Below are 113,602 nucleotides of genomic sequence, written 5' to 3' on the forward strand. Positions count from 1 at the left end.
GCGAGCGGGCGATGTTCACGTTCGGCGACGCCAACTACGCCTCGAACTGGTTCATCTGCATCTTCTTCATCTCCCGCGCGTGCCGGTTCCCTGAGAAGAACGTGCACCGGTACGCGGTCTGCGGGATCCTCCTCGTCGCCGAGGTCCTGACCGGCTCCAACGGCGGCGCGCTGGCACTCGGCTGCGCGATCGTGCTCGGTCATCTCTTCCGCCTGTTCCGTGAGGGCAAGGTGCACCAGGCGCTGGCCACGGGCACGCTCGCGGTGTTCCTCGGCGGCGGTGGCGTGACGCTGCTCTCGGTCGTCGACATCCAGCCGTTCCTCGACCGGGCCAGCGCGGCCTCGCCCATCCTGCGCGACTCGATCGGCCGGACCACCGGCGAGAGCACCGAGTCGCGCAGCACGGTCTTCGGCACCACGGTCCGGATGATGGAGGAGCAGCCGCATCCGTGGGGCATCGGCCCGGGTCACACCGAGAAGGCGATGCTCGTCAACCAGGAGACCTACGTCCGCGAGGCGCACAACGACTACATCGCGGCGGTGCTGGAACGCGGCTTCCTCGGTGGCATCGCGCTGATCGTGCTGATCTTCGTGCTGCTGCTCAAGTGCACGCGCGTCGCCCGGCGCGACGTGCTCAAACCCGAGTACGCACGGCTGGTGCCGAGACCCGAGCTCTTCGGCGCCCTGGTCGCGGTGTTCCTCATCTCCGGGCTCTTCTACGAGACCTTGCACTACCGCCACGGCTGGGCGTTCTTCGGCCTGATCGCCGCACTGGATCTCTTCGGCCGGAGGGACGCCGCATGACCGACACCCACCTGACCGGCGCACAGACTCCCGGCACGCAGGCTCCCGGCACCCAGGCTCCCCCGGTCGAGGCACCGGCCCGTACGATCACCGGCAGGCTCGTCGGGTTGATGGCCGGGAACATGGCCGGCCGGATCGGCGCGCTCGCCTCGCTCGGCATCGCGACCGTCATGGTCGCCCGGATCGGCGGGCCCGCCCTGGTCGGCGCGTTCACGCTCGTCCGGATCCTGCCGGGCCTGCTCTGCCATCTGTCCAACGCGGGGTTGCCCGCGGCCGCGCCGTACTTCCTCGCGAACCAGCAGTACGACCAGTCTCGGGTACGGCCCACGCTGGCCTGGCTGACCGTCGTGGGCGCGCTGATCGGCGGGCTCTCCTGGCTGGCCCTCAGCCCGCTGATCTATCTGGGTTTCTTCACGTCGTTCGGCTACTGGGTGGCGCTCGCCGCGACGGTCCCCGCGTTCACGCAGGGGTTCGTCTCGGTCGGCAAGGGGCTGCTGCAGGGCACCGACGACATGCGCGGCGCGAGCCTGGCGATCGCGGTCGAGGAGTTCATCTTCCTGCCGATCTATCTGGTGATCCTGCTCGGCTGGTACGGGCCGGGCGCGCTGATCACCGGGCTGGTGCTCGCGGACGTGGCCGCGGCCGCCTGGATCGCGGTACGGCTGGCACGGCGCGGGTTCTTCGCCGGATGGGGGCGCCCCGACCTGCGGCTGGCCCGCACCATCTCCGGGTACGGCTTCCGCGGTTACCTGGGCCAGCTCATCGACCTGCTGCAGCTGCGCTTCGACATGGCCCTGCTCGGCGCGCTCGCGGGCCCGAAGGTGCTGGGCGTCTACACGGTCGCGAGCAAGTTCGCCGAGCTCGTGCAGTTGCCCGGGTTGGCCGTCAACTACGTCCTCTACCCGGATTTCGCCAAGGAGAGCCGAGCCGAGGCCACCCGCCGCACACGCAAGCTCATCCTCCCGGCGTTCGCCGTGTCCGTGCTGGCCGCACTGCCGCTGGCCGCCATCGCGGGGACGGCGCTGCCGTGGGTGTTCGGCGACGTCTTCGACGACGCGGTGGTGCCCACCTACATCCGGCTCGCGGGGGTCGTCACGTTCGGCGTCACGGGGCTCATCATGGCCTACCTGTACGGCGTCGGACGGCCCGGCGCCGCCTCCACAGGCCAGGCGATCGGCCTCGTGGTGGTCGTCGTCTCCGGCGTGCTCCTGATCCCGCCGTTCGGGGCCGAGGGCGCCGCGATCGCCACCGCACTGTCCTTCGTCGCCACCACCGCCGCGTTGCTGGCGTGGTTCTTCCATCTCCCGCACAAGCAGCAGCTCCCCGAACAGAAGGGGTGACGGCATGTCCGCCGAGAAGGGCCTTGAGACCCGTTCCATCGACCCGTCGGAGGGCATCGCGCCCTCAGCGGGCCGCCGCGTCCTCGACATCGCCGGGGCGCTCGCCGGTCTGGTGCTGCTGAGCGTCCCGCTGCTCCTGCTGTACGTGCTCGTACGGGTGACGAGCCCCGGACCGGGAATCTTCAAGCAGAAGCGGGTCGGGCAGGGCGGACGTCCGTTCGTCATGTACAAGTTCCGCACCATGCGGCAGGGCGTGGGCGGGCTCACCGTCACGGCCAACTGTGACCCGCGGCTGACCAGGGTCGGCAAGCTGATGCGGGAGTGGTCGCTGGACGAACTGCCGCAGCTGGTGAACGTGCTGCGCGGCCACATGACGCTGGTCGGCCCGCGGCCCGAGACCTACGACCTGGCCGTGCACTACGACGCGCGCTGTCGCTGGATCTTCGACCACCGGCCCGGCCTCACGGGCGTCTCGGAGGTGCGTTTCCGTGACTTCGACGTGCTCCCGCCGGGCGAGGAGGTCGACCTGGTCAACTACATCGAATGGATCGTCCCGGCCCGGGTCCAGGTCGACGCGTTCTACCTGAGCGACCCGTCGATGCGCGCGACCTTCCAGGCGCTCTGGGACACCGTGCGGCACGTGCTGGGCTTCAAGATCCCACCGTTGCGGGTCACGCCGGACGGCACCGTGACCGATCAGCCGGCGCAGAACCACCAGCAGGCACACAACCAACGGCCCGCGCAGCCGCCGAAGGCCGAGCCACAGCGGGTGGAGGAACCGGGTTCGGCCGCCTGACGGTTTCTCGCCTGACGGTTCCGGTTTCGGGGAAGGACATCGTCGATGGACATCCGCTTCAAGGTCTCGGCCGTGGTCGCCACGTTCGTGCTCGTAGCGGGCTTCCTCTTCTACATACAGCGCAGCGCGACGGACGGCCACGAGCCGTACCGCGGCCCTCTCGCCAGTCCGGGCGTGGCCGCGACAAAGCCCGGGGCGACCATGCACATCGCGCTCAACACCACGCCGGCCGACTATCCGCGGCTGCTGCAGCTCGGATACGACCTCGCCGACGTCAAGCCCGGCGACGGTGACCTCGCCGCGCTCCCGGCGGGCATGAGGGCGTTGCTCTGGGTCGGCAACTTCCAGTGCGACGAGTTCGAGTTGTCGTACGACGCGTTCACCGCCGCCGTCCGGAAGTACGGCAGCCATCCCAAGGTGTACGGCTGGTACCTGTCGGACGAGCCCGATCCGGGCACGTGCCCCAAAATCGCCGGAGACATCCGCCGCCGCGCCGACTACGTAAAGCGGCACGCTCCCGGGCAGGTCACGTTCATCTCGCTCACCGACTTCCCGATGAAGCCGGTCACGCCGAAGAAGGTGAACGTCGATCTCGTCGGCCTCGATCCGTACCCGTGCAAGGGCGCCTCGAAGGCCCGCGCGGACTGCAACATCGATGCGATCGACCGCATGGTGCGCATGGCCGACGACGCGGGCGTCCCGCGCCGGGCGATCGTGCCGGTCTTCCAGGCGTTCGGCACGGAGTGCTCGAACGGCCCGCGACACTACTGGCTGCCAACGGCGGACCAGTTCCGGCAACTGCTGCGGCGCTGGGACCGGCTGGTCCCGCGCCCGCCGTTCGACATCGCCTACTCGTGGGGTCACCAGGGCGAGTGGGCCTGCCCCACGCTCGCCGACGCCGACGGCCGGAACGGGCGCCCGGACCTGCAGACGCTCGTCAAGGAGCACAACACGAAGTGACCGCGGCCCGGAGCCGCGACATCGACGCCGCGTCGTCAACCCGTCGCCGTCAACCCGTCGTCAACGACCCGTCGTTAACGGCCGACGGCGGTGCCCGCGCCCTCGTTGCCGAGAAGCGGCACCTCCACGTGACCCAGCTGCAGCGCGGCCACCTCGAGCAGCCCGACCACCACGACGAACGCGGCGATCAGCATGCCGATCCGCTTAGGCGTGTTCAGCGCGTCTATCTTCCTGACCGTGCTCACCAGCGTGGTGACCAGCGCGGCCTTCTTGCCCGCCATCCCCTGACACTCCCCCTGAACCCGTTTGAAGCAGGGGCAAACGATACCGGTACCCGGGCACCGGGGGAGCGACCGGGGGTCACCTCTTGATCACGACAGCTGGCGGCTGGTCAGGTTGGCCGACCGGGCGTTGACGCACACGCCGGTGGCGAGATCGAAGGCGAAGTTGTGGGCGAGGCAGTGCAGTTGGCCGTCCCGGATGACGGCGCCCACCGACAGGTCCTCCCCCGCGTGCGGGCAGTAACGCGGAATGTCGTAGGAGTGGCCGGCCGACTCCACCACGATGCGTTCCGTTTCGTCGCGGCCCGTCTCGTACTCCTCGACGGCCTGGAGCGCGGGCGCGTTGGCGTGCTTGAGGAGCCCGACCAGATAGTCGTTGTAGACGTCGGGATCGCGGTAGAGGCTGAGCCGGAACGAGATCAGCAGATCCTCCCAGGCGAGCCTGCCCTTGAGGATGCCGTCCACCCAGCGGCCCGCGGTGGTGATCCGGTAGTGCGGCCGGGTGTCCGGCCGGGCCTGGCTCACCGTGAGCCCGTCCGGCGAGAAGTCGACGTCCCAGACGCCGCCGTTCGGACCAGTGATCTCGAAGCGGACCAGCATGCTGATCTGGCGCAGGAAGTAGTCGCTCAGGCCGCCGAGGTGCTCGAAGTGAGCGACGAAACGGTCGAACAGCCCCTCGTCGGGCACCGGATACTCGGCGATGGCCTCATTGATGTGCTCGGCGCGGTCGGCGGCATAGCGGGCGAGATAGTCCGGCCGGGTGGCGTCGCTGAACTCGAACTCCGCCGAAGTCGGGTCGAGCGCGATCTCGCCCGTGTCCAGATCGATGGAGTCGCCCGGCTTGAAGTACTCCCAGCGCTGCGCCGGGAGGTGTTCGCGCAGCCATTCGGTGGCGACCGACGCGTCGCAGAAGGCGCCGTCCGCCTGGTCGAGCACCCAGTTGAGATGCTCGATTTCCTCGCCCAGGAAGCACGGTGGCCCGGCGAACGGGACCGCGAGTTCGGGCGCGGTCTGCCGGACGAGCCGCTGGGCGGCGCGCAGCTTGGCCACGCGCTTGGCCATGGAGATCTCGGCCATCTCCTCCGGCGGGTACTCGTAGCAGATCGGATGCCACGAGGCCCCGGCGGTCTGCAGGGCCATGATGTCGAGCCGTCCACCGGCCTGGTGCTTGGCGCGGCGGGCCTGCGCCGCGGTCAGCCGGGCGTCGTTGCAGTGCAGGATCCCGCGCCCGTCGGCGACCACCAGAAATGCCGCATCATGACACATCGGGGACAACTCGGGAATCGCCGTGATCCACGATCCGCGATTGTCGAGAGGGAATTTCTCCCAGGCCGGTATCTCGATTACCTGACGTGCCCCGGCGGCCTCCCGGATCCGTTCCAGGAAGGCGGGTCCGGGATAACGCGGAATGAGGATTCGGGTTCGCTCGGGAAGCCGTGCGATGACCCAGGGATCGAAGTGATCTAGATGCTCGTGAGACACGGCGACCCAGTCGGTGTCGAGCAACGCGGGAACGTCAAGATGATCGTTTCTCGGGTACTGATGCCACGCCCCGAGGAAGGCGCCCGTCCGGGCGAGCCAGGGATCCATGAGCAGGCGGAACGTGTTTCCATTGACCGCCAACCCGGCGTGTCCGAGAAAGGTGACCGTCGGCATACCAAGACTGTCGCTCCAGGGCATGGTGTTCGCACCCACCGGAATGCGCAAGGTGGCTACGCCGTAGGTATGAAAGAAATGGCGGAAGCGAACGGAAGCGAAACCGACAATCCTGGCTTGGACGCCTCGACAAAGGGGAGGGTTTACCCCAACTCGGCCATGTCCACTTCCGGCCACGCCTTGGTCGGTTGCGGTCAATTGTCTGGACAGAGATGGCTTTAAGGGCGACGGTCATCATGGTGCTGGTAATACGGACGGGGGTCCTTCCATGAACAACGGGCAGTCTCGGTCATCGCCGACGGACACGCCCGAATACGTCGCGATGCTCACCGGTGTGAGCCCGCAGGAACCCGAGCCGGGGGACTCGGCCCTGTGGCGGCGGCGGCTACGGCATGACATCAGACACGAACTGGGGACCATCATCATGCTCGCGTCGGCGGTGGTGGTCGCCGACGACATCGGCGCCGGCAGCCGCGAGCGCATCGAGCAGCTGCTCGGTGAGACCCGATGGCTCGACCACCTGATCCGCCAGCTCGACGAGGACAACGACGACGACATCACCACCCAGCCGATGGTCTGCCCGGAGCGCATCCGGGTGGACGACCTCACCGCCGAGGTCGTCACCGGCATGCGTCTCGCCACCTCGCACGCGGTGGGCTTCGAGGGCACCGCGGCCTGGGCGCACATGGACCCGGTGGCGCTCTGGCGGGCGCTGCGGAACGTCCTCGACAACGCCTGCCGCGTGGCGGCGAGCCGGGTCGACGTCCATGTCAGCGTGGACCAGGGCTGGGTCACGATCCAGGTGGACGACGACGGGCCGGGATTCGGCGCGGGCACGGGAGGGCTGGCCTCACTCGGGCTGGGCATCGTGCACGACCTCATCTCGGGCTACGGCGGCAGCCTGGAGATCCGTACCTGTGAGATGGGCGGCGCGCGCGTGCGCATGCTGCTGCCCTCCGCCCCGCCCGTGGAGATGACCGACCCCATGGAAACCGACCCCCTGGCAACAGCCCACATGCAAACAGCGCACGTACAAACAGGTCACATGGAAACAGGGCACATGGCGACCGACGACTGGCAGCTCCATCCGTGAGGGTCATCGTCTGCGACGACCACGCGGTGTTCGCCGACTCGTTGTCGCTGGTGCTGACCGACGCGGGACACGTCGTCGTGGGGGTGGCGTACTCCCCCGACGACGTGCTTCCCGTGCTGCGCGGCCGGCGGGCCGACGTCTGCCTGATCGACCTGCACTTCCCCGGCGGCACGGTGCTGGAGTGGATGCCGCGGCTGCGCGCCGCCTCGCCCGAGACGATGTTCGTGGTGCTGACCGGCTACCTGGACCAGGAGGTCCTGGAGGCAGGGCTCGCCGCGGGCGTCCGCGGGTTCACCCACAAGGGCCAGCAGAGCCGCGACATCCTGACGGTGTTGCGGCGGGTCGCCGAGGGCGAGGTCGTGATCGACCAGGGCACCCGCCGGGACGTGCCCGACGTCCGGCCACGCAGCCAGGCACAGAAGGTCGCGCAGTTCCTCACCCCGCGTGAACGAGAGGTCCTCACCCGGCTCGCCCGCGGCGAGTCCACCCAGGCGCTCGCCAAGGCGATGGGCGTCACCCGCAGCACCGCGCGCAGCCACGTGCAGAGCGTGCTGAGCAAGCTCGGCGTGCACTCCCAGCGTGAGGCCGTGATCGAGGCCGCGCGGCACGGTCTGGTGAGCGTGGAGACCGGCGAATGGCTGGTCGGCTGACCCGACGCCTGGAACATCGGGTGAGTTGCGCGCTTGCCACGACCGAAACCGGACATAGAGGGGAGAGCCGGGACGCGTTAACTTCCGCATAGGAAGAGGAGGTCCCATGCCTCAACGGCGAGGCGCACTGCCCATCTCCGACGCTGAGGTTCTCAGCTGCCCGGACACCTATGCGCGCGGCGTGCCGTACGACTGCCTCGACCGCCTGCGCGCCAGGACGCCGGTGGTCTGGCTGGACGGACGCTTCGCGGGCGAGCCGGGGTCGTGGGCGGTGCTGAGATACGCCGACGTGCGGCGGGCGCTGTCCCGGCCCGAGTTGTTCTCCCCTCTCCCTTCGGAGATCCTGCACGGCCCCGTCGCGGTCTCGGGCGAGGCCGAAACGGCGGGCCTCCCGATCGACATGGACCCGCCTGCCCGGTCCCTGCTCAGCCGGATAGGGAGGGAGAGCGTCGATCTCATCAAGGGCGTCCTCAACGAGATGCCCGAGACGTTGCGCAACACCGTGGCCGGAGGCGCGTACGCCCTTCTCCGGCATCCCGACCAGTACGCCCGGCTGCGCGTAGCCCGCGGCGACGAGGCCCTGATCGACAGCGCGATCGAGGAGATGCTCCGCTGGTGGACTCCGGTGATGCAGGTACGGCGGCTCGTCCGGCGCAGCACGAAGATGGGCGGCGTGCCGCTGCGCACCGGTGAGCAGGTGACGCTGTGGCTCACCGCGGCCAACCACGACGACGCGGTGTTCGTCCAGCCGGGGCGGTTCCTGCCGGAACGGTTCGTCACCGGGAGCGAGCGGCATCTGAGCTTCGGCTACGGCACCCGGGCCTGCCTCGGCGGCCACCTGGCGCGCGTCCACCTCCGCGCGATGATCGCCGCGATCCTCGAACGGCCCGGCCGGCTGGAGCTCGCAGGCGAGCCCGTGCTGCTGCGTTCCACCTCCCGGCGCGGCTTCGAGCACCTGCCCGTCCGCTGGGCCTGATCCGCCCGTTGGCTCTGATCCGCCCGGTTGGCTCTGATCCTTCGACGGCAGGTGAGACGTACTTCACAGCATGGGGCGCACGCCAAGCTGAAACCCCCAGCCGCCGCATGGACAAGACATTCCGGAGACGTTCTGGCGACACCCTTCCGTTAAGTTCTTGACCGTTTGCCACACGTTCGCTGGAACTCTCCTGAATGCCAGCTGAGTTCTCAATGTCAGCTGGATCGACCAGCTGAGTGGTGCGCCTTGGCCGTCGGGGGCCGGGTCGGATCGGACAAACGGATCGGACAAGGAGTGCACGGTTTGGGACTGACGAGCTGGGGGCTGCTCGGACTGCTCTCCCTGATCACCGCCGCCTGCCTGGCGGGCACGGTGTGGGCCTGGCCGCGGCTGGCGTCCGCCGGGCTCAAGACCACGGCGGTACGAACGGCACTGCTGGCCGGCGGCCAGTTGATGATCATTCTTACCCTGCTGGTCGGGGTGAACGGTTACTACCTCTTCTACGGCACCTGGACCGACCTGATGGGAGCGGCCGGCGGCAAGGCACAGGTCCGGCAGCACCCGCAGCCGGGGGCCGGCCCGGACGCCGCCGCGGCGACGCGGGTGGTCAAGACGGTGCAGGCCAAGCTCGGCCCGCGCGAGGGCGCCAAGCCCACCCGGGACGGGCAGGTGCAGCACCTCGAGATCAGCGGGGTCCGGAGCGGCATCGCCTCCGAGGCGTACATCTACCTGCCGCCGGAGTACTTCCAGCCGCAGTACGCGGCCAAACGTTTCCCGGTCGCGCTCTTCATCGCCGGCTACCCCTCGCGGGACCGGCTGACCTGGATCGAGAAGGGGCACCTTCCCGAGGAGGCCGCACGGCAGCGGGCGGCCGGCCGGATCCAGCCGATGATCTACGTGATGATGCGGCCGACGGTCGAGCCGGGCTGGGACACCGAGTGCGCGGACGTGCCGGGCGGCCCGAAGGTCGAGACGTTCTTCTCCCAGGACGTGCCCGAGGCGATCCTCAACACCTACCGCGCGGCGCGGTCCCGGCACGGCTGGGGGGTCGCGGGCTACTCCGCGGGCGGCTACTGCGCCGTCAAGCTGGCGATGTTGCACTCCGACCGGTTCACCGCCGCGGCCAGCCTGGCCGGGCACTTCCGCGCGATCCTCGACACGACCACGCGGCAACTCTACGACCGCAGCAAGCAGTTGCGGCAGGACAACGACCTGCTCTGGCGGCTGCGGAACCTGCCCCAGCCGCCGGTCTCGGTCCTGGTGGCCTCGGCCAGCATCGGCGAGAGGACCTACGCGCAGGCGAAGCTGTTCATGGACGCGGCGCGGCCGCCGCTGCTGGTCGACAAGGTGCTGCTGCCCACCGGCGGCCACAACTTCAAGACCTTCCGCAAATACATCCCGCCCACCATCGAATGGCTGAGCGCGCACCTGCGAGGAGACGGCCAGTGACCTCGCTGGAGCCCACGAGCGCGGGACTCATCCTCCCTGTGTGCCTGCTTGCCGCCGCCGTCTTCGTGCTGTCGGTACGGCGGTGGCCGCGGCTCACCGGACGCGGCGCGGGGCCGCTGCTGGGCCGCGCGGGCCTACTGCTCACCTGCCAGGTGACACTGACGGCGGCGATCATCCTGATCTCCAACCGCTACTTCGTCTTCTACGCCACCTGGAAGGACCTGCTCGGCAGCGACCGGGTGAACGTCCAGGTCAAGCAGGTGCAGCAGAGCAAGGGGAAGGAGGCGGATCCGACGTCGCTGGTGCGGCGGACCACGACGGACCTCGGCCCCTCGCGCCGCGGCCGTGAGCACGACCCGGTCAGGGACGGCCAGGTCGACCGCCTTGAGATCACGGGTGCGCGGAGCGGCCTGGAGGGTCAGGCGTACGTCTACCTCCCGCCGGAGTACTTCAAGCCCGGGCACACGGCCAGGCGCCTGCCGGTCACGATCTTCATGTCCGGCGCGCCGTCCGACGACCGGCTGGCCTGGATCAAGCAGGCCCGGCTGCCCCGGAGCGCCGCCGACGGCAGCGCCGGTCCGCCGATGATCTCCGTGATGATCCGTTCACCGCGGGGACTCTCCCCGGTGAAGCAGCCGCCCGCCGGGCCTGAGGGCGCCAAGGGCCTCCCGCACGCGGGGAAGCCCGCCCCCGGCCGCCCCGACGCCTGCCTGGACGTACCAGGTCAGCGTGGAGGCCGCGCCGAGACGTTCTTCGCTCAGGACCTTCCGGTCGCGCTCGGCGACACCTACCGGCTGCCGCAGACCCGCCAGGGATGGGGCATCGCCGGATTCGGCGAGAGCGGCCAGTGCGCGGCGCGGCTGGCGATGCTGCATTCGGACCGCTTCGCCGCTGCGGCGAGCGTCTCCGGGGTGTTCACGCCCGCAGAGGGGCCCTATTACGGCGGCAGCAAGGCCTACCAGCAGGACAACGAGCTGCTGTGGCGGCTCAAGAACCTGCCCGCCCCGCCGATCTCGTTCCTGGCAGCCGTGGGCAAGGCCGACCCGAAGACAGAGCAGCAGGCCGCTGCGTTCGTGAAGCTCGTCCGGCCACCGATGAGAGCCGAGCAGATGGCGCTCGCGGCGTCCCCAGAGACCCTCAAGGGCTGGCAGGGCCACATCCCGCACGTCGCGGACTGGCTGGCCCGCCACCTCCGAGCCGAGCAATGAACCGGAAGCAGTGAGCAGAGATGCAGTGAACATGATTCGGTGTACGTCCCGAGGAGTATCCGCGAACGCGCCTCTGAGCCGACGCCATACCGAGTGCCGGTGACCTAACGTGCAGGAATGAGCACCTCGTCGCCCCACCACCCACGCTGGCCTCGGCCCGCCGAGTGGCCGGTCTGGGTCGTCCCGCTGCTGATCCAGCCGATCCAGATCGTCGGCTCGTTCGGCGCGCAGCGCGGGCGGGACGGGCACGGTCCGCCGTGGCTCCAGAAGGAGGCTGTCACCTCCGAATTCGCTTCCCTGAACGGTTGGGGGATCGCGCTACTGATCGCCGGGCCGGCGCTGCTGCTGTTCCGCCGCCGGTATCCGCGGCAAACGCTCGTCGCGGTCGCGGCCGTCACGGCGACCTACATACTGGCCAACCACGCTCCCGGACCGGTCTTCCTGTCGCTGTGCGTGGCACTCGTCGCCGCGGTCGTGGCCGGGCACCGGCTGCTGGCCTGGGCCGGCACGGTCGTGACGCTCACTGGGATGCTGGGGGTCACCTGGCTGCTCGGCGGGGATGATCCGCTGCCCGTGAGCAAGCCTGACTGGGCCGGCTCGACGATGGTGGTCGGATGGGCGCTGGTGGTGCTCACCGGTGCGGAGCTGGTCCGGATGCGGAGCACCCAGCTCGCCGAACGGGCCCGGACGCGGGCGGAGGAGGCCAGGCGCCAGGCCAGCGAGGAACGGCTGCGGATGGCGCGCGAGCTGCACGACGTCCTCGCCCACAACATCTCGATGATCAACGTGCAGGCCGGGGTCGCGCTGCACCTGATGGACGACGACCCGCAACAGGCCAGGACGGCGCTGGCGGCGATCAAGGAGGCCAGCAAGGAGGCACTCACCGAGATGCGCTCGGTGATCGGGGCGCTGCGCGCCGAGGGCGAGACCGCGCCTCGCTCCCCCACCGCCGGGCTGTCCCGCCTGGAGGAACTGCTCGACCGGGCCCGCAACGCCGGGCTGCCGGTGACGGCCAAGACCGAGGGCGACCAACGGCCGCTGCCCGCCGGGACGGACCTGGCGGCGTACCGGATCGTGCAGGAGTCGCTCACCAACGTCAGCCGCCACGCCGGTCCCGGACCGGTGACGGCCGAGGTCCGGATCGCCTACGGTGAGCATGAAATTTCCGTACAGGTCGACGACGACGGGCGAGGCGTCTCATTGCTGGACGACCACGCCGGCACCGGGAGCGGCATCCGCGGCATGCGGGAGCGGGCCACGGCGCTGGGCGGTTCGTTCACTGCGGGGCCACGGCCGGGCGGCGGGTTCCGCGTCCGCGCGACGCTGCCCATCGCGGACGAGCCCGAGAGGGAAGCACGATGATCAAGGTGCTGCTGGCCGACGACCAGGTCCTCGTCCGTGCCGGGTTCCGGGCGCTCCTGGACGCCCAGCCCGACATCGAGGTGGTCGGGGAGGCGAGCGACGGCGAGGAGGCCGTGGCGCAGGCCCGCCGGCTGCGTCCGGACGTGATCCTCATGGACATCCGGATGCCGGGACTGGACGGGCTCAGCGCGACCCGGCAGATCGCCGCCGACGAGCGCCTGAACGGGGTGCGCATCGTGATTCTCACCACGTTCGAGCTGGACGAGTACGTCTTCGAGGCCCTGCGCGGCGGCGCCGGCGGGTTCCTGGTCAAGGACACCGAGCCGGTCGAGCTGATCCACGCCGTCCGGGCGGTGGCGGCGGGCGACGCGCTGCTCTCGCCCAGCGTCACCAGGCGACTGATCTCCGAGTTCGCCACCCGGGCCAAGGAGCCGGCGCCCTCCCCGCGGCTCAACGCCCTGACCGACCGTGAACGCGAGGTCATGACCCTCGTCGGCGAGGGGCTCACCAACGAGGAGATCGCGGCGCGGCTGGTCGTCAGCCCGGCGACCGCGAAAACGCACGTCAGCAGGACGATGGTGAAGCTCGGCGCCCGCGACCGGGCGCAGCTGGTCGTCTTCGCCTACGAGTCCGGACTCGTCAAGCCGGGCTGGCTGTCGTGAAATTCTCACCCTGCGCAGAAACGCCGTAACTCTGCGAGGATTGACTGTCACGGACGGCAAGGACATGACAGGGTGGGTTCCGAAATGCACACTGTCGGCAGCGAGAGGAGGAACTCGGTGCCGCACAACACGAAGGTCCTGGCGGTCGACGACCGCGAGGAGAATCTGGTGGCGCTCACCGCCGTACTCGATTCGTTGCCGGTCACGGTCGTTCCCGCGACTTCGGGCAACCAGGCCCTGCGAGAGCTGCTCAGGGACGATTTCGCGCTGATCCTGCTGGACGTCGTGATGCCTGAGATGGACGGCTTCGAGACCGCCGGCCACATCAAGAGCAGGGCCCGGACGCGCGAGATCCCGATCATCTTCCTCACCGCCGCCGGTTCGGACGGCGACCAGTCGTTCCGCGGTTACGAGGCGGGCGCCGTCGACTACCTGACCAAACCGTTCGACCCGTGGCTCCTGCGCGCCAAGGTGTCGGTCTTCGTCGAGCTGCACCAGCGCAACCTCCAGCTGCACCGGCAGGCCGCGGCCCTCCGCCACGCCATCGCCGAGGACACCGGCCTGCCCTCCTGCGAGCAGCTGCTCAAGAACCTCCACCAGCGGATCGCGCTGATCGAGGACGATCTGGCGCGCGTGCGGGCCGAGACGCCACCGGACATACCCGCCGACTCGCTCGAACGGCTGGAGGCCCACGCGGCCGAGCTACGCGGCACCCTGGACGCCCTGGTAGCCGGCGCCTGATCGACATTCTCCCAGGTCAGCGACTCATCAGACGTCCGCGGTGGTGTGGGCGGGCGGCGCTGAGACCGCCGGACCGGCCTGGCCGGCCCGCCACTCGTGCACCAGGGCCGAGTCGTGGCTCTGGACCGCCAGCGACCCGGTCCGCTTGTTGCGCAGGATGAGCGCGCCGGCAAGAACGGCCGCCACCACCAGGATCACCGCGATCGTGACGATCACGATCGTCTTCGTACGCTCACGCTGACGCGCCTGCGAAGGGTCGATCGGCTGTGACCACCTCCCGGGCTGTGCCTCCCACGGCGAGTAACCACCAGGATCGGGCGGCGGCGCCCAGTTGGTCTCGGCCAGCGTCTGAGCCTCGGGATCGGGCGGCGGCGTCCAGTCGGTCTCAGCCAGCGTCTGAGCCTCGGGATCGACCGCCGGCCGGTAAGGCGCTGCAGCCCCTCCGCCCGGCTGCGCACCAGGGCCCATCTGAGAACCAGAGCTCGCCTGCGAACCAGGATTCCGCTGCGACCCGAGACCCTGCCGCGAACCAGCGCTTGCCTGCGAACCAGAACCCGGCTGTGGTCCGAGGCCCCGCTCCGAACCAGGGCCTGGCTGCGCACCAGAGTCCGGCCGCGGCCCGGGACCCGGCTGCGGCCCAGATCCCGGCTGCGCACCAGGGCCCGGCTGCGCACCAGGGCCCCGCTGTGGCCCAGAGCCCCGCTGCGAAGGAGGGCCTGGCTGTGGTCCGGAGCTCGGCGGGGGTCCGGACCTTGGCGGGCTGCCGGAGTGCCACTGGCCGCCGCTCGGATGTCCGCCCGCTCCGTCCTCGCGGGTGATGGCATCGAACTCCGTCGAGTCCAGCACCGTCTCCCCGGCGACGTCGGCCGGACGCCGGCTCGACGGCTCGTCCAGCACGGTCTCGTCCACCGGCCGCGGCGCCGCCACCGGCATCGTGGCGACCTCGGTCAGCAGCGGCAACGCCTGCGGGCCGGTCATCCGGTGCCGCGGTTCCCGCGCGAGCAGGCCCTCCAGGACGCGGGACAGCGGTCCGGCGTTGCGCGGCGGCGGCACCGCCTCGCTCAGGGCCGCGGCCAGCGAGGACATCGCGTCGGCCCGTTCGTACGGCGAGCGTCCCTCGACCGCCGCGTACAGGGTCGCTCCCAGCGCCCACAGGTCCGACGCGGGCACCGCCCGTTCGCCCTGCACCCGTTCGGGCGGTATGTAGGCGGGCGAGCCCATCACCAGGCCGGTCTGGGTGAGCGTCGCGTCACCCTCCACCTGCGCGATGCCGAAGTCGGTCAGCACCACCCGCCCCGCATCGGTGATCAGCACGTTGCTCGGCTTGACGTCGCGGTGCAGGATGCCCTTCTCATGCGCGTGCCGCAGCGCCGCCAGCATCTGCAGCCCGATCTCGGCCGCACGCCGCGGCGTCAGCGGCCCCTCCTCGATGACGTCCTGAAGCGATCGCGCCCGGACGAGCTCCATCACGATCCAGGGCCGGCCACCCTCCTCGACCACGTCGTGCACGGTGACGACACCCGGATGGGAGAGCCGTGCCGACGCCCGCGCCTCCCGGAACGTGCGCTCGTACAGGACATCGCGCTCGGACTCGCTCAGCCCCGGCGGGAGCACGACCTCCTTGACCGCGACCTCGCGATCCAGCATGACGTCGTACGCGCGCCACACCGTGCCCATCCCGCCACGGCCCACCACCGCGTCCAGGCGGTAGCGGTTACCGAGCAGATGACCCTCTCTCATGGCTAAATGGTCCCCCGTCGCAAGGAGCGCTGCCTAGAGGAACGCCCCGCGCACGCCTCACCGGCAACTCTCGTATCTGGGACGCCCACATGTGTCCCAAGGTTCATCAGCCCGTACTCACTCCGCCTCGATCCGGCAGCACCGGTGTCCCGGGCCCCGCCATGGATGGCGACCTTACCGACCTGCGACAACAGATCGGAACAGATACGGCGTACGGCCGGTCACTTCCGGGACGTGAAGTGCTCGTAGACCGGTGCAAGATCAGCAAGGGTCTTGTCCCAGTCCTTGTGGGGCGCGTAGAGCACGATCGCGTAGCCCATGCCGTTCATCACGAAGCCGCGGTTCAACGCGTGCATGCGGCGGCCCTTGCCGTTGTAGGTCCACTCCCAGTCGGCGGCCTTCTTACCGGTACGGTCGGCGACAGGCTTCCCCTCGACGACGGGCGCGATCTTGATCTTGTCGTAGCCGTCGAAGTTCCCGCGGCTCTTCGGCTCCTGCTTCTCCCAGTCCTCGAGCGCGCTGGGGTTGGGGTCCGAGGTCTGGTCGACCTGGATGCTGCTGATTCCGTCCGGCGCGTCGAAGAAGACGCTGGTGGGGGAGGAACCACGCCGGTTCGGGCCCTTCCAGTCGTCCGGGATCGCGATGCTGAATCCCGACTGGTCCTTGTGGAGCTGGAAGCCTTCGGGGATTCCGGTAGTGGCCTTGGGGGTCGCGGGCGGGCTGGACGGGGAGGACACCTTGGACGCGGACTTGCTAGCCGTCCCCTTGCTGTTCGTCGGGGTGACGGGGGGCTGCTTCTCGTTGTCCGGCTGGGCCAGGGCGAAGCCGATGATGGCCACCAGAACGACCACGACCACGCCGATGACGATCAGGACGTTGCGGCTCAGCGGGAGAGCGGGGTTGCCCGAGGCGGGAGGCTTGGAGACCGGCTCGGTCTCCGGGGTGATCGCCGGTTGCTCCGGCTGAGGAGTGAGCACGGTCTTCGGTTCGGGGGGAGCCTCGGCGTACGCGGGCTCGGGGGACGAAGGCTCGTCATAACGGGGCTCGCTGTACGCGGGCTCGTTGTACGTCGACTCGTTGTACGTCGACTCGTTGTACGCGGGCTCGGCGTACCGGGGCTCGGGGTACGTGGGGTCGGCGGCGGTCCCCTCGGCCATGAGGTCTTCGAGGGAGACCTCCACGGCCAGCGTGCGCTGGGTGTCGACGGTCTCGCGGCGGACGATCTCATCGAGGAGGGCGCCGGCCTCGATCGCGTCCATGCGCTGGTCGGGGTTCTTGGTGAGCAGGCCCTCGATGACGGGGGTCAGGGGGCCGGCGTTGGCCGGAGGGGTCGGGTCGTCGGAGATGATCGCGACGAGGGCGGCCATGGGCTCGGCGCGTTCGAACGGGGACTTGCCCTCGACCATCGCGTAGAGGGTGACGCCCAGGGACCAGAGGTCGGAGGCGGGCCCGGCGATGCGGCCGCGGGCGCGTTCCGGGGCGATGTAGGCGGGGGAACCCATGACCAGGCCGGTCTGGGTGAGGGTGGCGTCGCCGGACGCGGTGGCGATCCCGAAGTCGGTCAGGACGGCACGGTCACCGCGGGTGATCAGGACGTTGCTGGGCTTGACGTCGCGGTGCAGGACGCCGGCGTCGTGGGCGGCGTGCAGGGCCGCGAGCATCTGGCGGCCGATCTCCGCCGCGCGGCGGGGCTCCAGCGGCCCCTCCTGCTTGATGACCTGGTCGAGGGAGCGGGCGTGGATGAGCTCCATGATGATCCACGGCCGGCCGTCCTCCTCCACCACGTCGTAGACGGTGACGACGCCGGGGTGGCCCAGCCGGGCGGCGGTGCGCGCCTCACGGAAAGTGCGCTTGTATTGGACGCTGCGTTCCTCATCGGTGAGACCATGCGGCAGGATGACCTCCTTCACCGCAACGTCACGACCGAGGACCTCATCGTGAGCCTGCCAGACCGTGCCCATGCCACCGCGACCGACCTGGGTCCCCAGGCGGTAGCGGCCAGCGAGCAACCGCTCCCCGGTGGTGTCATTCGGCATATCCGCGACCATACCGACTTTTGGTGTCAATCTTTTACCCGGCCCCGTGGCCGAGTCCCCTAACTCTTTCACCCCAACTCTTTCACTATGACGCCCGTACTACCGCAGAGGTTCGCGGGCACTGAAGATCAACAGAAGCGTGATGCCCGTGACACCCGGTACAAATAAGAGAGCAAGGCAGAACCGCGACGGGGGGACGATGGCGGAGACGGGCCTGCGGGACGGTTGGCAGCGCCTCATCGAGGCGGTGCCGACCGGGTTCTTCTGGTACACGCGCCTGTCGGGGATCCTGTCGCTGGTCTCGTGGGTCTCGTACGGACTGATCGTCGATCTGCTGGAGTTCTGGGCCCTGCGGTGGCTCAACTTCCTGTTCATCATGCCCAGCGTGCCGGTCGCGCTGATGTGGATCCTGCTCTCGATGGGCGTACGGCGGCGCAAGAAGGCCGCCTGGCGGATCCTGATGCTGATGTACGGCTTCTTCGCGGTCGTGAGCGCCCTCGGCGTGTTGTCGAAGTTGCTCGGCGGGAACCAGGATCCCGACCAGCCCAAGCTGGTGGCCCTGCTCATCACCGCGGTCCTCTACGGGTCGGTCGTGGGGCTGCTGGTCGCGGCGCGCGGGCAGTTCACCACGGTGCCCGACCGGGCCAACCGCCGGATGGCGGCGATCGTCTTCTCGCTCCTGCTGATCGTCACCGGCGGCATCGGCACCGTCCTGGTCACCCTCACCGACACCAACCCCAAGGGCGGCTTCTGGACCCATCCGCTGTACGTGCTGGCGCAGACGGTCCTGGGGCCCCGGGTCACCGGCGCGCCGATCTCCGTCTCCGTCCCGCTGTGGGTCGACGGGATCCTGTGGGTGCTCGGCACGGGCCTGCTGCTGATCACGCTCTGGGCGCTGTTCAAACCGGGCAGCCGCGACGCGGTGCTCAGCCCGGAGGAGGAGATCCCGGCTCGGGCGCTGCTGGCGGAGTACGGCGACCAGGACTCCCTGGGCTACTTCGCGTTGCGGCGCGACAAGGACTTCATCACCGCCCCCAACGGCAAGGCGGGCATCGCCTACCGGGTAGAGGGTTCGGTCTCGCTCGCCAGCGGCGATCCGCTCGGCGACCCCGAGTCCTGGGACCAGGCGATCGAGGCGTGGCTGGGCGAGTGCCGCAACCACGCCTGGATCCCCGGCGCGGTGAGCGTCAGCGAGCGCGGCGCCCACATCTACCGGCGCCACGGGTTCGACGCGCTGGAACTGGGCGACGAGGCGATCATCGACCTCACCGACTTCAACCTGGACGGCCGCGAGATGCGGCAGGTCCGCCAGGCGGTACGGCGGGTCGAACGGGCGGGCTACACGGTCCGGATCCGGCGGCACTCGCAGATTCCCGACTGGGAGATGGCCAAGCTGATCCGCAGCGCCGACGCCTGGCGCGGCGAGAACACCGAACGCGGGTTCTCCATGGCGCTGGGGCGCCTGGGCGACCCGACCGACGGCCGCTGCGTGATGCTGGAGGCGTTCGACGCCAAGGGCGAGCTGCGCGGCCTGCTCAGCTTCGTGCCCTGGGGCCGGACGGGACTGTCGCTGGACCTCATGCGCCGGGACCGGTCGGCGGAGAACGGCCTCAACGAGTTCATGGTCGCCAAGCTGGCCGAGCGGGCCGCGACCGTCGGCGCCCAGCAGCTGTCGCTCAACTTCGCGATGCTGCGGGCGGCGTTCGAACGCGGTTCGCAGATCGGCGCCGGGCCGATCGCCCGCGTCTACTACCGGATGTTGTCGTTCGCCTCGAAGTTCTGGCAGCTGGAGTCGCTCTACATCTCCAACTCCAAGTACAACCCGCACTGGTACCCGCGTTTCATCTGCTACATGCAGAGCCGCGACCTGGTGCGGCTCGGCCTGGCCTACGCGCGCGCCGAGGGCTTCGTGCCCTCTCTCAACCGGCCCAAGCTGGAACGGGTGGCCAACGCCGCGCCGCCGGCCTCCCTCATCGCCAAGATCAAGGAGATCGAGGAGGCCGCCGACGCCGCCCGCGCGCCGCAGCGCCGGCTGTCGGAGCAGGAGCGGGTGAGGCACGCCAAGCTGGCGAAGATCCGCGAAGCGGGCATGGAGCCGTATCCGCTGGGCTTCGAGCGCACCGACTTCGCCGCCGATATCCGTGCCCAGTTCGCCGGTCTGGAGCCCGACGTCCGCACGGGCACGACGGCGGCGATCGCCGGCCGGGTGGTGCTGGCCCGCCAGCACGGCGGGCTGATCTTCGTGACGATGCGCGACGAGACCGCCGACCTGCAGGTCATGCTGACCTCCGACGCGCTCGGCACCGAGTCCCTCCAGTCCTGGAAGTCGCTGATCGACCTCGGCGACCAGGTCGGGGTGCGCGGCGAGGTCGTCACGTCCAAGCGCGGCGAGCTGTCGTTGCTGGCGTCGGACTGGCGGCTGACGGCCAAGTGCCTGCGGCCGCTCCCCAACAAGCGGAGCGGCCTGTCCGACCCCGAGGCCAAGGTCCGGCAGAGGTACGTCGACTTCATCGTCAACGACGACTCCCGCAACATGTTGCGGATGCGCGGTGACGCCGTCGCGGCCGTGCGGGACGGGCTGCGCGACCGCGGCTACCTTGAGGTCGAGACGCCGATGTTGCAGCCGATCCACGGCGGCGCGACGGCCCGTCCGTTCACCACGCGGATCAACGCCTACAACATGCAGCTCTACTTGCGGATCGCGCCGGAGCTCTACCTCAAGCGGCTGCTGGTCGGCGGCGTCGGCAAAGTCTTCGAGCTCAACCGCAACTTCCGGAACGAGGGTGTCTCGCAGAAGCACAACCCCGAGTTCACGATGCTGGAGGCGTACGAGCCGTACGGCGACTACGACACCATGGCCGAGCTGACCCGCGACCTCGTCGTCGACGCGGCCAAGGCGGCGCTCGGCACGACCGTGGTGGTGCGCGACGGCGTGGAGTACGACCTGGCCCAGCCCTGGCAGGAGATCACCGTCTACGGCTCGGTGTCCGAGGCCCTCGGCGAAGAGGTCACGCCCGACACCCCCCTTCCCGCCGTGCATCGCCTGGCCGAGAAGGCCGGGCTCAACTTCGCCCCTGAGTGGGGCCAGGGCAAGGTCGTCCAGGAGCTCTTCGAGGCCCTGGTCGAAGAGGAGCTCATGGCGCCGACGTTCGTGCGCGACTACCCCGCCGAGACCTCTCCCCTCACCCGGCCGCACCGCGACGATCCCCGCCTCGCGGAGAAGTGGGACCTCATCGTCTTCGGCCTCGAACTGGGCACCGCCTACTCGGAGCTCATCGACCCGGTGCTCCAGCGCCAGCGCCTCACCGAGCAGTCCCTCCAGGCGGCGGGCGGCGATCCGGAGGCGATGGAGCTGGACGAGGACTTCCTGCGGGCCCTCGAATACGCGATGCCTCCCGCGGGCGGGATGGGCATGGGCATCGACCGGCTGCTGATCACGCTCACGGGGCGCAGCATCCGCGAGACGATCCCGTTCCCCCTCGTCCGCCCCGGCTCCTGACCGGAGCCCAGGATTCAGAGGTGGCGCGGGGCCGGGCTGAGGCCGTAGGCGGCGAGCCACAGCCGGGCCCTGCCACGCTCCCGCTCCTCACGGGCGAAGTCACCGCCCGGCGGCTCGCCGCCGGGGGCGGCAGGGCCGGGGCCGGCCGAGGCGGCGGGAGCGGCCTCGGGCGACAGCGTCAACCACCGCTCACGGTCGTAGCCGGGACCCTGCTCCCCGCACTCTCCGGCCAAGGCCTCGGCGGACGTCCCGTCCATCGACACAGCCTCGTCCACCGGCAGGACGTCGCCGCGCGCCAGATCGATGACGAACGGGCCGTCACCGAGCCGCCCGTGCAGGGCACCCGCGAGCTCACCGAGATCGACCGGCACCCGCGTGAGCGCGTCGTGGCCGCCGGCGAGCGCCTGGACCAGCTCCACCGCGAGCTCGCGATCGCCCGCCTCGCCACGCGCGTTCAGCGCCTGGAGGCACTTCTCGGCCAGCGGCAGCGTGCCCGGAACGGCCTGGCCGAGTGCGGCGACGAGGACGTCACCCGCGTACTGCAACACCGGCTCCAGCGGCCGGACCCGCAACAGCTCGACTCCGGCCGCACCGCGCCCCAGACTCGCCGCACTGCGCAGCGCACCCAGCGCGCCTTCGTCCCAGTCGGTCACGAGTCCTTTGTACAGAAACCGTGTGACGAGCGCTGAATCTTCAGGATGGACGCCGAGGTATGCGAGAAATCACCGATCTGGGCGCTTGTCCTCGACGTGGACGACCGTGAGGCCGCGCCCGTCCTGATCCCGCTTGGACCTGCCGAGCAGCCCGATCATCACGTCCTCGGGCGACTCGACCTCTTCGGGAGAGACGTAGGTGAGCACGTCGTTGTGGTGCCCGTACACGACCCATCCGGGCGCCGCCTCCAGGTCGATGGTGCCGAAGTCGCCGGCCTCGCTGCCGGGGTGGACCGGCCCGTACTCCCGCAGGATCTCGGTGGCCTGCGCGGCCAGGTCCTCCTCGGGCTCCATGAGGATCACGCATGTCCCGTTCTCGAACAACACCCACGACTTCTCGTCGCCCACGATGACGCGCCGCCACACGTCCACCATCTCGATCGTCTCCACGGCACGGATCATGCCTTATGCCTCCGACACGGGCATCCCATTTGATCCTCCCCCGGCGGTTCGTCCATCCTCGGCGAGCGGCTCAGGACGATTCCCGGTAGGCCTCGACCGCGTACCGCAGCCGTGCCCCGACGAGCAGGTCCTCATCTGCGGGGCAGCCGAGCAGCTCCCGTGCCCGTTCGAGCAGCCGCTCATCGGACAGGCCTGGCTCGCCCTCGGCGATCTGGCGCACGATCTGGATGAGCTCCGGCCTCTTGTACGCGACGATCGACCGGCCGCGTTCCACCGCGACCGGCCCGGCGGGCACCACCGGCTCCGGCTCGGGCGGCGGCGCGGGGGCGGGTCCCAGCGCGCCGGGCGCCGGCGGGACGAAGCGCGTCAGGAGGATCTCGAACAGCGGCGCCGTCGGCGTGACGAGGTCGCGCAGGTCCTCCGGAAGGAGATCGGCGGGCACCTCGTCCTCCGGCGCGGGCAGCGGGTCACCGCTCTGGCCGACCAGGATCACGCGGGGCGCGGGCCAGAGGAGGAAGAGGGCCTCGGCACCCGCCTCGTGCTCGCCGTCGATGATGACGACGTCGAACGCGTCGGGCTCGACCGAGACGAGGTCGGGGATCTGCCAGAGCGGGGCGATCCAGGCCGGAACGGCGGGCGCGGCCGGGTCGAAGCGCGCCAGGCACGCCTCCCACGCCTGCGCGCCGGCGAGCGCGTCCGTGAGGCCCTCCAGCTGCGCCTCCGCCTCCGCGAGTGCGGTACGGAGGCGGCTCTCGGCGGCGGACCGGGGCAGCTCGGCGAGGCGCGACGAGGCGTACGCCCACGCCCACGCCTCGTCCCAGCGCCGTACGGGCGGGCCTCCGGCGAGGAGACCGGCGAGCTCGGGGTGCGCCGCACGAAGCCGTTCGTACAGCCCTTCGCAGCGGACCTGCAGCGCACGCTCATGCCGTACCTCGGCCAGCGCCGCCAGGGCGGACGCGTACGCGGCGGCGTCGCGGTCGTCGATGGCCTTCACGGCGGCGACCAGCTCGGGCGGCGCGCCTTCGGGGATGGTGCCGATCGAGTCGCGGAGCGCGGTCAGGTCGGCGGTGGCGCGGTTGACCTTGAGGCCGAGCAGCGCGTTGTCCAGCGCGACCAGATAGCCGTGCCACTGGAGCGGGTGGGTGACCTGGATGCCGATGCCGGCGAGCAGCCCGCACGACTCCTCGATCGCGGGCAGCACCTCCCTGATGACGGCGAGGCGGTCGTGCGCGCGGGCGAAGAACGTGACCCGTTCCTCCGCCGGCACGTCGGGGAACGTCGCGCCGGCCGCCTCCCACACGTACTGCAGCTCCTGGCACGACATGCGGATCATCAGGTGGACGAAGATCACGTCGAGCAGTTCCGGCGTGGTCGGCGGCCGGCCGTCCACCCTCGCGCCCGTCAGGAGCGGCTCGGCCTGCCGCTGCGCGGCGGAACGCAGCGGACCGCGTTTGAGCGTGCCGCCGTCGGCCAGATGGTTGCGCAGCTCCTGCGCGGCGGCCGCGAGCTGCCGGAGGTGTTGCTCGCCGGGCGGCAGCCGGATGTCGCGACCGGCGATCGACGCGAGCGCGTGCCGCGCCCACTCGGCCTGGGGCGCCATCTCGGCGACGCGGGCCCAGACCGTCGGGCGGCGGTTGCTCAGTGCGTCGCTGAACGCGCGGACGGCCGGATCCCCCGGGTCCCAGTCCTGTGGATGACCCGCCAGGCCCAGCCGTTCGAGTGCGCCGGTCACGGTGGCGGCGCATCCGTCGAGCCGGGCGAGGAACGTGACGTCGCACTGCCGCAGCCGCCGCGACAACTCGGTCTGCGACCGCTCCGCCCGTTCGGCGGCCGCAGCCTCGGCCTCGATCAGGGTCCGGACGTACGCGGCGCTCGGCAGCGAGCCGGGATCGACGTCCCGCTGACCGGTACGGGCGCGCCGCCGGGGTGTCTCCTCGCCCAGCAGCCGCTGGAGCTCGGCCGCCTGGGCCCGGTTGATCGGAGGTTTCTCCGGCATCCCCCTCAGCGGCGGCAGCCAGGAGTGTTCGGGTGCCTCGGCCGCCAGCCGCCGTTCCAGCTCCGCGCGCGCCCCGCGGTAGCCCGGAGCGAGATCGACCACGTCGGTCGCCTCGGTCAGCGCCAGCCGCTCGCGCAGCTCGGCCACGGTCCGGTCGGCGGCGGCGCCGCGTTCGGCGAGGCTCTCCTGCCACGCCCGGTGGCGTCCCGCGTCGTGCGCGACGCTCCGTGACTGCAGCCGTTCGAGCACATCGGCTTCGTCGGTCGTCGCGCACAACATCCCGATCTCCGCCGGCAGCGCCGCGTGCAGCCGGTCCGCCTCGGGGCTGGCGACGAGCACGCGGCGCCCGCGCGTCAGCAGTCCGGTCAGCAGGTCCGCCGCCGTCCGGGGCGTGCGTTCGGGGACATGCAGGATCCGCGCTCCCGTGCCCGGCGCCAGGAGCCGGGCGATCCCGCCGGGCACACGCGCGCCCGGCCTGGCCAGCCAGGCCAGCAGCGCCTCGTAGTGGTCCGCCAGCCCGCCGCGATCGGGCGGGCGCACGACGATCGCAGGGGCCAGGCGCAGCTGCGGTATGGGCGCTGCGCCCTGCCCGGGCATCCAGTCCTCGCGGAAGACGGCCGCCACATCGCTGCCCGCGAACGCGACCGTGCACCACTTGCGGAGAACGTCGGACACCGAGGCGCGCAGCCCGAATCCCTGACCGGCCTGGACGGCGTCCCATACCCAGTCGGTACGCGCGGGCCGGAAGCCCGACACGCCCCCGAGCAGCTCACGATCCCGCAGCGACGTATGGCCGGCGAGGACGACGTCCACCCGTTCGGTCCGCTCGTCCACCACGATCCGCACCGGCGTGGTCAGCAGATGGTCGCGGACGGCCGGGCCCTCCCCGGGCTGCCACGTCAGCAGCCCGGTGGCCAGCACGACCTCCTGTCCCTGCGAGGCCAGGTCCCGCAGCGTCCGGTACCAGTGCCGCATCGCCAGCCAGCCGTCGAACTCCTCGATCACGGCGGGCGGCGCCAGCGGGATCACGGGAACGCTGAACAGCACGTCTCCGGGACCCGCTTCAGGCTCGACGTAGACGTCACCGGGCAGCTCCGCCAGCCAGTGGACCTGCCCGTACGCGTCGACATCGCGCGCCACCCCGCGCCGGGCGCGGGCCAGCTCGCGCAGGTAGCGCAGCACGCCGATGGCCTCATGCAGCGGCCCGTTCTCCTCGCGGGCCACCTCGGCCCCGGCGTGAAGGCCCACACCCGTCTCACGCGGCCCCCGGACACCGTCGCGCGGCGCCCCGGCACCGTCGCGCGGCGCCCGGACCGCTTCGCGCGACGCCGCGTGCGTCCCTTCCTTCTCGGCAGGCTCGTCGGACATGGCGTACGGCTCGGGCCGCTCCTGTGGCTCGGGTGGCCCGGACGGTTGGGACGGCTGGGACGGCGGGCCAGCCTCGGCCCAGCCGCTCTCGACCCGGCGTGGCCGCCCCGCCGCGGCCGCTCGGTAGAACGTCCGGGGGGCCGCCGGCGGCGGCTCAGGAGCCTCCTGTGGGACCCCCGGCGCTCCGGGGGGCGGCCACGGCATGTCGCGGTGACGCCGCCCCCCGCCCCCCGGCCGGGAGTGCGGCCCCGGAGGCTCGCGGAGCGGGCCCTGGTCCGGCACGGTGACACCTCTCGCCTGAGCGAACTCTGTGCACCGATCTAACACCCCGCAATGCCCTACTCCAAGAGGTCTGCCGTCCTTTGATCAGTAGACGGTGCTTTGGTCAGTACGACGTGCGGGCGCGGTACTTGTCCTCGCTCGGCACCATCACCCAGAGGACGAGGTAGATCACGAACTGCGGGCCGGGCAGCACGCAGGAGAGCAGCGCGAGAAGGCGGACGGCCGAGGCACTCATCCCGAACCGCCGTGCGAGGGCCGCGCAGACCCCGCCGATCATCCGGCCGTTGCGCGGACGGTAAAGGCCGTTCATGTCGTTCTCCCCAATTCAGGTCGATCCGTATGTACCCGCTGAGCAGCGGCTACGTGTTCCACGGTACGAATCAGAAAGGCAGACATGTATCGGCCGAACGGCCTGTTCCCATCCCATACTCCGGGATTAGGGGATGCCCCTTAGGGGTCCACCAGGGCGGGGAGCGCGCTCAGGTCGTCGAGCACGAAGCGGCAGCGCGCGAGGGCCTCTTCGTCCTCCTGGATGTGCCCCCACGGGCCGCGCCGGAGGAAGGCCACCTGCATTCCGAACGCCAGGGCCGGGCGTACGTCGTTATCGATCCGGTCACCCACGTACAGCACGCGTTCGGGAAGCAGGTCCGCCAGTTGTGCGCAGCGTTCGAAGAACTCCTGGGCCGGTTTCTCGACGCCCCAGACATCGGAGATCCCGATGACGTCGGCGTCCAGGTGGAGCGCCTCCAGTTGCTCGGCCGCCTCGGCGGGCTGGTTGCCGGCGATGCCCACGTACAGGCCCTGGGCACGGAGGCGAGCCAGGCAGTCGCGCGCGTCCGGGTAGAGGTCGTCCACCCCGAAGCCGTTGGGGATCCCCGCCTCGGCCCGCTTCTTCTCCTCGACGACCAGGTCGAATCCCGGCCGGAAGTACTCGAAGACGTCCATGTGCGTGCCGCCGGTGGCGAGCACGGCGCCGAGCTTGGTCAGGAACGTGTGCCGGGGCACTCCGAGCCAGTCGGCCCAGCGGCCGTAGATCTCGCCCTCGTTGACGAGGGTCTCGCCGATGTCGAAGAAGACGGCTTCGATCTTCACGCGGCGCCCAACTCGACGGAGTCGCCCGGCGTGAGGCGGCGGAAGTCCTTGCCGGCCTCCTTGCCCGCGTTGGCGACGTGGGTCTCCATCACCATGAGGCCATTGTCGTTGAGCAGCCCGTCATGGATGACGAAGGCGCGTTCGGGACGGACGGCACGCGCGTACTCGTACAGCTCCGGGACCTTCATCCAGGGCGCGTTGCCGGGCAGGCAGAGCGTCGGAACGGGCTCTGACGGAACGGTCAGGGCGTCCCCCGGGTGGAAGACCTCTCCGTCCACGAGGAAGCCCACGTTGGGGATCGGCGGGACGTCCGGGTGGAGGATCTCATGGTCCTCGCCGTACACATGGATCTCGAAGCCGGCGGCCGTCACCGCGTCGCCGTGCCCGACCTGGTGCACGCGGCTCCCCAGGTCGGCCAGGTTCTCGGCGACGACGCGGGAGGTCCACACCTCCAGCAGCGGGTCGTCGGCCATGGCCTTGCGGAGCACGTCCGGGTTGAAGTGGTCGAAGTGCTCGTGGGTGATCAGGACCGCGTCGGCGCCGGTGAGGGCGGTGGACTCGCTGAAGGCCCCCGGGTCGATGACGAGGGTCCGGTCGTCCTTCTCCAGGCGTACGCACGCGTGTCCGAACTTGGTGAGGCGCATTGACCGATTTTTTCACGCCGCCACGGCGAGGTTTCCCCGGCCCGTGACGAAACGAGCGCTTGGCCAATTGACCCGCCCACACCCGGTTGATAGAACACGTTTCAGTTTCTGTCTTGGAGGCGGCGATGCCCGTTCCCGACCAGCGCGATCCCGAGCTCACCCGGCGGATCCTCACCGAATGGCTGGACCGGCATCTTCCCGGTGTCCGCATTCCCACGATCGAGACGCCCAAGACCAGCGGGTTCTCGAGCGAGACCCTGATGTTCGACGCGGATTGGACCGAAGGCGGCACAGCGGGCAAGCCAGCGGGCAAGACCGCGGGCAAGACCGAGCGGCACGAGCCCTTCGTCGCCCGCGTGGCGCCCGCGCACTACCAGATCTTCCCCGAGCCGCGGTTCGAGGAGCAGTACCGCCTGATGCGGATCCTCGACGAACGGACCACCATCCCGGTGCCGCCCATCCGGTGGTACGAGCCGTCGTCCGAACCGCTCGGCGCCCCGTTCTTCGTCATGGGCCGGATCGACGGCGACGTGCCGACCGACATGCCGCCGTACCACCAGGACGGCTGGGTCACCGAGGTCCCGCCCGACGAACGCGCGGCGATGTGGTGGTCGCCACTGGAGATCCTCGCGGAGCTGCACAAGCTGGACGTGACCGGGCTCGGCCTCGGCTTCCTGGACCAGCCTGCCTGGGGCGACACGGGACTCGACCAGCGCCTCAACTACTACGAGCACTATCTGCAGTGGGCGTACGAAGGGCCGCAGGAGACGGCGCTCCAGGCCTTGGAGTGGCTGCGGGCCAACCAGGTCGACGAGCCGGACCCGCCCGCCGTGCTGTGGGGCGACGCCCGCATCGGCAACGTCATCTTCCAGAAGGGCGAGCCCCGCGCGGTCCTCGACTGGGAGACCGCGATGCTGGGCGCCCCCGAAGAGGATCTGGCCTGGTACATGTTCCTGGACCGGCACCACTCCGAGGGGATCGGCGTGCCGCGGCTGGCGGGCTTCCCCTCCTACGAGGACACGGTGGCGCGGTACGAGGAACTCCTCGGGCGCCCGCTGCGGCACATGGACTACTACGAGGTGCTCTCGGGCTTCAAGTTCTCGGTGATCATGGCGCGGGTCGGGCAGGCGATGATCGACTTCGGCTGGATCGAGCGCGACAACGACTTCCCCTACAACAACAACTGCACCCGGCTCCTGGCGCGGATCCTCGGAGGACTCCAGTGACGCTCTCCCCGCTCGACGACTACCCGATCCATCAGGCTCCGGAGGTCATGCGGCACGTCACCACGTCCGACCGCAACTTCTACGACCGCTACTACTTCAACGTGCACGCCTGCTCGGACGAGCTGATGCTGATCATCGGCGTCGGCCAGTATCCGAACCTCGGTGTCACGGACGCGTTCGCGGTCGTGCGGAGGGGCCCGGTGCACAAGGTCGTCCGGGCCTCGCGCGAGCTGGGGCTGGACCGGATGGACACCAATGTCGGCCCGTTCCATGTCGAGGTGATCGAGGGCCTCAAGAAGCTGCGGGTCGTCCTGGACGACAACGAGCACGGCCTCGCGTTCGACCTCACCTGGGAGGGTGCGATCCCGGCGCAGCTCGAACCGCGGCACTACCTGCGCTGGCAGGAACGGCTCGTCTTCGACACCCAGCGGCTCGCCCAGACCGGGCGCTGGACCGGAACGATCGTCGTGGACGGCGAGCGGATCGACGTCACCCCCGGCCGCTGGTGGGGGTCCCGGGACCGTTCGTGGGGCGTCCGCCCGGTCGGCGAGCCGGAACCTCCCGGCATCCAGGTGAAGAACGCGGGCACGTTCTACTGGCTCTACACGCCGATCCAGTTCGAGGACCACACGATCCTCGGCATGATCCAGGAGGACGAGAAGGGCCGCCGGCTCATGGAGGAGGCCGTCCGCGTCTGGCCGGACGAGTCACGCGACCCCGAGTACCTCGGCCGCATCGACTATGCCCCGGTCTACGCGGAGGGCACCCGGGACGTCGTCACCGCGACGCTGGCGTTCAGCCCTCCGGGCGGGAAACCGTTCGAGATACGGGCGACGCCCATCCTGCCCGTCCACCTGATGGTGGGCACCGGGTACGGACTGGAGCCCGACTGGAAGCACGGCATGTACCAGGGCCCGGAGCTGACGGTGCAGGGCGTCACCTACGACACCCGCAAGCAGGAGGACGCCGCCCGCATGTGGGGACTGGTCGACGCCGTCGCGAGCTACGAGTACGCGGACGGGGCGGCCCCGACCGCCGCCGGGACCGGCTACGGCCTCTACGAGTACTGGGCGCTCGGTCCGCATCCGAGCTTCGACGACTAGCTCAGCGGGCGGCGAGCACGACGGCGAGGACGGCCAGCCCGAAGGCCACGGTGGTCAGCACGAGGAACGCGACGACGACCGCGCAGGCCAGGCCCTTGGGCTGGTCCCGCCAGGTCCCGTAGTGGTCGCGCACCTGCTGATCGAGCTCCTCACGCGCCGGCCCGCCGTCAGCCGGTTCGTCAGCAGGCGGGGACGTCACGCCGCCCAGTCTCGCAGACGACGCCTGCGCGTAGCCGTCCTTCCAGGTGGAGCGGTCGAACGAGGGGTTCGGATGCGTGTAGAGCCGATCTTGAACGTGGCGGGGTGGCGGCCCCGGGGGGGCGGCCCCCCCGCGCCCCGGGTGCCCCGGGCCGGGGAGGGGGGGCCCCGCCCATACGCGGTCGCCGGTGGGGTTCGGTGGGGTTTAGCCCCGATCTTTACGGGGGGGGGGGGCCGCCCGGGGGGGCCCCCCACCCCTGCGCAGCGGTTCCGCGGGACGGGCTAGGGGGTCCCCGTCCCTTCGGCGATCGTGAACGACACGTCGCCCTGGGGGTCGACGGCCGCGTCGAGGGTCTTGTCGTCCAGGAGCTGTGCGACGCCCGGCTCCAGGTAGACCCGGGCGCCCTCCTCCTCGACGACCTGGTCGCCCGCCTCGGGCGCCGGGGCGACGGAGAGCTGCAGGGCGTCGGCCCCCTGGGTGCCGGGTTCGATGCGGATTCCCGTTTCCGGCGGCAGTTCGGGATTGGCGGTCACGGTACGTATCACCTGAACGGCGCCGCTGGTCAGCGTAAGCACGATCAGCTCCTCCGGATTTTTCGCAGGTCGGGTGGTTGACCTGGCCCACCCTCCCCGCGAATACCAGGCGTAAACCCAGGTTCCGGAAACGATTGTGATCAGGCGTCCGGCGCCAGGGCGCGCACCGCGTCGGCCGCGGACAGGCCGCCACCGGGCACGATAGCCAGCACCGGCGTGGTGAGTCCGTTCTCCACGTACTCCCGGACACGGGCGCGGCAGGCCTCGGGTGAGCCGTGCACGACCAGGTCGTCGACGACCTCGTCCGGGATCACCTCGAGCGCCCTCTTGCGGTCGCCGGCCGCCCAGGCGTCGTTCATCGCCTTGAGCGCCTCGCCGCGGCCCAGCCATTCGTGGAAGGCCTTGTAGACCGGCACCGTCATGTACGCGGCGATCATCCAGCGGCCGATCGCGCGCGCCTCGTCGGCGTTCTCGGTCGGGCACACGAAGAGGCGGGCGATCAGCTCCGGCTCCTCGCCGAGCTCGGAGCGGACCGTGCGGACGTCCTTGGGGGCCAGCCAGTTGGTGATGGCGCCGTCGGCCTCGCGGGCTGCCAGCCGCAGCATGCCGGGACGCAGCGCGGCCAGCACGATCGGCGGCGGGGTGTCCGGCGCCTTCTCCAGCTTGAAACCCTTGACGGTGAAGGTGTCGTACTCCTCCTTCACCTTCTCCCCGCTGAGCGCGCGGCGCAGGAAACGCAGCGTGTCACGCACGCGCTTGTAGGGCTCCTCGAACGGGATGCCGTTCCAGCGTTCGACGATCGTGTCGGAGGAGGTCCCGATGCCCATCACGAACCGGCCGGGCGCGAGGTCGGCGAGCGTGGCGGCCTGCTGCGCCAGCAGCGCGGGACCGCGCGTGTAGACCGGCACGATGGCCGGGCCAAGGCGGAGCTCCGGTGCCCACTGCGAGGCGAGGGCCAGCGGGGTGAACGCGTCGGTGCCGTTGGTCTCGGCGGACCACGCGTCCGTGTAGCCCAGGGCGGGCAACGAGGTGACGATCTCCTGGTGCTCGGCCAGTGAGAGGCCGGTGAGCGGAATGGTGAGTCCCCAGCGCGACATGAGTCAGATCACCTCAGGCGATGGAAGGGCGGATGGTGGCGCCGCCGTCGACGACCATGGTCTGCCCGGTCATCCAGGAGGCGGTGTCGCCGGCCAGGAACACCGCGGCGTTGGCGATGTCCTCGGGCTCGCCGATGCGGCCGAGCGGCATGAACTTGTTGATCGCTTCCTCGTTGTTCTCCCACAGCGCGCGGGCGAGGGCGGTCTTCACCAGGCCGGGCGCGATGCAGTTGACGCGCACCTTCGGTGCCAGCTCCATGGCGAACTGCCGGGACAGATGGATGACCGCGGCCTTGGTGGCGTTGTAGTAGCCGATGCCGTGCTCGGTGACCATGCCGCCGACCGACGCGATGTTGATGATCGAGCCGCCGCGCTCCTGCATGGACTTCTTCCAGGCCAGCTGCGTCCACTGGACGACCGCGAACTGGTTGACCTGGACGGTCTTCTCGGCGGCGGCGGGCTCGATGTCGACCATGTGGCCGAAGTGCGGGCTGGTCCCGGCGTTGTTGATCAGCACGTCCACGCCGCCGAACTCGGCGATCGCGGCGTCGAAGCACGCGGCCGCCTGCTCGGCGTCGCCCACATGGGCGGCCTTGGCCAGCACGCCGACCTCCGGGTGGGCGGCCTGGATCTCCTTGGCCGCCTCGTCCAGCGCCTCCTGCTTGCGCGAGGACAGCACCACGTTGGCGCCCTCGGCCGCCAGCGCGGTCGCGATCGCCTTGCCGATGCCGCGGGAGGCACCCGTGACCAGGGCCGTCTTCCCCTGCAGTCCAGTCCGCATTCGCACTCCTTGTGTCGCACCGAGAGCCCTAACAGAATCCGGCTCGGTTTTCACTGTACCGAAGTAACTGACGAGTCAGTTAGGTCCGCCCCCGGACAGCTCGCCCACCCGTGAGAGTACGAATCACCGGAACCCCTCCACCACCGGAGGCCGGGTCCTGCCCACCACCCAGGTCAGCCCGATCGCCGCCGCCTTCGTCGGGGGCGAAGGGGCGCGAGCCGTACGCCTTGATTTGAACGGTCGCTTGGTTGGTAAACTGCCCCGGTGAGCACCATGAAGGAACGGCGTCCCGCCGTCGACGGCTGGTTCACCACCGATGCGGGGGACGTACGGCTGCTGGGCACGCGTTGCACGAGCTGCGGCACCCCCTACTTTCCCCGGAACGAGCTGGCCTGCCGCAACCCCGGCTGCGCGGGCCCCAAGGACGGCTCGGAGCTGGAGGAGTACGCGCTGTCCAACCGCGGCACGATCTGGTCGTACGCAGATGCGCGTTACAAGCCGCCACCCCCGTACGTCTCGGCCGACCCCTTCGTGCCGTACACCATCGCCGCCGTGGAGCTCACCGAGGAGCGCATCGTCGTGCTCGGGCAGACGGTGCCGGGCGTCGGCGTGACCGACCTGGAGGTCGGCATGGAGGTCGAGCTGACCACCGGCACGCTCTTCGAGGACGACGAGGCCGAATACACGGTCTGGATGTGGAGGCCTTGTGCCCGCGGCTAAAGAGATTGCTGTCCTTGGGGCTGGAATGCACCCCTGGGGCAAGTGGGGGCGCAACTTCGTCGAGTACGGGCTGGCCGCCGCCCGCGCCGCGCTCGCCGACGCGGGGCTGTCATGGCCCGACATCCAGTACGTCGCCGGAGCCGACACGATCCGCAACGGCTACCCCGGCTTCATCGCGGGCGCGACGTTCGCCCAGGCCCTCGGCTGGTCCGGCGCCCGGATCTCCAGCTGCTACGCCGCCTGCGCGTCGGGCGCGCAGGCCATCAACAACGCCCGCGCGCAGATCCTCGCCGGGCTCTGCGACGTCGCCCTCGTCGTCGGCGCCGACGCCGCGCCGAAGGGATTCTTCAAGCCCGTCGGCGGCGACCGCCCGGACGACCCCGACTGGTTGCGCTTCCGGCTCCTCGGCGCGACCAACCCGATCTATTTCGCCCTCTCCGCCCGCCGCCGGATGGCCGTGCACGGCGCGACGCTGGACGACTTCGCCGCGGTCAAGGTGAAGAACGCGCGGCACGGGCTGGCCAACCCCAACGCCCGCTACCGCAAGGAGGTCACGGCGGAGGACGTGGCGGAGTCGGCCGTGGTCGCCGATCCGCTGCGGCTCCTGGACATCTGCGCGACCAGCGACGGCGGCGCGGCCCTGGTGTTGTCGTCGATGGACTTCGCACGCCGGCACGGCGCCGGAGACCCGGTGCGGATCCCGGCCCTGTCCACGGTGACGCCGACGTTCCCCAAGACAGTGCTCGATCTGCCCGACTTCGCCACCGACTCCGCGATGACGGTCCCCGAGCCGGAGCGGCCGTTCCGCTCCGCCGTCGCGCACGCCGCGTACGAGGAGGCGGGCATCGGACCCGAGGATCTCTCCCTGGCCGAGGTGTACGACCTGTCCACCGCTCTTGAGCTGGACTGGTACGAGGACATCGGCCTGTGCGAGGTCGGCGGGGCGGAGGAGCTGCTCCGTTCCGGCGCCACGGCCCTGGGCGGCCGCATCCCGGTGAATCCCTCGGGCGGCCTCGCCTCGTTCGGTGAGGCCATCCCCGCGCAGGCCATTGCCCAGGTCTGCGAACTGACCTGGCAGTTGCGCGGGCAGGCCGAGGGACGTCAGGTCGAGAACGCGCGCGCCGGCATCGCCGTCAACCAGGGCCTCTTCGGCCACGGCTCGGCCATCATCACCGTTCGCTGACACCCTTGTCCGCGTTGCGGGCGACCAGCAGCGCCCACGCGATCAGCGGGGCCTGCACCGGCAGGCGGCCGTAGACGACGGCGCGCAGCGGGAGCGCGCGGTGCCGCCAGTCGCGCGCCATCTTCACGTTCGCCGGGAAGACCGCGGCGAAGAGCGCTGCCGCCGCGAGCGCGCCCTTGCGGCGCGTCTTCGGATGGGCGACCGCGGCCGCGACGGCCAGTTCGGCCGCGCCGCTGAGGTAGGTCCACGTCCGTGCCTTGCCCGGCAGACGGCTGGGGACGATCGCGTCGTACGGCCACGGGGCCAGGAAGTGGGTCGCCCCGGCGCCGGCGATGAACGCGGCCAGCCGGCGGGCCGCACGTGACGAATCAGACATGCGCCGAGTCTGGCAGAACGTGTCGATCAACGCCGGGACAAGGCTAGATTTGTCTTTGTACTGACCGGTCAGTTTAAAAGGAGATGACGGCGATGGCGGTCCGGGCGCCGGCGGCGCGGGTCGAAGCGCAGGGGCTCTCGCTCCGCGGGCCTCGCGGATGGGTCTTCCACGATGTGGGGCTGACCGTTCCGGCCGGGGCGCTGGCGGCGGTGAGCGGCATCGCGGGTTCCGGGCGCACGGCCCTTTTGCTGGCCCTTGGCGGGCGGATGAAACCTACGGATGGCACCGGCACCGTCGGCGGCCGGTCGCTGGGGCGCGACGTCCAGCGCGTCGCCGCCCTGGGCGTGATGGCCGGGGTCACCGAGCTGGACCCGTCGCTGACGGTACGGGAGCACGTCAGCGAGGCCCTCAGCCTGCACGAGGGAATCCCGGGCAGATGGCGAGGGCGGAACGCACGCGTCAGGAAGGCGCTTGACCGCGTCGGCCTGGACGCCGACCCCGGCATGCTCGCCCAGGAGCTCGCCCCCGACGAAGCCCAGCTGCTCGGCGCCGCGCTGGCCCTGATCGGTGAGCCCGAGCTCCTTCTCCTCGACGACGTGGACGAGGGACTGCCGATGGAGAGACAGCGGGCACTGTGGCGGCGGCTGCGTGCCATCGCCGACTCCGGCGTGACCGTCGTCGCGACGTGCCATGACCCCGCCCCGGCCCAGGACGTCGCCCAGATCATCGAATTGGAGCCCTCCCGATGAGACTTCCCGCGCTGACGTCAGGCGTCCTGGAGCTGCGGCGCTTCAGGCGTAACCGGCTGACCCGGATCGCCGTGGCCGGGCTGGTCCTCCTGCCTCTGCTGTACGCGGGCCTCTACCTGTGGTCGTTCTGGGATCCCTACGCCCGCCTCTCCCACGTGCCGGTCGCGCTCGTCGTCGACGACAAGCCGGCCAAGGCGGACGGCAAGACGGTCCACGCGGGCGCGGACCTCGCCGACGAGCTCAAGAAGCGCAAGGTCTTCGACTGGCACACGGTCGGCCGGGACGCGGCGGAGGACGGCGTCCGGTCCGGCAAGTACTACATGGCTCTCACCATCCCGTCCGACTTCAGCTCGCGGATCGCCTCGCCGAGCGGTTCGGGGGCGCCGCAGGCCGCGGCCTTGAAGCTGCAGCTGAACGACGCCAACAACTACGTGGTCGGAACCGTCGCGCAGGCCGCGTTCAAAGAGGTCAGCACGGCCGCCGGGAGCGACGCCGTGCGTGGCTACTTCGACCAGATCTTCGTCTCGTTCGGCAAGCTGCACGGTGAGCTCGACAAGGCCGCGGACGGCGCGGGGCAGCTCGCGGATGGCTCCGGCAAGGCCCATGACGGCGCGGGCAAGCTGGCAGGTGGGCTCGGCAAGGCCCACTCGGCGGGCGAACAACTCACCTCCGGGCTCGGCACACTGCACGACGGCACCGGAGAGCTCGCCGACGGCAGCAGGCAGGTGTCCGCCGGCATGGGGCAGTTGACCGCGACGGTCGACAAGGCAGCGGACGCGGTGGTGCCGCTGCTACGAGAGAACGCTCCGCAGATCCGTTCCGCCGCCCTGCTGGTGGCGAAGGGGGCGGACCGCCTCGCTGATGCCGCCGGGACGCTGCCCGCCCAGTCGAGAGAGGCCGTGCGGGACGCGGAGGCGGCGCAGGCCGAGCTCGACCGCTACCTCGACGCGCACCCGGAGATCCCGCCGAACGTCCGGCACAGGCTGACCCAGGCCGCCGACCAGGTCGTGTCGGTGGCACGCCAGGTCGACCGCTACGTCCAGGCGCACACCGCCGACCTCAAGAAGCTCGCGGCCGACGCGCGCAAGGCCGAACGGCTGGCCCGCAAGGTCGCAGCGAACGCGCCCACACTCGCCGGCAAGGTCGAGGCGGCGCGGCGGAACGTGGACCGCCTGAACGACGGCGCGCGGCAGGTCGCCTCTGGTGCCGCCCGGATCGACGCGGGCACGGGCAAGGCGTTCACCGGAACGTCCAAGCTGACCAGCGGGCTCGGGCAGCTCTCGGAAGGCGCCGTCACCCTCGACACCGCGCTGCTGCAGATCTCCGAGGGAAGCGGCGAACTAGCCCACGGGCTCAAGGACGGCGCGAAGCAGGTCCCCGCGTACGGCAAGGGCGAACGGAACGACCGCGCGGACATGATGAGCAGCCCGGTCCGGCTGGCCAGCTCCACCGACAACAAGGTGCCGAACTACGGCACCGGCTTCGCCCCGTTCTTCATGCCGCTCGCGCTGTGGGTCGGCGGGATGGTCATCTACATGATGCTGCGCCCGCTGAACCCGCGGGCCCTCGCCGGCACCGCGCCCGGCTGGCGCGTCGCGCTGGCCGGCTGGCTTCCCGCCGCCGCCATCGGGGTCGCGCAGGCCGGGGTCGTGCTCGCGGTGCTGCACTTCGGCCTGGGGCTGGAGGCCGAGCACTGGCTCGGGCTGATCGCCTTCCTGTCGCTCGCGTCGGCCGCGTTCCTGGCCGTGATCCAGTGGGTCAACGCGCGCTTCGGGCCCGTCGGGCGCATCCTCGCGCTCGCCCTGCTGATGTTGCAGCTGACGTCCGCCGCGGGTACGTATCCCATCGAGACGAGCCCGGGGTTCTTCCAAGCGATCCAGCCGTTCCTGCCCATGCCGTGGGTGGTCACCGCCGTCCGGCACCTGATCAGTGGCGGCGGCCTGGCACCGGTGTGGCAGGGTGGTGCGGTGCTGGTGGCGTTCCTGGTGGGCGGGCTCGCGCTCACGGCGCTGACGGTCCGGCACAACCGTGTGTGGACGATCAAGCGGCTGCACCCCGTACTGAAGCTGTGAGGCCCATGAGCAGGACGGCGACCCGCGAGAGGGTGTTCGCCGCGGCGATCGAGCTGATCGCCGCGCAGGGCTTCACCGGCACCACGGTCGACCAGATCGCCGAGCAGGCGGGCGTCGCCAAGGGCACGGTCTACTACAACTTCGGCAGCAAGGCCGCACTGTTCACGGAGCTGCTGGACTACGGCATCGAACGGCTGTCGACCACGCTGCGCGAGGCGGCCGGCGGGCGCAAACCGCTGGACGCGCTGGAGGCGGTCGTCGGCGCGGAGCTCGCGTTCATCGGCGAGCACGAGTCGTTCGCCCGGCTGCTGATCGCCGAGGCGTGGCGGTCGGGCGGCGGTGACTGGCGGCACGCCGCGCGGCTCATCCGTGAGCAGGCGATCGACGTGATCGCCGACGTGCTGCGGGCCGCCGTGGGCGCCGGCGAGCTGCGGGAGGACCTCGACATCGGCATCGCCGCCACGGCGGTCTTCGGCATGGTCATCACGGTCGCGCTCGACTGGCGCGCGCTCCAGCCTGACCGCCCGCTCACCGAGGTCCACACCACCCTGATGGACCTCCTGCGCGGCCGCCTGTCAGCCGGCAGCGCCTAGCGAGGACGGAAGACGCCGCCGATGAGCTTCTTGCCGTAGGGCACCTCTCCCGCGCAGCGATACACGCGGTCACCCTTTTCGAACCGGCTCTGCGAGGGCGGGATCACTCTCACGTCCCACTTCCACGACCGGTATTTGGCCGCCCGGCCTTGCAGCGACCGCCGCAGGATGTTCTTGGAACAGACCTTCCGCACGGTCGGGTTCCTGGCCAGGAGATCCCGGTCGCCGGTCTCGCCGTCGGGCGGCATGAGGGCGATCGCGAAGACCTGGCGGCCGTGCGGCTCCTTGCAGTCGAACCGGCTCATGGAGAGAATCCACCCGTTCACCCAGATACCGCCGCCCCAGCACTCCGCCGTGCGCGTACAGCGGGCGCGGGCGCCGGGCACGAGGGCGGCCGGGCAGTTCGCGGTCACGGTCTCCACGCCGTAGAGCTTCTTGTCGGCGGCGGCCGCCGCATTTGCGTTGCCGCTGCCGGTGCCCTTCCCCGGCGCAGCCCCGCCGTCCTTGCCGCCGCCCTGCTGAACGGCGCCGGTCTTGCTGGGGTCCGAGCCCGTTCGTGAGTCCGAGTCCGGCGCGAACGCGACGAGCGCGCCCGCGCCCAGGATGCCCGCCCCCACCAGTGCCGCCGCCCCGAGGATGAGACCCTGCGACAATCCCCGTGACTGCCCGGCGGGCGCGGGCTGGATGGCCGGCTCGGTCGTGTGCCCGTCGATGGGAACGGGCGGAGCCGGCATGGTGCGCAACGGCGTCTGCGACTGCATGTCGACGGCGGCCAGCGCGTCCCGGAAGGCGTCGGCGGTGGGAGTGCGGACGTTCCGGTCGAACGCCATCGCCTGCCGGAGCACGGCGGTCAGCGCGGTGGGCACGCCGGGGAGGTCGGGAACAGGCTGCTGCTGCGCCGCCATCAGCGCCGCGATGCTCAACTGCCGGTCGGGCGGGAAGTGCGGCGGCCGTCCGGACAGCAGCGCGTACAAGGAGGCCGCGAGGGAGTAGACGTCCCCCGCGGGGGAGGGCTCGTCCAGCCGGAACGCCTCGGGCGGCGCGTACGCGGGTGTCAGCGCCTCGCGGGTGGCCGAGGACTCCATGCCGGGCGTGGGCATGCTGGCCAGCCCGAAGTCGGCGAGCCCGGGGTTGCCGTACTGGTCGACCAGGATGTTGGCGGGTTTGACGTCGCGGTGGAGCACCCCAGCCGCGTGGGCCGCGGCCAGGGCGTCGGCGATGTTCACCCCGATGTCGCGCACCTCGGCGGGCTGGAAGGGGCCGCGTTCCTGGAGCCGGTCGTTCAGGGAGCCACCCGGGCAGAGCTCCAGGACCATGTACGGGCGGCCGTCCGGGAGCACGCCCGCGTCGTACACCGCGACGACGTGCGGGTGGCCGGACAACCGGCCGGCGGCGGTGACCTCGCGCATGAAGCGGCGCCGGTCGCGCTCGGACGCGAGCGGGCGGCTGTCGACCTTCAGCGCCACCTCGCGCTGGACGGAGAGCTGGCGGGCACGGTAGACGGTGCCGAATCCACCCGCGCCCAGCGTCTCGACGAGCTCGTAGCCGGGGATGTTCATGATGCCGTAGTGCTCCTGGAATGCCGGATCTCCAGCACCCTAGTTGATCGCTACGGCATCCTGCGGACCTCCTCGATCACCGCCGGCATCATCGTGTTGTTGTCGCGCACGTAGTCCAGCAGGAACCGCAGCTGCTCGTCGGTGAAGCCGTCCAGCTTCTCGCCGAAGGCCCGCCCGATCGGCTCGAAGTACCGCGCGAAGCGCCCGGCGCTCTCCGGGACGAGCTCGATGATGACCCGCCGCCGGTCGTCGGCGTCACGGGTGCGCTTGACGTAACCGGCCTTCTCCAGCCGGTCGATGACGGCGGTGATCGCTCCCCCGGTCGTGATGCCCATGAGCTGCGCGAGCTGGCCCGGCGTCTGCGGCCCGTCCAGCGTCAGCGCGTTGATGCACTGCGCGTCCGTGACGTTCATGCCGGCCTTGCTCGCGGTGGCGTGGTGCAGCAGCACCGTCCACATGGTGCTGCGCTGGATCGCCAGCTGCAGCTCCTGCTCGATCCGCGCCCGTTCCGGGGTCGACACGCACCCACCTCAATTCTCTCGTATATCGAGAGACCCTAGCAGGCGCGCTGCTGGCGGGTGGTCAGGCCTCCTCGGCTATTTGCTTGGCCCAGCGGTAGTCGGCCTTGCCGGCGGGGGAACGCTTCATCTCGGTGACGAAGGCGTAGGTGCGCGGGACCTTGTAGCCCGACAGCTCCTTGCGGCAGTGGGCGTCGAGGTCGTCGGGCGACGGGGGCTCACCCTGCGGCTGGATGACGGCGGCCACGCGGCTGCCCCAGCGTTCGTCGGGGATGCCCGTGACGACGGCGTCGTACACGCCCGGATGGCCCTTGAGGACCGCCTCGATCTCCTCGGGGAAGACCTTCTCGCCGCCGGTGTTGATGGCCTGCGAGCCGCGGCCGTACACGGCGATCGAGCCGTCCTCCTCGACGGTGGCGAGGTCGCCGGTGAGGAGCCAGCGCTTGCCGTCCACCTCGGGGAACGTGCGGGCGGTCTTCTCGGGGTCGTTGTAGTAGCCGCGTGCGATCCAGCCGGAACGGGCCACCTGGCCCATGACTCCGGAACCGGGCTGGACCACCTTGAGCGCGTCGTCCAGGACCGTCACGTCCTCCACATCCGGCGCGAAGCGCAGGCCCTTCTCGGGAGTCGAGCCCGCGACGGCCTGCGCCGTCGAGCCGGACTCGGTGGAGCCGAACCGGTCCAGGATCATGACGTTGGGCAGCGCGCGAGCCAGGCGATCACTGACGCTGCCGGAGAGGATGGCGCCGGTGGAGACGTAGGCGATGAGGCTGGACACGTCGTACGAGGCGCCCGGCCGCTCCAGCTCCTCCACCATGGGGATGGCCATGGCGTCGCCGGTGATCGTGAGGGAGTTGACCTTCTCCCGTTCGATCGTCCGCCACACCTCCGCCGCGTCGAACTTGCGGACGTAGACGATCGTGCCGCCCATCCACCATGTGATGAACGTGGCCATCTGAGCAGCGCCGTGCATCAGCGGCGCCACCGGCATCATGGTGATGGGCCCGGCGTTCACAGCCTGGTCGACCACGTCCTGCGGCTTGCCCGGGCGGGGGAAGCTGGGGTTCCAGAACGCGAAGAGCATGTCCTCCATGCCCCACATCACGCCCTTGGGCATGCCGGTCGTCCCGCCGGTGTAGATGATGTAGGTGTCGTCGCCCGACCGCGCCGGGAAGCCGCGCGTGGCGGGCTGGGCGGCGATGGCCTCCTCGTACGGGACGGCGCCGGGGACCGTGGACGGGCCGTTCACCGAGATGAGGTTCCGGATGGACGGCACCTGCGGGACCGTCGCCGCGACCCGCTCGTCGAACTCGGCGTCGTAGAGCAGCGCGACGCTGTCGGAGTCACGGTAGAGGTAGAGCAACTCGGACTCGACGTAGCGATAGTTGACGTTGATCGGAACGGCCCGGATCTTCAACGCGGCCAGGATCGCGACCGCGTACTCGATCCCGTTGTAGAGCTGGATCGCGACGTGCTGCCCGCGTTCCACTCCGACGCCTTCCAGGTGATGGGCCAGTCGGTTGGCCTCGGCGTCCAGGTCGGCGTAGGTGAGCCGCCGGTCGCCGCAGACGAGCGCGACGCGGTCCCCGATCGCGTCGGCGACCCCTTCGAACAGATCCGCGTAGTTGAACTCCATCGGACTTCCTCCGGGAGAGTTAGGGTTTGTCGCTGCCGACGATCCACATGGCGAAGAACTGGGCTCCGCCGCCGTACGCGTGGCCGAGGGCCCGGCGGGCACCCTCGACCTGGTGTTCCCCGGCCAGGCCGCGGACCTGGAGAGCCGCCTCGGCGAACCGGATCATCCCGGAGGCGCCGATCGGGTTGGACGAGAGCACGCCGCCCGAGGCGTTCCACGGAATGTCGCCGTCGAGCGCCGTCGCGCCGGACTCGGTGAGCTTCCAGCCCTCGCCCTCACCGCAGAAGCCGAGGTTCTCCAGCCACATCGGCTCATACCAGGAGAACGGCACGTACGTCTCGGCGACGTCGAGCTCGCGGCGCGGGTCGGCGATGCCGGCCTGCCGGTAGACGTCGGCCGCGGCGTCCATGCCGCCCTGCGGGTTCACCGTGTCGCGGCCCGCGAAGAAGATCGGCTCCGAGCGCATCGACGTGCCGTGCACCCAGGCGGGCCTGTTGGGGGTCTTGCGCGCGGCGTCCTCGGAGGCGAGCACCATCGCGCACGCGCCGTCGGACGACGGGCAGGTCTCCAGGTAGCGGATCGGCTCCCAGAGCATCGGGGTGGACTCGACCATCTCCCGCGAGATGCCCGGGATCTTGAGGTGGGCGTACGGGTTCTTCAGCGCGTTCTCCCGGTCCTTGACCGCGACGAGCGTGCCGATGTGGTCGGGGGCTCCGGAGCGGCGCATGTACGCGCGGATGTGCGGGGCGAAGTAGCCGCCCGCCCCGACGACCAGCGAGGTCGAGTAGGGCGTGTTGACGGTGAGCGCCCAGGTGGCGTTGGACTCCGACTGCTTCTCCCACGCCACGGTGAGGACCCGGTCGTGCACGCCGCTCTGGATGAGGCTCGCCGCGACGTTCGCGGTGGAGCCGCCGACCGAGCCGGCCGTGTGGACGCGCATCATCGGCTTGCCGCGCGCCCCCAGCGCGTCGGCGAGGTACGCCTCGGGCATCATGACGCCCTCGAAGAGGTCGGGCGCCTTGCCGATGACCACCGCGTCGATGTCGTTCCAGGTCAGCCCGGCGTCGTCGAGCGCGCGCTGCGCCGCCTCGCGGACCAGCCCGGCCATCGAGACGTCAAGCCGCTTGGTCTTGTACGCGGTCTGACCCACGCCGATGATCGCGCACGGGTTACCCATTGTTCTCTCCCGAGAGGACGCAGACGAGGTTCTGCTGGAGGCACGGGCCGGATGCGGCGTGGGCGAGGGCCTTGGACGCCGTGCCGTCGTGGATCCGTCTCGCGGCCTCACCGATGCGGATCAGGCCGGTGGCCATGACCGGGTTGGCCGAGAGCGCGCCGCCGGAGGGATTGACGGTCACGTCGTCGCCGAGGCCCAGCGCCTCCCGCAGGATCAGCTCCTCGTGGGTGAACTGGGCGTGCAGCTCGGCGACCTCGATGCCGGTGGCCCCCGCCTTCTCCCCCGCGATCCGGGCCGAGTCCGACCGGGCCAGGTCGCGTACACCGGGGAGGTGTGCCTCGCTGCGGTGGTCGATGCCGGTGATCCATGCGGGCCGTTCGCACAGCTCGCGCGCCTTGTCGCCGGTGGCCAGCACGATCGCCGCCGCGCCGTCGGCGTCCGCCGCGATGTCGTGCGGGCGGAGCGGGGCGACGTCGTAGCCGGCGTCACCCGGATCGTCGAGGTGGAGAGCGAACGGGTTGTCGCGGCCGGCCGCACGGGACCGGGCGGCGACGGCGCGCAAGTCGTCCTCCTTGGCGCCCGACCGTTCCAGGTAGGCGCGCGCCTGGAGGGCGGCGAGGGAGACCTGGTCGACGCCGAGGGGCGCCAGGTAGTACGGGTCGAGCTGCTGGGTCATGATCTCCCGCAGCGTGCCCTGGGACGGCTTGCCGAAGCCGTACACCAGCGCGGTGTCGATCTCACCGTGCTGCAGCTTCACCCACGCCTCGTACAGCGCCCAGGCCGCGTCCATCTCCACGTGCGACTCGGAGATCGGCGGCCAGGCGCCGACCGCGTCGAGCGCCGACACGAACGAGAACGGCGCCCCGGCGAGGTAGTCGCATGAGCCCGAGCAGGTGAACCCGAAGCGCCTCAGCCCGGTGCGTTCCTTGATCTCGGTGATGATCGGGGCGAGGAGCTCGACCTCCGACATGCCGGTGTCCTCGGCGGTGTGCCGGGTCTGAACGAACGCGACGACCGCGACATCTCTGCTCATAGGTAGTCCTTGATCGCGTCGAAGGGGACGTCGGGCTCGTCGAGCGGCTCGAACCACTTGATGTTGCTCATGGTCTTGCCCCACTCCTCGCGGGGTCTCCAGGCCGCCTTGACCCGCATGCCCATCCGGACCTGGTCCGCCGGGACGCCCGCCACGAGGGCGAGCATGGTGAGCCCCGCTCCGTCGAGCAGGATGTAGGCGGAGACGAACGGCACCTCGGGGGCGCGCGGGTCCGGCAGGTTGTTGACCGCGAACGTGGTGACGGTGCCGGTGTCGGGCAGCTCCACCTCCTCGGTGGTGGGCACGCCGTCCTTCGGGCACAGGCCCTTCATCGGCACGATGACCTGGCCGCAGACACCGCACCGATGGCCGATGAGCTTGCCCTGGGAGACGCCCTCCAGGAACCGGTCGAGCGCCCGGCCGCCCTGGAGCTCGTACTCCAGCCGCGACGGCGCGTTGATCATCGTGACCTCGGGCTCGAAGCACTCGATGTCGTTGATCGACCCGGCCCGCTTGCCCCGGCCGCGGAACTTGGGCCTGACGCGCAGGCCGGTCTTGAGATAGCGCGGCGCCTCGGCGCCCTCCTCAAGCACGCCCATGTCCAGCGCGTGCAGCAGCGCGGTGTCGGCGCCGTCCGGCTGGATCAACGCCCAGGCGAACGGGCGGTCGAGGGGGTGCACCTTCAGCGGCCGCGACACCCACGACCAGCTCTGGACGGTGCCCGCGGGCCCGACCTCGACGTACTCGTCCGTCACGGCCTCGCCGCTGTCCGGGTCGTACTCCAGGGGAGGGAAGAGCACCTTCCCGGCCTGCGTGCGCACGCCCACCAGGCGCCCGTCGCGCAGCTCGCTCAGGAACCGGCCGATGACCGGGCCGACCGACCGCGTGTAGCCGCCGGGAAACTCCAGGACGTGGTTCGGGGCCTCAGCCGGGAGGTCGGTCACGGTGGATTGGTCGGGCTTAGATGGCACTCTCGCGGTCCTTCCAGTACGGGTCGCGGAGCTTCCTCTTGAGGAGCTTGCCGTTGGGCTCGCGCGGCATGGTCTCGATGAAGTCGATCGACCGCGGCCACTTCATCTTGGCCAGGCGGCCCTCCAGTGAGGAGAGGATCTCGGCGGCCAGCTCCGGCCCCGGCTCGGCACCCGGCGCGGGCTCGACGACGGCCTTGATCTGCTCGCCCCACTCGTCGTCGGGAATGCCGAACACGGCAACGTCGGCGACCTTGGGGTGCATGGTGATCTCGTTCTCGATCTCGGCCGGGTAGATGTTGGCGCCGCCCGAGATGATCATGTCGGCCTTGCGGTCGGACAGGAAGAGGAAGCCGTCCTCGGTGAGGTAGCCGATGTCGCCGACCGTGAAGTGGTCGTCGAGCCGGTTCTTCTCCGTCTTGTCCTTGTCGCCCTTGTACTCGAACGTGGTGCCGGCCATCTTCATGTAGATCGTCCCGGGCGTGCCGGTCGGCACCGGCTGCCCGTCGTCGTCCACGATCAGCAGTTCGCTGATCGGCCAGGCCTTGCCGACCGTGCCGGGGTGGGCGCGCCAGTCCTCCGGCGAGGCGATCGTGCCGCCGCCCTCGGTGGCCGCGTAGTACTCCCAGATGCAGTCGCCCCACCAGTCGAGCATCTGCTGCTTGATCGGGACCGGGCACGGCGCGGCCGCGTGGATGGCCCACTTCATGGACGACACGTCGTAGCGCTTCCTGACCTCGTCAGGCAGGCCGAGCAGCCGCTTGAAGTGCGTCGGCACCATATGGGTGTTGGTGATCTTGTAACGCTCGATCAGCCGGAGGGTCTCCTCGGCGTCCCACTTGTCGACGTACACCAGCGTGTGGCCCATCTGCAGCGCCGTGCCGCCGAACTGGGTCACCGCGGTGTGGTAGTTCGGCGAGGTCACCAGATGCGCCTGCGGTTCGTTCCCGGCGGGACGCCCGGGCGTCATGCCGAACATCCCCAGCAGGAACGTCATCAGCTCGGCGCTGTCGTCCGGGTCGATCCCGGCGAGCTTGCGCCTGACGCCCTTGGGCCGCCCGGTGGTGCCGGACGTGTAGTGCATGGTCGCGCCGTTGCTGCGGTCCTCGGGCAGCGCGTCCGGCTGCCCGCCGACCAGCTCGTCGAACGGGCGGAAGCCCTTGACGGCACCGAACGCGAACCTTCGATGCGCCTCGATCCCCGACTCCTCGGCACCCCGCTCGCCCTCCTCGGCGTAACGCTCGTGCACGAAGAACGCCTTGGCCTCGCTGTCGGCCACGATGTAGCCGATCTCGGGGCCGGTCAGATGCCAGTTGATCGGCGTGTAGTACCAGCCCGCCTGCAACGCGGCCAGATACAGCACCAGTCCGTCGACGCCGTTCGGCACCAGGCCGCAGAAGCCGTCGCCGTTCCGCAGCCCGAGATCCCGCAGCCCGTGCACCACCCGGTTGGCGCGGGCCAGCAGGTCACCAGCGGTGTACTCGGTTCCATCCGGGTCGACGGCCGCGATCCACTCCGGATCGGCCTGCGCCAGCCGCCAAAATCCCAACGATCCCATCGGCTCTCCTCGCCCGTCGCTCGGTCGATGAGCAGCATCGCACTCACCCCGGGATGCCAAAGTAGATCACGTTCTCGTTTTCTGGGGCAAGAGCTGTTGACGCGCCGATCTCGCTACTAGAATCTGTTCTTGTTTTGAATCGCCGGGTTACCTGGGAGGACGCGTTGGAACGGCTGCCGATCAGCACCGAGCACTGCACCGTCGAGCAGGACGGCCACGTCGTCATCGCGACGATGAACCGCCCCGAGGCCCGCAACGCGCTGAGCTCGGCCATGCTCGTCGGTCTCGCCGACGCCTGGGCCTACATGTCCGAGACCCCCGAGGTCCGCGTGGGCATCCTCACCGGCGCGGACGGCCAGTTCTGCGCGGGCGCGGACCTGAAGGCGATGGGCACCCCGCCCTCCGACCCCAAGGTCCAGGAGCGCATGCAGCAGATCCCGAACTTCCACTGGAAGGGCCTGCTCCGCGAGGGCCGGCCGACCAAGCCCCTCATCTGTGCGATCGAGGGCTACGCCGTGGCCGGCGGCACCGAGCTCCTGGTCGGCACCGATCTCCGCGTGGTCGCCGAGGACGCCACCCTCGGGCTGTACGAGGCGAAGCGCGGCCTCTTCCCCATGGGCGGCTCCGCGATCCGGCTCCCCCGCCAGATCGGCTACGCAGCCGCGATGGACATCCTCCTCACCGCCCGCTCGGTGACACCGCAGGAGGCCCTCACCATGGGCCTCATCAACAAGGTCGTCCCGACCGGCACCGCCCTCCAGGCCGCCCGCGAGCTGGCCGACCAGATCGCCGAATGCGGGCCCCTCGCCGTCCAGGCGATCCTCCGCACCTACCGCGAGACCGAGCACCTCTCCGAGGAGGAGGCCCTCAAGATCTCCGACGAGATCGGCTGGCCCGTCATCGGGTCCGAGGACGCCAAGGAGGGCTCGAAGGCCTTCAAGGAGAAGCGCCCGGCCGTCTTCAAGGGCAAGTGATCTCTCGCTTCACGAGCACGTGATACCTCGACCGCCCCGGGGGCCGCGCGGCGGCGCGTTCAGCCGGTGACCGGGGCGGGCTCGGGCTCGGCCCGGCGGTTGCGGAGAACGGAGGTGGCGAAGGCGAGGATGATCAGGCCGGCGCCGAGGCCACCGGTGATCCACTCTGGGACATGGGACACGATGCCGACCAGCATGCAGACGGCGAGGGCCCCGATGGCCCAGTGGGCGCCGTGTTCGAGGTAGGCGTAGCGCTGGAGGGTGCCCTTGCGGATCAGGAAGACCGTGATCGAGCGGATGTAGATCGCGCCGATGCCGAGGCCGAGGGCGATGACGATCGGATCCGTGGAGATCGCGAACGCGCCGATCACGCCGTCGAAGGAGAACGACGCGTCCAGTACCTCCAGGTAGAGAAAGAGGAAGAACGCGGCCTTGCCGACGGCCACGGCAGGCCTCGATGGGCCCGAGCCCGAGCCCTGGGCCGAATCCGAGCCTGAGGCCAGGGCCGAATCCGAATCCGAGGCCGAATCCGAGGCCGCGGTGTCGAAGAGATTTCCGAGCCCGTTCACCAGGAGGTAGGCGACGAGTCCGAGCATTCCGGCGATCAGCACGGACGCCCGCTCTCCCTCGGGGGCCCAGAGCCCCGCGACGCCCGCGAGCGCGGTGCCCGCGATGATCACCGAGAGCTGGTCGAGCCTGCCGAACCGGGCGAGCGGCGCCTCGAGCAGGGCCAGCCAGCGCTCCTCGCGCTCGTCGAACAGCCAGTCCAGGAAGATCATCAGCAGGAACACGCCGCCGAAGGCCGCGATCATCGGGTAGGCGCTCTCCATGGACGCCTGGTAGGCGTCGTGGTCGTTCAGCGCCAGGCGCACCGCCTCGACGGGCCCCAGCCCGGTGGTGAGCGCGACGATCGCGACCGGGAACAGCAACCGCATGCCGAACACGGCGATCGCGATGCCGACGGTCAGGAAGATCTTCTGCCAGAACGGGCTCATGCGTTCCAGCACCTTGGCGTTGACGACCGCGTTGTCGAACGACAGCGAGATCTCCAGCACCACCAGGACGGTCACCACCGCCAGCCCCGCCGTCCCGCCGTAGGCCAGGGCGGCGACCAGACCGGCCGCGGTCAGGGCGAACGACCAGCCGAACGTACGAAGGATCATGAGTTCGCCTTCCGCAGGACGAGCCTGATCAGGGGCCAGGCGAGGAGCAGGACGATCAGGCCGTAGACGGTGTAGGACACCGGCCCGCCCAGCAGCCCCGACAGGTCGCCGCCGGACAGCTGGAGCGCGCGCCTGCCCTGCAGTTCGGCGCGCGGGCCGAGGATGACGCCCACGATGAGCGGCAGGACCGGGAACCCGAACCGCCGCATGCCGAACCCCAGGAGTCCGAGGACCAGAAGGATGAACAGGTCGAACGGCTGGGAGTTGACGGCATAGGCCCCCATGGAGGCGAAGAACAGGATCCCGGCGTACAGGTACGGGCGGGGAACGCGCAGCAGCTTCGCCCACAGCGGTGCGAGCGGCAGGTTGAGCGCGAGCAGCATGAGGTTGCCGACGAACAGGCTGGCGATCAATGTCCAGACCAGCTCGGGCTGGCGATCGAACAGCAGCGGTCCCGGCTGGATCCCGTGGGACTCGAAGGCCGCCAGCATGACCGCCGAGACGGCCGTGGTCGGCAGGCCGATCGCGAGCATCGGCACGAGGGTGCCGGCCGCCGAGGCGTTGTTGGCGGCCTCCGGACCGGCCACGCCCTCGATCGCGCCGTTCCCGAACTCGTCGTGGTGCTTGGCCAGCTTCTTCTCGGTCGCGTACGACAGGAAGGTCGGGATCTCCGCGCCGCCCGCCGGGACGGCGCCGAACGGGAAGCCGAGGGCGGTGCCGCGCAGCCAGGGCCGCCAGGAACGCCGCCAGTCCTCCCGGCCCATCCAGGCCCGCCCGACCGGGATCACCTCGCCGGTCTTGCGCCGCAAATGTGCCGCGACCCACAGCGCCTCACCGACGGCGAAGATCCCCACGGCCACGACGACGACGTCCAGCCCGTCGGCCAGCTGCGGGACGCCGAAAGTCAGCCGTTGCTGCCCGGACACCCCGTCGATGCCGATCAGTGCGATGACCAGGCCGACCAGCAGGGACACCAGGCCGCGCAGCCGCGAGGAGCCCAGCACGGCGGAGACCGCGACGAACGCCAGCAGCATGATCGCGAAATAGTCGGGGGCGCCCAGGCTGACCGCGAACCGCACCACCAGCGGCGTGACGACCACCAGGAGAACGGTGGCGATCGTCCCGGCCACGAACGACCCGATCGCGGCAGTGGCGAGCGCCTGCGCGGCCCGCCCGGCCTTGGCCATCTTGTTGCCCTCGATCGCGGTGACGACCGAGGACGACTCGCCCGGCGTGTTGAGCAGGATCGAGGTGGTCGACCCTCCGTACATGCCGCCGTAGTAGATCCCCGCGAACATGATGAACGCCTGGACCGGCCCCATCCCGTAGGTCACCGGCAGGAGCAGCGCGACGGTCATCGCAGGGCCGATGCCGGGCAGCACGCCCACGGCGGTGCCGATCAGCACGCCCAGGAAGGCCATCAGCAGGTTGGTCGGGGTGGCGACGTGGGCGAAGCCGTCGAGCAGGTTGCCGAGATCACCCATCACAGGATCCCCTGCAGCACTCCGGCGGGCAGATTCACGCCGAGCCCGATCGCGAACGCGTAGAACGTGCCCAGCGAGAGGGCCGCGGAGACCGCCGCGGTCAGCACGTACCGGCGGCTGCCGAGCGCGAACGCCGCGCCCCAGAACAGCAGCCCCCCGCTGATGACCCAGCCGAGCCGCTCGATGAGGACCGCGTTGGCGGCGAAGACGCCGATGAGCAGCAGGACCGTCCGCCAGTCGATCGGCGACGCGAGGTCGATGTCCTCGCCGTGCTCCGGCTCGCCGCGGCCACCGCGCGCCACGTCGATCCCGTACACGACGGAGATGCCGAGCAGGAGGGCTCCGATGAGCAGCGGAACGGGCCGGGGCCCCAGCAGATCGGTGGACGACACGGTGTTCGGGATGCCGGTCGCGTCCACGATCACCAGGAGGCCGAGCCCCGCGAGGAAGGCGCAGACCCCGTACTGCGCCCGGTCGGTCCCGGGGCGTTCGGTGGGCGCCGTCTTCTCGGTGACCATGGTGTCGGTGTCCATCAGGCCAGCCCCAGCTGCTTGAGGATGTCGGCGACGGACTGGTCCTGCTGGGTGAGGAACGACCCGAACTGATCGCCGGTGACGAACGAGTCGGTCCAGCCGCGCTTGGCCAGCTCGGCCTTCCACTCCTTCGAGTCGTGCATCCGCGTCAGCGCGTCGATCCATGCCTGCTTGTCGGCCGAGCTGATCCCGGGCGGGGCCACCATGCCGCGCCAGTTGGTGAAGACCAGGTCGACACCGGAGGCCTTGAGCGTCGGGACGTCCTTGAGGACGGCGATCGGCGAGGCGCTGGTCACCGCCAGCACCCGGATCTGGCCGGCCTCGACCTGGTCGAGGAACTCACCGAAGCCGCTGGCACCGAACGCGATCTTGTTGCCGAGCAGCGCCGGCAGGAGCTCGCCGCCGCCGTCGTAGGAGACGTAGTTGACCTGCTTGGGGTCGATGCCGACGGTCTTGGCCAGCTGCATGGGCAGCAGGTGGTCCGGCCCGCCGGGTGAGGAACCGCCGCCGACGGCCACCTTCTTCGGGTTCTTCTTCCAGGCCGCGATGAGGTCGCCGATGGTCTTGTAGGGAGAGTCCTTGGGCACGACGATCGCGCCGGCCTCCTCGATCATCTTGGCGAGCGGCGTGGTCTCGGTCAGCCGGGCCTTCGACTTGGCGGTGTAGGACGCGCCCACGACGCCGAGGCCCATCTGCATGGCGAGCTTGCCGTTGCCCTTCTCGTTGACCGTGCGCTGCAGGCCGACGGTGCCGCCCGCACCCGGCAGGTTGAACACCTGGACCGTGTTGGCGATCTTGGTGTCGCCCATGACCTTGGCGGCCGTCCGGGCGGTGGTGTCGTAGCCGCCGCCGGGCGTGTTCGGCACCATGATCCGCAGCCCGGTGAGGGTGCCGCCGGCCTTGGTGTCGTCCTTGCCTGCGGTCGCGCCGCAGGCGCCGAGCGTGAGCATCGCAGCGGCGGCCAGCGCGCCGAGCCGGACGGTGAGGTGAATTCCCATCGTCGGGTCCCTTCGACTCTTTTGGGGTGGGAGCACCGAGTATGTGTAGTGTGGCGGGCGCCACATAGCCTTCTGTGACCTGCGGAGATTGTGTAACTAATGGTCGTCAGACTCCGCCCCCGGACGCTTGCGGGCGAGCTGTTCGCGCTGCAGCTCGCGATCGTGGTCGTCGTGCTCGTGGCCGTCGGGGCCATCTCCCTCGCCCAGTCCTCCGCCACGTTCGACCGGGTCGAGGACCGCCGGGTGAACGCGCTCGCCGAGCAGTTCGCGTGGAACCCGCTGGTCCGCGCCCAGCTCGCGGAGGGGTTCCCCAGCACGGTGCTCGCCACGCTCGTGCAGTCGACCCGGCTGAACACCGGCGTCACCTCGGTGACGGTCGCGAACGCCCGGGGGGTCGTCCTCAGCTCCACCGATCCGACGCTGGCCGGCACGCGGCTCCCCCTCGGGGGCGTGCCCGACCGCAGCTGGTCCGGCTACCTCACCCTGAACGGATCGCGCGAGCTGACGGCCCAGATCCCGGTGCTGGGGGACCGGGACGACAACCGCGGGAAGCGCCTCGGCACCGTGGCGATCGGGGTCGCGGCGCCGACGTCCTGGGACAGGCTGGTCGGGGCGACCCACTACCTGCCACTCTACGTCGGGATCGCCAGCGCGCTCGGCCTGTTCGGCTCCCTGCTGGTGGCCCGCCGGATCAAGCGGCAGACCCTGGGGCTGGAACCACGCGAGATCACCGGTCTGGCCGAGCACCGGGAGGCCCTGCTCCACGGCATCGCCGAGGGCGTGATCGCACTGGACCCGCGGTACCGGATCACCCTGGTCAACGACGTGGGACGCCGGTTGCTCGGCCTGCCCCCCGACTGCCTCGGCCACGCCCTGGCCGACTTCGGGCTGGAGAGCCGGCTCGTCGAGGTGCTGACCGGGGTGAGCGACGCACGGGACGAGATCGTCATCCGGGAGGGCCGGGTCCTGGTCCTCAACCGGATGGCCGTGGTACAGGGCGGCCGTGCGCTCGGCTCGGTCACCACCCTCCGCGACCGGACCGAGCTGGCCCAGCTCGAACGGGAGCTCGGGTCGTTCCGCGGCTCCACCGAACTCCTGCGCGCCCAGGCCCACGAGTTCGCCAACCAGCTCCATGTGATCTCCGGGCTGATCCAGGTGGGCGACCACGACGCGGTCGTGCCCTACGTCCGCGCCCTCCAGAAGCACCGGGAGTCGCTCGACACCAGGCTGAACGCCAAGGTCCGCGACACCGCGATCGCCGCCCTGCTCATGGCCAAGTCGTCCTTGGCCGCCGAACGGAAGGTGGAGCTGCGCATCTCGGACCCGACGTCGCTGGACAAGCTCCCCCCGCAGGATTCGGCGGACCTGGCCACCGTGATCGGGAACCTCGTCGACAACGCCGTCGACGCCGCCGCCGGCCACGAGGACGCCTGGGTGGAGGTCGAGCTCCGCCACGACGCGTCCGCCGTCGAGATCGTCGTCCGGGACTCCGGCCCCGGCGTCGCCCCCGAGCTGGCCTCGGAGGTCTTCGCCCGCGGCTTCACCACCAAGGCGGCCCGCAGCGGCGAGCGCGGCATCGGCCTGGCCCTGACGCAGCTCATCTGCCACCGGCACGGCGGCGAGATCTCCGTCGACGGCTCCGTCTTCACCGCCCACCTGTCCGTCGGAGCACTGGAGACCACCCCATGATCGACGTCCTGGTCGTCGACGACGACTTCATGGTCGCGCGCATCAACCGTGGCTTCGTCGAGCGGATCGACGGCTTCCGCGTCGTCGGCACCGCCCACACCGGCCGGGAGGCCATCGAGGCGGTCGCATCCCTGTCGCCCGACCTGGTGCTCCTTGACCTCTACCTCCCGGACATCTTCGGCCTGGACGTCGTCACCCGCCTGCGTGCCGCCGGCCACGACTGCGACTTCCTCGTCATCAGCGCCACGCGCGAGACCGATTCCGTCCGCGCCGCCGCCCGCCAAGGCGCGGTGAACTACCTCCTCAAGCCCTTCGACTTCAAGGACCTCCAGGTCCGCCTGGAACGCTACGCCGCCGAACGCGCGGAACTGGGCAACCTGGTGGTCAGCGGCCAGGCCGACATCGACCGCATCCTCCACCGCGGCGCCTCCCCGGGCGCCCCGCCCCTCCCCAAGGGCATGAGCGCCGAGACCGCCGAACTGGTCAAGCGCGCCCTGATCGCCGCAGATGCACCCATGTCGGCCGCCGAATGCGCGTCCGTGGTCGGGATCTCCCGCGTGAGCACCCGCCGCTACCTCGAGTACTTCGGGGCCGCAGGCCTCGCCCGGGTGACTCTCAAGTACGGCACCGGCCGCCCCGAGCGCCTGTTCCAGTGGATCTCCTAGGGCGTGTCTCGAGACACGCCCTAGCACCGCCTACCTCTAGAAGACGTCGACGCCGAACCTCTGGAGCGGCTCGGTGACCGGCTGGAAGAAGGTGATGCCGCCGGACCGGCAGTTGCCCGCGCCGCCGGAGGTCAGCCCCAGCGCGGTGGTGCCGCTGAACAGCGGTCCACCGCTGTCGCCGGGCTCCGCGCACACGGTGGTCTGGATCATGCCCGTGACCGTTCCCTCCGGGAAGTTCACCGTGGCGTTGACCGCGGTGACCCGGCCGGTGCTGACCCCGGTGGTGCTGCCGCTGCGGACGACGTTCTGGCCGACGACGGCCTCACCGGCCCGGGTGATGTCCCGGCTCTGCCCGTTGAACAGGTTGACCTCGCCCTCTCCGGCGGCGCCCTCCTCGGATCGGACGAGCGCGAAGTCGTCCCCGGGGAAGCTGCTGGCCACCGTCGTGCCGAGCGGCCGGCCTCCCTGCCGGTCAGCGGTCCAGTTGCGTACGGCGTTGCCGCAGTGCCCGGCGGTCAGGAAGAAGCTCTCCTGGCCGCGGCGCACGTTGAAGCCCAGCGAACAACGCGAGCCCTGCCCGAAGATGGCGTCGCCGCCGAGCGCGAACGTGCTGAGCCGCCCTGGTATGCGAACCATCTGCACGGCCGGACCCATTTGCCGAGCCGTCCGGCGGACGGCGGCCAGTCGCGTCCCGGTGACCGTCCCGTCCGTCCACATCACCACTCGACTCGTGGCGGGATCGACGGTCCAGCCGGTGCCCGGGACGGTCATCGTGCGCCGCAGTGTGTTGGTGATCCCTCTCAGCGTGCTCGGGCTGCGGGTGGACATCGTGGGCGTCGCCCCCGCCGCGCGGACCATGGCGGCGTCCGCAGCGCTGGTGACCGTGACGACCGGGCGGCCCGAGGCGTCGAGATAGGCGCCCAGCGTACGCGCGCCGAGCTGCCGGGCCGCCCTGGCGGCCGTGGTCGCGGCGTCGTTCGGGGACGGCTGATTCGTGCGTGCTCTCGTGGTGTCGCCCGCCAGTGAGGCGTTCTTCGCAGACCGGCCCGGCAGTTCGCCGCCGTTCACCGCGTACAGCGAACCGGCCACGACGCCGGTGGCCCCTGCAACCGCGGCGCCGGCCAGGGCCACGGTCCGCAGACGTCCTTGCCTGGTGGCGTTCCTCATGAGCTCTCCAGACTCTGGGATCGATCTACACCAGACAGATACGGCGCTCGTGGACGAGAAGGTTCACGATGTCAGGCAGGTCGGCTTGGCCGCAGGTGACACCGGCCAAACTGCGGCGTGGGCCATACGGGGCGAGGAGCGACCGACGGGGGCGATGGGCCGGTCAACTGAAGTCAGAGGTGTCCAGCGAGAAGTCAAAGGGGGCGGGCAGGAGCAGCGGCTTACCGAAAGGAAAGCGCACGTCCGCCTGGTAGTCCTCCCTGCCCACGTCAGGCTCGCTGAACAGCGTGGTCTGCTGATCAGCCCGATCGACCAGCAGATACAGGGGGATGCCCGCTTTGGCATAACAGTGTCGCTTGACGCCGCGATCCCTATCCGGGTTGGACGAGGTTATTTCCAGCACCATCGCGACACCGGCCGAAGGCATCCAGGAGGGCCCGACTTCAAACAGGTCCAACTCAAGGGGAGCGAAGACGCCGTCCGGAATCACGTAGTTTTTCGTGCAGTGATTTCCCCGCGCCAGTTCCAGGCCCTTGACCCCGGACACGTCCATTTCGACCGCGGCCTTCTGGATGACCTGCCTGGTGATACGGGAGAAGATCTTCTCATGTTTTCCGAAGGGGGGCGGCGACACGACGATCTCTCCTTCGATGAACTCCGCACGGTAGCCCTCCGGCGTGTGGAGCTTGTGGAAACCATCGAGAAGAGCCTGCTCGTCAGCACACTCTGGCGCATGCGTGTGGGTGGCCATGCCATCCCCCTTCTCCGGATGCCTCTTCAGCATAGGGACCGAAGCGGGGGCATGGAGTGGGCCGCGCGTCCAGTGGAAGCCGACATCGAAGGCACCTCTCGGTGGTCGTACGGACACACCGGGTGATGGCCGTAGCGCCCAGCTACGCACTGCGAAGGAGAAATCGCCGACTCAGGCCCCGTGCCGATCGGACTTGATCTGGGTGAGGAGGGCGGCGAAGGCGGGGCGGGTGACGTGCAGGTGGGGGCCGTCGGGGTCCTTGGAGTCGCGGAGGCCGATCACCGGGTCCAGCGCGGCGACCTCGACGCAGGTGCTACTGGACTCCCCGCCTGAGTAGCTTGACTTGCGCCAGTGGGGGATGGGGCGGTTCACAGCGCCTCCATGATGGATTTGATCAGCATCTCAGACTCGCCGACCGGGAGTGCCTCACCCCCGATCATGTCGAAGCCTACCGCCAGGCGATGCACGTCGGTGGGTCGCGCGACTACCTGTCCCAAGCCCATGGCGGCCTCCACGAAGGCGACATCGTTGCCCTCCGCGAAGCCGAGGATGGTGAAGCCGCTGGACACGTAGACGGGGGCGCCACTGGGGATGATCTGCACGGTGTTGCGGGGCTCCTGGGCCATCTTGAGCAGGCAGGCGAGTTGCTCGCGCATCACCTCGGGGCCGCCGACCGGATCACGCAGCACCGCTTCCCTGATCAACGCCGTGATGAACGGTGGTTCCTCGCGCTGCAGGATGTCCTGGCGGCCCATCCGAGCGGCGACGGCCTGGTCCAGCGTCTCCGGCCGTTGCCCCGGCCGCAGCAGATGCCGGGCGTACCGCTCGTCCTGGAACAGCCCGGGAAGGTGCAGTGGGTCGTAGACCCGGATCGAGTCGGCTTGGGCCTCCTGCTCGGAGTAGTTCTGGAAGGTCAGCGACCATCCGGCCTCGCGGATGACGTGCCAGTACTGCTCCTCGAAGTACTCGACCTCGTACAGGCGGTCGAGCTTGGCACTCACGTCGAGAGTCGGCAGGCGTCGGAGGTTCTCGATCGCGGAGATCGTCTTGGGCGACACGGTGCAGGCCGGGCCGACCTCTGCCTGGCTCAGGCCGTCGCGTTCCCGGTAGCGGCGCATGCGCTGCACGTACGCGGCGGCACAGCTCGCTTTCGGGTCGAAGTTGCGCTCTTCGTGCTCCATCGGCGACTCCTGATGGATACAGCGGGTCTGTAGACGCTCACGTTCTTCCGGACTCTAGGGCCGCGGGGCAAGGCTTGAGCCGTGTTCACAAAAAGTGACGGCGGCATCACTAAGAGGCCGGAAGAACAGATGGCCGCGCAGGCCGTGCTGCGAGGCCTGGCAGTACGTGGAGGCGAGTCGTGATCAACACCGCCAGGCACACCCAGGTCGAACAGCGCGTCAGGGCCCTGGCCGAATCGCTCCGGGTCCGGAAGGTGAAGGCCGAACTTGACCTTGTCACCGCGTTCCCCGGCCTGACCGCGTCGGCGGGCTGGTCGATGCGGTGCGTGCTGGTGTTCTGCCACCAGCCCAAGGGCGCCGGACGGCTGGTGTTCTGCACCAACGGGTGCAGGCGCCTGGGCGAGGTGACCGAGCCGGAGGCCGTCGCAGACAAGATCGTCGAGATGTTGCGGGGGCCAGGTCATGAACGAGCCGCGTGATCCGCGCACAGGCGCGTACAACCTCCCGGCCGTGGACGAAGGGCTGTCGAACGCCGCGACCATCCTGCACAGGTTCCGTGCTCGCTTCGGGCCGCACGGGTGGGCGTTCCTGCACGACCGTTCCTAAGGACTGAGCATGAGTTGCGTGTGCTCAGCCGAACGCCCCGAACGGTGTTGGGCGTTCTGGTCCACCGCGTTCGCTCTGTGCCCGGCGTCATCGGATCGTGTCCGTGGTCCAAGCGGCGGAGGGCGGTTTCCCTCACGCCTTCGGGTGCCCGGTGCGGCCTGGACGGTCCGATGCCCGACACCATCGCTCTGTCTGGTGGTGTGGGGGCGGTGTCGTCCGTCGCCGGATCGGGTGCCCGAGGGCGCGTCGTCCGATCGCCACGCTCGCGGCCTGGTGGCGGCTGACGGGGCGTCGTGGTGTGGAGAGCGGGGCCTGCCAATGCTGCGCGCCCCATTTGGAGGTGTAGGCGGGGTCGACGGCGATGACGCCGATCCCGGTCTCGGCGCACATGCTCAGCAGCCGCGCGCGGAGTTTGCCGGTAGGGATCCCGGAGATCAGATTGCGAAACTTCTTGCGGCGGCCGTGCTTCTCGCGGGTGGTGGAGTCGGTGAAGTCCAGGTCCTCGACCGCGATGGCCCGCGCGCCGGTCGCGGTGGCCCAGTTCAGGAGGCGGGTGAGGGCGTGGCGGAGCTGGGCGTCGCGGTGGGTGGCGGGGCCGGTGAGGTCGTAGTCGAAGCGGCGCGGCGCGCCGACCGGGTTGCCGTGGTTGTCCAGCCGCCAGGCGGCCAGGTGGTCGGCGTTGGTGTCCACACCGACCACACCCCCGGCCCGCAGCGCCTCCAACGGGACGACGGGCAGGTTCTTGCGGGTCCAGGAGGCATCCAGGTACCAGCGGCCCCGAGCCACGTCCAGGTGGATGCGGTAGGCCACCGCCCGGTTCACGCTGATGCGGTCGCGCCACTCCTCACCCCGGTGCGCGAAGGCCACGCGGGCGGCCAGCACGTACCGGCCGTGCCGGGCATTGGCCAGCTCGGCCAGCGGCGCGGGGAGTTTGATCGACACCTCACCGTCGGGGGTGAGGCGGATCGTCTCGTTGCCGAACCTTTTGCCGGACTCGCCATCGGCGGTCAGGAACCACCGCGCCGCCTCCCACTCCGCCCGCCACCTCTCCTGGGCTCTTGTGGGCGGCGGCCAGGTTGTGGCGCTGCTTGAGCAACCGGCGCCCGCCCCGCACCACCGACACCCGGCCCGCGTCACGTTCGGCACGGACCCGCTCGTACTCAGTTTCCAGGATCGCCAGCCGCCGGGACTTGACGAACCACTCCTGCCGCGACCGGTACCCGCCCGGCCTGCCCCGGCTCCCCTTCGCACCGACCGTCAGCGACAGCCGGTACCGGACCATGCCGATACCGGCCTCCAGCGAGCGCAGGTGCGCGACCTGCGCGCGGCGCGACAGGCCCCACTGATCGTGGGTGTTGGAGGTGACCGAACCGGCCCACCGCGACGACGACCCGGCCGTCAGGTCCCGCTTGCGAGCCGCCCAAGTGCCGGTGGAGTGTTCCAGACCGTCCCGGCACCTACGCGCCAGATCACCCGAGGCCAGACGCCCCATGTGCTCGCCCACCAGCCGCAGCACCCTCTCATCCTACGGCGTCAGGCCCTTGAGCCGGTCCCGGATCGACACACCCGACGGACCATCAGCGACGAACGGCCGCGCGACCTCCCGCAACGGCCTGCTGGCCGGGGGCGCCGTAGCCGAGGGGAGCGGGGTGGACATTCCACAGACCGTAACGGAGACCACCGACGAAATCACTCAACGCAACCACGATCCACCCCAACCCCGAAACAACGATCACCACACCGTCCCGTGCGCGGTCACCACCACACAGAGGTCAGACGCTCCAACCCTCTGACCTGCTCCACACAACAAGACTCAAGGACACTCATGGACGCTCAACCATCAGCAGCTCGCAACCCCGGCGCCTCCGGTGGACCGCGCTGGGGCCACGCGGCGCCGAGATCTCCCGGCGGGACCCGACGTCGCTCCACGCCGCCGTGGAAGCCGCCGTCCGTACCCGCGCCGGCAGGTCCTGGTGATCACTCGAGGTCCGGGCCGCGTGGGGCCGCTCCACATCGCACGATGAGTTCATGACCGAGCTCTTCGACACCACGCCGTGAAGATCGAGTGGTCGGAGCAGGAACCTAAACCGGTATTAGATCCCGCCTAAACCCGGCGGCCTGAATGTTGTCCCCTCCTGTGGCAATGCCACCAGACGCATGTGTCACAGGAGGAGCGACTGATCATGGCACTGAACCTAGGACGCAAGCGGCAGGCAGAGCCCGCCGCCGAGCAGCGCCCGCCCCTGCGACAGCGGCTGTGGCCACGGCGGACGACCGCCGAGGCCGAGGCAGGCGCGGCCCCCACGCGCACCGTGGTCGTCAAACGCGGGCCACGCCGGTGGCCCCGCCGCCGGACCAATCCGGTCAGCATGATGATCATGGCCGCGGGCTGGGCGGCCGCCCTGATCCTCGTGCTCGGGATGCTGCTCACCTGGGGCGACGCCAACCCCGGCAACACGCTGGTGGACGCGACCCTCGACGCCGGACGCTGGCTCGCGACGCCGTTCCATGACGCGTTCACCCGCTCCGACCCCGAGCACCAGCTCTACCTCAACTGGAGCATCGCCGCAGTCGTCTACTACGCGATGGCGCGCGTCGTCTCCTGGCTGATCCGCTTCTGAACGTCGGCGCGCCTGCCGGCACCCGCTCTGATCTGAGCAGGCGCGCCGCGCCACCTTCTGAACGGCCCGCGCACCCGTCACCGCGGGCCGTTCAGTGTGTCCGGACCGGCGAGAAAGCGACGTCACCCTCGAATGCCACGTAGGCGGCGGAAACCTGCCAGCTTCCGCCCCCGCCTCGTTGATCGACTTGTGGCATGACCACAACGATCAGCACGGCGGCTCCCGCTGCCACCTGGAAGAGCCGGCTCGGCGTCGTCGCGGTGATGATGGGGATCTTCTCGATCGTCACCACGGAGATCCTCCCGATCGGCCTGCTCCCGCCGATCGCGGACGAGTTCGGGATCTCAGCCGGTACCGCGGGGCTGACGATGACCATCCCGGGCTTCGTCGCGGCGGTGGCGGCGCCCGCCGTGACCGTCGCCAGCGGGCGGATCGACCGGCGGACGATGTTGTGCGTGCTCATGGCCGTGCTGGCGGTCGCGGACTTCCTCGCGGCGAGCGCGCAGGCCTACTGGATGATGCTGGTCTCGCGGGTCCTGGTCGGGCTCACGATCGGCGGCTTCTGGTCGATCGGGGCCGGGCTGGCCGGACGGCTGGTCCCCGAGAGGTCGGTGGCCAGAGCGACCGCGGTCATCTTCGCGGCGGTACCGCTGGGGTCGGTGCTGGGCGTTCCGGCGGGAACGTTCATCGGGCACCTGGCCGGATGGAGAACGTCCTTCCTGGCGATGGGACTCCTCACACTGGGGATCCTGGCGGCGCTCGTCCTCGTCCTGCCTCCGCTTCCCGTCACACAAGTGACCCGGTTGAACGTGCTCTGGCAGGTGATCCGGGCACCTCAAGCACAGATCGGCCTTGTAGCAACCGCTCTCATAGTGACGGCGCACTTCGGGACCTACACGTACGTCACCCCGTTCCTGGAGCAGGTCGGAGGCGTGGACGCCGGCCTGGTCGGCGCCTTCCTGCTGGCCTACGGCGTGGCGGGCATCGCGGGCAACTTCGTCGCGGGCGCAACGATCCCGCGAAGCCTCCGCAGCACGTTCGCGTGCTGCGCCTGCGCTCTGGCTGCGGCGACCTTGCTGCTGCCGCTGGCGGGAGCCTGGAGCCTGGGGCTGCTCGTGGTGTGGGGACTCGCGTACGGGGCGGTGCCGGTCTGTTCGCAGACCTGGTTCACCAGGTCGGCCCCTCAGGCCCAGGAGGCGGCGATGGTCGTGTTCACCTCCTCGTTCCAGGCGACCCTGTCCTTCGGCGCGCTCCTCGGCGGCGTGGTCGTGGACGCGACATCCACCTCGACCGTCATGGTGCTGGGCGGGCTGCTCGCTATCCTGGCAGCGGCAACGATCGCCCTGCGCGGCAACGGTCAACCTACTGAAACTCGCTCGTCTCCAGCGTGAAGCCAAAGGGCTCCGGGATGTCGGTCGTCTTGCCGAAGCTCAGCCGGATGTCCTCGCGGTAATCCTCCGCCTCACGATCAGGCCCGCTGAACAGACACACGGTCTTTTCCATGCGATCTGCCAGCAGATAGAGCGGAATCGCGGCCTTCGCATAGCAGTGCCGTTTGATCCAGCGGTCCATCTCAGGCTTGGCGGAGATCACCTCGACCACCATGGCGACACCATCCGAAGGCATCCAGACGGGAGCGCCCCAGAACAGCCCGAGATCATGAGGCGCGAAGACACCGTCGGGAACGAGGTGGTTCTTCGTGCACTTGTCGCCGCAGACGAGCTCCAGGCCTTTATTGCCCGAGAAGTCCATGCGGCCGCTAGAGCGCCTGGCGACCTGCCAGGTGATGACCGACAGGATTCCCTCATGGTCTCCCCCGGGGGGTGGCGACACGACGACCTCTCCTTCGATGAACTCCGCGCGATAACCCTCCGGCGTGCCCAGCTTCAGGAAGCCATCGAGAAGGGCCTGCTCATCGATGCATCTCGGGTCATGCTCCGCGTTGGCGGCCATGCCACACCCCTCTCCCGCTTCCCCTCCAGCAAGGGGAACCGACGCGGCAGCGGAGTCGTGGGACGCGCTTTCAGCGGCAACCGACATCGCAGGACACCTCTCAGTGATCAAACAGACACACGGAGTATTGACGCTACCGTTCGACTAAGCGCTAAAAGACCGGAATCGAAAAATCAAGCGAACGCCGTCGGCTTCATACTGGGACGGTGGCCTCTGTTCCGCCTGCGCGGCATCTGGTGCGTGCCAAAGACCTGGCCGACAGGCGGTTCTTCGAGCCGCTGACCGTGGAGGATCTCGCGCGGGCGGCTGGACTGTCGCGGGCGCACTTCAGCACGGAGTTCCGGCGGGCGTTCGGGGAGACGCCGCACGCCTACCTGCTGACCCGCCGCCTGGAACGGGCAGCGGCCATGCTGCGCGCGTATGGGCGCCCCCAAAACCGGACGTTTCGAGAAGACGCGGCCCGACCTCGCTGAATAGCGTCGGTGCTGATCGAACCGGAGCGGGGAGGACCAATGATCAGGATCGCCAACGTGCAGCTGTGGGTGCACGACCAGGACGAGGCGCTCGACTTCTACACCACGAAGGTCGGCATGGAGGTGCGCTTCGACGTCACGCTTCCGGAGATGGGCTTCCGCTGGCTCGGGGTGGGGCCGGCCGACCAGCCGGAGGTGTCGATCGTGCTGATGGCGGTGCCGGGACCGCCGGTGATGGACCCCGCGACCGCGGACCAGGTGCGGGATCTGGTGGCCAAGGGCTTCGCGGGCACCGTGTTCCTCTCGACCGACGATTGCCGTGCGGACTTCAAGGAGCTGTCGGCGCGCGGGGTGGAGTTCACCGAGGAGCCTGACGAACGGCCGTACGGGATCGACTCGGCCTTCCGCGACCCCTCGGGCAACAGCATCCGCCTCACCGAGATGCGGTGACGGGACGCTCCGGCCGGGTGGGCGGCCGGAGCGTTCCCGTTGTCAGGCTTCGGTGATGGTGTTGAGGCGTTCGATGGCCTCGACGTACTCCTCGATGAGGTCGTAGACGACCTGGGCGGCGGGCTTGACCTGGTTCATCGAGCCGACGATCTGGCCGACCGGGAACGTGACCAGCTCGCCGTCGCCCGACCGGGCGATGCGGGGCAGGGCGTCGGCGACCAGCATGAACTGCATGGGCATGGGGAGGTAGCCGGGCGACTTCTCGCTCTCCCAGGCCTCGGTCCACGCGGTCTTGAGGAAGCGGGCGGGCTTCCCCGTCCAGGCGCGGGAGCGCACGGTGTCGCGGGACGTGGCGTTGAGCAGTTTGGGCATCGCCCGTTCAGGGGTGTCGGCCTCGTCGACCGTCAGCCAGATCGAGCCGGTCCAGGCGCCGTCGGCGCCGAGGGCCATGCCCGCCGCGAGCTGGCGGCCGCGGCCGATGCCGCCGGCGGCCAGGACGATGGTGTCCTCGCCGACCGCGTCCACCACCTCGGGGATCAGGACCATGGTCGAGACCTCGCCGGTGTGGCCGCCCGCCTCGGTGCCCTGCGCCACGATGATGTCGACGCCGACCGCGACCTGCTTGCGGGCGTGCCGCGCGGTCGAGGCCAGGCCGGCGACCTTGACGCCGTGCTGGTGGGCCAGCTCCACGACGTCGGCCGGGGGCGGGCCCAGGGCGTTGGCCAGCAGGGCGATGGGGTGCTTGAGGGCGACCTCGACCTGCGGGCGGGCGGTCTGGTCGGTCCAGCCGAGCAGCGCCTTGTTCGCCTTCTCGGTGGACGGCTCGACGCCGTGCTCGGCGAGGAGGTTCTCCAGGAACTCCCGGTGCTCCTTCGGGATCATGCCCTGCAGCTTGCCGAGCAGCTCGTCGGCGTCGCCGAGGTCGGCGCCCTCGTACTTGGCGGGCATCACCACGTCCACGCCGTACGGCTTGCCGCCGACGTTCTCGTCGATCCATTTGAGCTCGAGCTCGAGCTCCTCGGGGGTGAAGTACAGCGCGCCAAGCACGCCCATGCCGCCGGCGCGGCTCACCGCCGCGACGACGTCGCGGCAGTGACTGAACGCGAAGATCGGGTACTCGATGCCGAATAGTTCGGTGACTCGTGTCCGCACACCCCGAACGATAGGGCCCCGATCAGGAAACTGCAACAGGTTCTACTTTGTGGATTTCGCTGCCTGCGAGTGTCGCTGGTCTCTGTAGTTAGAACACGTACCAGCACCCCGCGGCCGAAGCTACGGGGTGCGGGGAAAGCGGAGGTCAGGGGCGCCTGATCGGCGGGGGTGCGGGCCTCTCCTCGGCCTGCAGGGGCGCGGCGCCGGCGGGCTGGGCCTCGCCGAACTTGCCGTCCGCCCGCCGGACCGGCTTCGTCGGCGGCCGCGCGGCCTTCCTGTCGGCGATCCTCCCGGCGATGGCGCCGAGGAGCAGCATGATCAGGCCCAGGACGAGCGAGCCGGCCGGCACGTAGACCCGGACGGCGGCGATTATGAGGGCGGCCTTGTCGGCCTGGGCCACCAGGCTCTTCTCGCCCTGCTCGGTGGTCCGGAGGTCGGCCGACGCGACCGTCATCCGCCCCCGGCCGTCCGGCGTCTGCACGAAGCTGTGGATCGCCTGCCGGACCTTGACCGGGACGCCGGTACGCGGGTCTATCCACTGCGTGATGGTCGACTGGAAGTAGCGGTCGACCTTCTGGGCGGGGCTCCTCTTGCCCAGCCCGAGCCAGTCGCCCGGCATCTTGAAGTTGACCTTCTGGGTCAGAGTGACCGGGACCTGCCGGGTGAACCTGTAGGCGGCGATTCCCTGAACCTTCTCCTCGGCCTCGAAGCGCATCGGGACCGTGCGGCGGGTGGTCATGTCGAAGAACGGATACTCGCGCTTCTCCACGTTCGCCACCGGGAAGAGCAACCCGTAGCCGCTCATCTGCACCTTGGTGTCGCCGCCGATATTGGTGCCGCAGCAGTTGACCAGCTCCGACGAACGCCGGTCGAAGGCGATCCGGTAGCCCTGGACCTCGATCATCTTGTCCGGGACGGCCTTGTCGTAGATGTTGGTCGACGAGTCCCAGACCGCGATGTCGCCGTCACCGTTGTTGGCCCGGACGTCGCCGCGCACGGTGTTCTCGGCGACGAGCGTGACGCCCCTGCGCATCTTGAGCGTCGCCGTGTCGAAGTAGGTGGCGTTCGGCGCTTCGAGCGTGGTGCGCTGGTAGCGGTTGAGCGGCGCGCGCACCAGCTGGTCGGCGACGTAGAACCGCACCAGCGGCGCCAGCGTGAGGAAGAACGCCCCGAAAACGACCAGGACCAGGCCGAACTTCCGGCGCATGTCCAACCTCCCGCGGGCGTCTCACGACAACGTCATTTCACGATCTCGAGGGGCCGACCCCGGCGTGTGCGCGTTACCCTACAGGACCACCCAAACCGCCCGTCCAATAAGCCATTTCCAAGCCATTCCCGCTGAAGGCGGCCCCCGTGAACACCGGTATCCGCATCCCGGACCGCCGTCGCCCTGCGCTGCCGGACCGGCGCTGGCTGGCGCTCGGCGCGGTGCTGCTGGCCACGTTCATGGACCTGGTGGACGTGACGATCGTGAACGTGGCGCTGCCGGCGATCCAGCGAGACCTGCACGCCGGCACCGCGGCCGGGCAGTGGATGGCCGCGGTGTACGCCCTCGGCTACGCGCTCCTGCTCATCACGGGTGGACGCCTCGGCGACATCTTCGGGAGGCGGCGGGTCTTCCTCGCCGGGATCGCCGGGTTCACGATCGCTTCGGTGGTGGCGGGGGCGGCGGTCTCCCCCGGCATGCTGATCGGTGCCCGTGCCGCGCAGGGCGCGTTCGCCGGGATCATGGTGCCGCAGGCTCTGTCCGTGATCACCGTGCAGTTCGCGCCCGGGCGTGAGCGCACGCTGGCGTTCAGCCTGTACGGGGGGTTGCTCGGCGTCGCCCAGGTCAGCGGCCCGATTCTGGGAGGGCTGCTGACCCAGCACGGTCTCTTCGGCGCGCTGGGCTGGCGGGCGATCTTCTACGTCAACATCCCGGTGGGCCTGGTGGCGCTGGCCGGGGCGGCGCGCTGGATGGACGACTCCCGCGCCAAGCCGCCGCCACGGCTCGACCCGGTCGGAGTCGTGCTGATCAGCGTGGCGTCGCTGCTGCTGATGTTCCCTCTCGTGCAGGGACGGGAGTACGGCTGGCCCTGGTGGTCCGTGGCACTCCTGGTCTGCACCCTGCCGGTCCTGCTGTTGTTCGCGGCGTACGAGCGGAGGAGCGCGAGCCCCCTCGTCCCCTCGCAGCTGTTCGCCCAGCGTTCCTTCACCGCCGGGCTGATCCTCACGCTGGCCCTCTTCTCCGGCGTCGCCGCGTGCTTCATCACGCTCACGTGGGGGCTGCAGTTCGGCCTCGGCTGGTCGCCGATGCGGGTCGCCCTGACCGGCCTGGCCTGGCCCGCGGGGGTCGCGTGCACCGCCCAGTTCACGCACCGGCACGGCCACCGCCACGCCCGCCGCCTGGTCGCCGCCGGCACCTTGATCATGGCCTTCGGCCTGGCCGGTCTCAGCGTCCTCACGTTGATGGAGGGCCGCGATCTCACCCACTGGCCGCTGGTCCCGTGGCTCTTCGTGGCCGGTCTCGGCATGGGCTTCGCGCTGCCGATCCTGGCGAACGCGGTGATCAGCGATGTGCCGCACCACAGCGCCGGGGCCGCCTCGGGCGTCTTCAACTCGATCACCCAGCTCGGCGGCGTCCTCGGCGTCGCCGCCGCCGGGCTGCTATTCTTCGGCGCGGCCAAGGCCCCCTCCACCGTCACACCGGACGGGACGCCGCGGGCCCTGGCGTTCAGCTGCTTCGCGTTGCTGCTCGCAGCCGCACTCTCCGGTTTGCTACCGAGACGTATCGCATCGGACGAACCAGGCGAACTACCCTTCATCGACACCGTCGAGACTCCACGCCGACTGGATGGGAGGCCGCGCTGACGCCGATGCGGGTGACCGTCGTGGTCCCGACCCGGAACTCCGCCCGCACCCTGGAGCGGTGCCTGGCCTCCGTCCGGGCGCAGACCCACGCGGTGGAGCTGGTGGTGGTCGACAACGCCTCCACCGACACGACACCCGAGATCGCGGCGGCGCACGCGGACGTGGTGGCCGGCCACGGGCCCGAACGCAGCGCCCAGCGCAACCACGGCTGGCGGACCGGCGGCGGCGAGATCATCGCCTTCGTCGACTCCGACATGGTCCTGGAGCCCGAGGTCGTCGAGCAGGCGGTCAAGATCTTCGCCACCGAACCCGATGTCGGCGGACTCGTCATCCCGGAACTCTCGTTCGGCGAAGGGTTCCTGGCCCGCTGCCGGGCCGTCGAGAAGCGGTCCTACCTCGGCGACGAGACGGTGGAGGCGGCCCGCGTGTTCCGCCGTTCGGCGCTGGAGGAGACCGGCGGGTACGACGAGGGGCTGAGCGCCTTCGAGGACTGGGACCTGGCCGACCGGGTGGCCGCGACCGGCCTGCGCATCGGCCGGGTGACGGCGGTCGTCCGACACGACGAGGGCCGGATCACGCTCCGTTCCGCCTACCGCAAGCGCCGCTATTACGGCCGCTGGCTCCCCGCCTACCGGTCCCGCCCGCACGCTCGGTCGTTCAACCGCCCTCGCTCTGTGCGCGCGCTCCTGCGGCAGGGCTCGCCCCACCTTGTGGCAGGACTGGTCGCCCTCAAGATCTCCGAGGCCCTGGGCCTGCTCCGTGGCTCCCGCCGTCCCAGCGCCCCGGACACGCCAGTGCCTCCAGAAAACCCGGCGTCCTCGGATAATCTTCGGCCACCGTGACACTCGCAGCCTCACGACCCCAGGCCGCCCGGGACGATCGGCTTCCCACGATCTCCGGGCACCACGCCGCGCTCGACGGTCTCCGCGCCGTGGCGGCGCTCATGGTGCTGCTCTTCCATGTGGCGGCGAGCACGGGTTATCTCACCCGCCAGGGCGCCCTGCCCTCGCTGCTGTCCCGGGGTGAGATCGGGGTGCCGATCTTCTTCACGCTGTCCGGACTGCTGCTCTACCGGCCCTGGGCCGCGGCGGCGCTCGGGCTGCGGCCCGCTCCCGGGACCGGAGGCTATCTCTGGAAGCGCGCGCTGCGGCTGCTGCCCGCCTACTGGGCGCTGGTCGTGGTGACGATGGTGATGTACGCCGAGGACCACCTCACGGACATCTGGACCTGGCTCTCGCTCGCCACTCTCACCTACAGCTACGACCCCCACCCCTGGTGGAACAACTACCTCGGGCCCAATGGGATGGGCCAGATCTGGAGCCTGACGGTTGAGGCCGCGTTCTATGTGGCGCTGCCTTTCCTCGCGTTCCTCCTGCGGCTGTGGGCGAAACGAGCCGGGGAGGACGTCGGCGCGCGCGCCCGGCGGCTGCTGTACGGACTGGGCGGCTATTCGTTGATCTCGATGGTCTATGCGCTCGGGGTCTCGTACACCTCGAACGAGGGGTTCTACGGCAACTGGCTGCCGCGCTACCTGATCTGGTTCGCCATCGGGATGGCCTTGGCCGTGGTGTCGGTCTGGGCCCACGCCGAAAGCGACCAGAGCCCGGCGGGCGAAGGCGATCGGCCGGTGGGCAGGTTCTGCCGTACGGTCGCGGCCTCGTGGGGCATGTGCTGGATCACCGCCGCGCTGCTCTACTGCGTCTCCTCGACGCCGCTCACCGGTGTGTCCCGGTTCATCGCCGCGAGCGCCTGGACGACCGAGCTGCACATCGTGCTGTACGGCCTCGTCGCCGCGTTCCTGATCGCCCCGGTGGCGCTGGCTCCGGCGGACCACCCGGCGACCCGCCAGATCCTGGGCAACCGCGTGATGGCGTTCCTCGGCAAGATCTCCTACAGCGTCTTCCTGTGGCAGTTCGTGGTCATCTACGTCTGGTTCGACATCACGAACCACCCGCCGTTCACCGGCAACCTGCTCGTGGACTTCCCGGTCTGCACGCTACTCACCGTCGGGGTGTCGACCCTGAGCTACTACTTGATCGAAAGTCCCGTCCGGCGGCTGGGGACGCGCCGGCGGACGTCCGTTCGCCGGCAGCCCGTCGGGGACGGTGTCCCGGGGTGACGGTCTGCTCTCCTCTGCTGGCGTGATCGGGACCCAGCGGAGCTCCCCGCCGCCGGGGAGCCAGATGTCGGGCTCGCGTGAGGCCGCGAGCATGGCCGCCAGGTAACCCACCACCAGGAGCCCGAAGACCTGCGGGGCGGCGTCCCGGAGGACGTCGGGCACGGTGCCCTCCGTACCCCGGCGTGCCAGCCACGTGCCGGCGGCGATGCACCCGCCTCCGGCCACCATCGGCACCGCGACCAGCCAGGACGAACGCAGTCGGCGGGCGGGAGCGGAGGTGTGGCGCTGCGCCCACTGTGTCACCACCGCCACGACCACGGTCAGCGCCAGCCCCAGGAAGCCTGCCAGCCAGAAGCCGAGCCCTGCGGCGAGCCCGAGCGCCGCAAGGCCCGCCACGCGGCCCGGTGCCCGGGCGAGCGCGGGGGCCGCCGCCTTGACAGGCGCCTGGCGCCGCCAGAAGGCCACGAGGAAGAGCACGATGAGGAGGTTCAGACCGGCGAAGAGCGCGATGCGGTAGAGGCCGTCGGGCTGGTAGGTCAGCTTGACCACGCCTGCCGTGCCCGCGGGCACCTCCCAGGCCTGCCGCCAGCCGTCCAGGCGGACGGGCCGCAGCTCCCGGCCGCCGACCTCGGCCTTCCAGCCGACGTTGAAGTTCTCGTTCACGACCAGGTACGAACGTCCCTGGGTGTCGATCTCGACCGCGCGGGAGCCCTTGTCCCACCCGCGGACCTGCACGGGCTGGCTCGCCTGGGGCTTGGCTGCGGCAAGCCTCCCGCCCGGGTCGACGACCATCGAGTCCACCCGGTAGGCCGTGCCCCCGGCGCCGATCCGGTTGTCGCCCGCCGCGATCCGTACCGGCTCGCAGGTCTGGAACCGCATGAGCCGCCCGCCGAGCACGTCGTCCACGGTCCCGGCGAGCCTGGTCCGGCTGGCGGTGCCGTTGACCTGCACGGTGGGCCCGTACCCGCACGGTGTGGTGAACGGCTTGAACCCGGAGGCCGTCAGTGGCTGCACGCCTGGCACGGTGACGTCGCTGATCTGGAGAGGCACCTGCGCGGACGTGAATCTGAGCGTGATCCGGTCGGTCCAGATCAGGTTGAAGCGCAGCCGCCCGTTCTTGTCGACCAGGCCCTCCCGGACCTCGCCCCGCGCCCCGGTCACGGTGACGCGCAGCGCCGCCCGCGCCCCGGCCGGCCGGGCGACCGTCACCTCGCTGAGCCGTCCCGCCCGGCCCCAGCCGATCTTGAGGGTGGGCGCGCGGTCGTCGCCGGCGGCCAGCCAGGTCGTCGCCGGATTGCCGTCGAACGCCGACCGCGGCAGGCCCGCCGGCTCCCGGGTCCATGTCGAGCTCGCGCTCACGGTGACCTTGGAACCGAACCGGGTCAGCCGGTCGATCAGCGTCGGATCCATCAGCACCGCGTTCCCGCTGATCCTGGCGGTCGCCTCGGCCGGCGACGGGAAGACCCTGCTGAACGTGTTGCCCTCTTCGTCGTCCTTGCCGAGGTCCGGCGAGCAGACCCAGCGGGACGAGCCGCGCATGCACTCTGACCGCGGCGGCACGGACCGCGCCATCAGCTGGGCGGGCGCCTGGCCGGGTGTCTGGGCCTGCACGCCCGGCGCCGCGGGCATGCGGAGGTGACGGGCCGGCCGCACGCCCGGGATCGTGAGCTCGGAGACGGCCACGCGTGCGGCGGCGGGCGACACCGGCTCCCGCGCGAGCTTCACGATCCGGATCCGTAGCCAGCTCGTCTGGCCCGCCGGGGCGCGCAGCCGCTGCGCCTCGGCCGTGGGCTGCACATCCTGCTCGACCGTGCCGGCCTGGGTGTCCACCGCGACGCGGGCCGGCGGCGGCCCGAGGAAGTCGTTTCGCACGAAGGACGCGTCGACGCCCTGGCCGGGGTCCCGGGGCTCCTGGAAGTCCACGCGCAGCCACTGCTGCAGGGGCCCGTTCCAGCCGCCCGTCGTCCAGTGGGTGCGCGGGTCGTTGTCGAGGGCGGCCGACGGCAGGGCGCCCGGATCGTCGAACCCGGTGAGCGCGCCCGGATCGGCGGCCGACGATGAGGCCGTGACGTTCTTGATCCCCTCGAACACCGCGGTCGTGCGGTAGCGCAGCCACTCGGGTTCCTCCGGATCCGCGCCCTGCCCGCGCGTGTCCGACCGGACGCCGTCGGCCGTCTTCGTCGGGGAGATCTGGCTGCGGATCTCCCCGAGGTTGCGGTCTCGCCAGCGCAGGGCGTCCGACACGACACGTTGCGCCGGAGCCGCCGGATCGTCGTCGTCGAGCAGCACCGGGCGGCCCTTGAGCGCGCCGTTGTCGGCGAGTGAGAGCAAGCCCTCGGGGGCCCCGTACATCCGTACTGCCTGGCTCGCGTCGAGCATGCTGACGACGTCGTCGGCGTCGCCCACCTCGTAGATCTCGACCGGCGGGTACCGCTGGTCGAACGAGCCGACCGCCTCGTCGTCGCCCCATCCGCCGACCGGCTGATCGCCGAACGACGCCACGCGCTTGATGCCGGGCGAGGTCTCCAGGGCCTCGTGGACCCGGGCGGGCCAGGCACCGCGCAGGTCCGACCGGGCGAGATCGTTGCGGACGAGCAGGTAGCGCACGCCCATGCGGGCCAGCACCTCGGTCAGCCCCGCGGAGCCGCGCCCGGCCGCGACTCGCTGGTCGATGGCGTCCATCAGCCGCGCGTAGCCCGGGGAGCCCTGCGGGACGAGCTGCCGCGCACCCCAGCGGGTGCTGAGCAACGGCTGGACGATGTCGTCCATCGGACGGCCCCAGGTGTACTCGCCGAAGCGGGCGCCCGGCACCGCGAGCACGGCCTGCTGCCCGGCCCGGCCGTTCAGCCAGTTGGCGGCCTGCTGCCAGTACTGCGGGACGGCCGGGAAGTCACCTGGTCCGGCCAGGCCATTGATGAGCGCGGGGAACGACACCGCCGCCAGCGTGGCACCCGAGACCGCGAAGAGGCTCAGCCGCGCCCGCGGCCGCCGCAGCGTCCTCGGCAGGTGAGCGAGCCCGAGCGCGAGCGGCAGCCGCACCAGGCCGTCGAACTTGTAGAGGTTGCGCAGCGGCGCCAACGGCCCGTCGAGCAGGTCGCGCATCGGCGCCGCCAGCGGCCCCTCGATCCGGCTCGCGTGCCCGGCGGCGATGATCGCGACCCCGGCGAGCAGGACGAGCAGCAGGAACGTGCGTTCGGGCAGGTCGCGCCGGGCCAGCCCGGCCAGCCCGAGCGCGGCCAGCACCGCGGTCACGATGATCAGGAGCGTGCCGGTGGACAGCTGGAAACCGACCGGGAGCGACCCGGCGTCCAGATAGTTGATCCAGCGTTCGGCGCCCCGCAGGACATCGATCAGCCCGGTCGGACCGGTCGTGGTGTCGGCCTTCTCGGTGTAGCCGAGCCAGGAGAATCCGTACCGCCCGGTGAGCACCAGTGGGGCGAGCCACCAGGCGGTCGCGAACGCGACGGCGACGTTCCACCAGGCGAACAGCCGCAACCGTCCCGGCGTGCCGCGAGGGCGGGTGAGGAGGTAGATCGCGGGGACGGCGAGCACGGCGACCGTCGCGGTGCCGTTGATCCCGCCGCACAGCGCCACGGCGACGCCCGAACGGGCGGCGGCCCGGATGCGTGCGCCGCGTCCTGGGCCGGCCGACGTCAACGGGAGGACGATCCACGGCAACATCGCGAGCGGGAGGTACTCCCAGGAGTTCTGGCCGAGCGCCGAAAGCCCGTGCGGCCCCAGCGCGTACGCCATCGCGCCCACAAGCCTGCTGATCGGGCCGCCGATCCCGAACCGTTCGGCCAGCCGCCTGGCGCCCAGGAAGGCCGCGCAGAGCAGCAGCGACAACCACAACCGCTGCGTGATCCACGCGGGCAGCCCGATCAGGTCGCCGAGGGCGTAGAACGGGCCCATGGGGAAGAAGTAGCCGGCCGCCTGGTTCTGGAGCTGGCCGAACTGCGCGGGATCCCACAGGTGCAGCGCCCGGCCGAGGAAGCCGAGCGGGTTGACCGCCATGTCGATCTTGGTGTCGGCGAGGATCCGGCCCGGGCGGGTGGAGGTCACCAGGACGATCAGGGCCAGGCAGCAGACCGCGCTCCGGAACCGTTCGCGCAGCCGTTCGTCGACGCCGCCCTCATCGGGCTCGGGCCGCTGCGCGAGCTCACGGTCGGCGTCGGAGAGGCGGCGCGCCAGCCGGTCGGCCCACGCTCCGGTGCCGCTAGCCATGCCGCTCGCCCCTCCTCCCTGAGCTGGACCCCAGACCGCGTACGGATCGGGCGCGGTTCAGCGGGCCGAACCCTCATCGGCGCGGGCACCGCCGTCGGCGCGTACACCGTCGTCGGCGCGGCCGAGCAGCCGCTCCGCCGGGGTGGCGATCCGCACCTGGAGCACGTCGCCGTGCTCGCGGAGCAGCTCGTCCCTGACCGGACCCTCGACGACACGGGGGTGCTCGTCACCGTACTCGCGTACGACATGTGCGTCGGGGTCCTCGGTGGCACTGGTGCCCGCGCGGACCGCCGCCGCTATCAACTCCCCCATCCGGTCGGTCGTGCGCGCCCAGTCGAACTCCGCGGCCCAGGCGCGGCAGTCGGCGGCGACCCGCGCCCGGCGTTCCGGGTCGTCCAGCTCCTTGAGCGCCCGTTCGACCGCGCCGGCCAGCTCCTCCTCATCGGGGACCAGCCAGCCGGTCACCCCGTCGCGGATGGCGTCGCGCAGGCCGTCGACGTCGTAGGCGACGGTCGGAACGCCCAGCGCGGCGGCCTCGGCGACGCACAGGCCCCAGCCCTCGCCCTGCGAGGCGCTCAGATGCAGGTCGGCCCGGCCGACCAGGGCCGCCTTCTCCTCCTCGGACACGAAGCCGTGCAGGACGACGGTCCCGTCGAGACCGCGGGTTGCGATCTCCGCGGCGAGCCGGTCGTGCTCGGGCCCGCGCCCGACGATGCCGATCCGCAGGCCAGGCCGTTGCGGAAGGAGGCGTTCAGCGAGATCGAGCACCCGGTCGACCCGCTTGTGCGGCACCAGCCGGGTCACGCACACCAGCTCAGGGTCGCCGACCGGCTCTGCCTGAACTACTTGACCGGGGATGGTGACCCCGACCGGCACCAGGTAGACCGGGCCCGTCCAGGCCAGCCGCTCCCGGAGCGCGGCCAGCGTGGTGAGGGAGATGGCCGTGCACGCGTGCCGGCGATAGGTCCAGCGCGCGACCGGGCCTTCGAGCATGCAGCCGATCCAGGCGAGCCAGGCGGGAAAGTAGAGGCCGAACTGCTCGTCGTGCACATGGAAGATCGAGCAGAAGACCGGCACCCGGCGCGGCAACACCCAGGGGGTGAAGAACGGGATGCCGTTCTGGCAGTCGATCACCGCGTCGAACCGGCGCCGCCGGAGCAGCAGCCAGAGCAACACCAGCGGGTAGACCGTGAACCGGCCTCCCGTGCGGACGAAGTCCACGCCCTCGACCCGCTCCCGGCGTGCCTGCCCCGGCGCGCGGCACGTCACGTACGTCACCCGGGCGCCCTGGGCCGCGAGGCGCCGAGCCAGCTCCCAGGCATACCGTTCGGCACCCCCCGCCAAGGGGTGCCAGGGATCCCGCCAGTTGACGATCGCCAGCCGGCGGCCCGCGACGCCGCCGGTCATCCCGGCCCGGAACGGCTGGTCTCGGTCACGGGGAACGCGGGCGCCACAGGCAGCGCGGGAAGCGCGGAGGTGACCGGCCGCTCGGCCGTCGCCCCGGGCCGGGAGAGCACGCGCGCGGCGTTGAAGCGGATCCGGGCCAGGTCGCGGAGGCAGGAGAAGGAGTGCCGGCGGACCGAGAAGGTGGTGCCCGGCACGTCCCGCCACTCGACCGGCAGATCGGTGATCGAGGCGCCGCGCCGGGCGCAGTGCATGAGCAGCTCGACGTCGAAGGCGAACCCCGTGGTGCGCAGCTCGGCCGCGGCGGCCCTGGCCAGCGGCCCGGCGAAGAACTTGAAGCCGCACTGGGTGTCGGTCACCCCGCCCGCGAGGTCGCGGATCAGCAGGTTGAACGTGACGGCACCGAACTTGCGCAGCGGGTGGCTGTAGTCCTCGACGCGGGACTGCGGATGGCGGCGGGAGCCGACGACGACGGGACGGCCCGCGTGCAGCAGGCCGACCGCGGTCTTCAACGCCGCCAGCCCGGTCGCCATGTCGGCGTCGCAGAATCCCACGTACGGCGCCCGGGTGGCGAGCAGCCCCTCCCGTACCGCCGCGCCTTTGCCGCGTCGCGCGCATCCGATCAGCCGCACCGGCACAGGGCCGGTCCAGCTCCGGACGATGTCGGGGGTGCCGTCGTCACTGGCGTTGTCCACCACGATCACGCCGGTGGGAAAGGGAAGGGCGTCCAGCGCGGCGCTGAGCCGCGCCAGGCCGTCCGGGAGCCGGGCCGCCTCGTTGTACGCGGGGACCACGATCTCCAGGAGGGAGGACTCGGCTACGTCCATGAGACCTTCGGTGACGCCCAGAGGGCGTCGCTCAGCGCGAGCCGTAGTTGTAGAGCGGCTTGATGACGGGGTCGCTCTGCGAGGCGTTCGACACCTGCACGACGAATACCGACGCAAGGGCGGCCAGCACGACGCCGACCACTGCGGCGATCGCAATTCGCATCAGGGGGTCCTTCTACGTCGGGGGCGGCGGGGGAAGTAGGCGCTTAGCGTACTGGCTGGTACGAAAAATGACCAGAGAATCACCCCCATCACGATTGACCACGCCAGCACCGCGGACCACACCGGAGCGCCGCCGTCCTCGGCCTTCACCGGAGCCTCGATCCGGTAAAGAACCAGGTCCGGCTGGTCCAGCACGGGATCCGCCCCCGCGAGCCTTCCCCGGGCCGGATTCGCCGCCGACGTCTCCGCGTCCAGCGCCACGTACCGGATGCCCGCCGCGCGCAGCCCTTCCGTCAGCGGCCCACCGGCCCGTACCACCTCGTCCAGCCGCCGCGCCCTCGGGTCCTCCGCCCGGATCGTCAGCGAGCCGATCATGACGGCATCACTGACGATCACCCGGCGGCCGAGGTAACGCGGCAGGGCGTCCAGGCTCGTCCGCCCGCCGTTCCAGGAGTACGAGCGGTACGTCGCCCACGGCAGCACCAGCACGTCACCGGGCACGGTGTCGGCCTCGATGATCTTCCGTCCGGCGGCCCACGCCGCCGGGTAGTCCACGGCCTTGAGGCGGCCCGCCGCACCCCACGCCAGCGAGGGCAGCAGAACGACGGGCGCGAGGATCGCGAAGATCGCCAAGGCCGCCCCTGCGGTGTCCGTCCGGGCGGTGTCCACCCTCATGACCCGCTCGACCAGGACGCCCAAGCCCACAGCCACCAGCACGGCCAGCGGCGCCACGTACTGCTGACCGTCCCGCAACACCGCGAAGCCTGGCCAGAGCCCGATCGCCCAGCGCAGCAACCACGGCACGACCGCTCCCAGGGCGGCCAGCACGAAACCTGCCCCCGCAGCCAGCGCCACACCCCGGGCCCATGCCGTCCGGCACCACCACCCGTACGCGACGACGGCGGCCACAACGACGAGCAGCCAGGCGAACGCGGTGACCGGTGCCCCGTAGCCCGCCGGCACCGTCTCGCGGTTCCATGCGCCGCCCAGCAGGAAGAGGCTCCCGAGCGCGCCGAACGGCGTATCGGCCCGCGCCGCGAAGGCCTCCACGCCCACCGTGTCGCCGGGCATGCCCGCGGGGCGCAGCCACCCGGTCACCAGCCACGGCAGGCTCAGCACGACGAGCGCCACGGCCGTCCGGCCGAGCGACCGCCCCCGCTCCCTGCCCGCCGCCGCGATGGCGAGAGCGGTGAGCGCCGAGATCGCGATGGCCGCGAACCCGCCGATGGCCGCCGGTATCAGCGCCCGCACGAGCCGCCGGCCGCCGCCCGCCTCACCCGCCCGGGCCGCGGCGCCCACCACCCAGGGCAACGCCGCGTACCCCAGCAGGAAGGCCCAGTGACCCAGCAGCAGCCGCTCGGCGACGAAGGGGTTCCAGGCATAGAGGACGCCCGCCGCCAGCCTGGGCGCGAGCCGCTCCGAGGGCACTAGCGACGCCGCCGCCGTGCAGGCCATCACGAAGATCGCGAGAAGCACCAGTTTCTGCACGGCGTCCGCCGGCAGCACCGTGGCCAGCGCCGTGACGAAGGCGTCGCTCGGCACATGCCTGGGCACCGTCCCGGTCAACCCGAAGGTCATCCTGGAGAACGCGGGATCCGGCACGAAGACCATGTCGAACGACAACACGAAGCCGGGCGCCAGACCCGGCCCGATCGCCAGCAGTCCCAGCACCAGGCCGGTGAATGCGGCCACCCCATGCCGCGCGCGCCCCATCATCGCGCTTGGACGCTACCGGATCAGCCGCAGGGCCCCGACTGCGCGATGACTTTTGGCGTCGCCGGGGGTCTATGTGGATGAGGCGAGCGAAAGGGGTTTGGCATGCCTGAAAACAGGCTGCGGGTTCCGGGCGCGACACTGCATTACGAGGTTCAGGGATCGGGGCCCGTGCTGGTGCTCATCCCGGCGGCCTTCATGGGCGCGAGCGCCTTCGAGGCCGTGGTGCCCCGGCTGTCCGAGGAGTACACGGTCGTGACGTACGACCCGCGCGGGCTGGCGCGGAGCACGGTCGACGAGCCCGGGCCGATGCCGCCGGAGATGCTGGCGGACGACGTCCGGCTCCTCATCGCGGAAGTGTCGGACGGGCCGGCGTACGTCTTCGGCACGAGCAACGGCGCGATCAACGGGCTCAGCCTGGCCGCGCGGCACCCGGAGGCGGTGCGCACCCTCGTGGCCCATGAGCCGCCGGTCGTCGAACTGCTGCCCGAACGGGAGGAGTACCGGGCCGAGGGCGAGCGGGTGATGGCCGTCCACCGGGAGAAGGGCGCGATCGCCGCCATGCAGGCGTTCATGGTGGGGGCGGGCTTCGCCGAGGAGGAAGGGGGCGAGCCGCAGCCGTGGATGCTGATGATGGAGAAGGACATCGACGTCTTCTACGGGCGGATCTATCCGGCGCTACGGGGGTTCGTTCCCGACGTCGCCGCCCTGCGGGCAGGACCGGCGAAGGTCGTCGTGGCCGGCGGCATCGAATCCAAGGGAGAGACCGCCCATCGGGCCGCTGCCGCGGCGGCCGCGGAGCTCGGCACGCCCCTCATGGACTTCCCTGGAGATCACGGCAGCTTCACCGCGGATCCGGAGGCGTTCGCCCAGGCGCTGCGGGAGGCTCTGCACTGATCTCGGCCGTACTGAGCCCGGCCGCACGGCGTTCGAAGATGGCACGTTCGCGTTCGTTGCGGGTCATGGCCACGGCACGTTCGAACTCCGCGCGGGCCTCATCGGTACGGCCCAGCCTGGCGAGAAGGTCACCGCGGGCCGCGGGAAGCTGGGCGTAGCCGTCGAGCGTGAGCGTGTCGAGGATCTCCAGCCCCTTCGCCGGGCCGTCCGCCATGCCGACGGCGATCGCGCGGTTGAGGTCGACGACGGGCGAGGGCATGACGTGCGCGAGGACCGTGTACAGAGCCGCGATCCGCTCCCAGTCGGTCTCCTCCGGGGCCGTCGCGCGGGCGTGGCAGGCGGCGATCGCGGCCTGGAGGGTGTACGGGCCGATCGGGCCCTCCTGGGCCTCCGCTCGTTCGAGGGCTTCCAGGCCGCGGCGGATCAGGAGGCGATCCCAGCGGGCGCGTTCCTGGTCGAGCAGGAGCACGGGCTCGCCCGCGGGCCCGGTGCGGGCCGGGAGACGGGAGGCCTGGAGCTCCATCAGGGCCACCAGCCCGTGCACCTCGGGCTCGGCGGGCATGAGGCCGGCGAGGATCCGGCCCAGGCGGAGCGCCTCCTCGCACAGCGCCGGGCGCGTCCAGTCGTCGCCCGCCGTCGCCGAGTACCCCTCGTTGAAGACCAGGTAGATGATCTCCAGAACGGAGGAGAGCCGGGCCGGGAGGTCTTCCGGCGCGGGCATCTCGAAGCGCACGCCCTTGGTGGCGAGCGTGCGCTTGGCGCGGAAGATCCGCTGCCCGATGGTCGGCTCGGCGGTGAGGAAACCCCGCGCGATCTCGTCGGTGGTGAGACCGCAGAGCAGCCGGAGGGTGAGAGCGGCCCGGGCCTCGGCGGACAGCACCGGGTGGCAGGCCATGAAGATCAGCTGGAGCAGGTCGTCGCCGATGTGGTCGTCGAGCGCCTCGTCCAGATCGGGCTCATGGTGGGCCGGTAGCCGGCGTCCCAGTTGCTGGAGCTTCTGCTCGTAGGTGGCGCGCCGCCGCACGAGATCGATGGCCCGGTGCTTGGCGGTCGACATCAGCCAGCCGCCGGGATTGGGCGGAACGCCCCTGTCCGGCCACTGTTCGAGCGCGATGACGAACGCGTCCTGGGCCAGCTCCTCGGCGAGACCGACATCGCCGACCATGCGAGTGATCCCGGCGATGACACGGGCCGACTCGATCCGCCAGATCGCCTCGATGGCCGGATGGGAAGAATCGGTGGCCGCCACGGCCACCGATTCAACCACCTCAGGGCCGGAGGCTCACTGGAAGTCCTCCGGGCCGAAGATCTGGAGCACCTCGCTCTCGCCCTCCCAGCCTGTCCACAGGTCCCGGTGGAGCTGCATGAAGCGCGAGCACCACTCGACGGCCTCCTCCTTCGACCGCACCTGGTAGATCGCGTAGCTGATCATTTCCTTGGACTCGGCGAACGGCCCGTCGGTCACGTTCATCGTGCCCGCCGCCACCTCGATCCGGGCGCCCAGCGCGCTCGGCGCCAGCCCGCCCTGGTCAAGGAGCACACCCGCCTTGGTGGCCTCCTCGCCGAGCTTCATGATCGCCTCCATCAGTTCGGGCGGCGGCGGGGTCCCGGGGCGGCTGTCTCTCAAGGTGGCCAGGAATCGCATCGGTTTTTCTCCTTCTGAGGGTTGTCAGGCGTTCGGAACATGCTTGCGGAGGTGGACGGAGAGGGCGCTGAGCCAGGCCCAGACCAACAGGATCGCGGCCGTGAAGGCCAGATTGCCGACGGTGTTCCCGGCGCCCGCGGACATGGCGACGAAGCCTGCCAGGAACAGCGCGCCGGTCGTACGAGAGAACGCCGCCCACCCGCGGCGGCCCGCGGCCGCGAAGTGCCGGCCGAGCACGAAGGACGCCGCGATCAGGCAGGCGAATCCGATCCCGCCCGCGGCGAAGTGGAGCATGCCATGCCAGCTGACCGTCGTGGCGTCGTCCGGCGTGCCGGCCGGAAAACCCAAGGCGGGATCGGCGCGGAAGGCCCCGGCGGCGATCAGGCTCGCGCCGTACACCCCGATCAGGCGCGGCGCCCACCCGCCGAGATCCGGCAGGCGGCGCAGGGCGGCGGCCAGGGCCATGGTGAGCAGGCCCGCCACCACGAGGTTGGTGATCTGGATCCAGCCGAGCTCGCCGTTGGCGAGCAGGCTCCACGCGTGGCGGGTGAAGTCGAATCCGTCACGCGTCAGGCCCTGCGCCACCGACACCAGGACGTAGAGAGGACCGGCGACGGCGCCCGCCGCCAAGAGGGTCCTGGTGACACGGGCGGCCGGGGCGGTGACGGTCTTCTTGCCAGTGGTGTTCGCGGTGATCGTGGCCATCGTTCGTTCCCTTGCTTTCGAGGTTCTTTTCTAGGCCTCGAACGGGGAACGACGGATTCGACACACGACTTCAAGATTTTTTCGGCGGGCCTTCCGCCGGGTGGTCCGGCTAGGCCTCGGGGTCGCGGGGCAGGCCGAGGATGCGTTCGCCGATCACGTTCAGATTGACCTCTGTCGTGCCGCCGCCGATCGTCATCGCGCGGGAGGCGAGCAGGTAGCGGGTCCACCTGCGGCGGAGGCCGGACCGCCAGTCGCCGGTCAACGCCCCTTCCGGACCCAGCAGGCCGAAGCCGTACTCGGTGACCTGCTGCCCGTGCTCCATCGCGACCAGCTTGCGCACGTTCGCCGTCGCGCCCGGGTCGGTGCCCGACAGCTGCTTGAGGGTGGCGCGCAGCCCCAGCAGCGCGAACGCGTGCTCGTCACAGGCAAGCCGGCCGAGATTGTCGCGGACGAGCGGGTCGCCGGCAAGGCCCAGCTCGGTGGCGAGCTCGACCAGCTTGGGCACGTCGCCGCCGAGCTGGAACGAGCTGGTCAGGCCGACCCGCTCGTTCGCCAGCGTGTTGCGGGCGACCCGCCAGCCCTCGTTGACCGGGCCGACCACGAGCTCGTCCGGCACGAAGACGCCGTCCAGGAAGACCTCGTTGAAGACCGCGTCGCCCGTGCACTCGCGGAGTGGGCGGATGTCGATGCCCGGCGACGTCATGTTCACCAGGAAGTAGGTGATGCCGTCGTGCTTGCGCCGGTCGGGGTCGGTACGGGCGATGCAGATCCCCCACTGGGCGTCGCGGGCGAGCGACGTCCAGATCTTCTGGCCGGTGATCTGCCAGCCTCCTTCGACCCGTTCGGCCCGGGTGGTCAGCCCTGCCAGGTCGGACCCGGCACCCGGCTCACTGAACAGCTGGCACCACACGATCTCACCGCGCAGCGTCGGCGGCAGGAAACGTTCCTGCTGCTCGGCGGTCCCGTACTGGACGAGTGAGGGCACCACCCAGGCGGCGATCATGAGCGGTACGGGCCGTACCCCGGCGGCCTTGAGCTCCTGCTGGATCACGATCTGCTCCAGCGGCCCGGCCGCTCTGCCCCATGGCTTGGGCAAGTGCGGCGTCACCCATCCGCCTGCCGCCATCGCCGCGCGCTGGGCAGGCATGTCCATGGCGGCCAGGGCGGCGACCTCGGCGCGGATCTCCTCCCGCAGCGACTCGGCGCCGGCTCCGGCCAGCTCGATGTCCATGGGACGCCGGACGCCCTCGATGGCGAGCGCCGCCACCTGCGCGTGCGCGGCGGACGTGCGGCCGAGCAGGGCTCGCAGTGTCAGCGCACGGCGGTAGAGGAGATGGGCGTCGTGCTCGAACGTGTAGCCGATGCCGCCGTGCACCTGGATATTGCCCTCGGCGCATTCGACGGCCGCGTCGGCGGCGAGGGCGGCGGCCACGGCCACGGCGTACGCGCGCTGGCGCTCGTCCGGCTCGGTGAGCGAACGCGCGGCGTCCCAGACGGCGGCGCGGGCCCGTTCGAGGGCGATGAGCATGCGGCCGCACTTGTGCTTGACGCCTTGGAACTGCCCGATCGGACGGCCGAACTGCTCCCGCAATTTGGCGTACGCGACGGCGTCGTCCAGGGAGCGGGCCGCGACGCCGCACGCCTCGGCGCCGAGGACGACCACAGCGAGGTGACGGGCGTCCACCTCGGTCAGGAGCCGTTCGGCGGCGGGCACGTCGGTGACGGTCACCGCGCCGGCCGGGCGGGTGAGATCGAGCGCTTCGAGGGGCTCGACCGCGATGGCGGTGTTCGTGGTGTCGAGGACCATCCACCGGCCATCCTCGACCGGGAGCACGAAGAGATCGGCGAACTGGGCGCCGAGCACCGGCTGGACGGTGCCGGAGATCCGCCCGTCCTGGACCACCAGGGCGTTGGCGCCGTCGGCGAGACCTACGGCGGCGGTGCGGGAGCCGTCGGCGAGCCCGGGCAGCAGCTCGCTCTTGAGCTTGTCCGAGCCGCCCGCCTCGATGAGCGCGGCGGCCAAGACGGTGGGCGTGTACGAGCCGGGCGCGAGTGACCGGCCCAGCTCTTCGAGGGCCACGGCCTGGTCGAGGAGGCCGAAGCCCTGCCCGCCGTACTCCTCGGGAAGGTGCAGCCCGAGCAGCCCCTGGCCCGCGAGCGCGCTCCAGAACTCCGGGCGAACGGGCGGCTCCCCCCGATCGGCGGCGCCGACCGCGGCGCGTACGGCCTGCGCGGTGATGTGCCGTTCCGCGAACCCTCGTACGGACGCCGCCAGCGCCTCGTGTTCCTCGGTCAAGCCGATCGCCATGACTCGCACCTCTCCTCAGGGTGAGCCATAGCTTATTAGAACGTGATTCGGTCAGGGCCAGAGTGTGGCGACCAGCATTCCCACGAGCATGATGATGAACGCCCCCATGACCGCGGCGGTGATCAGATCCTGCCGCCGGACGGCCTCGGACGCGCCGCGCTCCACCGTCCCGCCCGCCTCGATGATCGGCAGCGGGCCGGTGGGAGCGTCGTCGTCAGGGTTCTGATCGTTTTCCGCCACAGGGGCAGAGTAGGGGAAACGTCAGGGAACGACCTTGAGCTGCGACACGAACTGGTTGAGGTCTGGCCACATCCGGCGATGGGTGTTGGGCAGCGAGGCGAACACCACGCCCGGGGACGGACGGCCGGTGTCGATGATCGCGGCCACGACGACCTCGCCGGTGGCCCGCACCCCCGCGCGCTTGTACGTGAGGTACGAGGCGATCAGCCACCCTTGGCGGCCGCCGATCGTCAGCGGCTGAGAGGCCAGCGGCGTCTTCTTGTGAGGGAAGGCGTAGTAGCTCTGCTCGAACCCGGAGGCGGCGAGCGCGGCGACCGTCTTGACGCTCTGCGGGCCCTTGTAGGCGCTCCGCAGCGTCGGGACCAGCGTGCCGGTGAGCAGCTGGCCGTACCACATCTGACCGCCGCGCTTCTCGGTGACGACGATCTGCTGGCCGGACCAGCCCGTGACGCCGAGCTTGTTCTTCTTGGTCGGCACCTGCCAGGGGGCGGCGAACCGCGGGTACGAGAGCCCCGAGTGCGCGTCGGTGACCCGGCTGAGCATCCTGCTCGGCCGGCCGGCGAACCTCTGGAACGCCTTGTCAGGCGGCAGCTGGACCTTCGGCACATCCTGCCCGGCGGGGTTGCCCGCGGCCGGGCCGCCCGACCTGCGCTCGGGGGACGCGGGCACGGCGCTGTCCCGGCCCTTCAGGAAGTAGACGCCGCCTGCGGCCACGACGGCCACCGCGAGCAGCCCCACACCGGCGATCAGCACCAGCCGGGACCGGCCGCCCTCATCCTCGATCACGTCGTGGCGGGGCGGAGCGGGAGGCGTGGGCACGCTCGCACGATCGGCCCCAGCGGACGCACTGGCCGCACCGGACGTGCTGGCCGCAGCAGACGCGCTGGCCGCAGCGGACGCGCTGGCCGCGCTGGCCGCGCTGGCCGCGCTGGCCGCGCCGGTGTCGGCCGCGCCGGCATCAGCTGCCCCGGCGTCGGCGGCCTTGGCCGCGCTTGACCGCTCCGAACGCCCGGACCGGCCGAACCTGCTGCGCTTGCCGCCGTCGGCGCTGGTGCCGAGCATCGCGTCGGCGGACTCTTCGTTGTCCATCCAGTCCGGCATCTGCCAGTTGCCGGAGCTCGGCTTGCCCGGCTTGGGCGGGGTGGCGGGCCCGGTGGGCGAGACGGGCGCGTACAGGTCGTTCCCGGCCCCGGCGTCCCCGCCCTGGCCGTCGAAGAGCGAACCCTCCCACGCCTGCTGGCCGCCTGCGACGGGCTGCCCGTTCTCTGACTCCGGCGCCGGAACGGGCGAATCGGCCGGCAGCGACTCAGGCTCGGCACGTTCGGCGGCGACGGGACCGGGCGACGGCTCCCCGGCGATCGTAGCGAGACCACCGGTGGCGTCGTCATCCGCGGACGGCACGGGCGCGACCTTGATGTCATCGGGTTCGGCGGCCGACTCGACCTTGCCCCACACGTCGTGCGGGGGCCCGGTGGCCGGCTCGGGCTCGACCTCGGTCGGAGGAGGGGCCACCACCTCGGGCATCTTGGCTTCGGTCTCGGGGAACGACATCCTGCCCGGAGACTCGTCGGGGCCGGTCACGGCCGCCGCGCCCTCGGGCCGGTCCGTCTCCTGGTCACGCCCCGCGGCATCATCACTCATCTCGGTCCAGCGCATGACGCGCTCCCCCTGATCGGACATGCGGCACACGTTACGCGAAGATCAGCCTTTGCGGACCGGCCGGTAATCACGCGCAGGACACATCTTTCTATCGCCTCAGTGATGTCCAGGAAGGGCATGGTCACCCCCTGTGACCAGCGGATTGTTTGCCAAACGCTCCCTGGCCAGCAACGTTCCGCCCGCCACGGCCCCCGGCATGGCGAGCACGGCGCCCAGGGGGATGAGGAAGACCACAAATGTGGCCGCGCCGAATCCCACTGCCATCAGCCGGTTCTGCCTGAGGATCGCGAACCGCGTCTTGCGACGGACACCGCGCCGTTCGAGCGCGATCGACGTCAGCTCGCCCGCGAGGAAGTACCCGGAGACGCACGCCGCGATGACCGGCACCACGGTCTGGCCGATGATCGGCAGGAAGCCGCACACGAAGAAGACGACCGCGAAGCTGAGCGCCACCGCGCCGAGCAGCAGCGCGTCCCTGATCGCCCGCCCGATCTGCACCAGCAGGGACTCGTCCGGCTCGGGCGGCGCGCCGCCCTGCGACTCCTCCACGTTCACCGCGATGCGCTCGTAGAAGGGGTCGCCGACCATCAGCGTGATCGCCGTGAACGTGATGATCGCCAGGAAGGCCGCCGCACCGAAGATCGCGATGCCGGCGATCACCCGGACCAGCGACCGCAGGGTCTCCGACCAGCCGTCGGCGAAGGGCGTCACCCAGCCGGCCAGGCCGTCCAGGTTCCGGCCCAGCATCACCAGCGCCGCCACGTAGACGGCCAGCACGATGAGCGCCGGGATGAGCCCGAACAGCCACTGCCCGGGACGCCGCGCCACCCAGCCGAGCCCGCGGAAGAGGTAACCGACGCCGGTGAAGAAGGCCGCGAGGCCCCGCTTGGGCGGCAACACCTGCTCGGGCGTCTGCTCCTGCGCCGGTCCCTTCGCCTGCGCCGGCGCCGGCCCTTGCGACGGCGCCTGCGACGCCGGAGCCCGGGGCGGCGGTGCCTGAGGCGGCGGGCCCGGCATCGGCGGCCGGCCGGAGTACGGCGGCGGACCGGCGGGCGGGGGACGGCCGGGATCGTACGGTTGGTTCACGCGTCCAAAGCTATCGGGCCAAAAGGCCCGCCATGGCGCCCGCCGGGCACTACCCGGTCATGGGGTCCAGCGGGGGTCGCGGCCCGACAGTGCCAGCGCGCGTTCGAACGCGGTGCCCGACCCCAGCGGCACGGGGTCAGCGAAGCCGTCGTACTGCCGGTACAACTCGGCGTGCTCGTCGACGACCTTCAGCAACATCTCGCCGACCGCGTCGGAGACGTGGAACTCCTGGCCGGTGGCCCTGGCGACGTCCCAGCCGTGCACCGCCGTCTCCTTGATGATCAGCTGCGCGACCTCGGACGCCGGGGACGTGGCGAACCCGAGGTCGATCTCGCCCTCCCAGGCCGCCGGATCCGACCAGGCCGCGACGGCCCGGTCGAGCTGCGCCGCGTACGCCTCGGCCCATCCCTCCTCACCCGCGAAGTCCCGTTCCGTCAGCTCTTCCGGGATCGGACGCCGCTGGGCACGGCGCTCAAGGCCGTGCGAGGTGTAGAGCACCCAGTGGTTGACGAGCGCCCGGACGTCGTACTCCGCGCAGGGAGTCACATCGCCCAACTGGTCGGCCTTGACGCCACGCGCGATCCGAGCGGCCTCAGCGGCACATTCCTGCATGTACGTGTGGAGTTCGTTCATGGGTAAAACCCTAGGTAAACGCCCCTGTCGCCCTCTTGAAGAAACGCGACAAAGTACCCTGGGCGGATGAGCCCGCGAGGTGTGCTGCACCCGGACGAGAACGCCTTGTTCGTGGATACGGCCACGCACGATCCCGCGCCTGAGGCGGCCCCGTTCGTGGAGTTCTACTGGCATGTCCGCTGGCGCACCCCGAAGCCGCACGACACGAAAGTGCTCGCCCATCCCAACGTGCACCTCGTCTTCGAGGAGCCCGAGCCGCTCGTCTACGGGGTGGACCGCGGCCTGTTCGTCCGGCGGCTGGAGGGTGAGGGGCACGCCCTGGGCATCAAGTTCCGGCCCGGCGGTTTCCGTTCGTTCACCGACGGGCCCATCATCGACCTCGCCGACCGGCGCGTTCCCGCGAGCCGGTTCTTCGGGCCGGAGATAGCGGACGTCCACCGGGCCGTCCTCGACTCCGACGACCCCGCGGCCGAGGCGGAGGCGTTCCTCCTCCCCCGGCTGCCCGCCAAGCCGGATCCGCTGGCCGAGGAAGTCGCGGAGATGGTCGGGCGCATCACCGACGATCCCTCGCTCACGCGCGTGGCAGAGGCCGCCCGCACCCTCAGCATGTCGACCCGCACGCTCCAGCGCCTGTTCGCCGAGTACGTCGGCGCGAGCCCCAAGTGGGTGCTGCGCCGGGCCCGCCTGCACGAGGCCGCGGCCCGCGCCGACCAGGGCGGCACCGTCGACTGGGCCGAGCTCGCCGCCGACCTCGGCTACTCCGACCAGTCCCACCTCACCCGCGACTTCACCGCCGCGGTCGGCACCTCACCGGCCGCGTACGCGAGGGCATGATGACTCCGGAAGACCTCGTCCGGCTGCGGCGGGCCCGCGACACGATGGACCGCGACTACGATCAGCCGCTCGACGTCACGGCGCTGGCGCGGGCCGCCCACATGTCGCCGGGCCACTTCTCCCGCAGCTTCCGCGCCGCGTTCGGAGAGACGCCGTACAGCTACCTGATGACGCGCCGCATCGAACGCGCCAAAGCGCTCCTGCGCCGCGGCGACCTCACCGTGACCGAGGTCTGCATGGAGGTCGGCTGTACGTCGCTGGGCTCGTTCAGCTCCCGCTTCACCGAGCTCGTCGGCGAGAGCCCCAGCGCCTACCGTGCTCGTGACCACGACGAGGGCACCGCGATCCCGGCCTGTTACGCCAAGATCTACACCCGTCCGGTCCGGAACGCCCAAGCCAAGCGCACCTCAGAGGCATAGATGGAACTCAAGCTCTCCCACTGCTTCATCGCCGTCCATGATCACGACAAGGCGCTCGCCTTCTACCGCGACGCGCTCGGCCTCAAGGTCCAGAGCGACGTCTCGTTCGAGGGAATGCGCTGGGTCGCCCTGACCCCGCCCGGCCAGCCCGAGGTGGAGATCGTCCTGGAGCCGCCGAACGCGGACCCGAACGCGTCCGAGGCCGACCACCAGGCCATCACGGACCTGATGGCCAAGGGAATGCTGCGCGGGGTCATCTTCAGCACGGACGACTGCGACGCCACGTTCGAACGCATCGCTGCCTCTGGCGCGGAAGTCCTGCAGGAGCCCAAGGACCAGCCGTACGGCGTCCGCGACTGCGCCTTCCGCGACCCGTCCGGCAACCTCATCCGCTTCAACCAGCCCCGCAAGGCCTGAGGGTCAGGGCTTGCGGCCCACACCGCCGTACGCGTCGCTGGGCTGGGGCGCGCCGATCTCCGTCGGTTCGGGCCGCCAGAACGGGCACGAGACCACGCCGGGCTCGACCAGTTCGAGGCCCTCGAAGAAGCGCGCGATCTCTTCCGGGCTGCGCAGCGTGTACGGCACGGCGCCGCCCTCGTTGTAGTCCTCCTGGGCCTCCTCGACCGCCTCGCCGGACACGGCGCTGGAACCGTCGTTCAGCGAGAGGTAGCTGCCGGACGGCAGGGCGTCCAGGAGCGTGCGCACGATCGAGCGCGCCTGGTCGCCGTCCGCGACATGGCCCATGATCCCGCTCAGGATGAGCCCGACGGGCTGTGCGAAGTCCAGCGTCTTGGCGGCGGCCTGCAGGACGTTCTGCGGGTCGCGCAGATCGGCGTCGAGATAGTCGGTCATGCCGTCGGGGTGGCTGTTCAGGAGCGCACGCGCGTGCACCAGGACCAGCGGGTCGTTGTCCACGTAGACGATCCGGGAGCTCGGAGCCACCCGCTGGGCGACCTCATGGGTGTTGTCCACGGTGGGCAGCCCCGTGCCGATGTCGAGGAACTGCCGGATCCCGGCCTCGCCCGCCAGATACGCCACCGACCGCGTGAGGAAGCCCCGGGACGCGCGAGCGACGTCGGCGACGCCCGGAAACGTCTCCAGGTACTGGTCGCCGGCCGCCCGGTCGACCGGGTAGTTGTCCTTGCCACCGAGCCAGTAGTTCCAGATCCGCGCCGAATGCGGCACCGATGTGTCGATCCTGTCTGAAAGCCTGGCGTAGGACTGCTCATCGGTCATCAGAAGGCTCCATTCCGAGGGGAAGTCATTCCAAGAAGGAAGTCCGGGCCCTCATCTTGACCGCAAACCGCCCATCCCAACAGGTCTTCCGCCCCCACCCAGCTCACCCGGCGCGTCCAGCCGGAAGGTCGATCATGCGCGCGACCGGGACGAAGGCGGCCACCCTCGGCACCGCCATTCGCCCCTGAAGAAGGACCGTCACCCGCCTCGGCAGCGAGCCACTTCTCCGTTATCCGATTCTTACGGACCTGTGACGAGACCGTGCTTCACATTCTCCTCGCGAGTTCCTCCTGTCACTTTGGTCTCAGTGAGCACCTCGCTCACCTAAGTCACCCCGTCTCCCCCGCAGTGGAGCGGAAGAGGAGGATCCGTGCGACATCAGCCATACCGCCGTCAACGCCGGCGTACCGCCGCCCTCGCCGTGGCCGCGGGCATCAGTCTGCTTGCAGCCGCCCAGCCCGCGATGGCCCGACCAGTGATACGCACGGCAGCCGCTCCATCGATCAGTTGTCCTTCGGTGAACGATCGATTGCCGCAGATCCCAGCGACCGCCAGAGCGGAGGTCGATCAAGAACTGGCCCGGCTGAACACCCAAATCACCGAAGCCAACCGGCGGTTGGCCGGCTCAGCGGGACAGGGCGGCCCCAACTTCGTCCAGAACGCCATCCTCGGGCCACTCAAGGACAAGCGTGCCGCGACCCTGGATCGCATCGCCATCGCCATCGGCCGATCGGCCCAGCGCCCCACCGGCCTGGACGCCCTGGCCGCCTGCACCCTCACACCCGACGGCTCACAACAGCCGGGCGGCCAGCAACCGGGTGACCAGCAGCCTGGCGGTCAGCCGGCCTCCGGCCCCGTACGAGCGGACTTCGTCGACATTCGCTCGGTGGCGCCCAATCTGAGGCTGCCGCGCAGGACCCCGAACGCCTCCACCGGGTTGTTCTCCTCCCAGTGTGGCCGCAACGCCCAGGGACAGCACAACTCTGACAACGTCATCGTCGCCCCTGGCGTTGACAACGGCGCCCACCATGTCCACGACTACGTCGGCAACACTTCCACCAGCGGGCAGTCCACCGACGAGAGCCTGGCTGCCGCAGGCACCACCTGCGTCAACGGTGACCAGTCGACGCACTACTGGCCGGTCCTGCGCGCACGCGACGGCGCGGCTGCCGACGCCAACGCCCCCGGCGGCGGCCTGGACGGCAACATCGGAAGGATCCTCACACCTGCCGGCGTTTCACTGCGGATGACCGGCAGCCCGGTCGGCAAGGTCACCGCGATGCCACGCTTCCTGCGCATCATCACCGGAGACGCCAAGGCCTTCACCAACGGCGGCGCCAACGCCAGAGCCTCGTGGACCTGCACCGGGTTCGAAAACCGCCGCCTGACCGACAAATACCCGCTCTGCCCCACCGGCAGCCGGGTGCAGCGAATCCTGCAGTTCCAAAGCTGCTGGGACGGCAGGAACACCGACAGCGCCAACCACCGCACCCACGTCGCCTACCCCGCCGCTGACGGCAGATGCCCAGCGGGGATGACGGCCATCCCCATGCTGGAGCAGCGCATCACCTACAACGTTCCCCGCGGCGTGCCGTTCGCTCTGGACACCTTCCCCGAGCAACTCCACAAGCCCGTCACCGACCACGGCGACTTCATCAATGTCATGTCCGACGCACTGATGCAACGCGCCACCACCTGCATCAACACAGGACGCCGCTGCCGCTGACCGGCCTGGGGGCGGAGCCTCAAAGGAGGGCTGCCCGAGCGAAGCAAGGTCGATCACATCCGAGCGAAGCGAAGGAAGGGGAGGGGGTGCGGGGGCGGAGCCCCTGCATCGGGGGGTTCCGGGGGGTCGCCCCCCGGGTGAACATGCCGAAACAAGAGTGGCCTGGAAGCTTTCGCTTCCAGGCACACTTGTCCCACGAGTGGAGGTGGCGGGAATCGAACCCGCGTCCTTCGATGATGAGTCAGGGCTTCTCCGGGCGCAGCCTGCTAGTCGTTTTCTCAGCCCCGGCACTCACGCAGGCAAGTTGCCGACGGGCTCAGCCACTGTTAGATGTTCCTGTAATCCCCGCGGCCGGGACTACAGGTGGAGTCTCCTAGCGATGCCAGACCCCGGGGCGGAGACTCACCCGGGCTGACAGAGTCGCTACTCGCCTCAGGCGGCGAGAGCGAACTCGGACTGCTTCTTGTTGGCAGTTATTGGTTTGCTGTCACAGGATTTACGAGGTCACGACAGCAACCCTCGACCCGCTTCCCCTGGCTCGACCTACCGAAGTCGAAGCCGGTCACCCCCATGTTGAGTTGTCAAAGCGGACGCCTGGACGTCCGCAACAAGACGCTACATGGATAACGCGGGCGATGCCAACGGGATTCCCCGGGGCCAGAAAGAGTGACGCCCCGGTGGGCGACGAGCTAGTCGCGCCCACCGGGGCCGACCGGCAGGGTCGGGCCGGTCCGGACGGCAGAGCCTCCCCCGAGACGAGGCTCTGGTCTCATCACGGCGACTGAGTCCGCAACCCCCCAAGCGGTGTCTCAGTCACCTATAAAGACGTCCGGAACCCCAGGGATGGTTGCGGCCAAAATGTAAAGAGATAACAAAGCCGCAACGATCAGCCGGAGGAGCGTGGGATCTGGTCGTTGGGGGCCAGGAAGCGCTTGACCAGGGCGGCAGCGTTGAACTTGCCCTCGACGGCGATCGCGAAGGCGAACTCGGCGCGGAAGCCCACGAACCACGAGACGGTCTTGCCGTTGGTGGTGACGGTGGCGGTCATGCCGGACACCGGATTCGGGCCGACGTTGGCGTCCTTGGCCGTCCCGCGAAAGACCGACCTGCGAAGCAGGTACTTGAGCTCGAGGACCGCGGTGGCCGCCAGCGGATAGCCGGTGATGCCGGTCTGGGCGTCACGGGGGTTCGTCAGCATGAACGCGGGGCGCCAGGTGCCGTTCGCGACGCCGCCGGCAGCCAGGGCCATGGCCAGCGGGCTGACCTCCACGCCGCCCTCGCCGATCATCATCGCGGCCTTCTCGGCGTCGTTGCGGGGGACGGGCATGGTGCCGGTGAACGCCGGGACGGACATGCCCCAGTCCTTGCCGAGCCCGAACCTGCCGGCGGCAGCGGTGAGCGCCGAGGCGTCCAGGCGGCTGCTGAGGGCGGCGAGCGTGGTGACGCAGGACATGATGAAGTTCGTGTCGAACCTGCCCTTGCCGCGCGCGGGGCCCGGATTGGTGAACGTGCGGCCGCCCACCTGCACCGACGCCGGGCAGTCGGTCTCGGCGTCCCTGGTCATCCCACTGTTGAGCAGCGCCTCCGCACCGACCACGCCGAACGTGAGCCCGGGCGGGTAACGTCCTTCGAGGGCCTTGTTCTGGCCGTTGGTGAGGTGGTTGGCGACGGCCTGGACGGCGCCGGTGGCGGGGTTGACGACGGCCATCGAGGCCGGGTAGGGCAAATCGGCGAGCGCGTAGTCCGCCCGCCTCTGAACGTCGCCCCTCAGCGTCGTCCGGACGGGCTCCGAGCGGAGGCCGGGCCAGGAGCGCAGTTCCTCGACGCTGCGGCCCACCGCGTCCTGGGCGATCACACTGACGGTGGGGGTGCCGGCGAGCCGGCGCTGCAGGAGCAGTTGCAGGCCGCTGACGCCGATCGTGTCGCCCGGTTGGTACGGGGCGCCGACCTGCTGGAGCCGGTCGTTGGTGGCCGGGCCGAGCTTGCCGACGAACTCGGGTGCGGCGGCCGGGTCGATGGGCGCGGTGGTGGGTTTGGTCTGCAGGCCGGGGACCTGGCTGAGCTGCTGGCCTATGCCGTTCGTGGACGGCCCCTCGACCGTCAGCAGCGGGAGGAACTTCTCCGGCGGGGCGGACCGGATGCGCCCCACGAGCCGCTGGGTGTCGAGAGTGCGGGTGCCGTTGAACCGCAACGACTTGACCATCTCCTGGATGGTCTTCTGCGGGTCGGCCAGCTCGCCGGGGACGACCCCGATGACCTGCGCCGGTACGGTGCGCAGCAGGGACTTGCCGGTCGCGTCCAGGATGGGGCTGCGCCGGGGCGCCTGGGAGACCACGGCGAGCCGCTGACCGGCCTTGAGCCGCGGGTGGATGATCGATGGATCCCAGACGACCTTCCACTTGCCCTTGATCCGCTTGAGCTTCATCACGCCCGTGTAGGTCCAGGGCTCGCCGTTCTCACCCAGGTCGATCTTGACCGCGAAGCGGGCCTCGGCCTCCTCCCCGTTCTTGACGATCGCCTTGCCGGGCTCCTTGCCCGCCGGAACGGGCTGGCCCAGCGCCAGCTTCATCGAGGCCGCGTCAAGCTGGTTGCGCAGGCCGGCGAGGGCTCGCGCCACCTGGTCCTGACCGGCGCCGACCGTGTGCTTGGCGGCGGCGTCGTAGTTCTCGACCTGCCAGGCCACGAGGAAGTCGCGCACGGTCGGCATCGCCGACTGCTCGGCGAAGCAGGCGGAGGTGCCGGCGCCCACCAGCACCACGCAGGACGTCACCGAGATCACCCGGCGCCGCACCGTCACCACGCCCCTGCGGCCTCGGTTGCTCATGGACACCCTTCACCGTCTCCTGAACCGGGCCGCGTTCGCACGCTGCATCTCCCGGTCGGCTTCCCGCTTCGCGATGGCCTGGCGCTTGTCGTACGACTTCTTACCACGGGCCAGGCCGATCTCGACCTTGGCCTTCCCGTCCTTGAAGTACAGCGCCAACGGGATCAGCGTCCAGCCCGGCTCCTGCGACTTTACGACGATCTTCTGGATCTCGCGCTTGTGGAGCAGCAATTTGCGCGGACGCTTCTCAGCGTGGTTGGTCCAGGTGCCCTGCACGTACTGCGGGATGTGCACGTTCTCGAGCCATACCTCGCCGTCCCGCACATTGGCATAGCCGTCGACGAGCGAGGCCCGTCCGGCGCGCAGCGCCTTGACCTCGGTGCCGAGCAGCACCATGCCCGCTTCCCACGTGTCGTCGATGTGGTAGTCGTAACGGGCACGCTTGTTCTGGGCGATGTTCCTACGCCCTGTCTCACGTGGCACGAAATCAGCCTCGGTCTCTCTTCATTGCGCCGCCATTCGTTGCGCCGCCCGAGCCCGCCTCCGGCAGCGTCGCGAGCAGCCCCCGCAACACCGCCTGAGCCCGCTGCTCGGCCGCTTTGGGCGGGCGGTCGGCGGAGACCGCCACGTCCGGGTCGATCCCCACCCCGTCGAGGTTACGACCGCTGGGGGTTCGATAGCGACCCACGGTCAGCTCGATCGCCGAGCCGTCCGCCAGCCGGATCGGCTCCTGGACCGAGCCCTTCCCGAACGTACGTGATCCTACGATCACCGCGCGATCCCGGTCGCTCAGGGAGCCCGCGACCACCTCGGCCGCGCTCGCCGTGCCCGCGTCCACCAGCACGACCAGCGGGGTGCGGGTGTCGCCCGGCCGCGTCACGTTCATCTTCTCGGCGGAACGGCCCTGCCGCTCGTACGTCACGACGAGGCCCTCGGGCAGGAACGCCGACGCCGTCTCGACCGCCTCCCGCAGCAGCCCGCCAGGGTTGCCGCGCAGGTCGAGCAGGACCCCGCCGCGGTGCCGTTCGGGCGTCTCGGCGAGGGCGCCGCGCACCTGGCCTCCGACCCCCCGGGTGAACGCACTGACGCGGATGACCCGCATATCGTCGTCGAGGGATGCCACGGACACGTCGCCGCTGGTCACGGCCGTACGCACCAGGGTGAAGCTGAACTCCCGGCGGTCCCGGTCGACGGCCAGCCGCACGCTGGAGTCGGGGGCGCCGCGGAGCGCCATCGCGACCCTGGTGACGTTCCAGCCTTCGACCTGATCGTCCCCGACACGGGTGATCACGTCGCCGACCCGGACGCCCGCACGGGCCGCGGCCGAGCCGGGCTGGACGCTGGCCACCCGGACCCGCCTGTCCGCCGCCTCCGCGTCGTCGGCGGCGCCCAGCCAGATCCCGACACCGCTGTAACGGCCAGTGAGCCGACCGTGGAAGTCGTCGTACTCCCGAGCCGAGTAGTAGCGGGCCCACTTGTCGCCGAGGCGCTTCAGCATGGCGTCGATCGCGGCGCGATCGAGGTCGCCCCGGTCGACCGGCTGGGCCGCCTCCTGGCCGATCTTCTCTGCCACCTCGTCCAGCAGAGATCGCCCGGCGGGCGTGGCCCGCTCGTGGGCCCCGCCACCGGAGACCACTCCGGCGGCGTACGCACAGATGACGGCGACGGCCACGGCGGCTGCACGCAGCAAACGACCGCTGAACCGGAACATGCGGCCAAGTGTAGACACCGCCGTACCGCTGGGGGTCCGGCCCGCAGGCACACGCATCGACCGGCGAACGCGGGCACGGCTGACGTCGTCAGACGCCCCGTCGGCGGATGCGCGGGCCGCCCTCAGATGCGCCTCGTCAGATGCGTGCCGTCAGACGCGCCGTCAGATGCGTGCCGTCAGATGCGCAGGTAGCGGCGGAGGGTGAGGAACGAGGCGAAGGCGCAGAGCAGCACGCCGAAGCAGATCGTGGCGATGATCACCAGGACCACGGTGCCCCAGTTGAGCTGGCTCGCGAACCCGACGTTGCCGGCCAGTCTGTCGATCAGCAGCACCTTGCTGCCGACGAGCAGGAACGCCGAGAACAACCCGCCGATCAGGCCCGCGATCGCGCCCTCCATGATGAAGGGCAGCTGGATATAGGTGTTGGACGCGCCGACGAGCCGCATGATCCCGGTTTCTCGCCGGCGGTTGAACGCCGAGAGCCGGACCGTATTGGCCACCAGCAGCACCGCGGCGACCACCTGGATGAGGGCGATCATCAGCGCGGCCCACTGCAGACCACCGAGGATCTTGAAGAACTTCTTCAGGATCTCCTGCTCGTTGATGACCTGGTCGACGCCCCCGCGGCCCAGCACGGCCTGCGCGACCTGCTTGTACTGCTGGGGGTCCTTCAGCCGGATCCGGAACGAGTCGGGAATGTCACCCGGCTTGGCGCTCTGCACGAAGCCCGGCGTGCTGGCGAAGCGGTCCTTGAACCGCGCGTAGGCCTGCTCCTTGCTCTCGTACTCGACCTTGGCCACCTCGGGCAGCTTCTTGAGGTCGGCCTCAAGCTCCTGGCGCTGCTGCGGCGTGATGTCCTGCTTTTTGCAGTTGGTGTTGGAGCTCGTCTTGGCGCACAGGAAGACCGAGACCTCGATTTTGTCGTACCAGTAGCTCTTGGAGGATTCGACCTGAGTCCTGAGCAGCAGACCGGTGCCCAAGAGCGCCATGGCGATGGCGACGGTGATGACGAGGGAGATCGTCATCGTGAGGTTCCGGCGGAGACCAATCCAGATCTCCTGAAGAACGAACTGTGCGCGCATGCCTCGCTGTCCTTGATCGCCTGTGCCCCGACTGGAGCGTGAAAACGGAGGGCCGGCCTAGTAGGCCTGGCCGTACACGCCGCGCGACTGGTCGCGGACGACCCTGCCGTCCTCCAGCTCGACGACGCGCTTGCGGAACGCGTCGACGATGGCGGCGTCATGGGTGGCCATCACCACGGTCGTTCCGGTGCGGTTGATCCGGTCGAGGACCTTCATGATGCCGATCGAGGTCGCCGGGTCGATGTTCCCGGTCGGCTCGTCGGCCAGGAGGATCATCGGCCGGTTGACGAACGCGCGCGCGATGGCGACACGCTGCTGCTCACCGCCGGACAGCTCGTCCGGCATTCGGTTGGCCTTGCCCTCCAGCCCGACGAGGTCGATGACCTCGGGCACGACCTTGCTGATGAAGCGCCGCGGCTTGCCGATCACCTCGAGGGCGAACGCGACGTTCTCGAAGACGTTCTTGTTGGGGAGGAGCCGGAAGTCCTGGAAGACACAACCGATCCGGCGCCGCAGGTGCGGCACCTTCCAGTTGGTCAACCGGCTGAGGTCCTTGCCCGCCACATGCACGTGACCCTGGGTAGGACGCTCCTCCTTGAGGACGAGGCGCAGGAAGGTCGACTTGCCCGAGCCCGACGGACCCACCAGGAACAGGAACTCGCCCTTTTCGATGGCGACGTTCACGTGCTGGAGGGCCGGCCGGTTCTGGGTCTTGTAGACCTTGGTGACGTTGTCGAAGTGGATCACGGCTGCATCACGGCGGTTCAGTCTAGGGGTCTGAGAACGGTGACGCCGGAAACCCCGGACGGATCCGGGACGGGAGCGACTCCGCTGCGCCGCCCGGCCGGGTGACCAGGTGGCTTTCGAGCACTATAGAGGGGACGGTCAACTGCCTCGGCCAATACGAGGCCGTCTGCGGGCGCCGGAAGCGCCACCGGGCACGGTGTGCCGGCCCCGAAGAAACGAGCGCCTTCCATACCACCGACTCCCGACGTACGCCGGTTCGTGCCCATTGAGCTCTTGGACTTGCCGGAACGACCATACAGTCCGGCTACGCTGGATGATGGCGAATTGCACGGAGATAGGGGCCCACTAGATGAGCTGCGAACACCTGATCTGCGCTCGATGCTCGGGCCCGGTGGTCGAGGGAAGGTGTCCGACCTGCCGGATCGCCCGTGACGAGATGCACCGCCACGGACCGTCCGTGCCTCCGGCGCTGGTCCTGGCCGGCCTGGTCGCGCTCTTCTTCGTGGCACTCGTACTACAACGCGTCGCCGGCTGACGCGTCCCCGCTGACACGTCGTCATCGGGGCCGTCGTCATCGGGGCCCGTCGTTATCGGGGCCCGTCGTTATCGGGGCCCGTCGTTATCGGGGCGGTCGCTATTTGGGGGGCGGGGTGGTGGCGCGGGCAAGGGCGCCGGCTTCGCCGATCACGTCCGCCTTGGGCTGGACCTTGCCTTCTCCGCTCGCCTTGACCGGGTCGAAGGCGGCGAACTGAAGGATGTCGGTCGTGTGGATCTCGGTGCCCTTGACGGTGCCGTCCAGCAGATGCGCGACGTCGGGCGGGATCGGGGGCTTGCGCTCGTCCTTCTCCTTGCCCTTGATGATGCTGTTGCGCGAGAGCGCGTAGAGCACTAGGCCGCTGCCGTTCTGGGTGCGCAGCGGGAAGAAGGGGAAGGGAGTGGCCACGAAGACCGCCTCGAGCACGAGGTCGTGGTCCTTGGCCTTCCGGCGGTCCTTGCGGGTCTGCGAGTAGTAGCCGGTGGTGAACGGCCCGGCCCTCATGACCTTGGCGGCCACGCTGTAGGGCCCCTCGGCGGCGAGCGTGGCCTGGATGCCGGGGAGCGCCCGCGGCTGGATCAGCACCGAGGCCTCGGTCGTCGCCAGCGGGGTCGCGTAGCCCTCCGCGTCCACGGCCACCTTGGGCGCGCGGGCCTTGGGCGCGAGCTGGGTGGCCAGGCTCAGCTTCCAGCCCTCGACGGGGTTGCGGCGGACGAACGCCAGATACGTCTCACGGGTGTTCTTCTTGTCACCCTTGACGTTCCGGGGCACCTGGGCCACGAACCAGTGGGGATAAGACGTGAGCTTCGGCACGTACAGCTTCGGGGTGCCGTACTCGTACTCCCGGACCGGATCGCCGTCGAACGCCGCCTTGCGGTATTCGGAGGCGGTCAGCATGGACTGGCCGTCGGTGACCCAGCTCAGCGCCAGCCGTTCGTCGCCCGCGGCCCTGGCCACGTTGTCGTCGATGGTGAACGTGCGGAACTGGCGTGCGGCGACCTCGGGGGTGAGCGGCTCGGGAGTCGGCGTCGCGGTTTTGATCGTGGCCTTGGACGGCCTCGCCGCGGACTCCTTGCCACCGGCGCAGCCGGCGACGGCGAGCGGCATGGCCAGCAGCAGCGCCGCCGCCGTCCGCGAGACCCTCAGCACCCGCCCTCGCCCCCTGGCTCTTTCCAAATCACACCTCGCTGACCCGTGATTCTGCCATCAGCCGGGGTATGGCTGGGCGTTCGGGCACTACCGGGACGGCGATAAGCTCGACCTGTGGCAGGCATCGAACCCGAAGAACAGCTCAAGGAGCTCGGCTCGACCCTCGCCGGCATCGAACAGGTGCTGGATCTCGACGGCATGCGGCGTGACATCGCCGAGCTGCGCGAGCAGTCGGCCGACCCTGACCTGTGGAACGACCAGGAGCGTGCCCAGTCGGTGACGCGCCGCCTGTCGTACCTCGAAAGCGAGCTGGGCAGGGTCGAGGGGCTGCGGAGCCAGCTCGGCGACATCGGGGCCGCCTACGAGCTGGCGGCCGAGTTCGACGACGAGGACACCCGCAAGGAGGCCGACGAGCAGCTCGAGTCGCTGAACAAGGCGATCCAGCAGCTCGAGGTCCGGACCCTCATGTCGGGCGAGTACGACGCGCGTGAGGCACTGGTCACCATCAACGCCCAGGCGGGCGGGGTCGACGCGGCCGACTGGGCCGAGCAGCTCCAGCGCATGTACCTGCGCTGGGCCGAACGTCACGGCTACCCGACCGAGGTCTACGACACGTCCTACGCCGAAGAGGCCGGGATCAAGTCGACCACGTTCACGGTCAAGGCCCCCTACGCCTACGGGACGCTGCGCGGCGAGCACGGCACGCACCGGCTGGTGCGCATCTCGCCGTTCGACAACCAGGGGCGCCGCCAGACGTCCTTCGCCGGCCTGGACGTGGTCCCGGTCGTGGAGCAGAGCGACCACGTCGAGATCGACGAGAGCGAGCTGCGGATCGACGTCTACCGGTCCTCCGGGCCCGGCGGTCAGGGCGTCAACACCACCGACTCGGCGGTGCGGATCACCCACATCCCGACCGGCATCGTGGTCTCCTGCCAGAACGAGCGCAGCCAGCTGCAGAACAAGGCCACCGCGATGAACGTGCTCCAGGCCAAGCTGCTGGAGCGCAAGCGGCAGGAGGAGGCGGAGAAGATGTCCGCCCTCCGCGGTGAGGGCACCAGCAGCTGGGGCACGCAGATCCGCAACTACGTGCTGCACCCCTACCAGATCGTCAAGGACCTGCGCACGGGCGTGGAGGTCGGCAACCCGACCTCGGTCCTGGACGGCGACATCGACGACTTCATCGAGGCCGAGATCCGCTGGATGCGCCAGCAGGAGACCGCAGGCTCCTAACCGCCCGTTCGACGGACCTCCCACGATCGTTCCGGCACCCGTGAGCAGGTCGTGGCACGCATTACGGATTCACTGCGTGACCATATGGTCACCCTGCGATGATGGGTGCGGAACGCATCATCGCCTTCTTCTCTCGGGGTCCGCCAATGCCCGTGTGCAACCTCGCCCTCCCGCCGCCGCAGATGCTGGCCCCGCTCGTACTCCCGCCGCTCCTGCTGAGCTCGGCGTGCGGGCAGAGCTCCTCGAACGCGCAGTCCGACGCCGGACCGGCGCTGTCCAAGACGGAGGCGGCGCAGGTCCTGGAGCTGTACAAGGTCACGGCCGACCGCGCGAGCCGCCGGCTGGACGCCAAGAGCCTGGCAGCCGTGGAGACCGGCCCCCAGCTGGCGATGGACACCGCGACGTTCAAGCTCCACCGGGCCGCCGAGCACAGAGTCGCCGGACGCGGGGCCGGGAACGCCTCGTTCGGCAAACCCACGTTCTACATCCCGCGCATCAACGGACATCCGCGCTGGTTCGCGGCCGACGTCACCGCCGGCACGGGGAAGGACACCCTGCGGCACGCGTTCGTCTTCACGCAGGCCAAGCCATCCGATCCGTGGCTGCTGGCCGCCGACCCGCACCCCTCCGGAGCGGCCCTCACCAAGATCGCGCTGGACGAGGAGGGCTACGCGACCACGGTGCGGCCGTCCGAGCGCGAGCTCGCGCTGCAGCCCGCCAGGCTCCCGGCCACGCACGCCGCCCTGCTGAGCGGCGGACCGAAGGCGCCGGGCGCCGCGGGGCTCGCGCCGGGTCCGCAGACCACCCAGGCGTACGACGGGCTACGGCGCACCCAGGACCGGCTCATGCCCGGCGGCATCACGCTCAGCTCGCATTTCACACCCGAGCCCGGACCGGTCTACGCTCTGCGGACCACCGATGGCGGCGCGCTGGTCTGGTACGTCGTGCGGCAGAACGAGGCGTACTCCTCGTCCAAGCAGGGCAAGCTGGCAGTGACCGGTGATCTCGTCGGGCTCGCCCCGCCTTCGGCCGTCAAAACGCACCTGGATACGGTCGTACTGGTGCAGTACCTGGCGGCCGTTCCACGCGAAGGCAAAGCCAGGGTCACCGGGATGTACCGCAAGGCCATCTCGGCCGCGGGTTCCTGATCTCCGTCGGGTGCCGGGGCGGTTCCGCTCTTCCTGACCGCTGCAGCGGGATCGTTCCGGCACCCTTCGGGCCATCCCACAGCCCCCACCCAACCACCCTGTCAACGGACAAGCTCCGCTTGCCTGCCTTCTGCGCCCCCACCCAACCACCCTGTCAACGGACAAGCTCCGCTTGCCTGCCTTCTGCGCCTCCGCACTACACTGACGCGGCATACTTCCGAAATCGTCCGCCGAGGTGGGGAATTGCTCCGACTGGTGCTCGCCGCCGGAGGTGCGCTCTCCGTACTCGCCACGGCCTGCTCGGCCGACCCGGAGGTCCCGGCGACCCGGGCCGCCGAACCCGCCGACAAGGCCATGGTCACCGCGGACGAGGGGGCCCGGATCCTCAAGGACTGGACCGCCCGGCACAACAAGGCGGTCACGTCCGGGGACGAGCGGCTCTGGCGGGCCGCGGTCACCGGCGGCCTGGCGGCCCCGGTCAGCGCCCGCGTCCGCACGTACGGCCGCCTCCCCGCCTCGACGCGCATCACCCTGCTCAACCCCGTCCTGTACGTGCCGAGGCAGACCGGCGGGGCCGCGAAATGGTTCGCCGTCGCCGCCCTGCAGCGGTCCGGCGGCAAGGAACAGCAGGTCCTCGCGCTCTTCACCCGTTCGGGTGACAAGGATCTGTGGCGGGCCGCCCACTGGCTCACCTTCAAGGGCAAACCGCCCGAACTGGCGTACGACGCGCAGGGGTACGCCATCCCGGCCCCCGACCGGGGGCTCCCCGCCGCCCACGCGGCCTTCCTGGCCTCCGGCGCCCGTTCGGCGTTCACACCCGACGCCTACACCATGGGCGCCCGCACCGCCTCGTACGGCAACTGGAAAGCCGACGCCGGCCGCATCGCACCCGGCCCCGGCACCTCCTGGGCCCTCCGCACCAAGGACGGCGGCTCGCTGGTCTGGTACGGCCTCACGCAGCAGCGCACGCTCACCGGCGGGACCGAGCAGTCCCTGCCCGCCGACGTCCGCAACTACCTGATCCGCGCCAAGAGAAGACCTGGCGGCACCGTCCAGGCAGGCTGGCAGTGGCTGGCCATCGGCTACGCCCCGGCGACCGGCAAGAGCACCGTCCTGGGCGAATCGGTCTCCCTGACCACCGCCCGCTGACCAGCCCGCACCACCGCGCGGCAGCTGACCACCGCCCGGCAGGTGTCCAATTACGCCTCTGTACTGGGGAGGGCGCTGGCGGTGACCAGGGTGCGGATGGCGCCCAGGGCGACCGACAGGGTGGCCAGGTCGAAGCTGTCGCTCTCCCAGATCTCGGTGAGGGTCTGCTGGGCGCGCAGGACGGCGGTCTCGTTCTTCTGCACCCAGTTGGCCAGACGTTCCTCCGGCTGGGCACCCGGCATGCTGGCGACCAGCACGTCACGGGTGAGGGCCGCGTGCGCCGCGTACAGGTCGTCGCGGAGCGCGGAACGGGCCATCGAGCGCCAGCGGTCGTCGCGCGGGAGGGCGATGATGCGCTCGCGCAGACGGCTGAGCTGGAGCCGGTCGGCCAGGTCGAAGTAGACCTCGGCCACCTCCTCCACCGCCCGGCCGGTCTCGTGCGCGACGCTGACCAGGTCGAACGTGGAGTAGGCGGGCACCATCATCGCGGCCCGCTCGGCCAGCTCGTCCGGCACGCCGCGTTCGGCGAAACCGTCGCGGCGCTGCTCGAAGCCGTGCAGGTCGAGGCCCGCGAGGATCTTGGGCAGCTGTGCGCCCAGGGTGTAGGCGCCGGTGGAGAAGAAGTCGATCGAGTCGCGGATGTCGAACGGGGGCCGCCGGTTGTGGAGCAGCCAGCGGGCGCCGCGCTCGGTGAGCTTGCGCGCCTCCAGCAACATCGCGATCTGGGTCGACTCGTCCACCTGGTACGACAGGGCCTCGACCGACTGCCAGAAGCGCGGCATGTCGAAGACCTCGCGGGCGACCAGATAGGCGCGCGTCACGTCCTGCGGCGAGGCCCCGGTCTCCTCGTTCATGCGGAACATGAACGTGATGCCGCTGTTGTTGATCACGTCGTTCACCACGGTGGTGGTGATGATCTCCCGGCGCAGCGGGTGCCGGTCCATGTACTCGCGGAAGCGGTCCCGCAGCGGGGTCGGGAAGTAGTCGACCAGCCAGGACCGCAGGTACGGGTCGTCGGTCAGGTCGGAGGTGACGAGATCCTCGTCCAGGGTGAGCTTGGCGTAGGCCAGCAGCACCGAGAACTCCGGCCCGGTCAGGCCATGACCGGACTGGCGGCGCTCGGCCAGCGCCTTGTCGTCGGGCAGGGACTCCAGCCGCCGCTTGAGCCGCCCGGCCCGTTCCAGCTTGCGCATGTAGCGGGCGTGGACGTGCAGCATGGAGGGCGACTGGGCCCGGGCCGCGGCGAGCGTCACGTTCTGCCCGTAGTTGTCGCGGAGCACGAGGTCGGCGACCTCGTCGGTCATCTCGTACAGCAGGTTGTCGCGCTGCTTGCGGGTCAGCTCGCCATCCCGGACCACCTGGTCCAGCAGGATCTTGATGTTGACCTCGTGGTCGGAGGTGTCGACCCCGGCCGAGTTGTCGATGAAGTCGGTGTTGACCAGGCCGCCGTGGCGGGCGAACTCGATGCGGCCGAGCTGGGTGACGCCGAGGTTGCCGCCCTCGCCGATCACCTTGCAGCGCAGGTCGGCGCCGTTCACCCGGACCTGGTCGTTGGCCTTGTCACCGACGTCGGCGTTGTTCTCGATCATGCCCTTGACGTAGGTGCCGATGCCGCCGTTCCAGAGCAGGTCGACGGGCGCGAGGAGCGCGGCGTGGATCAGCTCGTACGGGGTCATCGCCAGCACGTCGCCGGCGATGCCGAGGGCCGCCCGGATCTCCGGGGTCAGCTTGATCGACTTCTGGGTGCGCGGGAAGATCCCGCCGCCCTTGGACAGCAGCTCGGTGTTGTAGTCGGCCCACGAGCTGCGCGCCAGCTGGAACATGCGCTTGCGTTCCTGGAACGACACCGCCGGGTCGGGGTCCGGGTCGATGAAGATGTGCCGGTGGTCGAACGCGGCGACCAGCTTGATGTGCTCGCTGAGGAGCATCCCGTTGCCGAAGACGTCACCGGACATGTCGCCGATGCCGACGACCGTGAAGTCCTCCTTCTGGATGTCCTTGCCGAGCGACCGGAAGAGGTACTTCACCGACTCCCAGGCGCCGCGCGCGGTGATCCCCATCGCCTTGTGGTCGTAGCCGATCGAGCCGCCGGAGGCGAACGCGTCGCCGAGCCAGAAGCCGTACGAGGCGGCCACCTCGTTGGCGATGTCGGAGAACGTCGCGGTGCCCTTGTCGGCGGCGACCACGAGGTAGGTGTCGTCGCCGTCGTGCCGGACGACGTTGGGCGGCGGCACGACCTTGCCGTCGACCAGGTTGTCGGTGACGTCGAGCAGGCCGGAGATGAAGTGCTTGTAGCAGGCGATGCCCGCCTGCATGAAGGCCTCGCGGTCGGCGCCCGGATCGGGCAGCTGCTTGCCGACGAAGCCGCCCTTGGCACCGGCCGGGACGATGACGGTGTTCTTGACCGCCTGCGCCTTGGCCAGCCCGAGGATCTCGGTGCGGAAGTCCTCGCGCCGGTCCGACCAGCGCAGCCCGCCGCGGGCCACGGCGCCGAACCGCAGGTGCACACCCTCGACCGTGGGCGAGTACACGAAGATCTCGTACTTGGGCCGGGGCAGCGGCAGGTCCGGGATGCGCTGCGGGTCGAACTTCAGCGACAGGTACGGCTTGCGCTGGTAGTGGTTGGTGCGCAGCGTCGCCTGGATCATCGACAGGTAGGCGCGCAGGATGCGGTCCTCGTCGAGGCTGGCGACCTCGTCGAGCTTGCCGTTCAGCTCCTCGGCGATCCCCGCGCTGCGTTCCTCCTCGCCGCCCGCCAGCGCCGGGTCCAGCCGGCTCTCCCAGAGCCGGATCAGCAGCCGGGTGATCGAGGCGTTGCCGAGCAGCACCTGCTCGATGTAGCGCTTGCTGAACGTGGTGCGCGTCTGCCGCAGGTAGAGCGCGTACGCGCGCAGCACCATCGCCTGCCGCCAGTTGAGGCCGACGTGGAGCACCAGGGCGTTGAAGCCGTCGTTCTCGATGTCGCCCCGCCAGAGCGCGTTGAACGCGTCCTGGAACAGCTCCTTGATGTCGTCTTCGGCCACGCCCGCCGGCGGCTTGTAACGCAGGCCCAGGTCATAGATCCAGTAGGAGCGGCCGGGCTCGCTCGTGTCGATCTCGTAGGGGCGTTCGTCGACGACCTCGACGCCCATGTTGGTCAGCAGCGGCAGCACCCGGGAGAGCGAGATCGGCGGGCCCAGCCGGTAGATCTTGAGGCGGCGCTCGCCCGGCTCGGCGCTGAACGGCTCGTACAGGTTGATGGAGGTCTCGCCGTCGGCGTCGAGCCCCTCCAGCCGCTTGAGGTCGGCGACCGCCGTGCGCGCCGGGAAGTCGGCCTTGTAGCCCTCCGGGAACGCGTCGCCGTAGCGGCGGGCCAGCACGCCCGAACGTTCCTCGCCGCACTGCTCGACGATCGCGTCGGCCAGGTCGTCCTCCCACGAACGGGTCGCGGCGGCCAGCCGGGCCTCCAGTTCGTCGGCGTCCACGTCCGGGAGCGGGCGGCCGCGCTCGCCGCGCACCACCACGTGCAGCCTGGCGAGCATCGACTCCGTCACGTTCGCGCTGTAGTCGACGCTGACGCCGTCGAACGCGCGGCGCAGGATCTCCTGGATGCGCAGCCGGACCTTGGTCGTGTAGCGGTCGCGCGGCAGGTAGACCATGCACGACATGTAGCGGCCGTACATGTCCTTGCGCAGGAACAGCTTGAGCTGGCGGCGCTCGCGCAGCCGCAGCACGCCCAAGGCGATCGGCAGCAAGTCGTCGACGGAGATCTGGAAGAGCTCGTCGCGCGGGTAGCTCTCCAGTATCTCGATCAGGTCCTGGCCGTCGTAGCTGTCGGCGGTGAACCCGGCGAGCTCCAGGACCTCCTCCAGCTTGCGCTTGAGGACCGGGACGTGCGCGATCGACCCGCTGTAGGCCACGTGCGTGAACAGGCCGAGGAAGCGGCGCTCGCCGACGACCTCGCCGTTCTCGTCGAACTTCTTCACCCCGATGTAGTCGAGGTAGAGCGGCCGGTGCACCGTGGACCGCGAGTTGGCCTTGGTGATCACCAGCAGGTGCTTCTCGGTGGCCTTCTCCCGCACCTCGGGCGGCAGCGCGGCGAAGCTGTCGGACTCGCGCTTGTCACCGCGCAGGATGCCGAGGCCGGTGCCCGGCTCGGGCCGCAGGACCGTGCCCTTCTCGGTGAGCGTGTAGTCGCGGTAGCCCAGGAACGTGAAGTGCCCGTCGGACAGCCAGTCGAGCAGCTCGACGCCCTCCGCCAGCTCCTTCTCGGGCAGCGGCGGCTCGTTGTCGCGGATCTCCAACGCGATCTCGCCGGCCCGGGAGCGCATCTTCGGCTCGTCCTCGACGGCGACCCGCACGTCCTGGAGGACCCGCAGCAGATCCCGCTCGACCTGCTCCAGGCGGGACCGGTCGCTCGTGCGGTCGACCTCGATGTGGATCCAGGACTCGTCGATGTCGGCGTCACTGTCGAGCTTGCCGCGGAAGGCCTTCATGTGGCCCGCGACGTCGCGGTCGACGCCGAGCAGCGGGTGGACGACCAGATGGGCGGTCAGCTCGTGCCGGGTCAGCTCCATCGTCACGCTGTCGACGAGGAACGGCATGTCGTCGGTCACCACCTGGACGACCGTGTGCCCGGGATCCCAGCCGAACTCCTCCAGGGTGGGGGTGAAGACCCGGACCTTGGCACGCCCCTGCGGCCGTTCCTCACCCAGCACCCGGTGCGCCATGGCGGGACCGCAGATGTCCGCCGGGTCCCGGGAGAGGAGGTCCTCGGGTGCGACATGCCGGTAGTACAACCGGAGGTACGCGACCGCCTCCTCAAGGTCGGCACCGCGGGCGCCGGCCCCCTGCGCCCATGTCTCCGCCGCCCGCCGGAGCAGGTCGTCCTTAGCCTGATCGAGCTTGCCGCCCATCAATACTCCCCTTGAGACCCTTCGCCACCTCGTTGTGGCGCCGCTCACTGCGCCAGCGTAGCCAGGAATCGGCGCAAAGCCGACCGGCGGGGCCGCGACTCAGTCGTGGCATCGCGCGGCCGGTCTTCTCGCCGGACGGTTCGTCATCTCCCTGGCCGTTTTCCTGATCTTCCTGGCCTTTTCCTGCCCGATCGGTCCATGCCCTCAGGAGCCGGATCCGATCATCGTCGTCAGGCCCGATCGGCGCGTGCCTTCCGACCGATCCGGCCATGTCCTCAGCCTGATCGGTTCATCGTTCACGCGCTTGATCCGTTCATTTCCACGTGCCCGGTACGTTCGTCGTACTCACGCCGATCGATACGTGTCCCTGGGCCTGGCCGGTTCGTCGCTCAGACCGATCCGCCCGTTCCCGAGCTCGGCGATACCGTGCCGGAGCCGGGCGGGGTCGCGGGTCCCGAGGCCGTCCGCGTCGCCTTACCGCCGCCGGTGCCGTTCCCATTGCCGGTGCCAGTGCCGCCGCCCGTACCGGTCGACGGCGTCGTCGGCGGGGTCGTCGGCGGGGTCGTCGGAGGCGTCGTCGGAGGCGTGGTGGGGGGCGTCGTCGGAGGCGTGGTCGGCGGGGTGGTGGGGGGCGTCGTCGGCGGGGTGGTCGGCGGCACCGGCCGGGTCCGCGTGGGCGACGGGTTCGTGGTGCGCGTCGACTGCTGCGGGCGCGGCTCCGACTTGGTCGGCTGATCATCCGGTAGGCCGGAGTCCGCCGGCATGTCGGCCGGGAGGTTGTCGGCAGGGTTGCTCGCCGGGTTGGCCGGGCTCTCGCCGCCGCCGAGCGCGAGAGCGACCGAGGTGACCGCCACCGCGATCAGGACGGCCGCGGCGGCGCACAGTGCGGCGGCCTTGGCGGGGATCTTGCGCAACGCCGGGGAGCCGGGGCGCCTGGCCGCGGATCCCCCGCCGCCGAGCTGGCCCGGGTGGGTCTCCTCGCCGAGAGTCCCGGCGTTCTCCGCGATGAACTCGGCGGGCGTCGGCAGGCGTTCAGGCTGGTAGTCCGGGCGGCGCTCGGCCTCGGCGCCATCGGGCATGTCCGCGACGATCCGTACGGCCTGGGTCTCGGCGGGCTCCGCCACTGAGGCGGCCGCCTGTGCCGGTCGGTCCTCCTCGCCGAGCTCGGCCGCCACAACGCTGCCGACGGCCAGGATCGCGGTGCCGTCGTCCTCCACGGCGGCGTCGGCGACGACCGGGGCGGCGACGGTGACCTCTTCGTGCCCGAGCAGCCGCATCAGCACGTGCCGCGCCTGGGGGCGGGCGGACGGGTCCTTGCTGAGGCAGTCGCTCACCAGCTCGCGGAGCGGGCCCTCCAGCGGGCCCAGCCGGGGCTCATGGTGCAGGATCCGGTTGATCACGGCGGGGATGGTGTCCTGGCCGAACGGGGCCTGGCCGGTCGCCGCGAACACCAGGGTGGCCGCCCAGCAGAACACGTCCGCGGCGGTGCCGATCTCGTCGCCCTGGAGCTGTTCGGGCGCCATGTACGAGGGGGTGCCGATGACCTTGCTGGTCAGCGTGGTGGAGCCACTGATGGCCCGGGCCACGCCGAAGTCGATCACGCGCGGGCCGTCCGGGCCGATGAGCACGTTGTGCGGCTTGAAGTCGCGGTGGATGATCTTCGCCTGGTGGATGGCGGACAGCGCGGTCGCGGTGCCGACGGCCAGGCGTTCGAGAGCGGCGCCGCTGAGCGGGCCCTCCTGGGTCACCAGCTGGTTGAGCGACGGCCCCGGCACGTACTCGCTGACGATGTAGGGACGCTCACCGTCCGCGTCGGCGTCGATGACCTGGGCGGTGCAGAACGGCGCGACGCGTTTGGCGACCGCGAGCTCCCGCAGGAACCGCGCCCGCGCCTTGTCGTCAGAAGTGAGTTCCGCATGAAGGAGCTTGATGGCGACGCGCTTGCCGTCCTCCGCCTCGCCCAGGAAGACGGTGCCCTGACCGCCCTCGCCGACGCGGCCTATCAGGGCGTACGACCCCAGTCGCTCCGGATCCCCGGATCGCAGCGCCCCAACCTCCATGCGTGGAACAGCCCCTCTCTCGACTTGACCGGACCAAGTGGACCGCGGTCCGAAACGGTGCAGACCACACCTTCCGTCTGTGGGACGCCCCAAACGCAGGAAAAGTTGACCTGACTTGGCGACCCTACGGCGCGATCTGCCCGGGCCGCTCCCTCTCCGGCCACATTTGACGCAGAGGGCCACCCTAGTCCCGAACACCCCTTCCGCGATACCGCCATGAAACGGCCATAACCCGCGAATCCGCAGGCAGGAACGGGTTTTTGGCGAGTTTCACGAGTGTGATTCTCCCACCCCGGGTAGATCGTCGCCTAACGATCTTCGTTGTAGGAGGTAAGACAGGCATGTCCATCCCGTTAAAGACCGCCTGCTGCGCGACGACAGTCGCGTTGGCCCTGGCCCCGAGCATGACCGAGGCGGCCGAAGTCACCCCAGCTGACAAGATCCATACTCCGGCCGAGAACCGGCACGAACCGCCCCAGGCAGGCCAACAGCCAGCCCAGGCGCCCAGCCGGCCCACCGTGGCCCAAGCAGCCAGCCAGGCCCCGGCCCAGAGCAGCGCGGCCGAGGCACCCGGTCAGGCAAGCGCGGCCCAGGCACGCAGCCAGGCCTCGGCGCAGAGCACCAGCCAGACTCCGGCCCAGGCATACGACCAAGCCGCGGCCCAGAGAACCAGCCAATACAGCGCGGCCGAGGCACCGGGCCAGGGCAGCGCGGCCCACGTGCCCAGCCAGGAAAGCGCCGCACAGGCATCCAGCCAGGACAGCCCCGCGCAGACGCCCAGCCAGAAGAGCGCCGCACAGGCATCCAGCCAGCAGACACGGGCCTCGACAACAGGCCAGAGCGCACCCGTCAAGCCGTTCGGCCAGTTCGCCATGGCGCAGGGCTTCGTCCAGCTAGGCGTGGCACAAGCATCAAGCCAGGGGCAGGTGGTGGGGGCCGGTCACCTGTCACAGGGCCAGATCGTGGACACACCTCAAGTCACGCAGTACTCGAACCACCCGGCGCTGCCGACGGATAGTAGGCCGGGCGACAAGAGCAGAGCCATGACCCTGACAGCGATGCAACAGGCCGTGCGCGAGAAGCGGGCGCGGATGGAGGCCCGGTGGCAACGCCGAGCCGACCGCGCCGTGAGGTTCGCGCTCAAGCAGCGCGGCCGCCCGTACGTCTACGGCGACACCGGCCGCCGCGGCTTCGACTGCTCCGGCCTCGTCCAGCAGGCCTGGCGGCATGCCGGCGTCTCCGTGCCGCGCGTGGCGGCCACCCAGTACAGGAAGATTCGCAACCATGTGGCGCGCAACAAGCTACGGCCCGGCGATCTCGTCTTCTTCCATGGGCTGGGCCACGTTGGGCTCTACATCGGCAAGTCGCGGTTCATCCACGCGCCGAGCACGGGTCGCCGGGTGAGCATCGAGCGGCTGAACGGCCACTACCGCAGGAGCTACGTCGGGGCCGCACGTCCCGCCTGGAAGCCCCTGCCGGCAATCCCAACACGCATCCACTGATCTGGCTGAACGTGCGCCGGACCGACCCGGCTCACGTTCAGCCAGAATGACCCCATGACCACACTCGACGGGCGCCGCGTCTACACCCGCGCCGACCTGATGGAGGCGCACGGCCTCGGCCGCAGCACCCTGGAGAAGTGGTACCGGGAACGCGCCGCCAACGGCCATCCCGAACCCGCCGGAACGGTCGGCTCCCAGCTCGCCTGGGATGCCGAAACCTGGGACCGCTGGTACGTGTCCCGCGACAAGGGCATTCCACCAGGCCTGGTCACCCGCGACGACCTGACCGCCAAGCACGGCCTGTCACGGCACACCCTCAAGAAACTCTGGGCCGACCGCGCCGAGAACGGCCACCCCGAACCAGCCCACCAGGTAGGCAAGGCCCTCTACTGGAACGAGTCCGAGTGGCTCACCTGGTACGAGTCGTACACCCAGAGCCCAGCCGAGGGCCCCGACGACCTGGTCACCCTTGCCGATGCGGCCCGCATCCTGGGCCTGGCCCAGTCAAGCGCCACCGTCTACGTCAAACGCCCGCCCGCCGGCTGGCCCGAGCCCGCAGAAGAACAACCCCTAGGAGGCGGCCGAGTCCGCCGCCTCTACCGCCGCCGCGACATAGAGACCTACGCCGCCACCAAACCCCGCACCCCATAAATCTCGCTGGCGCTCGCAAGAGCTAAGGCCCCTCGCTAGCGCTCGGGACAGTCCCATTGGGGCTCCCGCCCCAAACCCCAAGCCGGGGACTCCGCCCCCAGACCCCCACCCCTTCAAAATCCACGTCCACGCACCGGGTCGCGCCCCCGGCCAGCGGGCTATCTGGTCCCACAAAGGCGGAGGCCCCGGCCGTATCGAGACAACCGGGGCTCGGTTCTCGGGCCTTCAGCGGACGACGATGACCGCCAATGCCAGGTATTTGCTTCCCGCGAGAGGGAAGCCCCAGGACAGGTCAGTGCCACTCTGCAGGTCGGCCAGCGCGGATCCGAACCGGTCTGGTCGGCTGATGCCGGTGGCCTGCGAGTGAGCCATCTTCGGGGCGTGCTGGTCAAAGACCTCTTCGAGCCAGCTCACGGCGCCCTCGGGTGTGCTGGTATTTCGCTGCAACATGCTCTGTGGCTTCTTCAGCCAATCGCGAGTCATGACCGGCGGCGTGGCCATGTTGAGGTCACCGCACAGAGCGTCACGTTTGGGGCCCTGGACGGTGACAGTGTCCCCGTGCCAGAGATAGCAGTGAAAGACCATCGAGAGGCATCCTTCGAGGAGTGCAGGCCCCGCCTTGCTATCCCCAAGGCGGGACCTGCCTCATTGGGCCACGTGCGGCGTGTTTAAGCGGCGGCAGTGGCCAGCGCCGGGGAGTCTGCGGGCAGGTCGAACTCGCCCGCCTTCGCCCCCGCGATGAAGTCGCGCCACTCGAAGTGGTCGAACCTGGAGACGTTGCCCTGCTCGTCGGTCACGATGACCGCCTCCCGGACGATCGCGACGTTCACGCACCCACAGGTCTCCTGCTGCCCGTCGCACTGGCTGGACTTGATGAACACATGGCCTCCCTGGGTCGTCGGGTGTTGGAACCGGCCGACCGCGCCGTACTCTCCGTAGGCGCGAGCAACCGGGATCATGGGGCCTGACATGGGTGTTCATAGATCGACGGCCTGTAAGGGTGTTCGTCGTGGTTCCGCCGCCCAGTCGTCAATGGCCTCGAACATCGGTGCGGCGTTCGTTCCGCGAGGCGGAGATGTCGCCTGGTGAGGGTTGCAGGCCACCGTTCCACCGATGTGTTCCCACCAGCCGGGACCGTAGGTTATGAGCTTCCGGCAATGACGGCAGACCAGCTCCTCAGCCATGCCGTCAGACCTTCAACGGCCGAATGCCCATGACACTCGCCACCGAGCGGGCAACCTGCTGAACGTCCCTCACATGGCCAATGCGCTGGGGCTGCTGCTCCCCCCACAGCCAGACGAACCACCAACCGGTCTCGGCGTCGAAGTCGCACCCGACTTCCTCACAAGCTTCTGATCCGTGCTTGGTGACCACGAGGCGAGTCGGCAGGCCGACCCGTTCGACTCTTAGCTCCTGGCAAGCACAGACGAGCTCACGGCCCAACTCGTCCAGGAGCACAGCCCGCTGGCTGTCCGGCGTCGACTGGTCCGGTCGGGTCCCTCGGTGCTTGGGTCCGTCGAAGCTCATGACCAGGAAGCTACG

103 protein-coding genes, 1 other RNA gene and 1 pseudogene (1 of these 105 running past the window's edge) are annotated in these 113,602 nt (G+C 70.3%); 43 read left to right on the forward strand and 62 right to left on the reverse strand.

Annotated elements, in window-relative coordinates:
• The 4 genes in view from F8566_RS03830 to F8566_RS03845 are tightly spaced (at most 45 nt apart) and all read left to right on the forward strand, a layout consistent with a single transcriptional unit that may run on beyond the window.
• A protein-coding gene (locus tag F8566_RS03830) for an O-antigen ligase family protein (protein WP_151558089.1) crosses the window boundary here: on the forward strand, positions 1-803 show its 3' portion. It extends 547 nt beyond the left edge of the window; the window shows 803 of its 1,350 coding nt (coding positions 548-1,350); its start codon lies off the left edge, out of view; the stop codon is at positions 801-803.
• Positions 800-2,143 carry an oligosaccharide flippase family protein gene (locus tag F8566_RS03835; RefSeq protein ID WP_151558091.1) on the forward strand — a complete coding sequence of 448 codons (1,344 nt, stop codon included), beginning with the start codon at positions 800-802 and terminating at the stop codon, positions 2,141-2,143. The genes F8566_RS03830 and F8566_RS03835 overlap by 4 nt, the downstream gene beginning before the upstream one ends.
• Positions 2,144-2,147: 4 nt before the next feature.
• Positions 2,148-2,939 (forward strand): sugar transferase, encoded by a 792-nt coding sequence (locus F8566_RS03840; protein ID WP_151558093.1) that lies wholly within the window; start codon positions 2,148-2,150, stop codon positions 2,937-2,939.
• Positions 2,940-2,984: 45 nt separating this feature from the next.
• Positions 2,985-3,899: an alpha-amylase family protein gene (locus tag F8566_RS03845; RefSeq protein ID WP_151558095.1), complete on the forward strand. Its 915-nt coding sequence runs from the start codon at positions 2,985-2,987 to the stop codon at positions 3,897-3,899.
• Between the two features lie 74 nt (positions 3,900-3,973).
• Here the strand turns inward: F8566_RS03845 and F8566_RS03850 are convergent, their stop codons facing one another.
• Positions 3,974-4,180 (reverse strand): hypothetical protein, encoded by a 207-nt coding sequence (locus tag F8566_RS03850; protein ID WP_151558097.1) that lies wholly within the window; start codon positions 4,178-4,180, stop codon positions 3,974-3,976.
• 90 nt (positions 4,181-4,270) lie between these two features.
• Positions 4,271-5,836: a Rieske 2Fe-2S domain-containing protein gene (locus tag F8566_RS03855; protein WP_225992849.1), complete on the reverse strand. Its 1,566-nt coding sequence runs from the start codon at positions 5,834-5,836 to the stop codon at positions 4,271-4,273.
• A gap of 268 nt (positions 5,837-6,104) precedes the next feature.
• Between F8566_RS03855 and F8566_RS03860 the strand changes: the two genes are divergently transcribed.
• The 8 genes from F8566_RS03860 (at position 6,105) to F8566_RS03895 (ending at position 13,977) form a co-directional block, all read left to right on the forward strand.
• On the forward strand, positions 6,105-6,929 hold the full coding sequence (locus tag F8566_RS03860; RefSeq protein ID WP_151558101.1) for a sensor histidine kinase: 825 nt from the start codon (positions 6,105-6,107) through the stop codon (positions 6,927-6,929).
• A complete protein-coding gene (locus F8566_RS03865; RefSeq protein ID WP_151558103.1) occupies positions 6,926-7,579 on the forward strand; it encodes a response regulator in 654 nt (217 codons plus the stop codon). The genes F8566_RS03860 and F8566_RS03865 overlap by 4 nt, the downstream gene beginning before the upstream one ends.
• A gap of 106 nt (positions 7,580-7,685) precedes the next feature.
• Complete coding sequence (locus F8566_RS03870) at positions 7,686-8,555, forward strand: cytochrome P450 (protein ID WP_151558105.1); 870 nt, start codon at positions 7,686-7,688, stop codon at positions 8,553-8,555.
• Positions 8,556-8,858: 303 nt separating this feature from the next.
• Positions 8,859-10,004, forward strand: coding sequence for an alpha/beta hydrolase (locus F8566_RS03875; RefSeq protein ID WP_151558107.1), 1,146 nt, complete (start codon positions 8,859-8,861; stop codon positions 10,002-10,004).
• Positions 10,001-11,212 (forward strand): alpha/beta hydrolase, encoded by a 1,212-nt coding sequence (locus F8566_RS03880; RefSeq protein ID WP_151558109.1) that lies wholly within the window; start codon positions 10,001-10,003, stop codon positions 11,210-11,212. Before F8566_RS03875 ends, F8566_RS03880 begins: the two co-directional genes overlap by 4 nt.
• A 117-nt stretch (positions 11,213-11,329) precedes the next feature.
• Positions 11,330-12,574: a sensor histidine kinase gene (locus F8566_RS03885; RefSeq protein WP_151558111.1), complete on the forward strand. Its 1,245-nt coding sequence runs from the start codon at positions 11,330-11,332 to the stop codon at positions 12,572-12,574.
• Positions 12,571-13,236 carry a response regulator gene (locus tag F8566_RS03890; protein ID WP_151558113.1) on the forward strand — a complete coding sequence of 222 codons (666 nt, stop codon included), beginning with the start codon at positions 12,571-12,573 and terminating at the stop codon, positions 13,234-13,236. The genes F8566_RS03885 and F8566_RS03890 overlap by 4 nt, the downstream gene beginning before the upstream one ends.
• Positions 13,237-13,353: 117 nt before the next feature.
• Positions 13,354-13,977, forward strand: a complete 624-nt coding sequence (locus F8566_RS03895) for a response regulator (RefSeq protein WP_225992850.1) — start codon at positions 13,354-13,356, stop codon at positions 13,975-13,977.
• Positions 13,978-14,004: 27 nt separating this feature from the next.
• On the opposite strand, the gene F8566_RS50880 is transcribed toward F8566_RS03895, so the two are convergent.
• On the reverse strand, positions 14,005-15,717 hold the full coding sequence (locus F8566_RS50880; protein ID WP_225992851.1) for a serine/threonine-protein kinase: 1,713 nt from the start codon (positions 15,715-15,717) through the stop codon (positions 14,005-14,007).
• A 221-nt stretch (positions 15,718-15,938) separates the two neighbouring features.
• Positions 15,939-17,753, reverse strand: coding sequence for a serine/threonine-protein kinase (locus F8566_RS03905; protein WP_151558117.1), 1,815 nt, complete (start codon positions 17,751-17,753; stop codon positions 15,939-15,941).
• A 199-nt stretch (positions 17,754-17,952) separates the two neighbouring features.
• On the opposite strand from F8566_RS03905, the gene lysX reads away from it, so the two are divergent.
• Entirely contained in the window at positions 17,953-21,252 is a 3,300-nt protein-coding gene (gene lysX / locus F8566_RS03910) for a bifunctional lysylphosphatidylglycerol synthetase/lysine--tRNA ligase LysX (RefSeq protein WP_151558120.1), read from the forward strand.
• 14 nt (positions 21,253-21,266) lie between these two features.
• On the opposite strand, the gene F8566_RS03915 is transcribed toward lysX, so the two are convergent.
• The 6 genes from F8566_RS03915 to F8566_RS03940 all read right to left on the reverse strand — a co-directional run bounded on the left by F8566_RS03915 (position 21,267) and on the right by F8566_RS03940 (position 27,749).
• Positions 21,267-21,905: a hypothetical protein gene (locus tag F8566_RS03915; RefSeq protein WP_151558122.1), complete on the reverse strand. Its 639-nt coding sequence runs from the start codon at positions 21,903-21,905 to the stop codon at positions 21,267-21,269.
• A 69-nt stretch (positions 21,906-21,974) separates the two neighbouring features.
• Entirely contained in the window at positions 21,975-22,355 is a 381-nt protein-coding gene (locus F8566_RS03920) for a hypothetical protein (protein ID WP_225992852.1), read from the reverse strand.
• Between the two features lie 82 nt (positions 22,356-22,437).
• Positions 22,438-25,731: a DEAD/DEAH box helicase family protein gene (locus F8566_RS03925; protein ID WP_225992853.1), complete on the reverse strand. Its 3,294-nt coding sequence runs from the start codon at positions 25,729-25,731 to the stop codon at positions 22,438-22,440.
• Positions 25,732-26,116: 385 nt separating this feature from the next.
• Positions 26,117-26,323 (reverse strand): PspC domain-containing protein, encoded by a 207-nt coding sequence (locus F8566_RS03930; RefSeq protein WP_151558124.1) that lies wholly within the window; start codon positions 26,321-26,323, stop codon positions 26,117-26,119.
• Positions 26,324-26,463: 140 nt separating this feature from the next.
• Positions 26,464-27,105 carry an HAD family hydrolase gene (locus tag F8566_RS03935; protein WP_151558126.1) on the reverse strand — a complete coding sequence of 214 codons (642 nt, stop codon included), beginning with the start codon at positions 27,103-27,105 and terminating at the stop codon, positions 26,464-26,466.
• Positions 27,102-27,749: an MBL fold metallo-hydrolase gene (locus F8566_RS03940; protein WP_151558128.1), complete on the reverse strand. Its 648-nt coding sequence runs from the start codon at positions 27,747-27,749 to the stop codon at positions 27,102-27,104. The genes F8566_RS03935 and F8566_RS03940 overlap by 4 nt, the downstream gene beginning before the upstream one ends.
• Before the next feature lie 125 nt (positions 27,750-27,874).
• Here F8566_RS03940 and F8566_RS03945 point away from each other — a divergent pair, with 125 nt between their 5' ends.
• Positions 27,875-28,975, forward strand: coding sequence for a phosphotransferase family protein (locus tag F8566_RS03945; protein ID WP_151558130.1), 1,101 nt, complete (start codon positions 27,875-27,877; stop codon positions 28,973-28,975).
• Entirely contained in the window at positions 28,972-30,078 is a 1,107-nt protein-coding gene (locus F8566_RS03950; protein ID WP_192809508.1) for a hypothetical protein, read from the forward strand. Before F8566_RS03945 ends, F8566_RS03950 begins: the two co-directional genes overlap by 4 nt.
• A gap of 1 nt (position 30,079) precedes the next feature.
• Here F8566_RS03950 and F8566_RS03955 read toward each other — a convergent pair whose 3' ends face one another.
• The 4 genes from F8566_RS03955 to F8566_RS03970 all read right to left on the reverse strand — a co-directional run bounded on the left by F8566_RS03955 (position 30,080) and on the right by F8566_RS03970 (position 32,688).
• The gene (locus F8566_RS03955; protein ID WP_151558132.1) at positions 30,080-30,277 is read right to left on the reverse strand and encodes a hypothetical protein; all 198 of its coding nucleotides are present in this window, start codon (positions 30,275-30,277) and stop codon (positions 30,080-30,082) included.
• Between the two features lie 281 nt (positions 30,278-30,558).
• Positions 30,559-30,852: a Fe-S cluster assembly protein HesB gene (locus F8566_RS03960; protein WP_151558134.1), complete on the reverse strand. Its 294-nt coding sequence runs from the start codon at positions 30,850-30,852 to the stop codon at positions 30,559-30,561.
• A gap of 98 nt (positions 30,853-30,950) precedes the next feature.
• Positions 30,951-31,907, reverse strand: coding sequence for an LLM class F420-dependent oxidoreductase (locus tag F8566_RS03965; RefSeq protein WP_151558136.1), 957 nt, complete (start codon positions 31,905-31,907; stop codon positions 30,951-30,953).
• 13 nt (positions 31,908-31,920) lie between these two features.
• Positions 31,921-32,688, reverse strand: coding sequence for an SDR family oxidoreductase (locus F8566_RS03970; RefSeq protein ID WP_151558138.1), 768 nt, complete (start codon positions 32,686-32,688; stop codon positions 31,921-31,923).
• A gap of 273 nt (positions 32,689-32,961) precedes the next feature.
• Here F8566_RS03970 and F8566_RS03975 point away from each other — a divergent pair, with 273 nt between their 5' ends.
• Entirely contained in the window at positions 32,962-33,408 is a 447-nt protein-coding gene (locus tag F8566_RS03975) for a Zn-ribbon domain-containing OB-fold protein (protein WP_151558990.1), read from the forward strand.
• A gap of 25 nt (positions 33,409-33,433) precedes the next feature.
• Positions 33,434-34,591, forward strand: a complete 1,158-nt coding sequence (locus F8566_RS03980) for a lipid-transfer protein (protein ID WP_151558140.1) — start codon at positions 33,434-33,436, stop codon at positions 34,589-34,591.
• Here the strand turns inward: F8566_RS03980 and F8566_RS03985 are convergent.
• Positions 34,578-34,967 (reverse strand): DoxX family protein, encoded by a 390-nt coding sequence (locus F8566_RS03985; protein WP_151558143.1) that lies wholly within the window; start codon positions 34,965-34,967, stop codon positions 34,578-34,580. The two genes, F8566_RS03980 and F8566_RS03985, sit on opposite strands and share 14 nt — an antisense overlap.
• 92 nt (positions 34,968-35,059) lie before the next feature.
• Here F8566_RS03985 and F8566_RS03990 point away from each other — a divergent pair, with 92 nt between their 5' ends.
• From F8566_RS03990 to F8566_RS04000, 3 genes are read left to right on the forward strand one after another with little or no spacing between them, the layout of a single operon-like run.
• Positions 35,060-35,716 (forward strand): ABC transporter ATP-binding protein, encoded by a 657-nt coding sequence (locus F8566_RS03990; protein ID WP_225992855.1) that lies wholly within the window; start codon positions 35,060-35,062, stop codon positions 35,714-35,716.
• On the forward strand, positions 35,713-37,788 hold the full coding sequence (locus F8566_RS03995; protein WP_151558145.1) for a YhgE/Pip domain-containing protein: 2,076 nt from the start codon (positions 35,713-35,715) through the stop codon (positions 37,786-37,788). Before F8566_RS03990 ends, F8566_RS03995 begins: the two co-directional genes overlap by 4 nt.
• A gap of 5 nt (positions 37,789-37,793) precedes the next feature.
• Entirely contained in the window at positions 37,794-38,381 is a 588-nt protein-coding gene (locus tag F8566_RS04000) for a TetR/AcrR family transcriptional regulator (RefSeq protein ID WP_151558147.1), read from the forward strand.
• Here F8566_RS04000 and F8566_RS04005 read toward each other — a convergent pair.
• The 7 genes from F8566_RS04005 to F8566_RS04035 form a co-directional block, all read right to left on the reverse strand.
• Positions 38,378-39,940 carry a serine/threonine-protein kinase gene (locus tag F8566_RS04005; protein ID WP_151558149.1) on the reverse strand — a complete coding sequence of 521 codons (1,563 nt, stop codon included), beginning with the start codon at positions 39,938-39,940 and terminating at the stop codon, positions 38,378-38,380. The genes F8566_RS04000 and F8566_RS04005 overlap by 4 nt on opposite strands.
• 50 nt (positions 39,941-39,990) lie before the next feature.
• Positions 39,991-40,461 carry a MarR family winged helix-turn-helix transcriptional regulator gene (locus F8566_RS04010; protein WP_225992856.1) on the reverse strand — a complete coding sequence of 157 codons (471 nt, stop codon included), beginning with the start codon at positions 40,459-40,461 and terminating at the stop codon, positions 39,991-39,993.
• A 61-nt stretch (positions 40,462-40,522) separates the two neighbouring features.
• Positions 40,523-42,094 carry an acyl-CoA synthetase gene (locus F8566_RS04015; RefSeq protein WP_151558151.1) on the reverse strand — a complete coding sequence of 524 codons (1,572 nt, stop codon included), beginning with the start codon at positions 42,092-42,094 and terminating at the stop codon, positions 40,523-40,525.
• 19 nt (positions 42,095-42,113) lie between these two features.
• Positions 42,114-43,271, reverse strand: a complete 1,158-nt coding sequence (locus F8566_RS04020) for a thiolase domain-containing protein (RefSeq protein WP_151558153.1) — start codon at positions 43,269-43,271, stop codon at positions 42,114-42,116.
• Complete coding sequence (locus tag F8566_RS04025) at positions 43,264-44,304, reverse strand: thiolase domain-containing protein (protein WP_151558155.1); 1,041 nt, start codon at positions 44,302-44,304, stop codon at positions 43,264-43,266. The genes F8566_RS04020 and F8566_RS04025 overlap by 8 nt, the downstream gene beginning before the upstream one ends.
• Positions 44,301-45,248, reverse strand: coding sequence for a Zn-ribbon domain-containing OB-fold protein (locus tag F8566_RS04030; protein WP_151558157.1), 948 nt, complete (start codon positions 45,246-45,248; stop codon positions 44,301-44,303). Before F8566_RS04030 ends, F8566_RS04025 begins: the two co-directional genes overlap by 4 nt.
• A 16-nt stretch (positions 45,249-45,264) precedes the next feature.
• The gene (locus tag F8566_RS04035; RefSeq protein WP_151558160.1) at positions 45,265-46,830 is read right to left on the reverse strand and encodes an acyl-CoA synthetase; all 1,566 of its coding nucleotides are present in this window, start codon (positions 46,828-46,830) and stop codon (positions 45,265-45,267) included.
• 164 nt (positions 46,831-46,994) lie between these two features.
• On the opposite strand from F8566_RS04035, the gene F8566_RS04040 reads away from it, so the two are divergent.
• Positions 46,995-47,804, forward strand: coding sequence for a crotonase/enoyl-CoA hydratase family protein (locus F8566_RS04040; RefSeq protein WP_151558993.1), 810 nt, complete (start codon positions 46,995-46,997; stop codon positions 47,802-47,804).
• Positions 47,805-47,863: 59 nt separating this feature from the next.
• Here the strand turns inward: F8566_RS04040 and F8566_RS04045 are convergent, their stop codons facing one another.
• The 4 genes from F8566_RS04045 to F8566_RS04060 are packed head-to-tail and all read right to left on the reverse strand — an operon-like array spanning position 47,864 to position 51,982.
• A complete protein-coding gene (locus tag F8566_RS04045; RefSeq protein WP_151558162.1) occupies positions 47,864-48,967 on the reverse strand; it encodes a DUF475 domain-containing protein in 1,104 nt (367 codons plus the stop codon).
• On the reverse strand, positions 48,964-50,451 hold the full coding sequence (locus F8566_RS04050; RefSeq protein WP_151558164.1) for a tripartite tricarboxylate transporter permease: 1,488 nt from the start codon (positions 50,449-50,451) through the stop codon (positions 48,964-48,966). Before F8566_RS04050 ends, F8566_RS04045 begins: the two co-directional genes overlap by 4 nt.
• Entirely contained in the window at positions 50,451-50,984 is a 534-nt protein-coding gene (locus tag F8566_RS04055; protein ID WP_151558166.1) for a tripartite tricarboxylate transporter TctB family protein, read from the reverse strand. The genes F8566_RS04050 and F8566_RS04055 overlap by 1 nt, the downstream gene beginning before the upstream one ends.
• On the reverse strand, positions 50,984-51,982 hold the full coding sequence (locus F8566_RS04060) for a Bug family tripartite tricarboxylate transporter substrate binding protein (protein WP_151558168.1): 999 nt from the start codon (positions 51,980-51,982) through the stop codon (positions 50,984-50,986). Before F8566_RS04060 ends, F8566_RS04055 begins: the two co-directional genes overlap by 1 nt.
• A gap of 99 nt (positions 51,983-52,081) precedes the next feature.
• Between F8566_RS04060 and F8566_RS04065 the strand changes: the two genes are divergently transcribed.
• Both F8566_RS04065 and F8566_RS04070 read left to right on the forward strand, forming a co-directional pair.
• Positions 52,082-53,671, forward strand: a complete 1,590-nt coding sequence (locus tag F8566_RS04065) for a sensor histidine kinase (RefSeq protein ID WP_151558170.1) — start codon at positions 52,082-52,084, stop codon at positions 53,669-53,671.
• Positions 53,668-54,336 (forward strand): response regulator, encoded by a 669-nt coding sequence (locus F8566_RS04070; protein ID WP_151558172.1) that lies wholly within the window; start codon positions 53,668-53,670, stop codon positions 54,334-54,336. The genes F8566_RS04065 and F8566_RS04070 overlap by 4 nt, the downstream gene beginning before the upstream one ends.
• Before the next feature lie 36 nt (positions 54,337-54,372).
• Here F8566_RS04070 and F8566_RS04075 read toward each other — a convergent pair whose 3' ends face one another.
• The 4 genes from F8566_RS04075 to F8566_RS04090 all read right to left on the reverse strand — a co-directional run bounded on the left by F8566_RS04075 (position 54,373) and on the right by F8566_RS04090 (position 57,435).
• Positions 54,373-55,503, reverse strand: a complete 1,131-nt coding sequence (locus F8566_RS04075) for a S1 family peptidase (protein ID WP_151558174.1) — start codon at positions 55,501-55,503, stop codon at positions 54,373-54,375.
• Between the two features lie 163 nt (positions 55,504-55,666).
• Positions 55,667-56,254 carry a Uma2 family endonuclease gene (locus F8566_RS04080; protein ID WP_151558176.1) on the reverse strand — a complete coding sequence of 196 codons (588 nt, stop codon included), beginning with the start codon at positions 56,252-56,254 and terminating at the stop codon, positions 55,667-55,669.
• Positions 56,255-56,425: 171 nt separating this feature from the next.
• Entirely contained in the window at positions 56,426-56,626 is a 201-nt protein-coding gene (locus tag F8566_RS04085; protein ID WP_225992857.1) for a DUF397 domain-containing protein, read from the reverse strand.
• On the reverse strand, positions 56,623-57,435 hold the full coding sequence (locus F8566_RS04090) for a helix-turn-helix domain-containing protein (protein WP_151558178.1): 813 nt from the start codon (positions 57,433-57,435) through the stop codon (positions 56,623-56,625). Before F8566_RS04090 ends, F8566_RS04085 begins: the two co-directional genes overlap by 4 nt.
• Before the next feature lie 179 nt (positions 57,436-57,614).
• On the opposite strand from F8566_RS04090, the gene F8566_RS04095 reads away from it, so the two are divergent.
• The gene (locus F8566_RS04095) at positions 57,615-57,914 is read left to right on the forward strand and encodes a hypothetical protein (protein ID WP_151558180.1); all 300 of its coding nucleotides are present in this window, start codon (positions 57,615-57,617) and stop codon (positions 57,912-57,914) included.
• A complete protein-coding gene (locus tag F8566_RS49645; protein WP_192809549.1) occupies positions 57,898-58,041 on the forward strand; it encodes a hypothetical protein in 144 nt (47 codons plus the stop codon). Before F8566_RS04095 ends, F8566_RS49645 begins: the two co-directional genes overlap by 17 nt.
• 132 nt (positions 58,042-58,173) lie before the next feature.
• Here the strand turns inward: F8566_RS49645 and F8566_RS50890 are convergent, their stop codons facing one another.
• Genes F8566_RS50890 through F8566_RS52170 form a run of 3 tightly spaced genes read right to left on the reverse strand, consistent with a single transcriptional unit; the run spans position 58,174 to position 59,698 of the window.
• Positions 58,174-58,983, reverse strand: a complete 810-nt coding sequence (locus F8566_RS50890; protein ID WP_225992858.1) for a hypothetical protein — start codon at positions 58,981-58,983, stop codon at positions 58,174-58,176.
• A 1-nt stretch (position 58,984) separates the two neighbouring features.
• A complete protein-coding gene (locus tag F8566_RS50895; protein WP_225992859.1) occupies positions 58,985-59,557 on the reverse strand; it encodes a hypothetical protein in 573 nt (190 codons plus the stop codon).
• A 9-nt stretch (positions 59,558-59,566) separates the two neighbouring features.
• Positions 59,567-59,698: a hypothetical protein gene (locus F8566_RS52170; protein ID WP_264159284.1), complete on the reverse strand. Its 132-nt coding sequence runs from the start codon at positions 59,696-59,698 to the stop codon at positions 59,567-59,569.
• Positions 59,699-60,224: 526 nt separating this feature from the next.
• Here F8566_RS52170 and F8566_RS04105 point away from each other — a divergent pair.
• Positions 60,225-60,662, forward strand: coding sequence for a hypothetical protein (locus F8566_RS04105; RefSeq protein ID WP_151558182.1), 438 nt, complete (start codon positions 60,225-60,227; stop codon positions 60,660-60,662).
• A gap of 194 nt (positions 60,663-60,856) precedes the next feature.
• Positions 60,857-62,053, forward strand: coding sequence for an MFS transporter (locus F8566_RS04110; RefSeq protein ID WP_151558184.1), 1,197 nt, complete (start codon positions 60,857-60,859; stop codon positions 62,051-62,053).
• Here the strand turns inward: F8566_RS04110 and F8566_RS04115 are convergent.
• Positions 62,025-62,615, reverse strand: a complete 591-nt coding sequence (locus F8566_RS04115) for a Uma2 family endonuclease (RefSeq protein WP_151558186.1) — start codon at positions 62,613-62,615, stop codon at positions 62,025-62,027. The two genes, F8566_RS04110 and F8566_RS04115, sit on opposite strands and share 29 nt — an antisense overlap.
• Before the next feature lie 206 nt (positions 62,616-62,821).
• On the opposite strand from F8566_RS04115, the gene F8566_RS04120 reads away from it, so the two are divergent.
• Together F8566_RS04120 and F8566_RS04125 are read left to right on the forward strand one after the other, a co-directional pair.
• Complete coding sequence (locus F8566_RS04120) at positions 62,822-63,088, forward strand: AraC family transcriptional regulator (RefSeq protein WP_151558188.1); 267 nt, start codon at positions 62,822-62,824, stop codon at positions 63,086-63,088.
• A gap of 39 nt (positions 63,089-63,127) precedes the next feature.
• On the forward strand, positions 63,128-63,538 hold the full coding sequence (locus F8566_RS04125; protein WP_151558190.1) for a VOC family protein: 411 nt from the start codon (positions 63,128-63,130) through the stop codon (positions 63,536-63,538).
• Between the two features lie 42 nt (positions 63,539-63,580).
• Here F8566_RS04125 and F8566_RS04130 read toward each other — a convergent pair whose 3' ends face one another.
• Complete coding sequence (locus F8566_RS04130; protein ID WP_151558192.1) at positions 63,581-64,690, reverse strand: NAD(P)H-dependent flavin oxidoreductase; 1,110 nt, start codon at positions 64,688-64,690, stop codon at positions 63,581-63,583.
• A 145-nt stretch (positions 64,691-64,835) separates the two neighbouring features.
• Complete coding sequence (locus F8566_RS04135; RefSeq protein WP_151558194.1) at positions 64,836-65,897, reverse strand: DUF3068 domain-containing protein; 1,062 nt, start codon at positions 65,895-65,897, stop codon at positions 64,836-64,838.
• A gap of 146 nt (positions 65,898-66,043) precedes the next feature.
• Here F8566_RS04135 and F8566_RS04140 point away from each other — a divergent pair, with 146 nt between their 5' ends.
• From F8566_RS04140 to F8566_RS04150, 3 genes are read left to right on the forward strand one after another with little or no spacing between them, the layout of a single operon-like run.
• On the forward strand, positions 66,044-67,540 hold the full coding sequence (locus tag F8566_RS04140) for an MFS transporter (protein ID WP_225992860.1): 1,497 nt from the start codon (positions 66,044-66,046) through the stop codon (positions 67,538-67,540).
• A gap of 5 nt (positions 67,541-67,545) precedes the next feature.
• The gene (locus F8566_RS04145) at positions 67,546-68,382 is read left to right on the forward strand and encodes a glycosyltransferase (RefSeq protein WP_151558196.1); all 837 of its coding nucleotides are present in this window, start codon (positions 67,546-67,548) and stop codon (positions 68,380-68,382) included.
• On the forward strand, positions 68,379-69,659 hold the full coding sequence (locus F8566_RS04150) for an acyltransferase family protein (protein ID WP_225992861.1): 1,281 nt from the start codon (positions 68,379-68,381) through the stop codon (positions 69,657-69,659). The genes F8566_RS04145 and F8566_RS04150 overlap by 4 nt, the downstream gene beginning before the upstream one ends.
• Positions 69,660-71,828: 2,169 nt before the next feature.
• Here the strand turns inward: F8566_RS04150 and F8566_RS50900 are convergent.
• The 5 genes and pseudogenes from F8566_RS50900 to F8566_RS04170 form a co-directional block, all read right to left on the reverse strand.
• A pseudogene (locus tag F8566_RS50900) lies at positions 71,829-73,883 on the reverse strand (alpha-(1->3)-arabinofuranosyltransferase domain-containing protein); the annotation flags it as partial.
• Between the two features lie 57 nt (positions 73,884-73,940).
• The gene (locus tag F8566_RS04160; protein ID WP_151558200.1) at positions 73,941-75,290 is read right to left on the reverse strand and encodes a glycosyltransferase family 4 protein; all 1,350 of its coding nucleotides are present in this window, start codon (positions 75,288-75,290) and stop codon (positions 73,941-73,943) included.
• Positions 75,287-76,114, reverse strand: coding sequence for a glycosyltransferase (locus tag F8566_RS04165; RefSeq protein ID WP_151558202.1), 828 nt, complete (start codon positions 76,112-76,114; stop codon positions 75,287-75,289). Before F8566_RS04165 ends, F8566_RS04160 begins: the two co-directional genes overlap by 4 nt.
• Before the next feature lie 31 nt (positions 76,115-76,145).
• Positions 76,146-76,277: a hypothetical protein gene (locus tag F8566_RS52175; protein ID WP_264159285.1), complete on the reverse strand. Its 132-nt coding sequence runs from the start codon at positions 76,275-76,277 to the stop codon at positions 76,146-76,148.
• Complete coding sequence (locus F8566_RS04170) at positions 76,277-77,992, reverse strand: hypothetical protein (protein WP_192809509.1); 1,716 nt, start codon at positions 77,990-77,992, stop codon at positions 76,277-76,279. Before F8566_RS04170 ends, F8566_RS52175 begins: the two co-directional genes overlap by 1 nt.
• A gap of 102 nt (positions 77,993-78,094) precedes the next feature.
• On the opposite strand from F8566_RS04170, the gene F8566_RS04175 reads away from it, so the two are divergent.
• On the forward strand, positions 78,095-78,886 hold the full coding sequence (locus F8566_RS04175; RefSeq protein WP_151558204.1) for an alpha/beta fold hydrolase: 792 nt from the start codon (positions 78,095-78,097) through the stop codon (positions 78,884-78,886).
• Here F8566_RS04175 and F8566_RS04180 read toward each other — a convergent pair.
• From F8566_RS04180 to F8566_RS04220, 8 genes are all read right to left on the reverse strand, one after another.
• The gene (locus F8566_RS04180) at positions 78,834-80,135 is read right to left on the reverse strand and encodes an RNA polymerase sigma factor (protein WP_225992862.1); all 1,302 of its coding nucleotides are present in this window, start codon (positions 80,133-80,135) and stop codon (positions 78,834-78,836) included. The genes F8566_RS04175 and F8566_RS04180 overlap by 53 nt on opposite strands.
• A 33-nt stretch (positions 80,136-80,168) precedes the next feature.
• The gene (locus F8566_RS04185) at positions 80,169-80,531 is read right to left on the reverse strand and encodes a YciI family protein (protein ID WP_151558205.1); all 363 of its coding nucleotides are present in this window, start codon (positions 80,529-80,531) and stop codon (positions 80,169-80,171) included.
• Positions 80,532-80,555: 24 nt separating this feature from the next.
• A complete protein-coding gene (locus F8566_RS04190) occupies positions 80,556-81,236 on the reverse strand; it encodes a DUF998 domain-containing protein (protein ID WP_151558207.1) in 681 nt (226 codons plus the stop codon).
• A 109-nt stretch (positions 81,237-81,345) separates the two neighbouring features.
• Positions 81,346-83,544 carry an acyl-CoA dehydrogenase gene (locus F8566_RS04195; RefSeq protein WP_151558208.1) on the reverse strand — a complete coding sequence of 733 codons (2,199 nt, stop codon included), beginning with the start codon at positions 83,542-83,544 and terminating at the stop codon, positions 81,346-81,348.
• A gap of 51 nt (positions 83,545-83,595) precedes the next feature.
• The gene (locus tag F8566_RS04200; RefSeq protein ID WP_151558210.1) at positions 83,596-83,784 is read right to left on the reverse strand and encodes a hypothetical protein; all 189 of its coding nucleotides are present in this window, start codon (positions 83,782-83,784) and stop codon (positions 83,596-83,598) included.
• A gap of 21 nt (positions 83,785-83,805) precedes the next feature.
• A complete protein-coding gene (locus F8566_RS49650) occupies positions 83,806-85,464 on the reverse strand; it encodes a hypothetical protein (RefSeq protein WP_192809510.1) in 1,659 nt (552 codons plus the stop codon).
• A gap of 75 nt (positions 85,465-85,539) precedes the next feature.
• A complete protein-coding gene (locus F8566_RS04215; protein WP_225992863.1) occupies positions 85,540-86,529 on the reverse strand; it encodes an EI24 domain-containing protein in 990 nt (329 codons plus the stop codon).
• 57 nt (positions 86,530-86,586) lie between these two features.
• Positions 86,587-87,162 carry a TIGR03086 family metal-binding protein gene (locus F8566_RS04220; protein WP_151558214.1) on the reverse strand — a complete coding sequence of 192 codons (576 nt, stop codon included), beginning with the start codon at positions 87,160-87,162 and terminating at the stop codon, positions 86,587-86,589.
• A gap of 66 nt (positions 87,163-87,228) precedes the next feature.
• On the opposite strand from F8566_RS04220, the gene F8566_RS04225 reads away from it, so the two are divergent.
• Genes F8566_RS04225 through F8566_RS04235 form a run of 3 tightly spaced genes read left to right on the forward strand, consistent with a single transcriptional unit; the run spans position 87,229 to position 88,832 of the window.
• On the forward strand, positions 87,229-87,996 hold the full coding sequence (locus tag F8566_RS04225) for a helix-turn-helix domain-containing protein (RefSeq protein WP_151558216.1): 768 nt from the start codon (positions 87,229-87,231) through the stop codon (positions 87,994-87,996).
• A complete protein-coding gene (locus tag F8566_RS04230; RefSeq protein WP_151558999.1) occupies positions 87,996-88,415 on the forward strand; it encodes a helix-turn-helix transcriptional regulator in 420 nt (139 codons plus the stop codon). The genes F8566_RS04225 and F8566_RS04230 overlap by 1 nt, the downstream gene beginning before the upstream one ends.
• The gene (locus tag F8566_RS04235; RefSeq protein ID WP_151558218.1) at positions 88,416-88,832 is read left to right on the forward strand and encodes a VOC family protein; all 417 of its coding nucleotides are present in this window, start codon (positions 88,416-88,418) and stop codon (positions 88,830-88,832) included. It abuts the gene before it with no gap.
• Between the two features lie 3 nt (positions 88,833-88,835).
• Here F8566_RS04235 and F8566_RS04240 read toward each other — a convergent pair whose 3' ends face one another.
• Positions 88,836-89,651 carry an SAM-dependent methyltransferase gene (locus F8566_RS04240; RefSeq protein WP_151558220.1) on the reverse strand — a complete coding sequence of 272 codons (816 nt, stop codon included), beginning with the start codon at positions 89,649-89,651 and terminating at the stop codon, positions 88,836-88,838.
• 517 nt (positions 89,652-90,168) lie between these two features.
• Between F8566_RS04240 and F8566_RS04245 the strand changes: the two genes are divergently transcribed.
• Positions 90,169-91,377: a DUF1996 domain-containing protein gene (locus F8566_RS04245; protein ID WP_225992864.1), complete on the forward strand. Its 1,209-nt coding sequence runs from the start codon at positions 90,169-90,171 to the stop codon at positions 91,375-91,377.
• Between the two features lie 197 nt (positions 91,378-91,574).
• On the opposite strand, the gene ssrA is transcribed toward F8566_RS04245, so the two are convergent.
• From ssrA to ftsE, 6 genes are all read right to left on the reverse strand, one after another.
• Positions 91,575-91,947, reverse strand: a transfer-messenger RNA (tmRNA) gene (gene ssrA / locus F8566_RS04250).
• A gap of 316 nt (positions 91,948-92,263) precedes the next feature.
• Complete coding sequence (locus F8566_RS04255) at positions 92,264-94,201, reverse strand: penicillin-binding transpeptidase domain-containing protein (RefSeq protein ID WP_225992865.1); 1,938 nt, start codon at positions 94,199-94,201, stop codon at positions 92,264-92,266.
• 9 nt (positions 94,202-94,210) lie between these two features.
• Positions 94,211-94,684: an SsrA-binding protein SmpB gene (smpB, locus tag F8566_RS04260; RefSeq protein WP_151558223.1), complete on the reverse strand. Its 474-nt coding sequence runs from the start codon at positions 94,682-94,684 to the stop codon at positions 94,211-94,213.
• 4 nt (positions 94,685-94,688) lie between these two features.
• On the reverse strand, positions 94,689-95,912 hold the full coding sequence (locus F8566_RS04265) for a S41 family peptidase (protein WP_151558225.1): 1,224 nt from the start codon (positions 95,910-95,912) through the stop codon (positions 94,689-94,691).
• Positions 95,913-96,088: 176 nt separating this feature from the next.
• A complete protein-coding gene (ftsX, locus tag F8566_RS04270) occupies positions 96,089-96,994 on the reverse strand; it encodes a permease-like cell division protein FtsX (RefSeq protein WP_151558226.1) in 906 nt (301 codons plus the stop codon).
• 57 nt (positions 96,995-97,051) lie between these two features.
• Positions 97,052-97,741 (reverse strand): cell division ATP-binding protein FtsE, encoded by a 690-nt coding sequence (gene ftsE / locus F8566_RS04275; protein WP_151558228.1) that lies wholly within the window; start codon positions 97,739-97,741, stop codon positions 97,052-97,054.
• 391 nt (positions 97,742-98,132) lie between these two features.
• Here ftsE and F8566_RS04280 point away from each other — a divergent pair, with 391 nt between their 5' ends.
• The gene (locus F8566_RS04280) at positions 98,133-98,276 is read left to right on the forward strand and encodes a hypothetical protein (protein WP_225992866.1); all 144 of its coding nucleotides are present in this window, start codon (positions 98,133-98,135) and stop codon (positions 98,274-98,276) included.
• 99 nt (positions 98,277-98,375) lie between these two features.
• Here the strand turns inward: F8566_RS04280 and F8566_RS04285 are convergent, their stop codons facing one another.
• Positions 98,376-99,425, reverse strand: a complete 1,050-nt coding sequence (locus F8566_RS04285; RefSeq protein WP_225992867.1) for a hypothetical protein — start codon at positions 99,423-99,425, stop codon at positions 98,376-98,378.
• A gap of 114 nt (positions 99,426-99,539) precedes the next feature.
• Between F8566_RS04285 and prfB the strand changes: the two genes are divergently transcribed.
• From prfB to F8566_RS04300, 3 genes are all read left to right on the forward strand, one after another.
• The gene (prfB, locus tag F8566_RS04290) at positions 99,540-100,655 is read left to right on the forward strand and encodes a peptide chain release factor 2 (protein WP_151558232.1); all 1,116 of its coding nucleotides are present in this window, start codon (positions 99,540-99,542) and stop codon (positions 100,653-100,655) included.
• Between the two features lie 146 nt (positions 100,656-100,801).
• Positions 100,802-101,803 carry a hypothetical protein gene (locus F8566_RS04295; RefSeq protein WP_225992868.1) on the forward strand — a complete coding sequence of 334 codons (1,002 nt, stop codon included), beginning with the start codon at positions 100,802-100,804 and terminating at the stop codon, positions 101,801-101,803.
• A gap of 243 nt (positions 101,804-102,046) precedes the next feature.
• On the forward strand, positions 102,047-102,952 hold the full coding sequence (locus tag F8566_RS04300) for a hypothetical protein (RefSeq protein ID WP_151558234.1): 906 nt from the start codon (positions 102,047-102,049) through the stop codon (positions 102,950-102,952).
• 50 nt (positions 102,953-103,002) lie between these two features.
• On the opposite strand, the gene F8566_RS04305 is transcribed toward F8566_RS04300, so the two are convergent.
• The gene (locus F8566_RS04305) at positions 103,003-107,847 is read right to left on the reverse strand and encodes an NAD-glutamate dehydrogenase (RefSeq protein ID WP_151558236.1); all 4,845 of its coding nucleotides are present in this window, start codon (positions 107,845-107,847) and stop codon (positions 103,003-103,005) included.
• Positions 107,848-108,236: 389 nt separating this feature from the next.
• Positions 108,237-109,907, reverse strand: coding sequence for a serine/threonine-protein kinase (locus F8566_RS04310; protein WP_151558238.1), 1,671 nt, complete (start codon positions 109,905-109,907; stop codon positions 108,237-108,239).
• Between the two features lie 341 nt (positions 109,908-110,248).
• Between F8566_RS04310 and F8566_RS50905 the strand changes: the two genes are divergently transcribed.
• A complete protein-coding gene (locus tag F8566_RS50905; protein ID WP_225992869.1) occupies positions 110,249-111,409 on the forward strand; it encodes a C40 family peptidase in 1,161 nt (386 codons plus the stop codon).
• A gap of 54 nt (positions 111,410-111,463) precedes the next feature.
• Positions 111,464-112,060, forward strand: coding sequence for a hypothetical protein (locus F8566_RS04320; protein ID WP_151558240.1), 597 nt, complete (start codon positions 111,464-111,466; stop codon positions 112,058-112,060).
• 225 nt (positions 112,061-112,285) lie between these two features.
• On the opposite strand, the gene F8566_RS04325 is transcribed toward F8566_RS04320, so the two are convergent.
• The 3 genes from F8566_RS04325 to F8566_RS04335 form a co-directional block, all read right to left on the reverse strand.
• Positions 112,286-112,645, reverse strand: a complete 360-nt coding sequence (locus tag F8566_RS04325) for a hypothetical protein (RefSeq protein ID WP_151558242.1) — start codon at positions 112,643-112,645, stop codon at positions 112,286-112,288.
• Between the two features lie 83 nt (positions 112,646-112,728).
• Positions 112,729-113,019 carry a DUF397 domain-containing protein gene (locus F8566_RS04330; RefSeq protein ID WP_151558244.1) on the reverse strand — a complete coding sequence of 97 codons (291 nt, stop codon included), beginning with the start codon at positions 113,017-113,019 and terminating at the stop codon, positions 112,729-112,731.
• A 229-nt stretch (positions 113,020-113,248) separates the two neighbouring features.
• Positions 113,249-113,587, reverse strand: a complete 339-nt coding sequence (locus tag F8566_RS04335; RefSeq protein WP_151558246.1) for a hypothetical protein — start codon at positions 113,585-113,587, stop codon at positions 113,249-113,251.
• Positions 113,588-113,602 lie beyond the last annotated feature (15 nt).

Origin of the sequence: Actinomadura rudentiformis (assembly GCF_008923185.1) — a bacterium.
In the GTDB taxonomy this organism is placed as follows: Bacteria; Actinomycetota; Actinomycetes; order Streptosporangiales; family Streptosporangiaceae; genus Spirillospora; species Spirillospora rudentiformis.

What these genes read in the sequence shown, in the direction of transcription:
- F8566_RS04020 (WP_151558153.1), bottom strand. Translation starts at nt 43,271, where the DNA reads ATGGGTAACCCGTGCGCGATCATCGGCGTGGGTCAGACCGCGTACAAG.
- F8566_RS04255 (WP_225992865.1), bottom strand. Translation starts at nt 94,201, where the DNA reads ATGAGCAACCGAGGCCGCAGGGGCGTGGTGACGGTGCGGCGCCGGGTG.
- F8566_RS04075 (WP_151558174.1), bottom strand. Translation starts at nt 55,503, where the DNA reads ATGAGGAACGCCACCAGGCAAGGACGTCTGCGGACCGTGGCCCTGGCC.
- F8566_RS03975 (WP_151558990.1), top strand. Translation starts at nt 32,962, where the DNA reads ATGAAGGAACGGCGTCCCGCCGTCGACGGCTGGTTCACCACCGATGCG.
- F8566_RS04170 (WP_192809509.1), bottom strand. Translation starts at nt 77,992, where the DNA reads ATGATGGGGCGCGCGCGGCATGGGGTGGCCGCATTCACCGGCCTGGTG.
- F8566_RS03890 (WP_151558113.1), top strand. Translation starts at nt 12,571, where the DNA reads ATGATCAAGGTGCTGCTGGCCGACGACCAGGTCCTCGTCCGTGCCGGG.
- F8566_RS03870 (WP_151558105.1), top strand. Translation starts at nt 7,686, where the DNA reads ATGCCTCAACGGCGAGGCGCACTGCCCATCTCCGACGCTGAGGTTCTC.
- F8566_RS03850 (WP_151558097.1), bottom strand. Translation starts at nt 4,180, where the DNA reads ATGGCGGGCAAGAAGGCCGCGCTGGTCACCACGCTGGTGAGCACGGTC.
- F8566_RS04090 (WP_151558178.1), bottom strand. Translation starts at nt 57,435, where the DNA reads ATGGAGCACGAAGAGCGCAACTTCGACCCGAAAGCGAGCTGTGCCGCC.
- F8566_RS04035 (WP_151558160.1), bottom strand. Translation starts at nt 46,830, where the DNA reads ATGGGATCGTTGGGATTTTGGCGGCTGGCGCAGGCCGATCCGGAGTGG.
- F8566_RS03980 (WP_151558140.1), top strand. Translation starts at nt 33,434, where the DNA reads ATGCACCCCTGGGGCAAGTGGGGGCGCAACTTCGTCGAGTACGGGCTG.
- F8566_RS03965 (WP_151558136.1), bottom strand. Translation starts at nt 31,907, where the DNA reads ATGTCGCGCTGGGGACTCACCATTCCGCTCACCGGCCTCTCACTGGCC.
- F8566_RS03905 (WP_151558117.1), bottom strand. Translation starts at nt 17,753, where the DNA reads ATGCCGAATGACACCACCGGGGAGCGGTTGCTCGCTGGCCGCTACCGC.
- F8566_RS03995 (WP_151558145.1), top strand. Translation starts at nt 35,713, where the DNA reads ATGAGACTTCCCGCGCTGACGTCAGGCGTCCTGGAGCTGCGGCGCTTC.
- lysX (WP_151558120.1), top strand. Translation starts at nt 17,953, where the DNA reads ATGGCGGAGACGGGCCTGCGGGACGGTTGGCAGCGCCTCATCGAGGCG.
- F8566_RS49645 (WP_192809549.1), top strand. Translation starts at nt 57,898, where the DNA reads ATGAACGAGCCGCGTGATCCGCGCACAGGCGCGTACAACCTCCCGGCC.
- F8566_RS03845 (WP_151558095.1), top strand. Translation starts at nt 2,985, where the DNA reads ATGGACATCCGCTTCAAGGTCTCGGCCGTGGTCGCCACGTTCGTGCTC.
- F8566_RS04330 (WP_151558244.1), bottom strand. Translation starts at nt 113,019, where the DNA reads ATGATCCCGGTTGCTCGCGCCTACGGAGAGTACGGCGCGGTCGGCCGG.
- F8566_RS04320 (WP_151558240.1), top strand. Translation starts at nt 111,464, where the DNA reads ATGACCACACTCGACGGGCGCCGCGTCTACACCCGCGCCGACCTGATG.
- F8566_RS04240 (WP_151558220.1), bottom strand. Translation starts at nt 89,651, where the DNA reads ATGACCGATGAGCAGTCCTACGCCAGGCTTTCAGACAGGATCGACACA.
- F8566_RS50880 (WP_225992851.1), bottom strand. Translation starts at nt 15,717, where the DNA reads ATGAGAGAGGGTCATCTGCTCGGTAACCGCTACCGCCTGGACGCGGTG.
- F8566_RS04105 (WP_151558182.1), top strand. Translation starts at nt 60,225, where the DNA reads ATGGCACTGAACCTAGGACGCAAGCGGCAGGCAGAGCCCGCCGCCGAG.
- F8566_RS03930 (WP_151558124.1), bottom strand. Translation starts at nt 26,323, where the DNA reads ATGAACGGCCTTTACCGTCCGCGCAACGGCCGGATGATCGGCGGGGTC.
- F8566_RS03885 (WP_151558111.1), top strand. Translation starts at nt 11,330, where the DNA reads ATGAGCACCTCGTCGCCCCACCACCCACGCTGGCCTCGGCCCGCCGAG.
- F8566_RS04165 (WP_151558202.1), bottom strand. Translation starts at nt 76,114, where the DNA reads ATGGACGTAGCCGAGTCCTCCCTCCTGGAGATCGTGGTCCCCGCGTAC.
- F8566_RS04305 (WP_151558236.1), bottom strand. Translation starts at nt 107,847, where the DNA reads ATGGGCGGCAAGCTCGATCAGGCTAAGGACGACCTGCTCCGGCGGGCG.
- F8566_RS03940 (WP_151558128.1), bottom strand. Translation starts at nt 27,749, where the DNA reads ATGCGCCTCACCAAGTTCGGACACGCGTGCGTACGCCTGGAGAAGGAC.
- ftsX (WP_151558226.1), bottom strand. Translation starts at nt 96,994, where the DNA reads ATGCGCGCACAGTTCGTTCTTCAGGAGATCTGGATTGGTCTCCGCCGG.
- F8566_RS04325 (WP_151558242.1), bottom strand. Translation starts at nt 112,645, where the DNA reads ATGGTCTTTCACTGCTATCTCTGGCACGGGGACACTGTCACCGTCCAG.
- F8566_RS52170 (WP_264159284.1), bottom strand. Translation starts at nt 59,698, where the DNA reads ATGTCCACCCCGCTCCCCTCGGCTACGGCGCCCCCGGCCAGCAGGCCG.
- F8566_RS50905 (WP_225992869.1), top strand. Translation starts at nt 110,249, where the DNA reads ATGTCCATCCCGTTAAAGACCGCCTGCTGCGCGACGACAGTCGCGTTG.
- F8566_RS04225 (WP_151558216.1), top strand. Translation starts at nt 87,229, where the DNA reads ATGAGCCCGCGAGGTGTGCTGCACCCGGACGAGAACGCCTTGTTCGTG.
- F8566_RS03970 (WP_151558138.1), bottom strand. Translation starts at nt 32,688, where the DNA reads ATGCGGACTGGACTGCAGGGGAAGACGGCCCTGGTCACGGGTGCCTCC.
- F8566_RS03835 (WP_151558091.1), top strand. Translation starts at nt 800, where the DNA reads ATGACCGACACCCACCTGACCGGCGCACAGACTCCCGGCACGCAGGCT.
- F8566_RS04080 (WP_151558176.1), bottom strand. Translation starts at nt 56,254, where the DNA reads ATGGCCACCCACACGCATGCGCCAGAGTGTGCTGACGAGCAGGCTCTT.
- F8566_RS04055 (WP_151558166.1), bottom strand. Translation starts at nt 50,984, where the DNA reads ATGGACACCGACACCATGGTCACCGAGAAGACGGCGCCCACCGAACGC.
- F8566_RS04015 (WP_151558151.1), bottom strand. Translation starts at nt 42,094, where the DNA reads ATGGAGTTCAACTACGCGGATCTGTTCGAAGGGGTCGCCGACGCGATC.
- F8566_RS04335 (WP_151558246.1), bottom strand. Translation starts at nt 113,587, where the DNA reads ATGAGCTTCGACGGACCCAAGCACCGAGGGACCCGACCGGACCAGTCG.
- F8566_RS04050 (WP_151558164.1), bottom strand. Translation starts at nt 50,451, where the DNA reads ATGGGTGATCTCGGCAACCTGCTCGACGGCTTCGCCCACGTCGCCACC.
- F8566_RS04185 (WP_151558205.1), bottom strand. Translation starts at nt 80,531, where the DNA reads ATGCGATTCCTGGCCACCTTGAGAGACAGCCGCCCCGGGACCCCGCCG.
- F8566_RS03985 (WP_151558143.1), bottom strand. Translation starts at nt 34,967, where the DNA reads ATGTCTGATTCGTCACGTGCGGCCCGCCGGCTGGCCGCGTTCATCGCC.
- F8566_RS04295 (WP_225992868.1), top strand. Translation starts at nt 100,802, where the DNA reads ATGCCCGTGTGCAACCTCGCCCTCCCGCCGCCGCAGATGCTGGCCCCG.
- F8566_RS03925 (WP_225992853.1), bottom strand. Translation starts at nt 25,731, where the DNA reads ATGTCCGACGAGCCTGCCGAGAAGGAAGGGACGCACGCGGCGTCGCGC.
- F8566_RS04310 (WP_151558238.1), bottom strand. Translation starts at nt 109,907, where the DNA reads ATGGAGGTTGGGGCGCTGCGATCCGGGGATCCGGAGCGACTGGGGTCG.
- F8566_RS04110 (WP_151558184.1), top strand. Translation starts at nt 60,857, where the DNA reads ATGACCACAACGATCAGCACGGCGGCTCCCGCTGCCACCTGGAAGAGC.
- F8566_RS04190 (WP_151558207.1), bottom strand. Translation starts at nt 81,236, where the DNA reads ATGGCCACGATCACCGCGAACACCACTGGCAAGAAGACCGTCACCGCC.
- F8566_RS04265 (WP_151558225.1), bottom strand. Translation starts at nt 95,912, where the DNA reads ATGTTCCGGTTCAGCGGTCGTTTGCTGCGTGCAGCCGCCGTGGCCGTC.
- F8566_RS03840 (WP_151558093.1), top strand. Translation starts at nt 2,148, where the DNA reads ATGTCCGCCGAGAAGGGCCTTGAGACCCGTTCCATCGACCCGTCGGAG.
- F8566_RS04160 (WP_151558200.1), bottom strand. Translation starts at nt 75,290, where the DNA reads ATGACCGGCGGCGTCGCGGGCCGCCGGCTGGCGATCGTCAACTGGCGG.
- F8566_RS04070 (WP_151558172.1), top strand. Translation starts at nt 53,668, where the DNA reads ATGATCGACGTCCTGGTCGTCGACGACGACTTCATGGTCGCGCGCATC.
- F8566_RS03945 (WP_151558130.1), top strand. Translation starts at nt 27,875, where the DNA reads ATGCCCGTTCCCGACCAGCGCGATCCCGAGCTCACCCGGCGGATCCTC.
- F8566_RS04135 (WP_151558194.1), bottom strand. Translation starts at nt 65,897, where the DNA reads ATGCGCCGGAAGTTCGGCCTGGTCCTGGTCGTTTTCGGGGCGTTCTTC.
- F8566_RS04125 (WP_151558190.1), top strand. Translation starts at nt 63,128, where the DNA reads ATGATCAGGATCGCCAACGTGCAGCTGTGGGTGCACGACCAGGACGAG.
- F8566_RS03855 (WP_225992849.1), bottom strand. Translation starts at nt 5,836, where the DNA reads ATGCCGACGGTCACCTTTCTCGGACACGCCGGGTTGGCGGTCAATGGA.
- F8566_RS04175 (WP_151558204.1), top strand. Translation starts at nt 78,095, where the DNA reads ATGCCTGAAAACAGGCTGCGGGTTCCGGGCGCGACACTGCATTACGAG.
- F8566_RS04025 (WP_151558155.1), bottom strand. Translation starts at nt 44,304, where the DNA reads ATGAGCAGAGATGTCGCGGTCGTCGCGTTCGTTCAGACCCGGCACACC.
- F8566_RS04235 (WP_151558218.1), top strand. Translation starts at nt 88,416, where the DNA reads ATGGAACTCAAGCTCTCCCACTGCTTCATCGCCGTCCATGATCACGAC.
- F8566_RS04060 (WP_151558168.1), bottom strand. Translation starts at nt 51,982, where the DNA reads ATGGGAATTCACCTCACCGTCCGGCTCGGCGCGCTGGCCGCCGCTGCG.
- F8566_RS04065 (WP_151558170.1), top strand. Translation starts at nt 52,082, where the DNA reads ATGGTCGTCAGACTCCGCCCCCGGACGCTTGCGGGCGAGCTGTTCGCG.
- F8566_RS03990 (WP_225992855.1), top strand. Translation starts at nt 35,060, where the DNA reads ATGGCGGTCCGGGCGCCGGCGGCGCGGGTCGAAGCGCAGGGGCTCTCG.
- F8566_RS04115 (WP_151558186.1), bottom strand. Translation starts at nt 62,615, where the DNA reads ATGGCCGCCAACGCGGAGCATGACCCGAGATGCATCGATGAGCAGGCC.
- F8566_RS04230 (WP_151558999.1), top strand. Translation starts at nt 87,996, where the DNA reads ATGACTCCGGAAGACCTCGTCCGGCTGCGGCGGGCCCGCGACACGATG.
- F8566_RS04195 (WP_151558208.1), bottom strand. Translation starts at nt 83,544, where the DNA reads ATGGCGATCGGCTTGACCGAGGAACACGAGGCGCTGGCGGCGTCCGTA.
- F8566_RS04045 (WP_151558162.1), bottom strand. Translation starts at nt 48,967, where the DNA reads ATGATCCTTCGTACGTTCGGCTGGTCGTTCGCCCTGACCGCGGCCGGT.
- F8566_RS04000 (WP_151558147.1), top strand. Translation starts at nt 37,794, where the DNA reads ATGAGCAGGACGGCGACCCGCGAGAGGGTGTTCGCCGCGGCGATCGAG.
- F8566_RS04220 (WP_151558214.1), bottom strand. Translation starts at nt 87,162, where the DNA reads ATGAACGAACTCCACACGTACATGCAGGAATGTGCCGCTGAGGCCGCT.
- F8566_RS49650 (WP_192809510.1), bottom strand. Translation starts at nt 85,464, where the DNA reads ATGTCCGATCAGGGGGAGCGCGTCATGCGCTGGACCGAGATGAGTGAT.
- F8566_RS03860 (WP_151558101.1), top strand. Translation starts at nt 6,105, where the DNA reads ATGAACAACGGGCAGTCTCGGTCATCGCCGACGGACACGCCCGAATAC.
- F8566_RS52175 (WP_264159285.1), bottom strand. Translation starts at nt 76,277, where the DNA reads ATGCGAATTGCGATCGCCGCAGTGGTCGGCGTCGTGCTGGCCGCCCTT.
- F8566_RS04005 (WP_151558149.1), bottom strand. Translation starts at nt 39,940, where the DNA reads ATGAACATCCCCGGCTACGAGCTCGTCGAGACGCTGGGCGCGGGTGGA.
- F8566_RS04145 (WP_151558196.1), top strand. Translation starts at nt 67,546, where the DNA reads ATGCGGGTGACCGTCGTGGTCCCGACCCGGAACTCCGCCCGCACCCTG.